The 109156-nt window shown below is 69.3% G+C and carries 123 protein-coding genes (2 of these 123 only partly in view); 69 read left to right on the forward strand and 54 right to left on the reverse strand.

The genetic code is table 11. From position 1 onward, the window contains the following. Window positions 1-689, reverse strand: partial view of an ATP-dependent Clp protease ATP-binding subunit gene (locus AB0K73_RS17220; protein ID WP_360515852.1) — the 5' end (the start) only. The gene continues 1921 nt to the left of window position 1, outside the view; the window shows 689 of its 2610 coding nt (coding positions 1-689); the start codon lies at window positions 687-689; its stop codon lies beyond the left edge, outside the window. Window positions 690-1161: 472 nt separating this feature from the next. Here AB0K73_RS17220 and AB0K73_RS17225 point away from each other — a divergent pair, with 472 nt between their 5' ends. The 3 genes from AB0K73_RS17225 (at window position 1162) to AB0K73_RS17235 (ending at window position 3925) form a co-directional block, all read left to right on the forward strand. Continuing rightward, entirely contained in the window at window positions 1162-2070 is a 909-nt protein-coding gene (locus tag AB0K73_RS17225; RefSeq protein ID WP_360515855.1) for an Ltp family lipoprotein, read from the forward strand. Window positions 2071-2448: 378 nt separating this feature from the next. Further along, window positions 2449-2694, forward strand: a complete 246-nt coding sequence (locus tag AB0K73_RS17230) for a helix-turn-helix domain-containing protein (RefSeq protein WP_360515858.1) — start codon at window positions 2449-2451, stop codon at window positions 2692-2694. Further along, window positions 2687-3925: a HipA domain-containing protein gene (locus AB0K73_RS17235; RefSeq protein ID WP_360515861.1), complete on the forward strand. Its 1239-nt coding sequence runs from the start codon at window positions 2687-2689 to the stop codon at window positions 3923-3925. Before AB0K73_RS17230 ends, AB0K73_RS17235 begins: the two co-directional genes overlap by 8 nt. Before the next feature lie 84 nt (window positions 3926-4009). Here the strand turns inward: AB0K73_RS17235 and AB0K73_RS17240 are convergent, their stop codons facing one another. Continuing rightward, a complete protein-coding gene (locus AB0K73_RS17240) occupies window positions 4010-4426 on the reverse strand; it encodes a hypothetical protein (RefSeq protein WP_360515864.1) in 417 nt (138 codons plus the stop codon). 525 nt (window positions 4427-4951) lie between these two features. Between AB0K73_RS17240 and AB0K73_RS17245 the strand changes: the two genes are divergently transcribed. Next, complete coding sequence (locus AB0K73_RS17245) at window positions 4952-5308, forward strand: hypothetical protein (protein ID WP_360515867.1); 357 nt, start codon at window positions 4952-4954, stop codon at window positions 5306-5308. Between the two features lie 142 nt (window positions 5309-5450). Here AB0K73_RS17245 and AB0K73_RS17250 read toward each other — a convergent pair whose 3' ends face one another. Then, complete coding sequence (locus AB0K73_RS17250; protein ID WP_360515870.1) at window positions 5451-6155, reverse strand: SGNH/GDSL hydrolase family protein; 705 nt, start codon at window positions 6153-6155, stop codon at window positions 5451-5453. Between the two features lie 605 nt (window positions 6156-6760). Here AB0K73_RS17250 and AB0K73_RS17255 point away from each other — a divergent pair. Then, complete coding sequence (locus AB0K73_RS17255; protein WP_360515873.1) at window positions 6761-8173, forward strand: DUF222 domain-containing protein; 1413 nt, start codon at window positions 6761-6763, stop codon at window positions 8171-8173. Window positions 8174-8302: 129 nt separating this feature from the next. Here the strand turns inward: AB0K73_RS17255 and AB0K73_RS17260 are convergent, their stop codons facing one another. Genes AB0K73_RS17260 through AB0K73_RS17270 form a run of 3 tightly spaced genes read right to left on the reverse strand, consistent with a single transcriptional unit; the run spans window position 8303 to window position 9177 of the window. After that, window positions 8303-8809: a hypothetical protein gene (locus AB0K73_RS17260; RefSeq protein ID WP_360515876.1), complete on the reverse strand. Its 507-nt coding sequence runs from the start codon at window positions 8807-8809 to the stop codon at window positions 8303-8305. Continuing rightward, window positions 8806-8934: a hypothetical protein gene (locus AB0K73_RS17265; RefSeq protein ID WP_360515879.1), complete on the reverse strand. Its 129-nt coding sequence runs from the start codon at window positions 8932-8934 to the stop codon at window positions 8806-8808. The genes AB0K73_RS17260 and AB0K73_RS17265 overlap by 4 nt, the downstream gene beginning before the upstream one ends. Beyond that, window positions 8935-9177, reverse strand: a complete 243-nt coding sequence (locus tag AB0K73_RS17270) for a LysE family transporter (RefSeq protein ID WP_360515882.1) — start codon at window positions 9175-9177, stop codon at window positions 8935-8937. Between the two features lie 250 nt (window positions 9178-9427). On the opposite strand from AB0K73_RS17270, the gene AB0K73_RS17275 reads away from it, so the two are divergent. Continuing rightward, on the forward strand, window positions 9428-9622 hold the full coding sequence (locus AB0K73_RS17275; protein ID WP_360515885.1) for a hypothetical protein: 195 nt from the start codon (window positions 9428-9430) through the stop codon (window positions 9620-9622). Continuing rightward, a complete protein-coding gene (locus tag AB0K73_RS17280; protein WP_360515888.1) occupies window positions 9615-9977 on the forward strand; it encodes an EthD family reductase in 363 nt (120 codons plus the stop codon). Before AB0K73_RS17275 ends, AB0K73_RS17280 begins: the two co-directional genes overlap by 8 nt. Before the next feature lie 53 nt (window positions 9978-10030). On the opposite strand, the gene AB0K73_RS17285 is transcribed toward AB0K73_RS17280, so the two are convergent. After that, the gene (locus AB0K73_RS17285) at window positions 10031-10375 is read right to left on the reverse strand and encodes a MarR family transcriptional regulator (protein ID WP_360515891.1); all 345 of its coding nucleotides are present in this window, start codon (window positions 10373-10375) and stop codon (window positions 10031-10033) included. Between the two features lie 217 nt (window positions 10376-10592). On the opposite strand from AB0K73_RS17285, the gene AB0K73_RS17290 reads away from it, so the two are divergent. Next, window positions 10593-11480 (forward strand): alpha/beta hydrolase, encoded by an 888-nt coding sequence (locus AB0K73_RS17290; protein ID WP_360515894.1) that lies wholly within the window; start codon window positions 10593-10595, stop codon window positions 11478-11480. 57 nt (window positions 11481-11537) lie between these two features. Here the strand turns inward: AB0K73_RS17290 and AB0K73_RS17295 are convergent, their stop codons facing one another. Continuing rightward, window positions 11538-12149: a DUF2867 domain-containing protein gene (locus tag AB0K73_RS17295; RefSeq protein WP_360515897.1), complete on the reverse strand. Its 612-nt coding sequence runs from the start codon at window positions 12147-12149 to the stop codon at window positions 11538-11540. Window positions 12150-12210: 61 nt separating this feature from the next. Here AB0K73_RS17295 and AB0K73_RS17300 point away from each other — a divergent pair, with 61 nt between their 5' ends. Both AB0K73_RS17300 and AB0K73_RS17305 read left to right on the forward strand, forming a co-directional pair. Continuing rightward, window positions 12211-12768 (forward strand): TetR/AcrR family transcriptional regulator, encoded by a 558-nt coding sequence (locus AB0K73_RS17300; protein ID WP_360515900.1) that lies wholly within the window; start codon window positions 12211-12213, stop codon window positions 12766-12768. A gap of 195 nt (window positions 12769-12963) precedes the next feature. After that, window positions 12964-13365, forward strand: a complete 402-nt coding sequence (locus tag AB0K73_RS17305) for a hypothetical protein (RefSeq protein WP_360515903.1) — start codon at window positions 12964-12966, stop codon at window positions 13363-13365. A 769-nt stretch (window positions 13366-14134) separates the two neighbouring features. Here the strand turns inward: AB0K73_RS17305 and AB0K73_RS17310 are convergent. Together AB0K73_RS17310 and AB0K73_RS17315 are read right to left on the reverse strand one after the other, a co-directional pair. After that, the gene (locus tag AB0K73_RS17310; protein WP_360515905.1) at window positions 14135-14485 is read right to left on the reverse strand and encodes a metallopeptidase family protein; all 351 of its coding nucleotides are present in this window, start codon (window positions 14483-14485) and stop codon (window positions 14135-14137) included. A gap of 54 nt (window positions 14486-14539) precedes the next feature. Continuing rightward, complete coding sequence (locus AB0K73_RS17315) at window positions 14540-15334, reverse strand: DUF4239 domain-containing protein (protein WP_360515908.1); 795 nt, start codon at window positions 15332-15334, stop codon at window positions 14540-14542. A gap of 158 nt (window positions 15335-15492) precedes the next feature. On the opposite strand from AB0K73_RS17315, the gene AB0K73_RS17320 reads away from it, so the two are divergent. After that, window positions 15493-15888 (forward strand): hypothetical protein, encoded by a 396-nt coding sequence (locus tag AB0K73_RS17320; RefSeq protein ID WP_360515911.1) that lies wholly within the window; start codon window positions 15493-15495, stop codon window positions 15886-15888. 113 nt (window positions 15889-16001) lie between these two features. On the opposite strand, the gene AB0K73_RS17325 is transcribed toward AB0K73_RS17320, so the two are convergent. Continuing rightward, window positions 16002-16358, reverse strand: coding sequence for a hypothetical protein (locus AB0K73_RS17325; RefSeq protein WP_360515914.1), 357 nt, complete (start codon window positions 16356-16358; stop codon window positions 16002-16004). A gap of 464 nt (window positions 16359-16822) precedes the next feature. Between AB0K73_RS17325 and AB0K73_RS17330 the strand changes: the two genes are divergently transcribed. From AB0K73_RS17330 to AB0K73_RS17350, 5 genes are all read left to right on the forward strand, one after another. Further along, window positions 16823-18112, forward strand: a complete 1290-nt coding sequence (locus AB0K73_RS17330; RefSeq protein ID WP_360516414.1) for an extracellular solute-binding protein — start codon at window positions 16823-16825, stop codon at window positions 18110-18112. Between the two features lie 78 nt (window positions 18113-18190). After that, the gene (locus AB0K73_RS17335) at window positions 18191-19186 is read left to right on the forward strand and encodes a sugar ABC transporter permease (RefSeq protein ID WP_360515917.1); all 996 of its coding nucleotides are present in this window, start codon (window positions 18191-18193) and stop codon (window positions 19184-19186) included. After that, a complete protein-coding gene (locus AB0K73_RS17340; RefSeq protein ID WP_360515920.1) occupies window positions 19183-20112 on the forward strand; it encodes a carbohydrate ABC transporter permease in 930 nt (309 codons plus the stop codon). Before AB0K73_RS17335 ends, AB0K73_RS17340 begins: the two co-directional genes overlap by 4 nt. 1 nt (window position 20113) lies before the next feature. Then, a complete protein-coding gene (locus AB0K73_RS17345; RefSeq protein ID WP_360515923.1) occupies window positions 20114-21553 on the forward strand; it encodes a GH1 family beta-glucosidase in 1440 nt (479 codons plus the stop codon). 91 nt (window positions 21554-21644) lie between these two features. Continuing rightward, the gene (locus AB0K73_RS17350; RefSeq protein WP_360515926.1) at window positions 21645-22700 is read left to right on the forward strand and encodes a LacI family DNA-binding transcriptional regulator; all 1056 of its coding nucleotides are present in this window, start codon (window positions 21645-21647) and stop codon (window positions 22698-22700) included. Here AB0K73_RS17350 and AB0K73_RS17355 read toward each other — a convergent pair. Then, window positions 22654-23532, reverse strand: a complete 879-nt coding sequence (locus AB0K73_RS17355; RefSeq protein WP_360515929.1) for an LLM class flavin-dependent oxidoreductase — start codon at window positions 23530-23532, stop codon at window positions 22654-22656. The genes AB0K73_RS17350 and AB0K73_RS17355 overlap by 47 nt on opposite strands. A 171-nt stretch (window positions 23533-23703) precedes the next feature. Here AB0K73_RS17355 and AB0K73_RS17360 point away from each other — a divergent pair, with 171 nt between their 5' ends. Beyond that, window positions 23704-26319, forward strand: a complete 2616-nt coding sequence (locus tag AB0K73_RS17360; RefSeq protein WP_364775593.1) for a DUF4062 domain-containing protein — start codon at window positions 23704-23706, stop codon at window positions 26317-26319. 226 nt (window positions 26320-26545) lie between these two features. Further along, window positions 26546-27790, forward strand: coding sequence for a serine hydrolase domain-containing protein (locus AB0K73_RS17365; RefSeq protein WP_360515935.1), 1245 nt, complete (start codon window positions 26546-26548; stop codon window positions 27788-27790). 31 nt (window positions 27791-27821) lie between these two features. On the opposite strand, the gene AB0K73_RS17370 is transcribed toward AB0K73_RS17365, so the two are convergent. The 4 genes from AB0K73_RS17370 to AB0K73_RS17385 are packed head-to-tail and all read right to left on the reverse strand — an operon-like array spanning window position 27822 to window position 30307. Further along, window positions 27822-28658 (reverse strand): alpha/beta hydrolase, encoded by an 837-nt coding sequence (locus AB0K73_RS17370; protein WP_360515938.1) that lies wholly within the window; start codon window positions 28656-28658, stop codon window positions 27822-27824. A 50-nt stretch (window positions 28659-28708) separates the two neighbouring features. Then, window positions 28709-29230: an SRPBCC domain-containing protein gene (locus AB0K73_RS17375; protein WP_360515941.1), complete on the reverse strand. Its 522-nt coding sequence runs from the start codon at window positions 29228-29230 to the stop codon at window positions 28709-28711. Beyond that, complete coding sequence (locus tag AB0K73_RS17380) at window positions 29223-29570, reverse strand: metalloregulator ArsR/SmtB family transcription factor (RefSeq protein WP_360515944.1); 348 nt, start codon at window positions 29568-29570, stop codon at window positions 29223-29225. The genes AB0K73_RS17375 and AB0K73_RS17380 overlap by 8 nt, the downstream gene beginning before the upstream one ends. Further along, entirely contained in the window at window positions 29567-30307 is a 741-nt protein-coding gene (locus AB0K73_RS17385) for a DUF998 domain-containing protein (RefSeq protein ID WP_360515947.1), read from the reverse strand. Before AB0K73_RS17385 ends, AB0K73_RS17380 begins: the two co-directional genes overlap by 4 nt. A 142-nt stretch (window positions 30308-30449) precedes the next feature. Here AB0K73_RS17385 and AB0K73_RS17390 point away from each other — a divergent pair, with 142 nt between their 5' ends. Further along, complete coding sequence (locus tag AB0K73_RS17390) at window positions 30450-31049, forward strand: dihydrofolate reductase family protein (RefSeq protein ID WP_360515950.1); 600 nt, start codon at window positions 30450-30452, stop codon at window positions 31047-31049. Between the two features lie 32 nt (window positions 31050-31081). Here AB0K73_RS17390 and AB0K73_RS17395 read toward each other — a convergent pair whose 3' ends face one another. Together AB0K73_RS17395 and AB0K73_RS17400 are read right to left on the reverse strand one after the other, a co-directional pair. Beyond that, window positions 31082-31975, reverse strand: coding sequence for a TerC family protein (locus AB0K73_RS17395; protein WP_360515953.1), 894 nt, complete (start codon window positions 31973-31975; stop codon window positions 31082-31084). Between the two features lie 35 nt (window positions 31976-32010). Further along, window positions 32011-33105 carry a hypothetical protein gene (locus AB0K73_RS17400; protein WP_360515956.1) on the reverse strand — a complete coding sequence of 365 codons (1095 nt, stop codon included), beginning with the start codon at window positions 33103-33105 and terminating at the stop codon, window positions 32011-32013. A gap of 30 nt (window positions 33106-33135) precedes the next feature. Between AB0K73_RS17400 and AB0K73_RS17405 the strand changes: the two genes are divergently transcribed. Further along, entirely contained in the window at window positions 33136-34446 is a 1311-nt protein-coding gene (locus AB0K73_RS17405) for a nucleotide disphospho-sugar-binding domain-containing protein (protein ID WP_360515959.1), read from the forward strand. 32 nt (window positions 34447-34478) lie between these two features. Here AB0K73_RS17405 and AB0K73_RS17410 read toward each other — a convergent pair whose 3' ends face one another. Beyond that, window positions 34479-34718, reverse strand: a complete 240-nt coding sequence (locus AB0K73_RS17410; RefSeq protein ID WP_360515962.1) for a hypothetical protein — start codon at window positions 34716-34718, stop codon at window positions 34479-34481. Window positions 34719-34824: 106 nt separating this feature from the next. Then, window positions 34825-35253: a hypothetical protein gene (locus AB0K73_RS17415; RefSeq protein ID WP_360515965.1), complete on the reverse strand. Its 429-nt coding sequence runs from the start codon at window positions 35251-35253 to the stop codon at window positions 34825-34827. 74 nt (window positions 35254-35327) lie between these two features. On the opposite strand from AB0K73_RS17415, the gene AB0K73_RS17420 reads away from it, so the two are divergent. The 3 genes from AB0K73_RS17420 to AB0K73_RS17430 are packed head-to-tail and all read left to right on the forward strand — an operon-like array spanning window position 35328 to window position 36685. Then, complete coding sequence (locus tag AB0K73_RS17420; protein WP_360515968.1) at window positions 35328-35714, forward strand: Rid family detoxifying hydrolase; 387 nt, start codon at window positions 35328-35330, stop codon at window positions 35712-35714. A gap of 24 nt (window positions 35715-35738) precedes the next feature. Further along, on the forward strand, window positions 35739-36041 hold the full coding sequence (locus tag AB0K73_RS17425) for a hypothetical protein (protein ID WP_360515971.1): 303 nt from the start codon (window positions 35739-35741) through the stop codon (window positions 36039-36041). Between the two features lie 53 nt (window positions 36042-36094). Beyond that, the gene (locus tag AB0K73_RS17430) at window positions 36095-36685 is read left to right on the forward strand and encodes a hypothetical protein (RefSeq protein ID WP_360515974.1); all 591 of its coding nucleotides are present in this window, start codon (window positions 36095-36097) and stop codon (window positions 36683-36685) included. A gap of 27 nt (window positions 36686-36712) precedes the next feature. Here AB0K73_RS17430 and AB0K73_RS17435 read toward each other — a convergent pair whose 3' ends face one another. From AB0K73_RS17435 to AB0K73_RS17445, 3 genes are all read right to left on the reverse strand, one after another. Further along, the gene (locus AB0K73_RS17435) at window positions 36713-37252 is read right to left on the reverse strand and encodes a septum formation family protein (protein WP_360515977.1); all 540 of its coding nucleotides are present in this window, start codon (window positions 37250-37252) and stop codon (window positions 36713-36715) included. A 160-nt stretch (window positions 37253-37412) separates the two neighbouring features. After that, window positions 37413-39164 carry a serine/threonine-protein kinase gene (locus tag AB0K73_RS17440; protein ID WP_360515980.1) on the reverse strand — a complete coding sequence of 584 codons (1752 nt, stop codon included), beginning with the start codon at window positions 39162-39164 and terminating at the stop codon, window positions 37413-37415. A gap of 139 nt (window positions 39165-39303) precedes the next feature. After that, window positions 39304-39960, reverse strand: coding sequence for a LysE family translocator (locus tag AB0K73_RS17445; RefSeq protein ID WP_360515983.1), 657 nt, complete (start codon window positions 39958-39960; stop codon window positions 39304-39306). 110 nt (window positions 39961-40070) lie between these two features. On the opposite strand from AB0K73_RS17445, the gene AB0K73_RS17450 reads away from it, so the two are divergent. Then, the gene (locus AB0K73_RS17450; protein WP_360515986.1) at window positions 40071-40523 is read left to right on the forward strand and encodes an Lrp/AsnC family transcriptional regulator; all 453 of its coding nucleotides are present in this window, start codon (window positions 40071-40073) and stop codon (window positions 40521-40523) included. On the opposite strand, the gene AB0K73_RS17455 is transcribed toward AB0K73_RS17450, so the two are convergent. Together AB0K73_RS17455 and AB0K73_RS17460 are read right to left on the reverse strand one after the other, a co-directional pair. Further along, window positions 40520-41365 carry an SMP-30/gluconolactonase/LRE family protein gene (locus tag AB0K73_RS17455; protein WP_360515989.1) on the reverse strand — a complete coding sequence of 282 codons (846 nt, stop codon included), beginning with the start codon at window positions 41363-41365 and terminating at the stop codon, window positions 40520-40522. The genes AB0K73_RS17450 and AB0K73_RS17455 overlap by 4 nt on opposite strands. Window positions 41366-41418: 53 nt before the next feature. Continuing rightward, window positions 41419-42423, reverse strand: coding sequence for an AraC family transcriptional regulator (locus tag AB0K73_RS17460; RefSeq protein ID WP_360515992.1), 1005 nt, complete (start codon window positions 42421-42423; stop codon window positions 41419-41421). 143 nt (window positions 42424-42566) lie between these two features. Here AB0K73_RS17460 and AB0K73_RS17465 point away from each other — a divergent pair, with 143 nt between their 5' ends. After that, complete coding sequence (locus tag AB0K73_RS17465; protein WP_360515995.1) at window positions 42567-43394, forward strand: NAD(P)H-binding protein; 828 nt, start codon at window positions 42567-42569, stop codon at window positions 43392-43394. A 60-nt stretch (window positions 43395-43454) separates the two neighbouring features. Here the strand turns inward: AB0K73_RS17465 and AB0K73_RS17470 are convergent, their stop codons facing one another. Next, window positions 43455-43904 carry an SRPBCC family protein gene (locus AB0K73_RS17470; RefSeq protein WP_360515998.1) on the reverse strand — a complete coding sequence of 150 codons (450 nt, stop codon included), beginning with the start codon at window positions 43902-43904 and terminating at the stop codon, window positions 43455-43457. Between the two features lie 74 nt (window positions 43905-43978). Between AB0K73_RS17470 and AB0K73_RS17475 the strand changes: the two genes are divergently transcribed. After that, complete coding sequence (locus AB0K73_RS17475) at window positions 43979-44650, forward strand: helix-turn-helix domain-containing protein (RefSeq protein ID WP_360516001.1); 672 nt, start codon at window positions 43979-43981, stop codon at window positions 44648-44650. A 39-nt stretch (window positions 44651-44689) separates the two neighbouring features. Here AB0K73_RS17475 and AB0K73_RS17480 read toward each other — a convergent pair whose 3' ends face one another. Both AB0K73_RS17480 and AB0K73_RS17485 read right to left on the reverse strand, forming a co-directional pair. Continuing rightward, complete coding sequence (locus AB0K73_RS17480) at window positions 44690-45757, reverse strand: winged helix DNA-binding domain-containing protein (protein WP_360516004.1); 1068 nt, start codon at window positions 45755-45757, stop codon at window positions 44690-44692. Beyond that, the gene (locus AB0K73_RS17485; protein WP_360516008.1) at window positions 45754-46230 is read right to left on the reverse strand and encodes a dehydrogenase; all 477 of its coding nucleotides are present in this window, start codon (window positions 46228-46230) and stop codon (window positions 45754-45756) included. Before AB0K73_RS17485 ends, AB0K73_RS17480 begins: the two co-directional genes overlap by 4 nt. Before the next feature lie 113 nt (window positions 46231-46343). Between AB0K73_RS17485 and AB0K73_RS17490 the strand changes: the two genes are divergently transcribed. Next, complete coding sequence (locus AB0K73_RS17490) at window positions 46344-46811, forward strand: VOC family protein (RefSeq protein WP_360516011.1); 468 nt, start codon at window positions 46344-46346, stop codon at window positions 46809-46811. A gap of 133 nt (window positions 46812-46944) precedes the next feature. Here the strand turns inward: AB0K73_RS17490 and AB0K73_RS17495 are convergent, their stop codons facing one another. Beyond that, window positions 46945-47733 carry an FCD domain-containing protein gene (locus tag AB0K73_RS17495; RefSeq protein ID WP_360516014.1) on the reverse strand — a complete coding sequence of 263 codons (789 nt, stop codon included), beginning with the start codon at window positions 47731-47733 and terminating at the stop codon, window positions 46945-46947. 80 nt (window positions 47734-47813) lie between these two features. Between AB0K73_RS17495 and AB0K73_RS17500 the strand changes: the two genes are divergently transcribed. The 3 genes from AB0K73_RS17500 to AB0K73_RS17510 are packed head-to-tail and all read left to right on the forward strand — an operon-like array spanning window position 47814 to window position 50921. Next, window positions 47814-48716: a carbon-nitrogen hydrolase family protein gene (locus tag AB0K73_RS17500; protein WP_360516017.1), complete on the forward strand. Its 903-nt coding sequence runs from the start codon at window positions 47814-47816 to the stop codon at window positions 48714-48716. Between the two features lie 8 nt (window positions 48717-48724). Further along, window positions 48725-50119, forward strand: coding sequence for an APC family permease (locus AB0K73_RS17505; protein ID WP_360516020.1), 1395 nt, complete (start codon window positions 48725-48727; stop codon window positions 50117-50119). A 16-nt stretch (window positions 50120-50135) separates the two neighbouring features. Next, a complete protein-coding gene (locus AB0K73_RS17510) occupies window positions 50136-50921 on the forward strand; it encodes a carbon-nitrogen hydrolase family protein (protein WP_360516023.1) in 786 nt (261 codons plus the stop codon). Here AB0K73_RS17510 and AB0K73_RS17515 read toward each other — a convergent pair. The 4 genes from AB0K73_RS17515 to AB0K73_RS17530 form a co-directional block, all read right to left on the reverse strand. Continuing rightward, entirely contained in the window at window positions 50896-51213 is a 318-nt protein-coding gene (locus tag AB0K73_RS17515) for a metalloregulator ArsR/SmtB family transcription factor (RefSeq protein WP_360516026.1), read from the reverse strand. The two genes, AB0K73_RS17510 and AB0K73_RS17515, sit on opposite strands and share 26 nt — an antisense overlap. Next, window positions 51210-51677 carry an SRPBCC domain-containing protein gene (locus AB0K73_RS17520; protein ID WP_360516417.1) on the reverse strand — a complete coding sequence of 156 codons (468 nt, stop codon included), beginning with the start codon at window positions 51675-51677 and terminating at the stop codon, window positions 51210-51212. The genes AB0K73_RS17515 and AB0K73_RS17520 overlap by 4 nt, the downstream gene beginning before the upstream one ends. A 34-nt stretch (window positions 51678-51711) precedes the next feature. Beyond that, the gene (locus AB0K73_RS17525) at window positions 51712-52917 is read right to left on the reverse strand and encodes an MFS transporter (protein ID WP_360516029.1); all 1206 of its coding nucleotides are present in this window, start codon (window positions 52915-52917) and stop codon (window positions 51712-51714) included. 247 nt (window positions 52918-53164) lie between these two features. Next, on the reverse strand, window positions 53165-53620 hold the full coding sequence (locus tag AB0K73_RS17530) for a GNAT family N-acetyltransferase (protein ID WP_360516032.1): 456 nt from the start codon (window positions 53618-53620) through the stop codon (window positions 53165-53167). Between the two features lie 220 nt (window positions 53621-53840). Between AB0K73_RS17530 and AB0K73_RS17535 the strand changes: the two genes are divergently transcribed. The 6 genes from AB0K73_RS17535 to AB0K73_RS17560 all read left to right on the forward strand — a co-directional run bounded on the left by AB0K73_RS17535 (window position 53841) and on the right by AB0K73_RS17560 (window position 57894). Beyond that, a complete protein-coding gene (locus AB0K73_RS17535; RefSeq protein WP_360516035.1) occupies window positions 53841-54581 on the forward strand; it encodes an alpha/beta hydrolase in 741 nt (246 codons plus the stop codon). Between the two features lie 212 nt (window positions 54582-54793). Continuing rightward, window positions 54794-55672, forward strand: a complete 879-nt coding sequence (locus AB0K73_RS17540) for an RNA polymerase sigma-70 factor (protein WP_360516038.1) — start codon at window positions 54794-54796, stop codon at window positions 55670-55672. Continuing rightward, window positions 55662-56051: a hypothetical protein gene (locus tag AB0K73_RS17545; protein ID WP_360516040.1), complete on the forward strand. Its 390-nt coding sequence runs from the start codon at window positions 55662-55664 to the stop codon at window positions 56049-56051. Before AB0K73_RS17540 ends, AB0K73_RS17545 begins: the two co-directional genes overlap by 11 nt. A 96-nt stretch (window positions 56052-56147) precedes the next feature. Then, on the forward strand, window positions 56148-56906 hold the full coding sequence (locus AB0K73_RS17550; protein ID WP_360516043.1) for an SDR family oxidoreductase: 759 nt from the start codon (window positions 56148-56150) through the stop codon (window positions 56904-56906). Window positions 56907-56995: 89 nt separating this feature from the next. Beyond that, window positions 56996-57466 carry a MarR family transcriptional regulator gene (locus AB0K73_RS17555; protein WP_360516046.1) on the forward strand — a complete coding sequence of 157 codons (471 nt, stop codon included), beginning with the start codon at window positions 56996-56998 and terminating at the stop codon, window positions 57464-57466. Then, window positions 57463-57894 (forward strand): SRPBCC family protein, encoded by a 432-nt coding sequence (locus AB0K73_RS17560; protein WP_360516049.1) that lies wholly within the window; start codon window positions 57463-57465, stop codon window positions 57892-57894. The genes AB0K73_RS17555 and AB0K73_RS17560 overlap by 4 nt, the downstream gene beginning before the upstream one ends. Window positions 57895-57907: 13 nt before the next feature. Here the strand turns inward: AB0K73_RS17560 and AB0K73_RS17565 are convergent, their stop codons facing one another. From AB0K73_RS17565 to AB0K73_RS17585, 5 genes are all read right to left on the reverse strand, one after another. Continuing rightward, window positions 57908-58621 carry an ABC transporter ATP-binding protein gene (locus AB0K73_RS17565; RefSeq protein WP_360516052.1) on the reverse strand — a complete coding sequence of 238 codons (714 nt, stop codon included), beginning with the start codon at window positions 58619-58621 and terminating at the stop codon, window positions 57908-57910. Next, window positions 58618-60381, reverse strand: a complete 1764-nt coding sequence (locus tag AB0K73_RS17570; RefSeq protein WP_360516055.1) for a branched-chain amino acid ABC transporter ATP-binding protein/permease — start codon at window positions 60379-60381, stop codon at window positions 58618-58620. Before AB0K73_RS17570 ends, AB0K73_RS17565 begins: the two co-directional genes overlap by 4 nt. Before the next feature lie 2 nt (window positions 60382-60383). Further along, window positions 60384-61259 (reverse strand): branched-chain amino acid ABC transporter permease, encoded by an 876-nt coding sequence (locus tag AB0K73_RS17575; protein WP_360516057.1) that lies wholly within the window; start codon window positions 61257-61259, stop codon window positions 60384-60386. A gap of 89 nt (window positions 61260-61348) precedes the next feature. Beyond that, complete coding sequence (locus AB0K73_RS17580; protein WP_360516060.1) at window positions 61349-62533, reverse strand: ABC transporter substrate-binding protein; 1185 nt, start codon at window positions 62531-62533, stop codon at window positions 61349-61351. A gap of 236 nt (window positions 62534-62769) precedes the next feature. Next, window positions 62770-63108, reverse strand: coding sequence for a helix-turn-helix domain-containing protein (locus AB0K73_RS17585; protein WP_360516063.1), 339 nt, complete (start codon window positions 63106-63108; stop codon window positions 62770-62772). Window positions 63109-63201: 93 nt separating this feature from the next. On the opposite strand from AB0K73_RS17585, the gene AB0K73_RS17590 reads away from it, so the two are divergent. Both AB0K73_RS17590 and AB0K73_RS17595 read left to right on the forward strand, forming a co-directional pair. Then, window positions 63202-64128, forward strand: coding sequence for an NAD(P)-binding domain-containing protein (locus AB0K73_RS17590; protein ID WP_360516066.1), 927 nt, complete (start codon window positions 63202-63204; stop codon window positions 64126-64128). Between the two features lie 100 nt (window positions 64129-64228). Further along, entirely contained in the window at window positions 64229-64708 is a 480-nt protein-coding gene (locus AB0K73_RS17595) for an SRPBCC domain-containing protein (protein WP_360516069.1), read from the forward strand. On the opposite strand, the gene AB0K73_RS17600 is transcribed toward AB0K73_RS17595, so the two are convergent. Continuing rightward, a complete protein-coding gene (locus AB0K73_RS17600) occupies window positions 64692-65477 on the reverse strand; it encodes a MerR family transcriptional regulator (RefSeq protein WP_360516072.1) in 786 nt (261 codons plus the stop codon). The genes AB0K73_RS17595 and AB0K73_RS17600 overlap by 17 nt on opposite strands. A gap of 41 nt (window positions 65478-65518) precedes the next feature. Between AB0K73_RS17600 and AB0K73_RS17605 the strand changes: the two genes are divergently transcribed. Continuing rightward, a complete protein-coding gene (locus AB0K73_RS17605; RefSeq protein WP_360516075.1) occupies window positions 65519-65995 on the forward strand; it encodes a DUF6194 family protein in 477 nt (158 codons plus the stop codon). 15 nt (window positions 65996-66010) lie between these two features. Here the strand turns inward: AB0K73_RS17605 and AB0K73_RS17610 are convergent, their stop codons facing one another. The 5 genes from AB0K73_RS17610 to AB0K73_RS17630 all read right to left on the reverse strand — a co-directional run bounded on the left by AB0K73_RS17610 (window position 66011) and on the right by AB0K73_RS17630 (window position 71678). After that, window positions 66011-66268, reverse strand: a complete 258-nt coding sequence (locus tag AB0K73_RS17610; protein ID WP_360516078.1) for a zinc-ribbon domain-containing protein — start codon at window positions 66266-66268, stop codon at window positions 66011-66013. A gap of 87 nt (window positions 66269-66355) precedes the next feature. After that, on the reverse strand, window positions 66356-66751 hold the full coding sequence (locus AB0K73_RS17615; RefSeq protein ID WP_360516081.1) for a nuclear transport factor 2 family protein: 396 nt from the start codon (window positions 66749-66751) through the stop codon (window positions 66356-66358). Between the two features lie 56 nt (window positions 66752-66807). Next, window positions 66808-67500, reverse strand: coding sequence for a response regulator transcription factor (locus AB0K73_RS17620; protein ID WP_360516084.1), 693 nt, complete (start codon window positions 67498-67500; stop codon window positions 66808-66810). After that, complete coding sequence (locus AB0K73_RS17625; RefSeq protein WP_360516087.1) at window positions 67493-69586, reverse strand: histidine kinase; 2094 nt, start codon at window positions 69584-69586, stop codon at window positions 67493-67495. The genes AB0K73_RS17620 and AB0K73_RS17625 overlap by 8 nt, the downstream gene beginning before the upstream one ends. A 19-nt stretch (window positions 69587-69605) precedes the next feature. After that, window positions 69606-71678, reverse strand: coding sequence for a sensor histidine kinase (locus AB0K73_RS17630; protein WP_360516090.1), 2073 nt, complete (start codon window positions 71676-71678; stop codon window positions 69606-69608). Between the two features lie 195 nt (window positions 71679-71873). Between AB0K73_RS17630 and AB0K73_RS17635 the strand changes: the two genes are divergently transcribed. Beyond that, window positions 71874-72365 (forward strand): hypothetical protein, encoded by a 492-nt coding sequence (locus AB0K73_RS17635; protein WP_360516093.1) that lies wholly within the window; start codon window positions 71874-71876, stop codon window positions 72363-72365. A gap of 4 nt (window positions 72366-72369) precedes the next feature. Continuing rightward, complete coding sequence (locus tag AB0K73_RS17640; RefSeq protein WP_360516096.1) at window positions 72370-73854, forward strand: multicopper oxidase family protein; 1485 nt, start codon at window positions 72370-72372, stop codon at window positions 73852-73854. Between the two features lie 9 nt (window positions 73855-73863). Here the strand turns inward: AB0K73_RS17640 and AB0K73_RS17645 are convergent, their stop codons facing one another. Next, a complete protein-coding gene (locus tag AB0K73_RS17645; protein ID WP_360516099.1) occupies window positions 73864-74739 on the reverse strand; it encodes an RNA polymerase sigma-70 factor in 876 nt (291 codons plus the stop codon). A gap of 186 nt (window positions 74740-74925) precedes the next feature. Between AB0K73_RS17645 and AB0K73_RS17650 the strand changes: the two genes are divergently transcribed. From AB0K73_RS17650 to AB0K73_RS17660, 3 genes are read left to right on the forward strand one after another with little or no spacing between them, the layout of a single operon-like run. After that, window positions 74926-75504: a dihydrofolate reductase family protein gene (locus AB0K73_RS17650; RefSeq protein ID WP_360516102.1), complete on the forward strand. Its 579-nt coding sequence runs from the start codon at window positions 74926-74928 to the stop codon at window positions 75502-75504. Window positions 75505-75518: 14 nt separating this feature from the next. After that, window positions 75519-75902 (forward strand): YciI family protein, encoded by a 384-nt coding sequence (locus tag AB0K73_RS17655; protein ID WP_360516105.1) that lies wholly within the window; start codon window positions 75519-75521, stop codon window positions 75900-75902. Further along, a complete protein-coding gene (locus AB0K73_RS17660; RefSeq protein ID WP_360516108.1) occupies window positions 75884-77170 on the forward strand; it encodes a DUF6596 domain-containing protein in 1287 nt (428 codons plus the stop codon). Before AB0K73_RS17655 ends, AB0K73_RS17660 begins: the two co-directional genes overlap by 19 nt. A gap of 98 nt (window positions 77171-77268) precedes the next feature. On the opposite strand, the gene AB0K73_RS17665 is transcribed toward AB0K73_RS17660, so the two are convergent. Both AB0K73_RS17665 and AB0K73_RS17670 read right to left on the reverse strand, forming a co-directional pair. Beyond that, window positions 77269-77745: a cupin domain-containing protein gene (locus tag AB0K73_RS17665; RefSeq protein ID WP_360516111.1), complete on the reverse strand. Its 477-nt coding sequence runs from the start codon at window positions 77743-77745 to the stop codon at window positions 77269-77271. A gap of 125 nt (window positions 77746-77870) precedes the next feature. Next, on the reverse strand, window positions 77871-78338 hold the full coding sequence (locus AB0K73_RS17670; protein ID WP_360516114.1) for a helix-turn-helix domain-containing protein: 468 nt from the start codon (window positions 78336-78338) through the stop codon (window positions 77871-77873). A 97-nt stretch (window positions 78339-78435) separates the two neighbouring features. Between AB0K73_RS17670 and AB0K73_RS17675 the strand changes: the two genes are divergently transcribed. Further along, a complete protein-coding gene (locus AB0K73_RS17675) occupies window positions 78436-79089 on the forward strand; it encodes an NAD(P)H-dependent oxidoreductase (RefSeq protein ID WP_360516117.1) in 654 nt (217 codons plus the stop codon). A 30-nt stretch (window positions 79090-79119) separates the two neighbouring features. On the opposite strand, the gene AB0K73_RS17680 is transcribed toward AB0K73_RS17675, so the two are convergent. Then, window positions 79120-79446 carry a metalloregulator ArsR/SmtB family transcription factor gene (locus AB0K73_RS17680; RefSeq protein ID WP_360516120.1) on the reverse strand — a complete coding sequence of 109 codons (327 nt, stop codon included), beginning with the start codon at window positions 79444-79446 and terminating at the stop codon, window positions 79120-79122. A gap of 16 nt (window positions 79447-79462) precedes the next feature. On the opposite strand from AB0K73_RS17680, the gene AB0K73_RS17685 reads away from it, so the two are divergent. From AB0K73_RS17685 to AB0K73_RS17720, 8 genes are all read left to right on the forward strand, one after another. Continuing rightward, window positions 79463-79939: an SRPBCC family protein gene (locus AB0K73_RS17685; RefSeq protein ID WP_360516123.1), complete on the forward strand. Its 477-nt coding sequence runs from the start codon at window positions 79463-79465 to the stop codon at window positions 79937-79939. 128 nt (window positions 79940-80067) lie between these two features. After that, a complete protein-coding gene (gene ectB / locus AB0K73_RS17690) occupies window positions 80068-81339 on the forward strand; it encodes a diaminobutyrate--2-oxoglutarate transaminase (RefSeq protein WP_360516126.1) in 1272 nt (423 codons plus the stop codon). Window positions 81340-81485: 146 nt separating this feature from the next. After that, the gene (locus AB0K73_RS17695) at window positions 81486-83750 is read left to right on the forward strand and encodes a carbon starvation CstA family protein (protein ID WP_360516129.1); all 2265 of its coding nucleotides are present in this window, start codon (window positions 81486-81488) and stop codon (window positions 83748-83750) included. After that, window positions 83750-84019, forward strand: coding sequence for a YbdD/YjiX family protein (locus tag AB0K73_RS17700; protein ID WP_360516132.1), 270 nt, complete (start codon window positions 83750-83752; stop codon window positions 84017-84019). Before AB0K73_RS17695 ends, AB0K73_RS17700 begins: the two co-directional genes overlap by 1 nt. 17 nt (window positions 84020-84036) lie before the next feature. Further along, the gene (locus tag AB0K73_RS17705; protein WP_360516135.1) at window positions 84037-85206 is read left to right on the forward strand and encodes a histidine kinase; all 1170 of its coding nucleotides are present in this window, start codon (window positions 84037-84039) and stop codon (window positions 85204-85206) included. Beyond that, window positions 85203-86024 (forward strand): response regulator transcription factor, encoded by an 822-nt coding sequence (locus tag AB0K73_RS17710; RefSeq protein WP_360516138.1) that lies wholly within the window; start codon window positions 85203-85205, stop codon window positions 86022-86024. Before AB0K73_RS17705 ends, AB0K73_RS17710 begins: the two co-directional genes overlap by 4 nt. After that, entirely contained in the window at window positions 86021-86440 is a 420-nt protein-coding gene (locus AB0K73_RS17715; RefSeq protein ID WP_360516141.1) for a heavy metal transporter, read from the forward strand. The genes AB0K73_RS17710 and AB0K73_RS17715 overlap by 4 nt, the downstream gene beginning before the upstream one ends. Beyond that, window positions 86437-87900 (forward strand): cation acetate symporter, encoded by a 1464-nt coding sequence (locus tag AB0K73_RS17720; RefSeq protein WP_360516144.1) that lies wholly within the window; start codon window positions 86437-86439, stop codon window positions 87898-87900. Before AB0K73_RS17715 ends, AB0K73_RS17720 begins: the two co-directional genes overlap by 4 nt. Window positions 87901-88007: 107 nt before the next feature. Here the strand turns inward: AB0K73_RS17720 and AB0K73_RS17725 are convergent, their stop codons facing one another. From AB0K73_RS17725 to AB0K73_RS17735, 3 genes are read right to left on the reverse strand one after another with little or no spacing between them, the layout of a single operon-like run. After that, window positions 88008-88802 (reverse strand): SDR family oxidoreductase, encoded by a 795-nt coding sequence (locus AB0K73_RS17725; RefSeq protein WP_360516420.1) that lies wholly within the window; start codon window positions 88800-88802, stop codon window positions 88008-88010. Then, a complete protein-coding gene (locus tag AB0K73_RS17730) occupies window positions 88802-89239 on the reverse strand; it encodes an SRPBCC domain-containing protein (RefSeq protein WP_360516147.1) in 438 nt (145 codons plus the stop codon). Before AB0K73_RS17730 ends, AB0K73_RS17725 begins: the two co-directional genes overlap by 1 nt. Next, a complete protein-coding gene (locus AB0K73_RS17735) occupies window positions 89236-89646 on the reverse strand; it encodes a metalloregulator ArsR/SmtB family transcription factor (RefSeq protein WP_360516150.1) in 411 nt (136 codons plus the stop codon). The genes AB0K73_RS17730 and AB0K73_RS17735 overlap by 4 nt, the downstream gene beginning before the upstream one ends. Before the next feature lie 87 nt (window positions 89647-89733). Between AB0K73_RS17735 and AB0K73_RS17740 the strand changes: the two genes are divergently transcribed. The 3 genes from AB0K73_RS17740 to AB0K73_RS17750 are packed head-to-tail and all read left to right on the forward strand — an operon-like array spanning window position 89734 to window position 91546. Beyond that, window positions 89734-90309 carry a TetR/AcrR family transcriptional regulator gene (locus AB0K73_RS17740; RefSeq protein ID WP_364775617.1) on the forward strand — a complete coding sequence of 192 codons (576 nt, stop codon included), beginning with the start codon at window positions 89734-89736 and terminating at the stop codon, window positions 90307-90309. Further along, window positions 90306-91052, forward strand: a complete 747-nt coding sequence (locus tag AB0K73_RS17745; protein WP_360516156.1) for a hypothetical protein — start codon at window positions 90306-90308, stop codon at window positions 91050-91052. Before AB0K73_RS17740 ends, AB0K73_RS17745 begins: the two co-directional genes overlap by 4 nt. After that, the gene (locus AB0K73_RS17750) at window positions 91049-91546 is read left to right on the forward strand and encodes a nucleotide disphospho-sugar-binding domain-containing protein (protein WP_360516159.1); all 498 of its coding nucleotides are present in this window, start codon (window positions 91049-91051) and stop codon (window positions 91544-91546) included. The genes AB0K73_RS17745 and AB0K73_RS17750 overlap by 4 nt, the downstream gene beginning before the upstream one ends. 21 nt (window positions 91547-91567) lie before the next feature. Here AB0K73_RS17750 and AB0K73_RS17755 read toward each other — a convergent pair whose 3' ends face one another. Further along, window positions 91568-92596 carry an NADPH:quinone reductase gene (locus AB0K73_RS17755; RefSeq protein ID WP_360516162.1) on the reverse strand — a complete coding sequence of 343 codons (1029 nt, stop codon included), beginning with the start codon at window positions 92594-92596 and terminating at the stop codon, window positions 91568-91570. A gap of 92 nt (window positions 92597-92688) precedes the next feature. Between AB0K73_RS17755 and AB0K73_RS17760 the strand changes: the two genes are divergently transcribed. From AB0K73_RS17760 to AB0K73_RS17770, 3 genes are all read left to right on the forward strand, one after another. Beyond that, window positions 92689-93897, forward strand: a complete 1209-nt coding sequence (locus AB0K73_RS17760; RefSeq protein ID WP_360516165.1) for an MFS transporter — start codon at window positions 92689-92691, stop codon at window positions 93895-93897. A 7-nt stretch (window positions 93898-93904) separates the two neighbouring features. Beyond that, the gene (locus AB0K73_RS17765) at window positions 93905-94813 is read left to right on the forward strand and encodes a MarR family transcriptional regulator (RefSeq protein WP_360516168.1); all 909 of its coding nucleotides are present in this window, start codon (window positions 93905-93907) and stop codon (window positions 94811-94813) included. Between the two features lie 107 nt (window positions 94814-94920). Beyond that, window positions 94921-96843, forward strand: a complete 1923-nt coding sequence (locus AB0K73_RS17770) for an FAD-binding monooxygenase (RefSeq protein ID WP_360516171.1) — start codon at window positions 94921-94923, stop codon at window positions 96841-96843. Window positions 96844-96870: 27 nt separating this feature from the next. On the opposite strand, the gene AB0K73_RS17775 is transcribed toward AB0K73_RS17770, so the two are convergent. Beyond that, window positions 96871-98580, reverse strand: a complete 1710-nt coding sequence (locus AB0K73_RS17775; RefSeq protein ID WP_360516174.1) for a formate--tetrahydrofolate ligase — start codon at window positions 98578-98580, stop codon at window positions 96871-96873. Window positions 98581-98652: 72 nt separating this feature from the next. Further along, entirely contained in the window at window positions 98653-99159 is a 507-nt protein-coding gene (locus tag AB0K73_RS17780; protein ID WP_360516177.1) for a MarR family transcriptional regulator, read from the reverse strand. A gap of 95 nt (window positions 99160-99254) precedes the next feature. On the opposite strand from AB0K73_RS17780, the gene AB0K73_RS17785 reads away from it, so the two are divergent. The 10 genes from AB0K73_RS17785 to AB0K73_RS17830 all read left to right on the forward strand — a co-directional run. After that, complete coding sequence (locus AB0K73_RS17785) at window positions 99255-100190, forward strand: SDR family NAD(P)-dependent oxidoreductase (RefSeq protein WP_360516180.1); 936 nt, start codon at window positions 99255-99257, stop codon at window positions 100188-100190. A gap of 45 nt (window positions 100191-100235) precedes the next feature. Continuing rightward, a complete protein-coding gene (locus tag AB0K73_RS17790) occupies window positions 100236-101126 on the forward strand; it encodes an amidohydrolase family protein (RefSeq protein WP_360516183.1) in 891 nt (296 codons plus the stop codon). Continuing rightward, a complete protein-coding gene (locus AB0K73_RS17795) occupies window positions 101123-102310 on the forward strand; it encodes an acyl-CoA dehydrogenase family protein (protein ID WP_360516186.1) in 1188 nt (395 codons plus the stop codon). The genes AB0K73_RS17790 and AB0K73_RS17795 overlap by 4 nt, the downstream gene beginning before the upstream one ends. 39 nt (window positions 102311-102349) lie before the next feature. After that, entirely contained in the window at window positions 102350-102802 is a 453-nt protein-coding gene (locus AB0K73_RS17800) for a MaoC family dehydratase (protein ID WP_360516189.1), read from the forward strand. A gap of 96 nt (window positions 102803-102898) precedes the next feature. Continuing rightward, the gene (locus AB0K73_RS17805; RefSeq protein WP_360516192.1) at window positions 102899-103885 is read left to right on the forward strand and encodes an ABC transporter substrate-binding protein; all 987 of its coding nucleotides are present in this window, start codon (window positions 102899-102901) and stop codon (window positions 103883-103885) included. A gap of 78 nt (window positions 103886-103963) precedes the next feature. Then, window positions 103964-105526, forward strand: a complete 1563-nt coding sequence (gene menE / locus AB0K73_RS17810) for an o-succinylbenzoate--CoA ligase (RefSeq protein WP_360516195.1) — start codon at window positions 103964-103966, stop codon at window positions 105524-105526. Next, window positions 105523-106374, forward strand: coding sequence for an ABC transporter permease (locus AB0K73_RS17815; RefSeq protein WP_360516198.1), 852 nt, complete (start codon window positions 105523-105525; stop codon window positions 106372-106374). The genes menE and AB0K73_RS17815 overlap by 4 nt, the downstream gene beginning before the upstream one ends. Beyond that, window positions 106371-107147 (forward strand): ABC transporter permease, encoded by a 777-nt coding sequence (locus AB0K73_RS17820; RefSeq protein WP_360516201.1) that lies wholly within the window; start codon window positions 106371-106373, stop codon window positions 107145-107147. Before AB0K73_RS17815 ends, AB0K73_RS17820 begins: the two co-directional genes overlap by 4 nt. Next, the gene (locus AB0K73_RS17825) at window positions 107137-108000 is read left to right on the forward strand and encodes an ABC transporter ATP-binding protein (protein WP_360516204.1); all 864 of its coding nucleotides are present in this window, start codon (window positions 107137-107139) and stop codon (window positions 107998-108000) included. The genes AB0K73_RS17820 and AB0K73_RS17825 overlap by 11 nt, the downstream gene beginning before the upstream one ends. Window positions 108001-108050: 50 nt before the next feature. Continuing rightward, window positions 108051-109156: the 5' portion of a multidrug effflux MFS transporter gene (locus AB0K73_RS17830; RefSeq protein ID WP_360516207.1), read on the forward strand. The gene runs 55 nt beyond the window's last position; the window shows 1106 of its 1161 coding nt (coding positions 1-1106); the start codon lies at window positions 108051-108053; its stop codon lies off the right edge, out of view.

A 109156-nucleotide genomic window follows, 5' to 3' on the forward strand; every position in this document is an offset into this window, starting at 1 on the left:
GTCTGCTCGATCTCGTCGACGCGTCCGATCACGGGGTCGAGCTCGCCATTCTCGGCGAGGGCCGTGAGGTCGGTGCCGAACTTGTCGAGCATCGGGGTGTCGGATGCCTCGGCCGCGCTGCCTGCGGCATCCGTCTGCTGACCCTGCGTTACGGAGCCGTCATCGCCGAACTGCTCTCGCAGACCCTGCGTCAGCGCCTCAGCGGTGACGCCGGCGCGCGCGAGCACCTGGCCGGCCGGGGCATCCTGCCCCAGCACGAGCGCGAAGAACAGGTGCTCGGGATCGATGTACGTGGCACCCGACGAGCGCGCGACCTGGTAGCTGTGGAACAGCGCGCGGGAGGCGCTCGGCGTGATCGTGGCCGCGTTGATGTCAGCGGTGTCGGATGCCGCGGGCAGCCGTGCCTCGGTCGCGCTGATGAGCCGCTCAGGGCTGACGCCGATGCGCTCGATCGCCTGCTTGACGCTGTCGTCCTCGACGATCACGCGCAGGATGTGGAGCGCATCGAGCTCGGTCTGGCCGCGCTCGAGCGCGAAGCGTCCGGCCTGCTGCAGGATGCCTTGAGTGCGCGCGGTCAGGAACCGGCTGAGGTCGATCGACCGAGCCTGACGGGCCTGCTCACCCGCGAGATAGCGGGCGAGAAACTCGTCGAACGAGCTCGCGCCGGCCTCGTTGAAGTTGTCGGGCACCTAGTCCTCCTGGGGAACTTGAGTTGGGTACGCTCAAGTTCAACGCGGAGGGGGCGTCGGTATTCCCGGTGGAACATAGCTCGGCCGAGAGGTTCGCGGGCGCCTGGCCCCGCAAATTGCGATCAACCCCGTGGACCCAAAGGCCGAGGCGTCCGAGCACCGCCATGCCCTGATGCACTTGCTCGTCCGATTCGAGATTCTCGGGGCTGATCTGAGCCATGATGCGACCATAGCGGGCCGGAGCCGCGGCTAATGAGCCGAACCACGGTAGCCACGGAGCCGCCAGGCGAGGGGTCGTTTTCGGCCGTCGATCTTTGGGGAGTGGGGGCCATTCCGGAGGGGTGGCGCGCTTTCGAAGGTTTGCGCCGAGATTGAGCGCACCGCGATCGGAACGCCCTTAGGACCTTGGGCCCTCTGCCAGCGACTCCGCTCGCAGGAGACTTTGAACGAGGCCCGCGAGAAGGAGGCTCACATGACCGAGCCCGTGCATCACAAGCCCGGCGATATCGTCAACGGGCACCGTCTTACCGAGCAGCCTGACGGGTCGCGGGTATGGCTGCCGGTCAACGCAGCCCCAGAGCACGAGCCTGCCGAGGTTGCTGCCCAGTACAAGCCCGGAGACGTCGTGAACGGGCACCGCCTCACGGACCAAGACGGCACCCTGAAGTGGTCACCGGTGGTCGAAGCCGAGCCGAAGAAGAGTCGCAGGGGCGAGTGGATCGCCTGGGGCGTTTCGGCCGCTGCAGTATTCGTGCTGCTCACCGTTGGGATCGTGAGCGTGATCACTGCTGACCGACCGGACTCCACAGGCGCCGAAGCTCCCTCCGTCGAGGTCGCCGAGCCCGAGCAGCAGCCGGAGGCTGAGCCGGAACCGGAGCCGGAGATGGTGACAATCCCGAGCACCATCGTCGGCATGACCGCCGCTAGCGCGACCGCCGCGCTGAAGGGCATCGGGCTCGTCGTGAACTACAGCGGACCCGGCGACGCGACCGTGACCGCGAGCGACCCCGCGCAGGGTGCCGAGGTGGAGGAAGGCACCGTCATCACGTTCACCGTGCAGGAGAAGCCGAAGCTCACCCTGGCGCAGGAGAATGCCCTGCAGCAAGCGCAGCAATACCTCAGCCTCATGCCGTTCAGCCGACAGGGACTCATCGACCAGATGAGCAGTCAGTACGGCTCCGGCTACCCGGTGGATGTCGCGACGTGGGCGGTGGACTACCTTAACCCCGACTGGAACTCCGAGGCGGCTGAGGCCGCAAAGTCCTACCTCGAGGTCATGGCCTTCAGCCGTGATGGGCTCTACGAACAGTTGACCAGTGAGTACGGCTCTCAGTTCACGCCGGAGCAGGCGAACGCCGGGCTTGCCGCAGTCGGGTACTGAACGTCCAGACGGGCCCGCCAAGAGATTCCCTGGCACAGCCCGGAGGCCTCTGTTGCAGCTCGCGGCAAGGGCGGAAGGTCGCTCCTCCTCGGACGGGGCTCGCCCGGCGCGAGCTGGCGGAGTCGGAGTTCAAGGTCTCGGCGGGAGTTGGTGCCTTGACCGCGAGTACCCCGGTGTCTTGGATGGCGCCGACCATCATCAGTGACACCTCGTATAGGCGGAGCTCTCGCGTGAATAGGTCGATGGCTCGCTCACGGTCGCGATCACGCGCAGCCGCCGTCGACCCGCATCGTTGATTACGAAATCGTGTTCGCAGTTCTTGACTACGAAAACGTAGTAAGCTAGATTCATTACGAATTCGTAGTGGAGGATCATCCGATGACGTACCGCGGCCGCGTACCGAACGCCGAGACCCTCGGCCTGATGCTGCAGCAGGGCCGGCTCGCTCGCGGGCTGAGCCAGCGCGAGCTCGCCGGCGAGCTCGGGCTCACGCAGCGGTGGGTCTCCGAGATGGAGGCTGGCAAGCCGGGCAAGCTCACCGAGCGGCTCTTCGCGATGCTCGACGCGACGGGGGTGCGGCTGTACGCCGAACTCGACGAGCCGACCGGGTCCGACGATGCCTGAGCTGACCGTCGAGCTCTACGGACAGGAGGTCGGCCGCCTGGTCGGCGCGGACTGGCGGCGATTCGACTTCGAGACATCCGGCAACGCGATCGAACGTTTCGGACTGGGCAGCACGCTGCTTTCGACATCCGTGCCGCTGGTGCCGTTCGGGAACCGCTCGCAGGTCGCGCGGCGACGCAACTTCTTCGCCGAGCTTCTCCCCGAGGGCGATCTGCTCACCGACCTCGCCGCGCAGGCCCGCCTGCCCGAGTACGACGTGCTCAGCCTGCTCGCCCACTACGGTCGCGATGTCGCCGGCGCACTGCAGATCTACGACCCTGCGGTACCCGGTGAACCGCGGACGCCATTCACCACCGCGATCGATGAAGCCGCGATCGGTGCGCTCCTCCAGAACCCCGCCGCGCGGCCCCTCGGCAACGACCGCGCCACCGGCAAGACCTCGCTGAACGGCGTACAACCAAAGGTCGTGCTCGCCCGCATCGACGACGCGTGGCACCTTGTGCACGACGGATACCCGTCGACGCACATCCTGAAGCCCCAGGTCGCGCGGTACCCGACGATGATCTTCGACGAAGAGTATGGGGCACGCATCGCCCGATCGCTGGGCCTGATCGAGTACGCGACGTGGATCGAGGAGTTCGGCGACATCCCTGCGCTCGTGATCGAACGCTACGACCGGTCGACGGATGCCCCGACCGGGCGTGTGCACCAGGAGGACATGTGCCAGGCGCTCGGCATCCCACGCACGCAGAAGTACCAGGAGCAGGGTGGCGCCGCGACGCTCGACCGCATCCAGACGCTCGTGAGGTCGAAGGCCGACCGCGCCTCGGTCGAGCGGCTCGCGAGGATGGTCGTGCTCGCCGTCGCCATCGGAAACGTCGACCTGCACGCCAAGAACCTCGCGCTGCTGCATCCGTTCGATGCACCGGCGGCGCTCGCGCCCGCCTATGACACCGTACCGCTGCGCCACCAGCCCAACGACGGGCGCATGGCGTTCGCCGTGAACGGCGTGTACCGGCACGCCGACGTCACCATCGACGACCTCGAGACGCAGCTCGGCTCGTGGTCGGTGGAGGCCGGCGAGCTCGTGCGGCCGACCCTCGAGCGCATCGCCGAGGTCGTCGAGGCTGAGACGCCGCACCCGGCCGCGTACGCCGGGCTGCGGCGAGAGATCGGCGGGTTCGTGTCGGACCTGCTCGCCGGCGAGCCGGTGGGCACGCAGCAGGGCTGAGACGCGGCTGCGTGTGTCAGTTCGATGGCCTCTGCGATATGGTGCACCACCCGATCGGCGAGGATACTCGGAGTCGAGCAGCGCTCATTCTGACCTGCTCCGTCTGACTCGTCGACTCCGGGGGAACCGATGACCACAGCAGAGCCGCCGACGGCGGCCGAAGGGCGATTCGAGCCGGTTATCGGACAGGATGCCTTCGAAGTCGAGTCGCCGAGTGCGATCAGTAGCCGAGCCGGGCAGTATCTCGCCATGGGCACGGCCGCGTTCGGCACGGCCGGCCAGGCCGCCGACGTCCGCGATGATGCAGAAGCGCTCGACGTTCCCTTCGTCGCCCCAGCTGGTGGCGAACACGAACTCTGGCGCGAACAGGATCGCCTCGACGACCTGACCCGCTACGCATTGCAGGATCACGGTGCATCCGATTTCCGAAAATGGCAACCGCAGTCGCCGAGTCGTCGAGACGATGAGGTCGCGCTTTGGCGGAACGTCGAGCTGACACATTCGGCTCCGTCCTTGCTCGCACTGCTGAACTACTCCCTCGGAAGCGAGCACGAACTCCAGCGAGTCGCCGCGGCTACTGCGCTCACAGGTTTCAGTCGGGGCGGTCTCGCTGTCGCCAACAGCGTTCTGGCGAGTGCGCTCACCTCGACAGATGAGCACGTTGCGGAGATCGCCCGTGCCGCGACCGGATCAGACGGCGAGGTTGCAGCTGCACTCGAACCGCCGCCACGCGGGCCGAGATCCAGCGAATCACCTGTGGCCGGTCCACCAGAAGTAAGCATCGCCGTCCACGGCACGTGGTCCCAGGTCACAGCCGACCCGTGGTACGCGCCCGGGCGGCCTCTGCACAGTCACATCCGATCCACGTCCACGACAAACCTCTACAACGAGGCGACCTACTTCACCTGGAGTGGCGAGTGGTCGCAACATGCACGCGACGCTGGCGCGGCCGACCTGCCGGTGTGGCGGGACTCGCTCGCTCTTCCGCCCCTCGATACGGTCTTCGCGCACAGCCACGGTGGCAACGTGGCGTTGACCGCGGCGGCGAACGGCGAACGCATCCGGCTGCTGGTGACGATGCACACCCCCGTCCTCCCGCGACCCGACGAGCAGTGGGCGGCGATTCGAGCACATGTCGCCCGCGTGCTTGTCATGCGCACACGGCTCGACCATGTTGTGCTCGCCGACGGATTGGCTACCGGGAGCACCCAACGCTTCGACCATGCGAAGCTTCCGCATAAGCCGGTCGTGCTCCACTGGGCCAACAAGGACGCCTGGTTCTCGCACAGCTTCTTCACCAAGCTCGACGGCTGGACGAAGTACGACCTCGCGGGCACCATCATGCGCGAGCGGGTCTACGCCGGCCAGTTCGCCGTGGCCTGAACCGAAGCTGATCGCCGCGTCGGCGCCGGCCTCCGCGTCGCCGCAGACGCGGACGACGGCAGACATCGAAATCTGCGATCACTGAGTTGTACTCGCACGGCGAGGGCGGCGGCGCGCTTCGCCGCCTCGGGGCTCAACGGTGTCATCCGACTCTCAGCGCCTCGGCGATCGCATCGCCGAGCACTCGGGAGCCCTCCTCTGACGGGTGGATGCCGTCGGAGGTCATCCCGTCCTGGTACCTACCGTCGGCGTCGCGAAGCCCGGCCGACGCGTCGACGAACCGCCACCCGCGCGCACTCGCCAGCTCCTCGAGGCGCTGGTTGAGCTCAGGAGCCCCCTGCGGGTAGGCGGCCATCGGCGGGACCGACACCACGACGACGTCCGCGATCCCGACGGTCTGGACGATCCGGTCGAGGTTCGCCGTCGTCTCGGCGAACGGGACGGCGAGGGCGTAGTCGTTGGTGCCTGCGAGCAGCACGAGCGTCTCAGCGTCGACGGGCACCACCGACTCCGCCATGGCCGCCGTCGTGGCGCCCCACTCGGCCCAGCCGCCGGCGAAAACGAACCCTTCATCACACACGAAGGACACCCAGGACACCGGGTCGATGTCCCCCGCGGCGAAGTCGGGGCTTTCGGCGTGAGTGATCGAGTCGCCGATGACCGCGACGGTCGGCCCGTCGGCGGTCGAATCGCATGACGCCGGACGCGCCGACGCCGACGGCGAGGCCGTCGAGCCCGGATTCGACGTCTCCGACGCTGGGTCGCGCGACGGCGACGTGCCGGGCGCGCAGCCCGAGATCATGAGACACACCGTCGCCGCGGTCATGATCGCGGCAACCGCGGGCAACCGCCGCCTCCCCGTACGGTCAGCGTTCATCGACATGCAGGAACCCACCATTCACTCGGATGAATCGCCTGATGCGGACCCTCACCGGGCCGCGTCCTCCGAATGTAGAAGGGATGGCAGCGACTCGGGAAGGGGATGCACCGGGTTTCCTGATATCCGGCGGTCACAGGTCCGCGATCGGCGCGGGCGTGGCATCCGCTCGCCACGTGGGGCATTACGTCGCAATGGAAGCCCCCGAACCACGGTTGCGGGAACCGACCCAACGACGCCCACCCGACCCCTCGACCAGCAGCCACTCGCACATTGTCGACTGCACCTCGACCGCATCCGGTAAGGTCCGGGTGCGGCGCCGATTCGAGGCGGGCGCAGAGCACCGGCCTACAAGAGCTGGACGACGAGAACCGACATCGCATCAGTAGGCCACCGGGCGCGGGTCGAGCGTCACTCGTCGATCGCGCTCCGCAGCACGCAAGAATTGACGGATGCCTCGAGCCCGACTTGTCCTCCACAGGGGCCGCCCGGGGCAAGTTCTCCACAGGTAAATGGCTGATCATCGCCGCTTTCCTGCTGCAACGAATGTCGGTGGGTGGGTGCAGGATCGAAGCATGGAACATCAGCCCCCGCCCGAGCACCTCGAGCCGTTGGTCGCGCTCGAGCGCGACGTTGCCGCAGTGCGCGCGGCGTGGGCGGGCTCGATGCCGGCTTGGGGTGCCATCCGCGGTGCAGCGCAGGTCGAGGTCGAGCAGATGAGTGATGCCGGGCTGGTGCAGGTCACCGATGCGCTCGCGAAGATCCGGCGCGATGTCGACGTGCTGCTCGCGAGGGCGGCCGCCGAGGTGACGAAGCGATCCGGGCGGGAATTCGGTGACACCGGGTTGGCGAAGGCGCAGGGGTTCCACAATCCCGTCAGGTTGATCGCGGCGTCCATTGGGGCGTCCCGCACCGACGCGCAGCGGCTGATCGGGGTTGGCACCGCCACGGCGCAACGCCAGACCTTCAGTGGTGAGCGGCTGCCGTCGCGGCACCCGCACGTCGCTGCCGCGCTGGAGGCGTCGAAGATCGGCATCGAAGCGGCATCCGCGATCACCCAGATGCTCGACCGCGCGTCGTCGACGGCCGACACGTCCAGGATCGACATCGTCGAAGCCGCGCTCGTCGACCTGGCCGCGCGGGTGCCGCTCGAGACGCTCAACCGCGGCGTGCGCGAGGCCGAAGCGCGGCTCGACCCCGACGGCGTCGAACCTCGCGAAGAGCTGCTCCGCATGGAGCGTTCGCTGACGATGCGTGAAGACGGCCGTGGCATGCTGCACCTGCACGCCCGCCTCGACCCCGAGAGCGCCGCCCCCATCAAGACCGCGATCGAGGCGCTCGTCAGCGACACCCTCCGCCGACGCGAAGCCACCGACGGCGACCCCGCACCGGTCGTCGACGACCGGCGGTCGATCCCCCAGATCCAGGCCGACGCGCTCGCCTCGCTCGCCCGCCACACGCTCGGCTGCACCCAGACGCTCACCCCGCTCGCGAAGACCACGGTCGTGGTCCGCGTCGACCACGACACCCTCGTCGAAGGCCTCGGGCACGCCCGCATCGACGGCATCGACCAGCCCATCTCCGCCGGTACCGCCCGCCGCATGTCGGCCGACGCCGAACTCATCCCCGCCGTCCTCGGCGGCGACAGCCTCCCACTCGATCTCGGCAGGGCCGCGCGACTGTTCACCAAAGCACAACGCCTCGCGCTCGGCGAACGAGACGGCGGCTGCGCCTCCTGCGGCCAGAACATCGGCTACGTCGAGGCCCATCACATCGACTGGTGGGAACGCGACGCCGGCCCCACCGACCTCTCGAACGGAGTCCTCCTCTGCAGTTTCTGCCACCACATGATCCACCGCGACGGATGGCACATCCGCCCGGGCCCCAGCGAGGTGTGGTTCATCCCACCACCGCACATCGACCCCGCCCAAGTCCCACGACTCGGCGGCCGCGCACGATTCGAACTCCGCGAAGGGGCGGCGGCGTGACGCCGCCCAGCGGTCATGCGATGACGAATGCGTCGTGGCTGGTCTCCGCGGCACAGCCCGAACGGCCGAGGCCGCACCCCCAGCGACTGACCCTCGACGACGGTGACGACCCTCCCGACGCGCAGGCGCTCATGACGGCTTGTGGGCGGCCGTCCGGACGTCCTGCATGAGCCGAGGGGTGCGCCACACGCCGACCAAGGTGAACCACCGGCCAGGGGGATACGCCAGTCGCACCACGAAGTAGTTCACATACTCGATCACTCCGAACGCCCACACCGCGAGCACGCCCAGCGCGACCCCCACCGATTCGGGCCACCACACGATCACGCCGGCGAGTCCGGCAGCCAGGAGCGCCACGTCGGCCACCCGGAACACCCGGAGCAGGGCGGCGGATGCGGCGGGCATCGGTTCGAGCTCCACCCAGCTTCGCGCACCGAGCCAGTAGACCCCCGCCTGCACGAGGACGACGAACAATGGCGTGAGCGCCGACCAGAGCGCCGCGACATCCGTCGGGCTGCTGAGGCGCGGAGCAACGAACCAGATCGCAACGGCCGCGAACACCACGGCGGCGGCAAGTTCGCCGGAGCCGAGACTGAGGTACTTGCGTCGCAACGTTCTGCGCCGCTCCCCTGTCATCCGGCCAGCGCACCGGGGGTCCGATGCCGCGCGAGAAGCCCGCGCGACCTCGCGGTCTCGGCGCGCGCCTCGAGGGCGAGCCGCCCAGCGAGCAGCACGTACGTCGCTGCGAAGGTGCGTCGCATTCACGCGACCACCCGTGGGCGGCCGAACACCTGCCGACGCATCGCCGCGGCGAAGACGCCGTGCACCGCGAACACCACGAACGTCACCGCCATGAACACCGAGCTCAGCCAGATCATCGTCAGGCTCGCGTTCGCCGCCGACGCCGGCACGAACTGCGGAAGGAACGCGAAGAAGAAGTTCGTGAGCTTCGGGTTCAGCAGGTTGATGAACACGGCCGTTCCCGTCACCCGCCAGAACGACACCGGGGTCCGCGCGCCGTCGACCTCGATCGCCGAATTCTCACCGCTCGCCGGCGGCGAGGTCGGCGGCGCGCGTCACCGCCTCTGGACTCACCTCGGTGGTCCACCCAGTGACCCCCGGGGTCCCCGGGCATCAGCGCCCGGGTACGCGGGCATCGGATCCCGGGTGTCCCCCGGGCGCGACGGAGACCCGACGAACGACACCCTGAGAGCGGCTGGATCGATCGATCCGTCCCCGAACAAGGAGGCCATCATGACCACGACCGAGACCACGACGCCCGCCGGAGCCGGTGCGCAGGGCGGGCCAGCGACATCCGTCTACTCTGCTGCGGCGCGGCGGGTGCGCGAGTCCCACACGCACGCCGTCCCGGAGGCGGCGAACGGGCCGGCGATCGGTCGCGACGGGTACACCATGCAGGAGATCGGCGACGGTGACGATCATGGATGAAATCAAGCTGTCGCTCATCATCGACAACCCCTCGCGACCGATCGCGTTCGAAAGTCGATTCCCTGCGCTACTCGATCTCGCCGGCACCCTGCCGGGACTGCTGCGAATCGAGACGGCCCGGGTCTTCCCGAGCGCCGACGGGTCGCCCGCACCGGCGCATCGGACGGTCGACCTCTATTTCGCCTCGTACGGAGCGGCGAGTCGAGCCACCGGTACACCGGAGGCGGCGACCTTCTTCGAAGGCCTGACGGGCACCGGCGGAACGTTCATCCGCCTGCTCAGCCACGTCGAGACCCACGGCCGCGCCACAAGCGTGACCGAGGATGGCGACGAACGCGCGCCTCACGCGGCATGACGCCGCCGCACACCGGTGCCGTCTTGGCGCTCGCTCGGTGGCCCGGACGAGACTCAGTCGAGTTCCTGTGCAACCCAGCCGGGCGCCTCGATCCTGACCGCCGAATTGCCGACCAAGGTCTTCAACGCCGCCTCCAGCGAGGAAAGTTCCGAAGCACCGATCTCTCGTTCGAATGACTCGCGCAGCTCTTCGAACAGCGCCTCACCGGCGCGCATCACCTCGAATCCCAACGGCGTGACGTCGAGGCGCTTTCGGCGTGCATCGGCCGGATCGGTCTCGCGGTCGACGTATCCGCGCTCGACCAGGATCGCGATCGTCTTCGCTGCCGCCTGCTTCGACACCGACACGCGTCGGCCGAGTTCGGAGGCGCTGTCCGCACCCGCGGCGATGGCGCGCATCGCGAACTCGTGGACGGGTCGCACGTCGGAGTAGCCCTGTGACTCCAAGCCGGCGACCACCTCGTCGACCATGCGCCGATATGCGCCGAGAAGGAGCAACGCCAGCTCGGCACCCGATCGCGACATGAACCAAGCCTATGATCAATCATTTTCGCAAACGACAATCAAGTTGTCTATAATAGACAATGCGGTTGACTATTTGAGGAAGCGAGACAATATGGATATCACCACCTCGACCCCGACGTTGACGGGGATCACACACCACACGGCGAGCGTCAATGGGACGACCCTGCACTACGTGTCGGCCGGCACGGCGGGATCGCCGGTGCTCCTGGTGCACGGCTTCCCCGAGACCTGGTGGGCGTTTCACAAGCTGATCCCGCTGCTCGCCGAGCAGCATCGCGTCTTCGCGGTCGACCTGCGCGGCTTCGGCGACTCCGCGAACGACGGCGACGACTTCAGCAGCGCGACCGCCACGGAGGACCTGCACCGACTCATCGCGCACCTGGGCGTCGGCCCGGTGCACCTCGCGGCACAGGACGTCAGCGGCGGCGCCGTCTTCCGCCTCGCGGCAACGCACCCAGAGGTCGCGCTCAGCCTCACCGCGACCGAGCTGGGGCTGGCCGGGTTCGGACTCGAAGGGTTCGCGGATGTCACGCACGGCGGTTCCTGGCACATCGGCGTCCTCGCGGCACCGGGGATCGCGGACCTGCTCTTCACCGGACGTGAGCAAGAGGTTCTCGGAACGTGGGCATTCCCGTCGATGACCGCCGTGCCTGGCGCCGTCGGGGAGGAGGACCTCGACGAGTTCGTCCGCACGTACTCGCGTCCGGGCGCGTGGCGCGGCGCGACCGGGTTGTACCGGTCCATGCTCTCGGAGGGCGACGAGCTCAGGGAACTCGCCGCATCCCGCCCGCTGCGCATGCCGGTGCTCGCCGTCGGCGGGTTCGGCGGCCCCTTCACCGAGGCCACCATGCGGCAGGTCGCCGAGGGCGTGGTCACGTCCGTCCTGCTCGACGGAGTGGGGCACTACGTCGCGATGGAAGCGCCCCACGCGCTGGCCGACGCGATGACCGAGTTCCTCGACCGCGTCGACCAGGCTTGACTCGCAGCGACCGAGCGAGTGTTCGTTCCTCCGGGCGACCCGGCCGCTGCATCCGTCTCACCGCTCGCCGGAAGCGAGGTCGGCGGCGGGCTTCGCAGACCTCCAACGACGCTCGAGTCCGCCGAGCAGCGCCGGGTAGATGATCGTGTAGCGGAACGGCTTGATGAATGCCATGTAGAGGCGCCCGAAGAATCCGTTGGCCTTGACGAGCACCGCCATCTGCCCGCGGTACCCGCCCTGGCCGTCGGGGACCCAGCCGAGGTGCATGACCGTGTGCACGGTGCGATTCGCCAACTCGGCGGCCCACTCGTCGTCGAGGTGGTACATGGTCGTGAACCGGTCGTCGAACGCGAGCCGGATCGGCCGATCGTACAGGTCGGCGGGCATCCGCTCGCGCAACGATCGCACGCGCGAACCGAGGCCACTGCCGTCCTTGTCCCACCCGAGGATGGCGCCGAGCCGCCAGCGCAGGTCCCACAGGAAGCGGACGATGGCCGGCGCGCCCTGTGGGAAGTCGGTATTGACCATGGCGGACAACAGGTCGTCGAGCTGCCCGGGACCGCCGGGCGTGTCGAGCTCCCACACGTCCTCGACGGCGAAGTCAGGGGTGAGCTCGTGGATGCGCCATGGGTGGGAGATGTGCTCCTCGATCGGCAGCCTTCGCGACACGGTTGATCCTCTCGCGTTCCATACATCGGTGTATGGTGCACAATACACTACTGTATGGAACATGGCGACACGCAGTGGCAAACCCCTGCTCTCACGTGACGATTGGGCGCGCGCGGCGTTGCGGGCCATCGAGCGCGGCGGGGTGAAGGGCGTCGCGGTCGATCGGCTCGCGAAGGAGTTCGAGACCACCAGGGGAAGCTTCTACTGGCACTTCCACGACCGCGACGACCTGATCGCCGCAGCGCTGGAGCTCTGGGAACGTGAGAACACCACCGACCGCCTCGGCGTTGTCCTCTCGATCGACGACCCGTTGCAACGTCTGAAGGCCGTCGTGGCAGAGGTCTACGAGCGTCCCGTCGACGAGATCGAGGTGACGCTCGTCTCGGAGGCGCACGAACCGCCGGTCGCTGCGGTCTTCGCACGCGTCACGCAGGCGCGACTCGACGTGCTCCGCAGCACGCTGGTCGAGGTGGGCCTCCCCGAAGCCGAGGCCGAGCGACGCGCCTGGCTGGCGTACGCCCTCTACCTCGGCCATCACCAGCTTCTTCGCAACCCGGACCTCGCGGCGCGAGGGCCGGCGTCGATGCAGTTCGTCATCCGGTTGCTCACGAGTCCGTGAGAGCCACCGTCTCCACCATCCCGCTCCCACACCGCGGGCGGCAGGTCCTGCCCTGTCGACGGCTGATATCGATGGAGTTCGTCATCCGGTTGCTGACGAGTCTGTGAGACCACCGTCGGCTCAGGGCTCACACCTCTCGGATATCCGTGGAGCGCACGGATGCCGCAGCCGCACGCGGCGCGTAGCTTCGCGCCCATGACACCTGAAACAACCGAACGGCCCGCCGTCGCGGCGCCCGAAACGAAACCCTCCTCGCTCGACAGGATCCCTCTGTGGGCACGCATCATGGTGCCCGTCGTCGTTCTCGCGGGCGGCGCGGCAGTGGTCGCGAGCGTCATCGCCACCGGATCACCGGAACCGGCCACCGCGGAGTCCCTGTGCCGCTCCGCCGCGAAGGCCCAGCTCGAGGCGCGCGAGCGCACCGACATCGACCTGTCCCGACGCTTCGAGATCACCTCGGCGGATGACGCGCAGCGCGTGTCGGGCACCGTGACCTTCGTCGACGACTCGGGCACCACTCGGTACGCTGCCGTCCGATGCATCATCCGAGCCGACGGTGACACGATGCAGGTCAGGAGCGTGCGCTTCTCCGAATAGTCTCCTCCACCTGCTCCCACACCGCGGGTGGCAGGTCGTGCCCGCCGCCCGGCAACGCGACGAATCGAGACCCGCGGATGTCGCGCCAGCGCCTCTCCGTTCCCGATCGGGAAGAGCGGGTCCTCGGCGCGGTGCATGCCCGGCGAGCAGCGCACCGTGTCGGTCCAGATCGCACGGTCGTACACCTCGTCGAATCGGTCGCCGGCGTAGTCGCGGTCGATCTCGACGAGGTACGCGATCACGGCACCGGGGTCGCTCCAGTCGGGCTCGGGCCGCGGGTTCGCCCACGCCTCGTGCATCCGGGCCGTGGCGCCGGGCAGGTCGGGGTCGGCCTGGAACATCGTCGGGCTCGTCGACACGAGCGTGAGTGCGCGAACGCGGTCGGGGTTCTCGAGGGCGGCGAGTTGCGCGACCCATCCGCCCGCAACCCTTCCCGTCGGGTGCCTGGTGGCCCGAGCGTCGTCTCCCCCGTGCCGCGCTGGTCGTACCGCACGACCGAACGTCGGCGATCGACGATGAGGCGGCAGAACTCGGGCCGCCACCAGTCCATGGATGAATCCGCACCCGCGACGAGCAGCACGAGCGGGTCGTGCGGAGAACCGATGAGCTCCGCGGCGATGACGGCGCCGTCGGGTCGCGCGACCCGCAACGATCGGACCTCGGCTCGCGGCATCCGTGCACCCATGTGTTCAAGCATCGTTGCGAGGCGGATGCTGCGCCACCGATCGACGGTGGTCCCCTGACGTGAGGCTCGGCGGCGGAAGAACGCCTACGCCCAACCGAGCTCGTGGAGGCGCGCGTCGTCGAGCCCGAAGAAGTGACCGATCTCGTGCACGAGCGTGACGTGGACCCGCGAACGCAGCGCGTCGAGGTCGGCGCTGTGCTTCTGCAGGTTGTTCTTGTACAGCGTGATCCGATCGGGAAGTTCCCCGAAGCCGTAGGTCCCGCGCGTCGTCAGGGGATGCCCGCGGTACAGCCCGAACAGCCGCGGTCGCTCCCCCACCGGCTGATCCTCGACGACGATCGCGACATTCTCGAGCCCGCGCACCATGTCGTCGGGGAGCGCATCGAACTCCTCGGAGACCATTTGCTCGAAGTCGTCATCGGAGATCTCGACCATCACCCCATTGTGCGCGCACTCGCCGTTGCGGGCACACCCGCGCACGCAGTAGCACTACTCGCGCGCGTCGATGATCTGTTCGAGTACGCGCTCGTATGCCCCCGGGCCGATCGAGATAGCCCCGGCGTAGGGGTGGTCCATGTCGGCCGTGACGAAGATGACGAGGCCGATGAACAGCCCGAGCAGCCCGGCCATGAGCATGTGCAGGCGCGGATTGGCCACATGAATGAACGCGATCAGCACCGCATTGACCGCGGCCCCGACCCAGATGACGAGCCAGAAGAGGGGCGGCAGGGCGAGGGCGGTGGCGTCGATCCGCGCTCGCCGCGACTCGATGAAGGCATCGAAAGTGGCGAGCGCCTGCTCGAATTCCGCCTGATCGGTACGGGTGTCGGCCTCGACGGTGTGCAGGAGCCGCTCGAACTCGTCCACCTGGGCGTCGCTGGCTTGCGGGAGGATCCCCGACGCCTGATCGGGGAAGTCGACCTCGATGACCGAGTGCATGTAGGCGTCGAGGACCTGCCGCATCGGATCGGCGACCTCATCGGGCAAGCCGGTGGTCGCGCGGAAGAGCGCGCCCACACGGCCCGCCTCCTCGATCGTGACCTGGCGCGTGTAGGAGAAGTTCTCGTAGACCGACACCGCGACGAGGGCGAGCAGGATGCCGAAGAACACGCCGAACGTGCCGATGACGTGGGCGAGGGCTCGGTCCCACTCCTTCGTGTCGCTGACGAGCCGGTGCACCGCCGGACGGAGTGCCAGCACGATCAGGCAGGAGACCATCACGAACGCACCCACGAAGAACGGCAGCGTGATCAGGATGCTCGTGTCGTAGAACCAGTCCAGCATGGTCGCTCCCAGCCCCGACGACAGACGGCGACCTCCCGCCCGTCGATGAAGGTCAGCCTACGGATGCCGCCCAGTCGCGCACCATCCCCCGGGTTGTGAACGTTGACGCATCGGGGGCACGGGCGTAGACCTGAGACATCCGACAAGGAGGTGCCGCAATGGCGAAGGATCTTCTGGTCACCCTCAAGGATGTGCCGGGCGAAGGGGCTCGACTCGGCGAAGCGCTTGGCAACGCGGGCGTCAACATCGAGGGCCTCTGCGCGATCATGGAGGGCGGAACGGGCGCCGTGCACATTCTCGTCAACGACGTCGCGGGCGCCAAGGCGGCGCTCGAGGGCGCCGGCATCGCGGTCGAGGCCGAGACCGATGTCCTCGTCAGTCCAGCGCTGCCCGGCCCCGACGTGGACACGCCGGGCAGGTTCGGTGCGATGGCGCGCGCGCTCGCGGATGCCGGGATCAACATCTCACTCGTCTACGTGGCCGCCAGGAATCGCGTCGTCCTCGCGACGAGCGACAACCAGCGGGCCACGCAGCTGCTGCAGTCGATGATGTAGCGCCTCATCAGGGGGAAACGCTCGGGCGGAGGACCAGCCCGGGCGATCGGGAGCGCCCACATCGCCCGCGTGCAAGGAGTGAGCCGGGCCAGCCCAGTCGTCGACGAACACCGCTATCGCGCCGGGCAGCTGATGCCGACCGCGGCCAGGTCCCGCTTCCACGTCGTGCCGGCCAGGGCCACACCGAACGCGTCGACTGCGGCGTCGAACGTCGACGGGTCGCCGGACTCGGCCGCCTCCGCGATCTTCGCCTCTGCTTCGTCGGCCCACGCCCGGAAGTCGTCGAACAGGTCGGCCGCCTCCCGTTCAGAATCCGACACGGGGATCGAGTCGACCTGCTCATCGAACGCCCTGCGCAGTTCAACGCGTTCCGGCCTCAGACTCACATAGCTCTCGAGCGTTTCCGGGCCACCCCTGCCCGCGAGCGAATCCGCCACGAGTTTGCGACACAGATCGTTGAGCTGCGTCACGTCATCGGCGGTGCTCGACGCGTTCGGAGTCGCGGTCGTGGCATCCGAGTCGCTCACGCCGTTCTCGGATGCCCCTGCGCACCCTGCGGTGCACGCGATCACCAGCGAGAGAGCGATCACGATCGACCATCGCCGCATGCCACCGATACTTCTCCCCGGCACGGAGGTCGTCAACCGAACCCAGCCCAGGCGGTATGTCTTGCCACCCGCTTCACGCGGCTCGTGGACGAACGCCGTGCGGCGGACATGTCCCCTGTTCTTCCGGTGACTGGAAAGCATTTTGTGGTGCACGGCGCGAAATGCATGGGCGCGCTCCCATCCGCCTATTGACGCGGATTCGATAAGCCCGTACGGTGTGTCACGACCGTGTGGGCGCGCTCCCATGGCATTGCATGGGAGCGCGCCCACGGCCTGCCCCAACGCACAAGAACCCACGCACGAACGCACACAAGGGAGTGACCGTGATCTCATCACGAAACAGGATCGCCGCATCCATCGCCGGTGTCGCAGCATTGGCCCTCATCACCACGGGCTGTTCATCCGGCGGGGGCGGAGGTGACGATGAGAAGATCACGCTCTCCATCACGACGTTCGGCACGATGGGGGTCGACGCCAACTACGAGAAGTACATGGAGGAGAACCCCGACATCACCATCGAGGCGACGAACCTCGAGGGTGGCGGCGCGGCGCGTGACGACGCCTACGCGAAGATCGCAGCCGGAACGGGCCTCAGCGACATCGTCGCGATCGAGGAGGGATGGCTCGGCACGATCTTCGAGGTCTCGGACTCCTTCGTCGACCTGCGCGACTACGGCATCGAGGACGTGAAGGACGACTGGCTCGAGTGGAAGTTCGACCAGGGCACCGGCCCCGACGGAAAGGTCATCGGCGCCGGCCTCGACATCGGGCCCCAGGGTCTCTGCTACCGCGGCGACCTGTTCGAGGCCGCGGGCCTGCCGAGCGAGCGCTCAGAGGTCGCCGCGTACTTCGGCGGTGAGGATGCCACGTGGGATCGCTTCTTCGAGGTCGGCAAGGAGTACGTCGACAAGAGCGGCAAGGCGTTCTGGCACAGCCCCCGATTCTTCTGGAACTCGTTCGTGAACCAGCAGGAGGAGGGGTACTACAAGAAGGACGGCGAGACCCTCAACATCGAGGACAACGCCGTGTTGAAGGAGCACCACGCGAAGATCGTCGAGGCCGAGATGGCGGGCCTCGGCGCCGGCCTTCCCGGTTGGGAGGTCGGACCCGAAGCCAAGGCCGGTGACTTCGCCGTCTACATGTGCCCGAGCTGGATGCTCGGCATCGTGCAGGGCTACTACGACGAGGGAACCACCGACAGCGGCTGGGACTTCGCCGACGTCCTCCCCGGTGGCGCGGCGAACTGGGGTGGCGCGTTCCTCGGCGTCTCCGAGTCATCCGAGCACAAGGAGGAGGCAGCGAAGCTGGCACTCTGGCTCGCTGCTCCCGAGCAGCAGGCCGCGGCCTTCGAAGAGGCGGGCCCGTTCCCGAGCACGACTGAAGGACAGGAACTCGTCGCCGAGACCACCAACCCCTTCTTCAACGATGCTCCCGTCGGCGAGATCTTCGCCGCGCGAGCGGAGGGCGTGATCGCACAGGTCAAGGGCCCCGAGGACTCGAACATCCAGGACAACGTCTTCGGGCCGACCTTCGACCGAGTGAGCCAGGGCGAGATCACGGATGCCGAAACCGCATGGAAGGAAGCCATGAAGCTGGTCGACCAGCTCGTCGGCTAGTTCACCCGGGCGGCTCGACGGATCCCGTCGAGCCGCCCGACCCTCGCACCACGCATCGTCTCGCGGATTGGCTCAACGATGACCAGCTCAACACTGGGCCGACCGGCCCGCCCCGACCTGACCTTCCGACAGAAGGTCAGTCGCTTCGACTACAGGTTCTCCCCGTTCCTCTACGTCGCGCCGTTCTTCATCCTGTTCGCCGCGATCGGCGTCTTCCCGATCGTGTACACCATGAACGTCTCCCTCTACGACTGGCACCTGCTCAAGGGGCAGGGCGACTTCGTCGGACTGCAGAACTACGTCGCCGTCCTGTCCGACCCGTTCTTCTGGAACGCCTTCGGCAACACGGTCAGCATCTTCCTGCTGTCGGCGATCCCCCAGCTCGTGATCGCCACTGGGATTGCGGCGTTGCTCGACCAGGCGATCCGGGGAAAGACCTTCTGGCGGATGAGCATCCTGCTCCCGTACATCGTGGCGCCGGTCGCGGTCACGGTCATCTTCCTCCAGATCTTCAGCCAGTTCCACGGCCCCATCGCCGGGCTCCTCGAGCTGTTCGGGCTCGATCCGATCCGGTGGACCTTCGACGTGCTGCCGTCGCACATCGCGATCGCGACCATGGTGAACTGGCGCTGGACCGGATACAACGCCCTCATCCTCCTGGCCGCCATGCAGGCCGTTCCCCGTGACGTGTACGAATCGGCCGCCCTCGACGGTGCGAACAAGCTCCGCCGCTTCTGGTCCATCACGATCCCGATGATCCGGCCGACGCTCATCTTCGTCGTCATCACCGCCACCATCGGCGGACTGCAGATCTTCACGGAGCCGAAGCTCTTCGACAGCCGGACGAACGGTGGCGGCTCACGCCAGTTCCAGACGATCGTGCTCTACCTCTACGAGCTCGCATTCCCGAGGCGCGACTTCGGCCAAGCGTCGGCGACCGCGTGGATCCTGTTCCTCATCATCGTGCTCGTGGGGTTGATCAGCTTCGCCGTCACCCGTGCCATCCGCACCGCAGACGTGAAACCGCCTCGGTCGAGCGCCGCGTCGGTCGGCGCCCAGCAGGGAGAGTCATGACCGCCACGCTCACATCACCGAAGTCGCCCAAGTCAACGAAGTCGCCGTCGGTCGAAGACCGCCGAATCGTCGACGCCGAACGGCGCGCCCGACGCAGGCGCGCCTACGAACGGCCCGGGGTGCTCACGTATGCGCTCCTCGCCGCCTTCTTCCTGGGCTCCGCGTTCCCCCTGTGGTGGTCCTTCGTCATCAGCAGTCGCCAGTCGTCGGACACGAACCTCGTGCCGCCCGCCGTGCTGCCCGGCGCCAACTTCCTCACCAACGCCGCCAAGGTGTTCGACACCGTCCCGTTCCTCCAGGGGTTGCTGAACAGCATCATCATCTCGGGGGCCATCACCGTCTCCGTCGTGTTCTTCTCCACGCTGGCGGGGTACTCGTTCGCCAAGCTGCGGTTCCGCGGTCGGAACGGTTTGATGCTGGCGGTGATCGCCACCATGGCGATTCCGACGCAGCTCGGCATCATCCCGCTGTTCATGTTGATGGCGGAATGGCACTGGGTCGGCACCCTCCAGGCGGTCATCGTGCCCGGCATGGTGACGGCGTTCGGTGTCTTCTTCATGCGTCAGTACCTGGTCGACGTGATCCCCGACGAGCTCATCGAAGCCGCCCGGATGGACGGGGCCAGCATGTGGGGAACGTTCCGACATGTCGCGATTCCGGCGGCACGGCCCGCGATGGCCGTCCTGGCACTGTTCACCTTCATGGCCGCGTGGACGGACTACCTGTGGCCGCTCCTCGTGCTCAGCCCGCGGAATCCGAGCGTGCAGACGGCGCTGGCTGCGCTGAGCGCCGCCGGCGGACAGAACCCCGACAACGCGATGGTCCTCGCGGGCGCCGTGCTGTCGGTGATCCCCCTCCTCATCCTCTTCATCGTCGCGGGCAGACAGCTCGTGGCCGGAATCATGCAAGGCGCAGTGAAAGGCTGATATGACCATCGAGAGTTCGACACGCACGAGAGACAGCCCGGACTACCGGGATTCGGGACTCGAGTTCCCGACCGGATTCCTCATCGGCTCCGCCACGGCCGCGTACCAGATCGAGGGCGCGGCGACGGCCGACGGGCGGGGTCCGTCGATCTGGGACACGTTCAGCGCCACGCCCGGCAAGATCGTCAACGGCGACACGGGCGACGTGGCCGACGACCACTACAACCGTCTCGACGAGGATCTCGACCTGATGGCCGAACTCGGACTCGAGGCCTACCGTTTCTCCATCGCATGGCCTCGCATCCAGCCGCTCGGATCGGGAGCCGTGAACGAGGCCGGCCTGGCCTTCTACCGCCGACTCGTCGACGGGCTCATCGCCCGCGGCATCCGCCCCATCGCCACGCTGTACCACTGGGACCTCCCCCAAGCGCTCGAAGACTCGGGCGGGTGGACCAATCGGGAGACCGCCTACCGGTTCGCGGAGTACACGCGGCACGTGGCGGAGGCGCTCGGTGACCGCGTGCCGGTCTGGACGACGTTGAACGAACCGTGGTGCAGCGCCTTTTTGGGCTACGGGTCGGGCGCACACGCCCCTGGCCGCACCGACGGCGACGCGGCGCTCCGCGCCATGCATCACCTCAACCTGGCGCACGGCCTCGCGGTGCAGGTGCTCCGCGAGGTCGTGCCCCAGGCCGACGTGTCGGTCACGCTGAACTTCCACGTCGTTCGTGGAGACGGCGACGCGAGTTCCGACGCCGTCCGCCGCATCGATGCCCTGGCGAATCGCGCCTTCACCGAGCCGATGCTGAACGGCGGATACCCCGCCGACCTGATCGAGGACACGGCATCCGTCACCGACTGGTCGTTCGTGCTCCCGGGCGACGCCGAGATCATCCGGCAACCGCTCGACTTCCTCGGGGTCAACTACTACTCGACGACACGCGTGCGAACGTGGGACGGGGTGTCACCGCGCGAGCGGGCCGACGGACACAAGGCGGCCGGAGGTTCCCCGTGGCCCGGCAGCGATCAGGTCGAGTTCCTGCGTCAGGACGGCCCGTACACGGCGATGGGCTGGAACATCGCTCCCGACGGGTTCGAGCATCTCCTCCTCTCGCTCCACCGTCGGTTCCCCGGCCTGCCGCTCATGATCACCGAGAACGGGGCGGCATTCGATGACGAGGTGAGCGGCGATCGGGTGTTCGACGACCAGCGCACCGACTACCTTCGGCGGCACTTCGCCGCCGCCCATCGGGCGATGCAGCAGGGCGTCGACGTCCGCGGCTACCTCGTGTGGTCGCTGCTCGACAACTTCGAGTGGGGGTACGGATTCAGCAAGCGATTCGGCATCGTCCACGTCGACTACGACACCCAGAAGCGCACCGTCAAGGACAGCGGGCGCTGGTTGGCCTCGCTCATCGAGACCCGCGTGATCCCTGCATGAAGCGGCGTTTCGTTTTGACATACGGTGATGCTGTGGCGCATTCGATCCGAGGAACCCCCAGAGCCGCCCGACGGGCGGCAGGAGACGAGACGTGACGACGGAGACGCCCCTCGACCCGGCGAACCTGAGCCCGACCCTGGAGGGAGTCGCGGCGCTGGCCGGCGTGTCCAGTTCGACGGTGTCGCGTGTCATCAACGGTTCACCCCGGGTCACGGAGGAGACCGTGGCCCGCGTCAACGATGCGATCGCGCGGCTCGGATACGTGCCGAATCGGGCCGCCCGCAGTCTCGTTCGCCGGCGAACGCAGACGATCGCGATGGTGATTCCCGAACGCACAGCCGAGTTCTTCGCCGATCCGTACTTCGCCGAGGTCATCCAGGGAGCGGCGATGTACGCGTCATCGACCGACTACTCGCTGACACTGCTGATCGAGTCGGAGGGCGATCCCGAGAAGACACACCAGTTCCTCCGGCGAGGCAACGTCGACGGCGCGCTGATCCTGTCGCACTTCAGCGCCTCGTCGGCGTACCTCGAGTTGTCGCGATCGATTCCGGTGGTGTTCGGCGTGCGTCCCTCCGGCGACATCGACGCCGAGATCCACATGGTGGACGTCGACAACGTGGCGGCTGCCGCGCTCGCGACACAGCACCTCATCGATCGTGGCCGCACACGCATCGCGACGATCTCGGGTCCGTTGAACACGTCGGCCGGGCGCGAGCGGCTCGAGGGGTGGCGCGCGACCATCGACGCCGCCGGTCTCACTCCCGGCGACTGCGAAGAAGGCGACTACACCCCCTCGGGAGGGGCGGCGGCGGCGCAGCGGCTTCTCGACAGCACGACGCCCTTCGACGCCGTCTTCATCGCTTCGGCACAGATGGCCTCGGGGGCACTGGTCGTATTGAAGGAGCGGGGACTGCAGGTACCCGGTGACGTCGCCATCGCGACCCTCGACAACAACGCCTTCTCGACGAACACCAACCCGCAGCTCACCACGGTCGACCTGCATACGGCAGACAAGGGAGCTGCGATGGTGAAGGCGCTCGTGCAGTTGATCGAGGGGGCGACGATCGACCCGGTCACCCTCGTGCCGATCGACCTCATCACGCGCGACTCCACCCGAGCGCGACGTCGCCCGCCTGCCGCATGAATCCTTCGAGATCGGGTTCGTCGGATGTCGGTTGCAGCACCACCGCGTCGACACCGGCCGCGAAGAACCGATCGGCGGCTTCGGCGACGGCGGAGGCATCACCCACGGCCGCGTGACACTGGTCGTCGGGCATGTTCCAGATGCTGAGCTCGCGAGCCATGCGCGCCTCGGCCTCGGCTCCGCCGAAGGCCGCCAGGAGGTAGACGACCACCTCGTTGCGCCCGTCGCGCTCAGAGGCGTGGCGGCCCGCGGCGATCGCGGCCACCGCCTCGGCCGCACGTTCGCGCGTGGTACCGCCGGTCAGCACGGTGCCGTCGGCCACCTCGCCCGTGAGGTGCAGCGTCTTCGGCCCCTCGCCTGCGGCATACACGGGCGGCACCACGGCCGGCGGCCAGTCGAGTCGCACCCCGTCGAGTCGAACGTAGCGGCCGTCCGTCGTCACTTCGTCGCCGGCGAGCAGCTGCCGCAACGCCGGGACATACTCCCTCATGAGGGTCAGGGGCGACGCGACCCGGCTCCCGGTCTGCGCCATCCAGCGCTGCACGCCGTGCCCCACGCCCGCCGACAGACGGCCGGGGAACATGCCTGCGATGGTCGCGATCTCCATGGCCGTGATCGCGACATTGCGCAACGGCATCGGTGCGACCCCGATTCCCACGCGCAGCCGGTCAGTCCAGGCGAGAGCCGCAGCGGCCGACGCGAACGCCGACTCCTGGAAGCAGTCCTCCCAGAGCCAGAGCTCGGGCACTCCACCCGCCTCGGCCGCCTCGACGACGCTGCGGAGCCGCTCGGGTGGGAATGAGGGAGGGAAGATCGCTCCGATTCGATGCATGAGCTCATGCTTGCAGGACCCACCGTCGGAATCAGCGTCGAAACCCCCGTCTTGGGTAGACGACCGGATGCCCCCTCACTCGGGGTCTGGACGACGCCGACGATCGGCGCCGAGAATATTGCGTATGGGGCACCAAGGGGGATGCACCTGGGAGACGCCGTCGGTGTCGCCATGAACGCCGGCGCAGCGGCATCCGCGATCCGCACACCCGACCAGCGGCTGCGGATCTTCGTCAGTTCGACTCTGAAGGAACTCGAACCCGAGCGGCGGGTCGCACGGGCCGCGATCGAGCGGCTGCGACTCGCACCCGTCATGTTCGAGCTCGGCGCCCGGCCGCACCCGCCGCAGGAGCTGTATCGGGCCTACCTCGAGCAGAGCGACGTCTTCATCGGCATCTACTGGCAGCAGTACGGCTGGATCGCCCCCGGCGAGGAGATCTCGGGACTCGAGGACGAGTACCGGCTCGCCCCGCGCGACATGCCCAAGCTCATCTACCTGAAGCAGCCGGCCGAGCGCGACGAGCGGCTCGGCGAGCTCCTCGGCCGGATCCGCGACGATGACACCGCCTCGTACACCCCGTTCACGACCACCAGGCAGCTCGGCCAGCTCATCCAGGCGGATCTCGCGACGCTCCTCGCCGAGCGGTTCGATGCATCCCGGACGCCATCCCAGGTGCCGTTGGCACCGGCCGTCGCTGAGCCGCCCCCGGCAGGAGACCACCTGCCGGTGCCCTACACGGCGGCGGTCGGACGCGAGCGGGACGTCGCGACGTTGCTCGACTGGCTCGATGACGACGCGCAGCGGGTGACCACGCTCGTCGGCCCGGGCGGAATCGGCAAGAGCCGACTCGCGATCGAGGTCGCCCGCACCGCGCGCGAACGGTTCGACCGGGTGACGTTCGTGCACCTCGAGCACCTGAACGACCCGGCTGACGTGCTTCCGGCGATCGCCCGGGAGCTCGGCGTGCAGATCGCCGGCGACCGTCCCCTCACGGAGCAGCTCGGCGTCGCGCGGTCCGGACGACGCGACCTGATCGTGCTCGACAGCTTCGAGCAGGTGCTCCCGGCCGCCGCAGAGATCACGGCACTGCTGAACGAACTGACTGACGCCACGTTCCTCGTGACGAGTCGCGCCCGCCTGCGCATTCGGGGCGAACGCGTCTTCGACGTCGAACCGCTCGCCCTCCCGCCCGACCCGGGCCGAGCATCCTTCGACGCCGACTTCGTGGCCGCCCCGGCAGTGCGCCTGTTCATCGACCGAGCACGGGCCGCCAACCCGCGCTTCGAAGTGACCGCCGAGAACGCCGAGGGAATCGCTCGCATCTGCCGGGCGCTCGAGGGCGTGCCGCTCGCCATCGAACTTGCGGCCGCCCGAATCCGCGTGCTCACCCCGGCGACCATGCTCGGACGGCTCGATCACATGTTGCCGCTGCTCGTGACCGCTGCGCGTGACATTCCCGAGCGCCAGCGCACCATCCAGGCGACCGTCGAGTGGAGCATCGACCTGCTCAGCCCCGAGGCGCGCGAGCTGTTCGTGCGCCTCGGCGTGTTCGCGGGCGACTTCAGCCTCGACGCCGTGGAGGCGATCGCCGCGCGTGCCCCGGCGGCGACCGACCTGCTCGGGCTCATCCTCGAACTCGTCGACAGCAGCCTCCTGCGCCAGCATGAGAACGAAGGCGTGCCGCTCTTCTCGATGCTCGTGCCGGTGCGGGAGATCGCGACCGCACGATTCGAGCGCGAGCCGGATGCCGCGGCCGTGCGTCGAGCACACGGCGACCACTACCTGCGGCTCGCCGCCGAGATCGAACCGCTCCTGCAGGGCGCCACGCAGTCCGTCGCGCTCGACAGGCTCGAGGCCGAGCTCAACAACGTGCGCGCGGCATACCGCCACCTGATCGCGATCGGGTCGGTCGACTCGGTGGCCCGCGCCGTCTGGCGGCTCTTCCTCTATTGGTGGATCCGTGGCCAGCTTCCCGAGGCCAAGGCGTGGATGGAGGAGATCCTGAGCTCCGGTGTGCGCCTCCGCGAACACACGCGTGCGATCGCCCTCGGACTCACCACGTGGGTCTCGCTCTGGCAGCCGGGCATGGAGGTCGCCGTCGGACGCATCGAGTGGAGCGTCACCCTCTTCCACGCCGTCGGCGATCGCCTTGGCGAGGCCGGCGCACTCACCACGTTGAGCATCGCCTGCGCGGCCACGACACCTCCCGATCTCGTGCGCGCCGAGGGCCTGCAACGTCGAGCCCTCGAACTCATCAGCCCGCAGGAGCATCCGACGTACGAGGCCCTGTTCCGCAGCACGCTCGGCAGCCTCCTGGTCACCAAGGGCGACCCCGACGGCGCGATCGAGATCTTCGACGGCGTCCTCGACGACGCACGCCGCCTCGGAGACATCCTCGTCGAGAGCGTCACGTCCGCGAACTCCGGATGGGCCTGGCTCGCGCGCGGCGAACCCCGCCCCGAGCTCTTCACCCGGCATCTCGAGTTGTCGCTCCAGCTCGGCAGCGACAACGGCGCCGGTCACGCGCTCGAAGGGCTGGCGGCCTGCGCGGCCGCCGCGGGCGACATCGAACGCGGCGGCTTGCTCCTCGGCGCGAGCGAGACCGCTCGGCTCCGGACCGGCCTCGTCCATCAGCGGTCGAACCGCATCTTCCGGTCATTCGTCGAGGGAATCCTCGCGTCAGATCGCGCGGCGGAGTTCGAGGCGGCACGTGCACGCGGGCGACGGATGTCGCGGCCGGCGGCCCTCGACCTGGTGCTCACGCCTGCGGCGACGATGTCGTCGTGAGTGACGGGAGCTTCCGTCCGCCTCGGTCTCGCCCGCGCCAGCCCCATTCGGGTGCTACCGGCAACCTGCAGTGGAACGTAGTGTCGCGAGCGGGGGCATCGTCTCCCGCCCCGCGATCCGGATCCTGATCGACCCGCAGCGAGGGGTGACGGCATGGGTCACGACACCACGTACTCGTGTCGGCGCGATCCGAGCTGCGTCCCGCGCGACGCGGAGGAGCCCGACCATGCGGAACTCGAAGATGGCCGCTGCCGTGGTCGTGGCGGTCTCCACGCTCCTGCTCAGCGGATGCTACGCCAGCGCGCCGAACGCCGAATCGGCCGCGCCGACGGCGAGCACCAGCTCGACCGAGCCCTTCGATCCCGAGCTGCGCGCGGAACTCGATGCCGCCCTCGACGAGGGCTTCGCCGAGTCGGGAATGCCCGGCGTGATCGTCGGCCTGTGGATCCCGGGCCAGGACGAATGGGTCGCCACCCGAGGCGTCTCCGATCTCGACGCGAACCTGCCGATGGACCGCGCCAATCAGGGGAAGATCGGGAGCATCACCAAGACCCTCGTCGGTATGGTCGCGCTGCAGGTCATCGGCGAGGGCGAGGCCGGTATCACCCTCGACGACACGATCGACCGGTGGTATCCGGAGTTCCCGGAAGCATCCGAGATCACCGTGCGCATGCTGATGAACATGTCGAGTGGGATCGGCAACCCCGGGCAGCCACAGCTCGACCGCATCTGTGCCGATCCCTACTCCACGATCACCCCCGACGAGGTCATCGCCATCGGTGCTGCGACGCCACGCGAATCCTTCGCGCCCGGCGAAGGATTCACCTACTCGGGGTTCAACACGTTCCTCCTCGGACGGATCCTCGAGCGATCCACCGGCACCGACCTCGGGGCGCTGATCGGCGAGCGCCTGACCGAGCCCCTCGGGATGAGCCGAAGCAGGTTCGCTCCCGACGCCGTGCTGGCCGAGCCGTTCAACCGCGGCTACTCGGGCTTCTGCGCAGCGCTTCCGCAACCCACGGACACCACCGACTGGACGAACCACGAGTCGTGGGCGGCCGGCGCCATGCTCTCGACCATCGACGACCTCCGTACCTGGGCGGAGGCGTTGGGCGAAGGCTTCGGGCTCACCCCCGAAATGCGCGCGGCGCGCGTGGAGGACCGGGTCGCCAGCGGGGATGCCGCCGAGTACGGGTACGGGCTCGGCGTGGGGGTTCACGTCGATCCGGCATCCGGATGTCTCCTCGACCTCAGCCACAGTGGCGCGGAACCCGGATACGGCTCGCACGTGCAGTACTTCGCGACATCCGGTGCCGTCTTCGCGCTCATGGGCAACGGCGACGGCGGCACCGGCGAGGCGTTCATCAAGGTCCTCGCGGCGCTCGCCCCGGTGTTGAAGGCGTCGGTGGCGGATGCGTCGAGCTCGGCATGCCTCGGATCGCCGACACCGACTCCGACTCCGACGAACTAGGGGCCTGCCGTGTTGCGGCACCCGCGGCGCATCAGCCGACGAGGAACCGCTCGATCGTGGGCACGAGCGCGGCCGGCTTCATCATCGGCGTGGCGTGATGCGCGCCGGGGATCACGTGGTGCTCCGCGCCGAGCAGCAACGCGAGCGCCGCGCTGCCGCTCTGCATGAACGGGTCGCCCTTGCCGCCGACGACCACGAGCACCGGAGCGGAGATGGCCTCCCACCGTGTGGTGGTGAGCGGTTCGCCGTCCTGCAGGCCCGCGCAGCGTCGCACGTCGTAGACCGTGGTGGCGGCCATCGCGACCATCGATCGCCAGACCGGCACGACGAGCTTCATCGCGCCGACCATGAACCCCGAGGCGCCGAGCGCGCTCTTCATGAACTCCGTCACCGCCCGAGAACTTCGCCCCTCGACGACCAGGTGCTCGAGGCGGTCGGCCAGGTCGCGAGGAACGGGCGGACGCCGGTCGTCGACGATGACCGGTGCCTCGTAGGCGACGACACCGGTGACCTTCGAGGGCAGCCCGGCCGCCGCATCGAGTGCCAGCACCGCGCCCGACGACGCTCCGAACAACACTGCCGTGCCGCCGTGCGCGTCGATCAGCGCCTCGAGGTCGTCGACCTCGCTCCGCGGTCGCCACTCCCCCGCATCGGTGCTGGCACCGCGGCCGCGTCGGTCGTAGTTCACGACGGTGAAACTCTTCGAGAGCAGGGCCGCGAGCCTGCGGTTGTCGCGCCGGTCCGACAGGGCCTGGGCGACGAGCACGAGCACCGGGCCGGCGCCTGAGCGCTCGAAGGCGATGCTGGTGCCGTCGGCCGAGACGGCCGTTGCGTCGGTACGTTCCGTCGCGGCACCCGTCTGCGACATGGTGTTCTCCGTTCGATTCGAGGTGGTCTGCCGAGGCTGCGACGCGGCGGTCATGATGCCGCGCCGTCGAGGTCGTCGAGATCACCGGCGAGCGTGGCGTCGAGTCGTTCGAGGGCATCGGTGAAGCCCTCGACCATGCCCATCGCCTCGGCCTCGTCGAGCTGCTGGACTCCGGTGAAGGCGACGGTGATCGAGACCGACGTCGTACCGGCATCGCGGTCGATCAGCACGGTGGTGGGCATCTCGGTGCCCTCGATCACCGCGCCGGATGCGTCGGCGAACGCGTCATCGAACTGCGGCCGGTGCGGCGGCTCGACGACGCGGTACACCGCCCGTGCCCACTGCTCCTCGTCGAGCTCGTGCTCGGCCTCGGGCCGCAGCCGGTACCGCCACACCCCGCCCGGGCGCACGTCGAGCTCGAACACGTCGACGAGCCATCCGGTCGGCCCCCACCACTTGCGGAGGTGCCGGGCCTGCGTGAAGCACGCCCACACGAGGTCGACGGATGCCGTGTACCGACGTTCGACGATGAGGCGCCGGCCCTCGTAGTCCTTCGTGACGGTGCTACGCATCGGAGTCGCCCTCCTCGGCCTCGACCTGCGCGAGGTAATCGTCGAGCCGTTCGAACCGCTCCTCCCACAGCTGGGCGAAGCTGTCGAGCCAGGCCTCGAGCGACCGGAACGGCGCCGGCAACAGGTGGTAGACCCGCGACTGCGCCCGGCGCTCGGCGCCCACCACCCCGGCCTCCGCAAGGATGCGCAGGTGGCGCGAGGTCTGCGGCTGCAGCAGGTTCAGTCGCTCGGCGATCTCGCCGACCGCGTGCGGCCGCTCGCGCAGCAGTTCGACGATACGCAGCCGGTTCGGTTCAGCAAGCGCGGTCAACATGCCGAGGTCGAGGGTCGCCGCGCTCATGACACGCGACCCGACGTCGATGTCGCGGTGGCATCGGATGCCGCTCGGTCGGATGCCGCAGGGTCGACGCTCCGGCGAATCTTCAACGCACACGCGCCGACCGCGATCACCCAGAGCGCATTAGCCAGCAGCAGGAACCGACCCTGCCAGCCCACCGGTACGTCGGGACCGAGCTGGCCGGTCTCGGGCATGAGCGTCGCCAGGCTCACGGTGAGCAGTACGGCAGCGCCGACGGAGAGCGTCGCGCCGATCACGAGCACCGGGCGAACGCGACGCCACGCTGCGCTGTGACGCGTGAGCGACACGGCGAGCAGCACCGACGCGATCGGGATGCCATCGAAGAGCACCGGTCCGATCGAGTGGAGCGTGCCCGCGAGCGTCATCGCGTCGGGAGCGGTCGTGATCGGATCGGCCGGAAAGACGCCGGCGACGAGGCATCCGATCGCGGCGGCGAAAACCGCCACGATACCGATGCGCCCCGGCCAGGTGACGACCTGCGAGGCGAGCGCCAATGCGAGGCCGGCGCATGCGGCGCCCAACACGAGGAACGCCGTGGTCATGACCCAGCCGCTCGCGCCGAGCGCGAGTTCGCTGGGTGGCTGCCACGACGGTTCGATGCCCGGCTGCACGAGGTGCGCGAGCGCGAAGAAGAGAATGAAGCCCGACGCGCCGAGCACGGCGACCAGCGCGGGCGCCCGGCGGATTCGAGCCGGAGAAGGAACGGTGTGTCGAATCATGGTTCCGAGAATACACCAACGTGTATATACACGCAAGTAACATTACAATCTGGCGGTCGACGATGTCGGATCACGGCAGAGTCGTTCGTGGCACAGGTGAGAGATCGCCGACGAGGGGCGTCCTCGGAAAGGGACCACGATCATGAAGCTGATCACCAACACCCAGATCACCGTCGACGGCGTGATGCAGGCCAACGGCGGGAACAACCCGGAGATCGACCCCGGATTCGACCGGGGCGGCTGGGCGCTGCCCGTCGGCGATGAGGAGTCGGACGCCTACATCGGCGACTACTACCAGCGCGCCGATGCGTTCCTCTTCGGCCGTCGCACGTACGACCTCTTCGCCGGGTACTGGGGAGTGAGGGACGATCCTGACAACCCGTTCGTGCGCTCGCTGAACTCTCGACCGAAGTACGTCGCGTCGAACACGATCACCGACCCCGCGTGGGCCGGCACGACCGTGCTCTCGGGAGATCTCGAAGCCGCCATCCGCGAGCTGAAGGACAAGCCGGGCGGCGAGCTGCAGGTGCACGGCAGCGGCCAGCTGATCCGCTGGCTGCTCGAACACGAACTCGTCGACGAGATGGCGCTGATCGTCTGCCCCGTGATCGTCGGCGGGGGCACACGACTGTTCCCCGACGAAGGGAAGGACTTCGCCCTCGAACTCCTGGAATCGCGCAGGTTCTCGACGGGAATCATGGCGCAGACCTACCGTCCGAGCGGGCGCCCGCAGTACGCCTAGCCGGACGGCGTGACAGCGGAAGCTCCGAACACTCACCCGAGCCCGGCGCGCTCCTCTGCGGCATCCGTCTCGCCCTCGACCGGGCGGTTCGAGAGGCCGACCGACCCCGCGCCCGCACTCCTCGAGATCGCTGCCGCCACCGCGACCGACTCGTCGACGTCGGGGTACTGCGGGCGAAGCTGCACGGCCTGCTGGCGTCGGTGCTCACGCTTCGCCTTGCGCGCGGACGCGATGAGGTTCAGCGCCTCGACGAGGATCGCGAACGCCATCGGCGCGTAGATGAGCGCCTTGTCGATCTTGACGCCGAAGCCCTCGGCGATGAGGAACACGCCGATGAGCAGGAGGAACGACAGCGCGAGCATCTTCACCGTGGGGTGCCGGTTCACGAACGTGAAGATGAACCGCGCCGCGAAGAGCATGATCCCGAACGAGAGCACGACGACGGTGATGATGACGAGGAGGTTCTCGGTCATGCCGACGGCCGTGATCACCGAGTCGAGCGAGAACACCAGGTCGAGCACCAGGATCTGCGCGATGACCGAGCCGAACGTGATGCGCTTGGGTGCCGCACCGTGCTCCTCCTCGGCTCCCTCGAGCTTGTGATGGATCTCGGTAACCGCCTTGTAGACGAGGAACAGCCCACCGGCGATCAGGATGAAGTCCTTCACCGAGAAGCCCATGCCCCAGAGTTCGACGATGTCGTCCTTCAGTGTGATGATCCACCCTGCGAAGAACACGAGCACGACCCGCATCACCATGGCCAGGGTGAGGCCGAGGTTGCGGGCGCGGGCCTGCTGCTCCTTCGGGAGCTTCGACGCGAGGATCGAGATGAAGATGACGTTGTCGACGCCGAGCACGATCTCGAGCACGAACAACGTGACGAAGACGGCGATGAGGTCGGGCGTGAAGGCGAAGGAGAAGTCCACCCGCTCATGTTAGATGGGCATGCCCGAGGAGTGTCTCAGTACGCCTGCGCCACGATCGCCTGCGCGACCGCGGGGGCGCCCTCCCCGGAGATGGCGTACAGCGTACCGCCGAGGCTCAGGTATACGGTCGACGCCCGTCCGTCGCCAATGACCAGAGCCTCAGTGTCCTGGGGCGCGTCGGCGAGCTCGAGCGAGCTCAGCGCGACATCCGCATCGGGCGCGCGAAAGCGATCGAAGAGCGACGAGAAGCCGCGCGCCGTCGTGATGGTGACCCACGTCCCGTCATCCGCGTGGAGCATGCAGACGAACGAGCGGGCTGCCGCGCCGACGGCCTCGTCGAAGTGCGGCGGCGCCTCAGTCGTCGGATCCCACACCGTGTACTCGATGGCCGAGTCGGCCGGCAGCTCGAGCGCGGCGACGATGCCCTGCTCGTCGAGTCCGCCGTTGCAGATCGCGTCCGTCTGACGAAGCTCGAGTGTCGGCCAGTCGAGCTGGTCGGGCGTCGCCTCCTGGAGCGCCATGAACGCCGCCTCGGCCACGGCGACGAGGCGGTCGATGATCACGCCGGCCTGCAACCCGGCGAATCGGCTGCCCGTGGAGGTCAGCGCGGCAGCACTGATGCTCACGACCACCCAGCTGTCGCCGACCGGTGCCGAAATCGACCAGCCAGGGTCGCCGCCCGCGACGGATGCCTCGACGCCGGCGATCACCCGCGTGTCGTCCGAAGGCGAGTCGCCGAGCTGGATGGGCACCCACTGGGCGGCGGCAGCGGGCAACACATCGATGCGCAGGTAGGCCCAGTCGCTCGGCGCGTTGTACTCCGGCATGCCGCCCCCGACGCGCCAGGAGCACGGCAGGCCGCCCGCACCCTCGAGCAGTACGGCGTCGAACACGGCGGAGTGGTTCGCTGCGGCGACCGGCTCGACCGGCACGCCGTCGGCCCCTTCGAGCGCCTCTGCCACGAGGCCGACCGGCACGAGGTCGTCGCACGTGAGCGGTCCCGATGCAACGGGCGTCGGCGACGGCGACGCGGTCGGAGACGGCGACGCACCGGGGGCGGGCACGGAGCATCCGGTCAGGGCGATCAGAACGATGGAGGCCGTGACAACGGCCGCGGTGTTGACGCGCACGCACGAACCTTACCGCTACGATGACCAGGCATGAGCGACGGCGAGTCAACAGCCGATACAGCCCGACTCGCGGCGCCCGCCACGCCTCGCACGTACCTGTTCGCGCTCACGGACGCCGGCGGCACCGTTCCCCCTGAACTCGGCGTCGCACGTCGACTCGTCGGCCGGGGGCATCGGGTCACCGTGCTCGCGGATGAATCGATGGCCGACCAGGTGCGCCGGAGCGGCGCGGCGTACCTGCCGGCGACGCCTGTTGCCACGGGAGAGTTCCGCGACTGGGAGCTCAAGACACCGATGAGCCTCGCCCGTGGGATGGCCGAGCACATGATCTCCGGACCTGCTGCGGATCAGGCGCGCGACACGGCCGCCGCGATCGACGCGATCCGGCCCGATCTCGTACTCGCCTCGTTCGTCGGCGTCGGCGGCATGATCGCCGCGGAAGCGCGCGGGGTGCCGTTCGACGCATTGATCCCGAACGTGTACCCACTTCCCGCCAAGGGCATGCCGCCGCTGGGTGCCGGGCTGGCGCCCGGGCGTGGACCGCTTGGCCGCCTACGTGACCGGGCCATGAGCGCGGCAGCCCCGCGGGTGCTCGACCGGTATGGCCTCGCGCGGGTCAACGAGGTGCGCGCCGAGCACGGCCTCGATCCGATCGCGACCATCTGGAGCCAGCTGCATCGGGCGCGACGTCAGCTCGTGCTCACCTCTGCGGCGTTCGACTTCCCGGCGACGCTGCCGGAGAACGCCCGCTACGTGGGACCGATCCTCGATGACCCGGCGTGGGCGATCGACGACCATTGGACGGCTCCCGCGGGCGACGGGCCGCTCGTGCTCGTGGCGATGTCCTCGACATTCCAGAATCACGTCGATTGCCTGCAACGCATCGCGGACGCGCTCGGAACCCTTGCCGTGCGCGGCGTGCTGACAACCGGACCGGCCGTGGCGGTCGACGCGATCCGGGCCCCCGCGAACGTGACGGTGGTCGCATCGGCGCCGCACCGTGCGGTGATGCGGCAGGCCGACCTCGTCGTCACCCACGGTGGCCATGGCACCGTGATCAAGACGCTGGCGGCGGGCTTGCCACTCGTGATCCTCCACCACGGCCGCGACCAGGCCGACAACGCGGTTCGAGTCACGACGCGCGGAGCCGGGCTCGCCGTGTCGCGACGTGCGCCGGCGGAGAGGATTGCACGGGCCGTCGCCGAGGTCCTCGACGACCCTGGCTACCGGCGTGCCGCGGCGGAACTCGGGGCGGCAGTGGCGTGCGACGCCGACAGCAGCGCGCTGCTCGACGAGCTCGAGCAGGTGGCGCCGTCCGAAGGCCGAGCGGCCGAAGAGTGACACCATACGGCGTCAGAGCGCTCCGGTCGCCGTCATCTCGCGCACGCGCGGCCCGCCGTCGAACACGAGCAACCGGTCGGCGTCTCGTGCGCCTCGGTGAAGTGGCCGCTCAGCGTCTGCCAGGTGCTCTGCTCACCGTCGAGCTCGGAGAACTGCGAGAAGTACCCGATCGTGGTGCCGAGGGACACGTCGACGGTGCCGCCCGACGGCTCACGCCGCCCGAGCACCAGCTCGAGGAACGTCGTCTTGCAGCGAAGGCGAGCGGATGCCACGAGCCGATGGCTGCGCAGAACGCGCAGGGCGCGGGACCCGGGCCGGCGGTCTGGCCGCGCCGACTCTACCCGGCGATTCTGAGCGGCTTCCGCGCCATCCCTCCATCTACCCGACCGCGGGATGGTGGCAGAGCCGATCGCGCACCCAGCCCGCGGCATCCGATTGTTGAAGCTCACCCGAGCGCACCAGCCGAACGAGTTCGATCGCCTCGTCGCTGAGTCGGCCGTCGGGGGTGTCGGGAGGATCCCGCAGCACGTGCACGATGAGCCAACGCGTGATGCGGCCGCCGAGGCGGGCGGCCACGGCGACCGTCCCGGCGAAGTGTCGCGCCTGGCCGTCGGTGTCGTCGTCGAGCCTCGGCCTGAAGCCCCGACCACGAATGCGGTTTCGGCCTCCGGATGCCGCATCGACGAGCCAGAGCGGCCCTCGACGCACCCCGGCCGCACGCCCCAACTCCTTCAGGAATCGCCGACTCGGGTACCCACGTGCGGCGAGGCGGTCGATCGATTCGACGAGGGCGGTGCAGGCGTCCATCACGTCACTGTATGTCGCCCGGCGGTGGTACCGCCCGGTTGGACCCGGGCGCACGTCGCTCCTAGGCTTCGCTCATGACCCGTTCGACGATCACCGACCCGCACGCGCCCGAACCCGTCGGCCCGTATTCCCATGCCGCCCTGAGCGCGACGGGAGCCCTGTATCTGTCGGGCCAGACGCCGATCGACCCCGCGAGCGGCGCACTCGTCGAGGGCGATGTCGAGGAACAGACCCGCCGTGTCTTCGCGAACCTGCGCTCGGTGCTGGCGGCGGCGGGCCGATCGTTCGACGACGTGGTCAAGGTGAACGTGTACTTGGTCGACATGGAGGATTTCGCCGCCATGAACCGCGTGTACGCGACGGTCTTCGCGGCCCCGTATCCGGCTCGAACGACGGTGGCGGTCGCCGGGCTGCCGCTCGGCGCGCGGGTGGAGATCGAGCTCGTCGCGGAGCGCCCGTGATTGCGGCGTACGATCGTTCTCTCCATGAACTCCGACGCACCGGCATCCCGCCGCATCGAGCTGACCCTGCACAAACCGTGGTTCTCGCTCTTCGCGGGTATCAGGCCGACCCTCGTGATCGCCGGGCGAGGTCACCCGGCGCAGTGGGGCATCGGCACGTGGCAGATTCCCGCTGACGAAACGGTCGTCGTGGGAGTGTTCCTGTTCAACCGGGTGTGGCGCTTCGGCCAGGCCGAGTTCGCGCTCGAACCGGAGCATCCGCCCGCGCTCGTGTATCGGGCACCGATGGTTCCGTTCCTGCGCGGTCGGCTTCACGTGAACGCGTAAGGCTGGAAGCCGTTCGGGGCGGCGGGGTCGGCGCCGACTCGTAGGCTGGGACGGTGCCCCGACTCCACGCTGAGCCCGACCGATCCAGGTGGGTGCCCGTCACGGACTCCCTCGGATTCCGCGGCCGCCGCCACCGCAAGGCGGCGATCGGGATGCTGCTGTCGCAGGCGAGGGGCTCCGCCGCAACGCCGTCCGGTTCGAGCGGCGGCTTCAGTGCCTGGGCGATGAGTCAGGCCGTTCCGTTCCTGATGCGGAAGGCGGCCGGCCGGGTACTCGCGTGGGTGTGGAAGGCCGAGCCCGAGCTGCTCGTGGTGATGGCCCAAGTCCAGGTGGCGACGCCGCAGTTGCGGATCGCCCGCGCGTCGATGCCGATCGAGTACAACGACACCGAGGAGTTCCGGGGCACCTACCTCGGCGTCGGCGAGAAGCTCGCCATGCCGCTTCCGACGGGAGGCCGCCCGCCGTTCGTGACGTACACGTGGGACCTCGGCTCGCACTTCGTGAGCGTGACCGCGGTGTGCAGCGATCGCGAGCGGTTCGGCACCGTCGTCGGAGCCGTCGATGAGCTCGCGCGCGGCATCCGCGTGGTCGACGACCTCACGGTCGGCGAGTCGGCGACGGTGCTGCGGATCGACCCGGCCTGATCACGCCGGCTCCGCGCGACCGAAGCGTCAGTACCCCGCACCCTCCAGCGATCCGACCACCGTGTCGGCCGGATACCAGACGAGGCAGGTGACCGTGCGGTCACCCTGGTCGTTCCAGCTTCGCGCCGACGGGTACACCGAGTAGAACTCGAACACGGAGTCGCCATGCGCGACGCCGATGAAGTCCGCGAATCGAGCGCGGCATCCGTCGTTCGCGGCCATTTCAGCGGCAGCTTCGCCGGGGTATTGGCCGTGCTCGAGCGTGAACGTCGCGTAGACCTCGTCATCGTGCGGCTCCGCGCACGGCACGATCGATTCGGAGCCGGTCGCGCGGTCCTTCCTCGCGTCGAGGCACTGGCCGACCTCGGGATGGAAGGTATGGGGTGGTGCGGCATCGGGCTGCGTCGAGGGGGCGACCGGGTCGGTCGGCGCAGCGTCGTCGGGCAGACCGGTCGCGAGCCCCGTCGCGGACGTCGTGGCGGAATCCGGCGTCGGTCTCGGCTCGGATGCGCAGGCGGTGAGCATCGCGAGCGCAGCGATCAACGCCAGCGCGCCGGCTGCGCGCACAGCGCGAACCGCGCGTACCGCGCGAATCGCCGATGCTCGTCGGCGAGGGGTGGCTCTGTTCGCGGTCGCGGGCATCCAGAGAACGGTACCTGACGCCGCAACGCCAAGCAGCATCGCGCCGCCGGTTCGGCGTCGTCCGCGGCAGCCGGACGCGGCGGGGTCACAGCTCGACGCTGCTGAGCACCTCGGTCGCGGCGATCTTGAGCACGCCGCCGTCGTCGACGAGCCGGTACGCGGTGACCTCCTGCACGACGCTTCCGTCGGTGAAGGAATAGGTCAGCGTCGCCTGAGCCGCGTCGGGCGGCGAGGCCTGCACGTCGGTGACCTCGACCGCAGAGACCGCACCCCAGAACTCGCCGTAGGCGTCGCGACCTCCGACGTGGTTCACCTGGTAGTCGGCGGTCATCAGCGGCCAGGCGCTGTCGAGATCTCCGGGCAGCATCGAGTAGTACGACGTGAGCGAGTCGACGATCCGCTGCTCGGGGCTCGGCGCGGGCGCCGGCGCAGGCGTCTCCTCGGCCGGCGGAGTCGGCTCCACCGGCGCCGGCGCGGGTTGCGGCTCGGAGGTCGCAGTGGGCGTGGTGGCGGCATCCGGTGTCTGCGTGGCAGTTGGTGTCTCGCGCGCTTCGGGGCCGCCCGCGTTGCCCGGATTCTGGCCGAGCAGGCCGAAGAGGAACGCACCTCCGCCGAGCAGGAGGATGCCCGCGAGCACCAGCGCACCGATCATCGCCACGGTGCGGCCCCGACGGTTCGGCGGCGGTTCGGTCGATGGCTGAACCGGCACGATGGGCGGTGTCGGCGGCTGGCCGCGGTGCCCCACGGGCCGCGCCGGCGCCGGCGGGGCCGGTCGGTTCCGCGCAGGCGCCACCACGGCGTCGAAGGCCGCGATTCCGGCCAGTCGCTCGGTCGCGGCGGTTTCGGTGCCGGATGCCGCGGGCGCGGGTTCCTCGAGACGCTTCGTCGCCGCAGTGGGCTCGCCCAGTCGCTCGGTCTCGGCGGCAGCGGCACCGGCGGCGCCGGCGGCAGCGGCGGCAGCGGCGGCGGCACCGGCAAGGGGCACCGTCGGTGAATCGGATGCCGCAGCGGCATCCGTGCCCCCGGCCAGCTTCGACAGTCGGGAGGCGACGGTCTTCATGGTCGGACGGCGCTTGGGATCGGCCGACAGCATCTCGTCGAGCAGCGGTGCCAGCGGGCCGGCGTGCTCGGGCTCGGGGTAGCCGCCGCGAGCGACCTTGTGCAACAGAGCGAGTGCATTGTTGTCGGCGCCGAACGGCGGTGAGCCCTCGAGCATGGCGTACATCGTCGACCCGAGCGAGAAGACGTCGGAGGCGAAGCTCGTCGGCTGCCCACGCGCCACCTCGGGGGCGAGGTAGGCGGGGGTGCCGTGCATCATGCCGGTCGCGGTGATGGTCGTGTCGCCGAGCGCGTGCGAGATGCCGAAGTCGCTGATCATCGCCGACCCGTCTTCGGCGATGAGGATGTTGCCGGGCTTCACGTCGCGGTGCACGATGCGCAGCTTGTGCGCTGCGGCGAGCGCGGAGCTCACCTGCGCCCCGATTCGCGCCGTCTCCTCGGGCATGAGCGTGCCGTGCTCGCGCAGCCGCTCCGACAACGGCGTCGATCCGATGAGCTGCATCACGATGCACGGCTGGCCCTCGTGCTCGACGACGTCGAAGACCGTGACCGCGTGCGGATGGTGCAGGCCCGCAGTGATGCGCGCCTCGCGCATGGCGCGATTCGTCGCGACCTCGCGCTCGCCGTCGGTGAGCTCGGGCTGGGTGCGCAGCATCTTGACCGCGACCGGACGCTCGAGGCGCTCGTCCCAGGCCTGCCAGACGACGCCCATTCCGCCGGTGCCGAGCAGTTGGACCAGTCGGTAGCGGTCGGCGATGACGGTGGACGGACTACTCAACGAGCGCGCTCCTTCCAGGTCAATCCTCGACGGTAACCCCACGGCGGTCAGTCGCTCAGGGGCTTGCGGTAGCGGCACGGGGGTGCAAGGGCATCGTGGATGCCACTCGAGCATCCCGTTCGTCTCGCCGCGAGGCGCGTCAAACGCTGACGACGTGCGAGACCTGCTCGACCACGAGGGCGACCGCGAGCACGACCATCGCAGCGCCCGAGACCCGGGAGATGATGCGCATCGCCGACGGCCGGGCGCGGAGCACCGCCTTCGCACTCACACCCACGACGGCGTAGACGAGCGCGCAACTCCCCACGAAGAGGAGCCCGAGCACGGCGAGTTGCACCGGAATCGGCCACGCGCCCGCAGCATCCGTGAACTGCGGCAGCAGCACCACGAGCACCAGCAGCCCCTTCGGGTTCAGTCCACTGACGCCGGCCCCCTGGACGAGTCGCCGCCACGGCCGAGCGGATGCCGAGGCAGCGCCACTCGGGCCGGCCGCTCCCGAGTGGCCCGTGGGGAGGGCCGGCGGCTGGCGCAACACCTGGATGCCGAGATACGACAGGTACGCCGCCGCGGCGAACGTGAGCGCCACGAGGACCCAGGGCAGGGCGGCCACCGCAGCTCCGACGCCCACCGCGACCGCCGTCACCGCCACGAGGTATCCGACGAGGATCCCGGCGAGCGCCGGCACGATGCTGCGATCGCGGGTGCCCGCGCCGATGATGTACGCCCAGTCGGGTCCGGGCACCAGCACCATGAGGGTCATCATGCCCCAGCACGCGAGCAGCAGCTCGATGTTCATGCCGCTCACCTCCGTCCATCGTCTCGATACGACGAACCTAGGCAAGAATGCGCGGAATAGGCTTCCTATGTTTCTCCCGCACAGCCCCCGCTCGTGGAAAAATTCACCCCATGGATGCCATCGACCGGAGAATCCTTGCCGAACTACAGCAGGATGGGCGACTCAGCCTCACCGACCTCGCTGCACGCGTGCAGCTGAGCATGTCGCCGACCCACCGTCGACTGCACGCGCTCGAGGCATCCGGAGCCATCACCGGGTACCGGGCGGTCATCGACCCCGAGGCAGTCGGACTCGGATTCGTGGCCTTGGTGTTCGTCACGATGGAGCAGGCGAACCGAGCGACGATCCCTGCCTTCGATGCCGCCGTGGCGGAGATCCCCGAGGTCATCCAGGCGCTGCGACTCTTCGGCGACCCCGACTACCTCCTGCGCGTCACCGTTGCCGACCTGCCCGCGTACCAACGGCTGTGGGACGAGCGACTGTCGGCGCTCCCCGGCGCCCGCCGGGTCGAATCGACCCTGGTCATGAAAACGATCGTCGACGACCGGCCGCTGCCGATCTAACCGGCGAACATGCGCACCGGCATTCCCCTGACTCCGACGTCGGCGTAGAACAATGAGCCCGCGAACGGGTCGTCTCGGGTGTCGACGTCTTCCTGCGAGGTGGTGATGAACAGCCGGTCGAGATCGTCTCCGCCGAACGTGCAGGCCGTCACCTTGCTGGCGGGCACGTCCAGCCACTCCTCGAGCACGCCGGTGCTGCTGAACCGGCAGACCGCGCTTCCGTTCGATACCGCCGCCCACACCCCGCCTTCAGCGTCGACGGTCAGTCCATCGGGCCGGCCGCCATCGGGCAGCTCCACGAAGGTTCGCCGATCGGTGAGTCCGGTTTCTCGGTCGTAGTCGAACACCGCGATGACCGTGGTCGCGGTGTCGCTGTAGTAGGCGCGCGTTCCGTCGGGGCTCCACTCCAGACCGTTCGAAATCGTGACGTGATCGAGCACCTTCTCGACAACGCCGTCGGCGTCGAGTCGATACACGGATGCCGCGCCTGCGGTCTGGTCGTAGGCCATCGACCCGCAGTAGAAGCGGCCGTCGGGGTCGCAGCCGCCCTCGTTCATCCGAATCCCCGAGTCGCTCCACAGCTCGGGAAGCACGCGCACCGCCCCGTCGGGCTCCTCGAGCGCGAAGCCTCGCTCCACGCCGATGACCGCACCCCCGCCCGTCCGCGGACGGATGGCGGCCACGACCGATGCGACGTGCCGGCGCTGCAGGCTGCCATCCGCCGTGAGAGTCATGACGTCACCCGCCAGCATGTCGACGAACCGCAGGCCGCCCCATCCCGGGAACCACACCGGACCCTCCCCGTGGTACACCTCGGGTCCGGTCAGTTGCTCAACACGCATGTCGCCCACCCGTCGTCGAAGTCCCGATTCACTATGGCAGACCGAATGCGCGCCTACGCCGGTCCCCGGAGCGGTGCGAGCGGCCGCGAGGACCCGGGCTCCCGTCGTGCCGCTCCCGGCGTCATGCCGTGGTGCCGCTTGAAGGCGCGGCTGAACGCGGCTTCGGAGGCGTAGCCGACGCGGGCCGAGATCGCCGCGATCGGGTCATCCGTTCGCGTGAGTTGCGAGCGGGCCTGTTCGAGTCGCCACCCGGCGAGGTAACGCATGGGCGCCTCGCCGACGAGGGCGGTGAACCGCTCGGCGAACGCCGACCGCGACATGTTCGCCACGCGCGCGAGCTTCACGAGGGTCCACTCGTCGTCGGGATGCGCGTGCATGCGGCTGATGGCGCGGCCGACCTGCGGGTCGCGGAGGGCGGCGAGCCATCCGGTCGCCTCGTCGGCACTGCGTAGCCAGCGGCGGAGCATCTGAATGACGAGCACATCGGCCAGGCTGGTCATCACGGCCTCCCCGCCGGGCTGGATGGACTCGGCCTCGCGGGCGAGCAGCCGCAGCACGGCCCCGAACGCGCCGGCCTCGCCGTCGTCCCACGCGTCGACGCGGATCACATCGGGCAGCTCCGCGATCAGGCGCGCGGTGAGCGGAGCGTCGACCTGCATCGCCGCGTACGCGATCTGCGCCGGCTCGCCGCTGCCGCCGAAGCGCATGTGCTCGTAGGTCTCGCCGAGCTGCTCGACGGGAATGTCGAAGAGCGGCGTGGACGCGGCATCCGCTGTGCTCAGCAATCGATGCCGGATGCCGCGAGTGATGAGGGCCGCGCTGCCGGCTTCGAGGGGGTACCGGTCGTCGCCGACCTCGAGGATGCACCGGCCCGACAGTACGACCGGAAGCATCATGTAGCCGTCGAGCTCGGGGAACTCGACGCCCCAGGGTGCGGACATCTCGGCGCGGCAGTAGAGGGCTCCGGTGAAGCGGAGCAGGTGCAGGCCGTCGCCGAGTTGGTCGCCGGCGGTGGACGGAGCGCCGGTGGATGCGACCGACGTGCGTGGATTGACCATGCGTCCACCGTGACATGCCCCGCTGCCGCGCGTCCGGCGATCTGGACGTTCGGCATAGAAACCCGGACCTGTGGCGATTGTTCGTCCGTTCCGTTCGCGACAGTGTGGACACACACCAACCACGAATCGAAGGGACATCCGGCATGTCATCGACCATCTCATCCACCACTGCCGTCATCGGCGCCACCGGCAAGACCGGCCGACGCGTCGCCGACCTGCTCGAGGAGCGCGGCGTCAGCGTTCGCCGCCTCGCCCGCAACACCACTCCCACCTTCGACTGGGAGCAGCCCGAGGGCTGGCGCGATGCGCTCGACGGCGTCGAGCGCCTGTATGCGGCGTACGTGCCCGACCTCGCCGCGCCCGGCTCGGAGGAGGCCATCACGCGCTTCACCGAAATCGCCCACGACGCCGGCGTGCGGCACATCGTGCTGCTCTCGGGGCGGGGTGAGGATGCCGCTCGTCGCTGCGAGGACATCCTGTTCGCGTCGGGCGTGCCGGCGACCGTCGTGCGCGCCAGCTGGTTCATCCAGAACTTCACCGAGGGGGCGTGGCGCGATGAGGTGCTCTCTGGGGTGCTGGCGGTGCCGGCCGGCGACATACGTGAGCCGTTCATCGACGTCGACGACATCGCGGAGGTCGCCGTCGAAGCGCTCACGGGCGCGGGACACGAGGGTCGCGTCTACGAGGTGACGGGACCGAGTTCGCTGAGCTTCACGGAGCTTGCGGCGCTGCTGTCGGAGATCAACGACCGCGACGTGCAGTACGTGCCGGTCGGGTTCGACGAGTTCCACGCCGCGGTCGCCGCCGACGCGGGGCCTGAGTACGCGACCCTGCTCACGGAGCTCTGCCGCGAGGTGTTCGACGGTCGCAACGTGTCGCCGACATCGGGCGTGCTGGAGGCGCTCGGCCGGCCGCCGCGCGACGCGCGTACCGTGCTCACGGAGGCAGCCCGGGTCGGCACTTGGGCGTGACGGGAACGGGGCTCGGGCGGCGGGCAACGGCGGGTACCTCTCCGCCGTTGCCCGTTGCGGTCACCCGCCGACACGAGCCCCCTCGAGCCGCAGCTTGAGCAGTGCGAGTGTCTGCGGGAGCTCCGAGCGCTCACCCCGAGTCGCCATGAGGCGCAGGATCTTGCCGATGCCGTGACCCTCGAACCAGACGCGGTAGTCGACGTGCGTGCCGGCGCCATCGGAGGGTTGGAGCGAGATGCTGACATGGGCGCGAACCGGCCCGTCGAGTCCCTCGATCGCCCAGCGGCGACCGGGTTCGCACTCGGTGACCTGCCACCGAACCTTCTTCGGACCACCGGGCAGCTGGCGGATCTCGTATCCATGCATGCCGACCTGCCGGATGGCGGGCGCCTCGGCCGCCGCCTCGATGACCGCCGGCTGCCACTCGGGAAGCCGGGATGCGTCGGAGACGTCATCGAACACCTCCCCCGGCGTGCGGGCGATCTCGGTGCTGCCTTCGATGACCTTCATGTCGGTCACCTCCTTCGATCTCCATCGGAGCGTCGTCACTCCGAGGTGTATTCATGCCAGTATCATTCTCCTTAATGTCCGAGACGTCAAGACGTACCTACGATGCAACTCGTCGGCGTGCGCAGGCCGCGCAGACGCGTGCCCGGATCGTCGAGGTCGCCGCGCGACTGTTCGTGGCCAAGGGGTATGCGGGAACGACCATTCCCGGGATCGCCGCCGAGGCCCGGGTCGCAGTCGAGACGGTCTACCGCGCCTCGACGGGGAAGGCGGGGCTGCTCGCCGAGGCCGTGCACGCGGCGGTTGCGGGCGGGGTGGAGCGAGCCGAGTTGCCGGTCACGGCGCGACCCGCGATCCGCCGCATCAACGAGGAACCCGACCCGGTGCGGCAATTGCAGCTCTACGCCGCCACCCAGCCGGGGATCTGGTCGCGCGTCGGCCCGCTCCTCCGAGTGCTGGATGCCGCGGCCGACAGCGACCCCACGCTGGTCGCGCTCCAAGAGCGCCTTGCCACAGAGCGGCGCAACGGCCTGCGGCACGGCTTCGGCAGGATGCTCGAACAGCGCGGCGTTCTGCGCTCCGGCGTCACGGCCGAGCGGGCCGGCGACATCGTGTACACGGTGTGCGGCCAGGCGAACTACCTTGCGCTCGTCCTCGACTGCGGCTGGTCCGACGCGGAGTACGAGGAGTGGCTCGCCGACACGCTCGTCTCGGCCCTGCTGCCGCCCCGCACGAGTTCACGGCACTGAGGAGCCGGTCTCCCGGTGCGCCCGGGTCAGCGCGGGCAGTCACCCCTCGGCGACCTGGACCCGCGGCTCGAGCCCCAGGTAGTCGGCATACCGCCCGGCGGCTTCGTGGATCGAGTCGAGCTCGCGCCGGCGCAGGCCGCGGTGCGGATGGAGCGCGAACGTGACCGCCTTCGCGGTCACGGTGCGCCGCATACCGGCGACGAGCTGGGCATCGACGAGCGCCATGCCGATCGCGGACTCGCGCTCGCGCGGCACGATGCCGTCAGCGTCGAGGACCCAACGCGAGTCCTGATACCCGCGGTACATCTCGTCGAGCACCTGCAGCAGGTGGCCCGCGGGTTCGGCCGCGTCGGGCGCGTCGCCGGGCGCGTGCCAGTACGTTCGCCCGTCGTGCTCGAACATGGCGAGTCGGTCGGCGGCGCCGGCGATCCCCCGACGGATGTCGGTCACGGTGAGCGTCGCCCAGTACGCGAGATCGCGTTCAGTGGCCGGGCCGTGCGAGGTGAAGTACCGCACGGCGAGCTCGGCGAGCGCGCCGTCGCAGTCGAGCCGCCTCGGGGCCGGCACACGATCGTCGAACAGTGCATACGTGTGTTCGCCGTCGCGGGGCACGCCGCTGCACACCTGGGCGCGAAGCTCGAGACCCGCGAGCAGCAGCATGAGCTGCTGTCCGGTGAGCTCCATCCCGCGCTCGGCCAGCGCGTCGGCCAGGTCACCCCGGGTGCGGTCGGGGGTCTCTGCAAGAATCGACAGCACGGCATCGGTGAGCTGCGACATCCGCTCGGCCTGCCCCTGCAACTGCTGATCGACGATCGGGAGCACCCTCGGCGACGTGAGTTCGAGCAGCCACGCCGCGTCATCCGCGTGGAGGTAGTGCCACGTCGACCGCAACACGTGCGTGCGCAGCACCCGGCCGTCGGCGATCGCCTCGACGAGATCGCTCTGCCTCGGCGTCGTGGTTCGCGTGGCCACCGCCCACGCCGACTGCGACGGGTTCTCCGCCTGCACGGCGAGCAGCGACGACACGACCTGCTCAGCGCCGGCGACCGGGGCGGAGAGCAGCTGCGAGTGCAGCCGCCAGCGTGCGATCTCGCGATCGGAGGTCACGCCCGCGCGTCCTCGAGGTGCGGCGCACCGTGGCTCAGGACCTTCACCACGAGGTCGTGGCGACGCAGGGTGCGGATGGTGCGGGCCACCTCGTCGGACGTCCGCCCGAGCGCGCGTTCGTTCACGACGACGAGCACGTCGCCCGCCCGCAGCGTCTCGAACAGGCGGGCGAGGCGCTGCTCCCACGACTCGGGCACATCGGGCGTCGGATACCGGAAGTCGAGGATCTGCACGCCGAACCGCGTGAGGTCGTTGCGCTGCTCCAGGATCGGCGGCATGTCGTCACGGGGAACGACGAGGCCGACGAGCCGCGAACCCTCGGGCCGCGCCTTCCACCAGTCGTGGTTGCGCTGCAGCTCCTCGAAGCACTCGGGGCAGCCGATCGCATAATGACCGGGCTCGTGCGCGGCGGCGGGCGTCGGGTTCGTCGGCGTCGTGGCATCCGTCGCCGAGCCGATCGCCTGGTCGCTCATCTCGAAAAACCCCTTCTCGTCCGGTCCATTCTCGCCGAGAACGCGGGAACCTCGATACTCCGCACGCGACGGCGTAGCGTGGCGACGACGAAGAACCCAAGGAGGGGTCACCGATGGCCGAGGTCGCATTCATCCAGCCGTGCCTGTGGTTCGACAACCAGGCGCGTGAGGCGATGCAGTACTACGTGGACGTCTTTCCGGACTCCCGCATCACCTCGATCGAGGAGTATCCCGATGAATCGCTCGACGAGCACTTCGAGGGCATGTCGGGCAAGGTGCTGAACGGGCAGTTCACCCTCAACGGCATCGACTTCGTCTGCCTCGACGGCGGTCCGCTGTTCCGGTTCAACGAGTCGATCTCGTTCGTCGTGTCCTGCGCCGACCAGGACGAGATCGACCGGTACTGGTCGAAGCTCTCACACCAGCCCGAGTCGGAGCAATGCGGGTGGTGCAAGGACCGGTTCGGGGTCAGCTGGCAGATCATCCCCGCCAACATGGGCGATCTGCTGCGTCGCCCCGAGCAGATCCAGGTGATGATGCAGCAGAAGAAGATCGTGATCGCCGAGCTCGAGAACGCCTGAGAGACGATCGAATGGTCGCCGGCATCCTCCGCTCCCTGGTCCTGGCGGTCGTCGGGGCGGTGCCGCTGTTCTTCACCTTCCGCCACCTGCATCGCGCCGATCGACCCGCCGACGCCACACTCTAGGCGAGAGGTCAGCCGATCTCCTCGGGCGGAGTGGATGTCTCGAGCCGCCCGACGAACATCGTCGAGTGCAGGTGCTGCACGTGCTCGCGCGCCGTTTCGACGGCACCGATGGCATCCTCTGCCTCGAGTGCGGCGACGATGCGAGCGTGATCCTCGTTGGCGGAGTGCAGCACTTCGATGGGATACGGGATGAAGTAGCGGTACAGCTGCGCAAGCACCTCGCGGTACTGCGCCAGCGCCCACGGGAGGCCGCTGGCCTCGGCGATGCCCAGATGGAATCGCTCGTCGGCCTGGTGGTACTCCGTCCAGTTCTCCGCCGCGGCCGCGTCCGCCACGTGCTGCGCCAGTCGCGCGATCTCCTCGGCGGAGGCGTTGACCGCAGCATGGTGGGTGAGCGCGCACTCGAGCAGCGTTCGCAGGTCGATGAGACGGTGCACGAGTGCGGCATCCGCTCGATAGGTCTCGACTGCACCATCGAGAACCGATGGCCGCACACCCGTGACGAAGGTGCCGCCGCTGCGGCCGCGGCGTCGCTGGACGATGCCGTCGTCCGTCATCGATTCCAGTGCCCGCCGCACCGTGATCTCGCTCACGTCGAGGGCCTCGGCGATCCGGGCGTCGGGTGGAAGCTTCTCCCCCGGCGCCATGAGGTCGAGTTCGATGGCGAGTGAGATGCGCGCTCGCACCGTGTCGACCGCGGACATCCGGGTGATGCCGGCAAGTTCGGGCTCGCTCAGTGCAGCCGCGGCCTCGGGGGCCGATGCACTCGGCGAACGTCTCGGCTGCAGCGATCTCACGAAGATCACCCTACGCCGGGTCTTGCGATATTCGATCATTCTGATCTATTTTGGTCCCATTCGCTCGTTGAAAGGTCATCGTGACTCGTCCGCTCCGCATCGCCGCCCAGCAAGCCGCACCCCTCCCGATCGGCGACGACCTGGCGTCCTTCGAGCGCGAGGTACGCGCGGTGGCACGTCACGTCGACCTCATCGTGTATCCCGAGCTCCACCTCTTCGGCTCCGAGACCTGGCCGGATGCGGAGCGGAACTCCCGACTGCGTGCGTCCGCCGTTCCGATCGACGGCGAACTCATGACCCGGCTCGCCGAGATCGCCCGGAGCGCCGGCGTCTGGCTGATCCCCGGGAGCATCTGCGAACGCGGGCCGGAGGGCGAGCTCTTCAACACCGCCGTGGTGTTCTCGCCGACCGGCGAGCTCGTGGCCCGCTACCGCAAGGTCTTTCCGTGGCGTCCGTCCGAACCGTACGACCCCGGCGACCGGTTCGTCACCTTCGACCTCGACGGCGTCGGGCGCATCGGGCTCTCCATCTGCTACGACGCCTGGTTCCCAGAAGTCACGCGTCACCTGGCTTGGATGGGCGCCGACGTCGTGGTCAACATCGTGAAGACCACCACGCCCGACCGTGAGCAGGAGGTCGTGCTGGCGCGGGCGAACTCGATCGCGAACCAGACCTTCACGGTGAGTGTCAACTGCGCCGGCCCCGTCGGTCGTGGCATGAGCCTCGTCGTCGACCCCGAGGGCAGCGTGCTCGATGCGACGGATGACGCCCAGGCAGCCGTGCTCCTCGACACGCTCGACCTCGACCGGGTCCAGTACGTTCGCGAGCACGGCACCGCCGGCAGTGTCCGGATGTGGTCGCACTTCCTGCCCACCGATTCCGCCGTCGAGCTGCCGCTCTATGCGGGTCGCATCGACCCCGAACGCTGGCGACCGCACACGTCCAGCGCGACCCCCACCACCACCGCCAACCCGCTCGATTAGGAGCCCCCATGTCCACGCCCGCCCCCGCCCCCGCTCCCACGCTCACGCGCACGCTGCGACTGCCGTCGCTGGTGCTCTTCGGCCTCGCTTACATGACACCGCTCATCGTGCTCGGGATCTTCGGCGTCGTCGCCGAGGTCACCAGGGGCGCGAGCGCGTCAGCCTACGTCGTCGCGCTGATCGCGATGCTCTTCACCGCGTCGAGCTACGGCCGCATGGCGGCCGCCTACCCGGTCGCCGGCTCGGCGTACACGTACGTGCGCCGCACCATCGACTCCCGCGCGGGATTCCTCGTGGGCTGGGTCGTGCTGCTCGACTACCTCTTCCTGCCGATGGTGATCTGGCTCATCGGTGCCGCCTACCTCGAGGCCCAGTTCCCCGGCGTGCCCGGCTGGCTGTGGATCGTGGGATTCATCGCCGTGACGAGCCTGCTCAACATCCTGGGCATCAAGGTCGCAGACCGCACGAACTACATCATGATGGCGTTCCAGGTGCTCGTCATCGCCCTGTTCGTCGCCCTGTCGATCGGCTCGGTCGTCACGAACGACGGCGTAGGCGGCCTGTTCAGCTCGGCGCCGTTCGCCAATCCGACCTCGACATTCAGCACGATCACGGCCGGTGCAGCCATCGCGGCCTACTCGTTCCTGGGCTTCGACGCGGTCACGACCTTCACCGAGGAGACGATCGAGCCGAGGAAGACGGTGCCCCGCGCGATCATGCTCATCGCCCTGATCGGTGGTGCCATCTTCATCCTCGTCGCCTACTTCACCCAGCTCGTCCACCCCGGTGGCGAGTTCGCGGATGCCTCGTCGGCGGCGTACGACATCGCCCTGACGATCGGCGGCAACGTGTTCGGCGCGGTCTTCATCGCGGGCCTCGTGATCGCGCAGTTCGCCTCGGGACTCGCGGCCCAGGCATCTGCGGCTCGACTGCTCTACGCGATGGGTCGCGACGGCGCCCTGCCGCGGGGCGCCTTCGGCTTCCTGAGTGCGCGATTCCACTCACCGGTCGTGAACATCGCGATCATCGGCATCGTCGGGCTCATCGCACTGTTCCTCGACGTGGCCACCTCGACGTCATTCATCAACTTCGGCGCGTTCACGGCCTTCACGCTGGTGAACGTGGCGGTGATCGTGTACTACGTCAAGCGCCGCCGCGAAGGCACCCGACTCAACGTCGTGCTGTACGTCGTCGTGCCCGTCATCGGCGCCGTCGTGACCGCGTACCTGCTCACGCAGCTCGACATCAACGCGATCCTGCTGGGGTCGAGCTGGCTCGTCCTCGGGGTCATCGTGCTCGCGGTGGTCACGAAGGGTTTCCGCCGGCTGCCGCCTGAACTCACGATGGAGGACGCCGAGTCGCCCGATGAGTCGCACGAACCCCTGCCGTCGCCGACGCACTGACGGCAGAATGGGCCGCGTGCGACTCAGCCTCGCCCAGATCGCCTCCGACGCCGATGTGGCGCACAACCTGCGCCGAATCGGCGCCGCGGTCGAGGAGGCCGCCGCAGCGGGGTCGTCGCTCGTCGTGTTCCCCGAGTACGCCATGTACGAGAAGCGCGCCGTCGACGCCACCTTCGCGGACGTCGCCCAACCGGTCGATGGACCGTTCGGGCGATCGGTATCCGAACTGGCCCGGACGCACGGCGTTGCCATCGTGGTGGGGATGGTCGAGACGAACCCCGATCAGGTGCGCCCGTACAACACCCTCGCGGTGTTCGGCTCCGACGGCGCACTCGTCGGGCGCTATCGGAAGATCCACCTCTACGATTCCTTCGGCTTCCATGAGTCCGCTTGGATCTCCGCAGCCGATCGGCCCGATCCCGTGGTGGTCGAGGTCGACGGGTTTCGCCTTGGGCTGATGACCTGCAGCGACGTGCGGCATCCAGAGCTCGGAACGGCGCTCGCGACATCCGGCGCACAACTCGTCGCGCTCTGCGCCTCGTGGGTACCAGGTGAGCACAAGGTCGACCACTGGCGCGTGCTCGCGCGTGCCCGCGCCATCGAGAACCTCTACTTCGTGGCCGCGGTGTCGCAGTGCCCGCCCATCTCGATCGGGACAAGCCTCTTGGTGGACCCGATGGGGCATGTGGTCGCCGAGCTCGGCGACCACCCCGGTCTGCTCACCTACGACGTCGACCTCGACGAGGTGCCACGCACCCGTACTGCTGCGGCATCCGCTATAGCCCTTCGGCGATCTCCTTGATCGCAGCGAGACGGCGATCCCACTCGGCGCCGATGGTCTCGAGTCGACGGGCCGTGGCGCTGAGTCGCGCGCCGATGACCCGGTAGCGCACCTCCCGGCCGACGCGTACCGGTTCGACGAGGCCGACCTCCTGCAGCACGGCGAGGTGCTTCGCGATCGCCTGTCGACTCACGGGCAGGCGCCCGGCGAGGGCGGACGCCGACGCGTCGCCCTCGCCGAGCGCAGCCAGGATGCTCCACCGGGTCTCGTCTCCGAGTGCAGCGAACACCGGGACCAGCGTTCCGGTGGTCACGCGTCGCCCTCCAGCAGGGCGACGAGCTTGTCGAGCTCCGTGACCCAGCCCTCGGCGTGGTCCGCCATGTTGGCGGCCGGGTCGGAGGTGCGGTCGAATCCGGTCTCGACGACCGTGAGTTCGGTGCCGTCGGGCACCTCCTCGAGGGTGAAGGTGAACACGGTCGAGTGGTCGTCGACCGCTTCCGGCAGGGGCTTGGCCACGTCATTGCCCCATCGGTACGACACCATGTGCGGGGCATCCACCGCCTCGACCTGCAGCGCAACGGTGCCGAAGTCCGCGAAGGTGATGGTGCCCTTGGCCCCGACGCCCGCGCCCTCGAGCACGACGCGCCCGAACCAGCGCGAGATGTACTCGGGTTCGGTGACGGCGCGCCACACCCTGTCGACGGGTGCGGCGATACGGATCGTGCGACGTACGGAGAATGCGGCCTCGTCGATGACGGATGCCTGGTTTTCGGTCATGCTCACGATGATCTTTCCTTTCTGCGGATGCCTGCTACGAACGGATTGCGGCAGGTTCTGGTGCGGCGACGGCCGCGGGCTTCAGGTAACCGGTCGCCCACGCGGCGACGATCGCGATCACGCCCACGACGGCTCCGGTGAGTGGCGCGACCGGGACGCCGCCGAGGTCGATCGCCACTCCCCCGGCGAAGGCGCCACCGGCGATGCCGGCATTGACGGCGGATGCCGGGAGCGACGCCGCGAGCGGTGCCCCCGGGCCCGCCAGGCTGACGACCCGGTGCTGCAGCGAGGGGCCCGTCGCCATGCCGAAGAGCCCGATGCCCAGCACGGCGGCGGCAGCGACGATCGGGTTGCCACCGAAGGCGAACACGACGAGCAGCGAGAGTGTCACCCCAAGTGCCCCGACGATGAGCGCGCGGGAGGCGTTGGCGTCGGCGAAGCGTCCGCCGACGAACGAACCGATCGTGGTCGCGACCCCGTAGGCGAGGAGGTACACGCCGACCGTGGGGCCCGAGACATCCGTCACCGTGTCGAGGAACGGCACGAGGTACGTCACCGCCGACTGGATGGCCACGAAGATCAGCGCCGCCAGGGCGAGCACGGCGATGACGCGGGGCGCGAAGGCGAACCGGGCCTGGCCGACGGCACCGCTCTCGCGCGGCGTCGGCACCGGCGGGAGCACCAGTACGGCGGCGATGAGGATGAGCAGTGCGACCGCGACGACCGCGACGAAGGATCCGCGCCATCCGACCGCCTGACCGAGCAGGGTGCCGACGGGCAGGCCGAATGCACTCGCCGAGGCGAATCCCGTGATGATCACGGCCATGCCCCGGCCTGCGCGCTCGGGCGGCACGATGGACGTGGCGGTGACCATCGCGGCGGCGATGAAGAGTCCCTGCACCGCGCCGATGAGCACACGCGCGACGAGGAACACCCCGTAGTCGGCTCCGAACGCCGGCAGCAGGTTGGCCAGCACGAAGACGATGACCGTGGCGAGCAGCACGCGCCGCCGGTCGAATCGCGTCGTGAGGAACGTCAGCAGCGGCCCGCCGATCGCGAGGCCCAGCGCGTTGGCGGTCACGAGCGCACCGGCGGCGGGCACCGAGACCGCGAGGTCGACGGCGATCAGGTCGATGAGACCGACGACGAGCATCTCGGCGCAGCCCATCACGAAGGCGCCGGCGAACAGGACGGCCAGCACGACGTTCGGGGCGGCGGGGGTGGTGCGGGTCAGGGTCATCTTCACTCCTCGATCAGTGCAACTCGATAGTTGCAGGTCTTGGAGAATATTGCAACCCGTAAGTTGCAGTTTAAGCCGCCGTCGCATCGCAGACGTGTCTTCGATGCTCCCGCTCATGGGAGGAGCCCGGCGCACGCGCCATGCAGACGTTGAACGCGGTCATCCGGCCGTCTCCTGTCGAATTCGCCTCCCGTGAGGCGCGGTCGACAGGACGATTCCGCATCAGCGAGGCCACCGCTCGACCGGATCACCCGCCGCCCGGATGCTCCGGATCGATCAGATCGGAGAACTGCGGGTTCCCGTTCATGAACGCGGCAACGACCCGGCAGTAGACCGTGACGCGAAGGCCACGTTCACGGATGTCGTCGAGTGCATCGGCGATGAGATCCGTGGCGATGCCCCGGCCCCTGAACTCGGGCGCGACGGTCGTCGTGAGCACGATGACCCGCCCGTCCACCTCCTCGTATCGGACGTTCGCCACCTCGAGGCCGCCGATCGTGGCGGCATACACGTGACGGTCATCGAGGCGGTGCACCTCGATCTCGGCCTCCGCGTCGGCGGATGGCCGGTCGACCTCGCGAATCGCGTCAGCCGTCACCTCGTCGACGAGCGCCATGGTGCCCTCGTCGAGGAAACCGGCACCGTCGGGATATCCGGCCGCATCGGGATACTCGATCGGCCCGTGTCCATCTCCAGTGCTCATCGCACCGCTCCTTCCGGATGGTGGCAGGAGGCTCGGCGGTCATCCTACGACTCGACCGAGTCCGTCGTGAGCAATGACCGGACACTCGGCAGCGTTGTGACCCGCCATCGGCGTGCTGCGCGAGGCCCGCGGATCCCGTCACAGGTCGCGTTCCCCTTCGGTCAGAGCTGATCGAACACCGAGCCCGCACCCGGCGGGCATCATCGAGAAGGGAACCCCCATGTCAGACCAGAAGCCGACCGTCGTGCTCGTGCACGGCGCGTTCGCCGAATCCGCCAGCTGGAACGGCGTCATCGCGCGCCTCTACGCCGAGGGCGTCACCTCGGTCGCCGTCGCCAACCCGCTCCGCAGCCTCGCGGGCGACGCCGCCTACGTGCGCGACGTGATCGCCGCCATCGACCGGCCCGTCGTGCTCGTCGGGCACTCCTACGGCGGACTTGTGATCAGCGAGGCATCCGCCGGCAACGACCGCGTGGCCGCGCTCGTCTACGCCTCCGCGTTCACGCCCGAGCCGGGCGACAGCGCGTTCTCGCTCTCGGCGAGCGCGCCCGGATCGACCCTCGGCGAGGCGCTCGAGGCGCACCCGGTCTCGACCGGCGGCATCGAGTTCGCGATCCGTCGCGACGTGTTCCGCGAGCAGTTCGCGGCCGACGTGCCCGTGCAGGTCGCCGGCCTGATGGGCGCCACGCAGCGCCCGGTCACCGAGGCGGCGCTGCGGGATGCCGTCGCGGCATCCGTGCCCGGTTGGAAGGACCGGCCGTCGTGGCACGTGTTCGGGAGCGAGGACCGCAACATCCCGGTCGCCGTGTTCCGCGCCGGGGCCGAGCGCGCGGGGTCGCGCGGCACCACCGAGATCGAGGGCGCCTCGCACGCCATCACCGTGTCGCAGCCCGATGCGGTCGCGACGACGATCCTCGACGCCGTGCGCTCCGTGGCCGAGGCACGCGCCGCCGCGGCGTGAGCCATTCCCGCCGAAGTTCGCATCGGCCGATGCCCGAGCCGACGCCCCGGGCGCGCGGAACCCACCCGGGGTCTCGCGCGCCCGAGGCATCCGGAGTATCGTCCGTGCCATCCGGAACGAGTCGGCGGGTGCGGTCACATCCGTGCGATCCATCCGGTCTCAGTTGCAGGGGACGAATTCGGCCCCGTCCGCCGACTGATTGGGATCACCGCATGGATGCCGACCTCGACGAGGCCCTCGCCGCCTTCTCCGCCGTGCGTCCGCGGCTGTTCGGCATCGCGTACCGCATGCTCGGCAGCGCTTCGGAAGCCGAGGACATCGTGCAGGAGGCCTGGCTGCGCTGGCAGGGCGCCAATCGGTCGGCGGTCGAGAACCCGCCGGCATTCCTCGCCACGACCACGACCCGCCTCGCGATCAACGCCCTGCAGTCGGCGCGTGCCCGCCGCGAGACGTACGTCGGCCCATGGCTACCCGAACCCGTCGACACGAGCAACGACCCCACGCTCGGCGCCGAGCGCGCCGAAGCCCTCGGATTCGCCGTACTGGTCATGCTCGAGCGACTCACGCCGACCGAGCGTGCCGCCTACGTGCTGCATGAGGCGTTCGCGTACCCGTACTCGCTGATCAGCGAGATCGTGCAGGTCTCGGAGGCCGCCGCGCGCCAGCTCGTCAGCCGCGCGCGCAAGCACCTCGCCGGCGAGCGTCGGCGCGAGGTGTCGCAGGAGGAGCAACGGCGCCTGCTCACGGCCTTCGTGAGTGCCGCGCAGACGGGCGACCTCGACGAGCTCGAGCGCCTGTTCGCGGAGGACGTCGTATCGTACTCCGACGGCGGCGGCTTCGTGCGCGCGTCGAAGTTCCCGGTGCGCAGCCGCGAGATCGTGGCGAAGTACGTGCGGTCGTTCCACACCCACTTCTGGACCGGCGTGGAGGTCACCGAGGCCGTCACGAACGGCCAGCCTTCGGTGCTCCTCTCGAAAGACGGCACGACCTTTGCGGTGCTCACCGTGGTCACGTCGCCCGGGCGCATCGACCAGGTGCTCTGGATGATGAACCCCCACAAGCTCGGCGCCGTGACGCACCGTGCCGCGTGACGACTTCGCCGCCCGCCTCCTCCTCGCGCTCGAACTGCGCGACGAGCGTGCGCTGGCGAGCCTCCTGAATCCCGATGTCGCGATGGTCGCCGACACGGGCGACCCGACGGGCGCTGAGCTGCGCGGTCGGGCGCGCGTCGCGCGTGCTCTGCTCGGGCTGCGGATGCCGCATCCTGATGCCTCGCTCGAGATCGTGCACGTGAACGGTGGGCCCGGGCTGGCCGTGCGCGGGCACGATGGGATCGTGGTCGGCGTGCTCGTGATCGACGTGGATCCGAGCCGCGAGCCGGACGGCGGCAACTCGATCGACCGGCTCTGGCTGACCGCCGCACCCGGCAAGCTCGCGCACTGGAACCGGCGCCGGCCGACCGTGGAGTGAGGCGGGTCGCGGCATCCGTCACACCTGGCCCCGGCCCCCGGTCAGAGCTTGTGACGGCAGCGGAACGGCCGCAGCCCACACGGAAGGCACCTGATCATGAAGATCGTCGTCATCGGAGGCACCGGCCTCATCGGATCCAGGGTCGTGACGGAGCTCGCCGAGCACGGACACGAGGCGGTCGCCGCGTCGCCGAACTCGGGCGTGAACACGCTGACCGGCGAGGGCGTCGCCGAGGCGCTCGCGGGCGCCGACGTGGTCGTCGACGTGTCGAACTCGCCGTCGTTCGCCGACGACGACGTCCTCGCGTTCTTCACGACCTCGACGCAGAACCTGCTCGCGGCCGAGCGAGCGGCGGGCGTGAAGCACCACGTCGCGCTCTCGGTCGTCGGCAGCGACGGTCTGCCCGACAGCGGCTACCTGCGCGCGAAGGTCGCACAGGAACGTCTCGTCGCCGATTCGGGTCAGCCGTACACGATCGTGCGCGCGACCCAGTTCTTCGAATTCGCGCTGCGCATCGCCGACGAGGCCACGGTCGACGGCACGGCACGCGTGTCGACCGGGCTCATGCAGCCGATCGCGGCAACGGATGTCTCGGCGGCCGTCGCCCGCGTCGCGCAGGGCGAACCGGCGAACGGGATCGTCGAGATCGGCGGACCCGAGCGGCTCTCCATGGCCGAGTTCATCAGCCGCGGCCTCGCGGCCAAGGGTGACACCCGTTCGGTCGTCGCCGATCGCGAGGCGCCGTACTTCGGCACGACGCTCAGCGGCGACGAGCTGACGCCCGGGCCCGACGCGCAGCTGTCGACGACCACGTTCGCGGACTGGCTGGCCGCGCAGTCGGCGCCGATGAAGTAGCCCGGCGCACGCCGCGGCCGGAAAGCGCTTGATTTCTTATATATGTGTCGTGTAATCTCGGGACACGTCATAGATTGGATAGCAACACGATGCGTCACGCTGAAGAGCTCCGATACCTCATCCTGGCCATCCAGCGCGACGGCAATCGCCTGCTTGCGAACGAGCTGCGTCCCCTCGACCTGACCCCGTCGCAGGCCGAGGTCATCCGGGTCCTGGCCGATCGACAGCCGCTGACGCTCGTCGGCCTCGGTGAGCTGCTCGTCTGCGAGACCGGCACGAATCCGAGCCGGCTGGTCGACCGCCTGGTCGGGGCCGGGCTCGTCAGCAGGGAGCCGGACCCGCACGATCGTCGTCACGTCGCCCTGACACTGACGGATCGCGGCACGGCTGCGGCGGCCCGCATCGCCGAGGCCGAGTCCCGGTTGTACGAGACCATCGACGACCTCACCGATGGCACGCCCGTGCCCGAGACGCTGGCCACGCTCCGGGCGCTCGCGAGCCGCTTTCCTGCCGGTCAGGCCCTTGCCCGCCGCACCGAGCTGTCAGGAGACCGCCCATGAAGTTCACCAACGTCGTGACCATCGACCGTCCGCAGGCCGAGGTCTTCGCTTACCTGGCACGCTTCGAGAACATTCCCCGCTGGAACTACGCGATCAGCGAGACGCGCAAGGTCACGAGCGGACCTGTCGGCGTCGGCACTCGATACCGACAACGTCGATCCCTTCCCACCCCGAGCGAGGAGGAGTTCGCGGTGGTCGAGTTCGAGCGCGACCGACGACTCTCGATCGATGGCGACCTCGCGATGCTCCATGGACGCGCGAGTTACGACCTCGACTCCGCGGGCGCCGCGACCACGCTCACGAACACCATGGACCTGCGCGCATCCGGTCCGTTGAACCTCGTGGCGCAACTGGCGACCCACCGTGTGCAGGCGGCGGTGGCCGCCAACCTCAGCACGCTGAAGCAACTCCTCGAACGTGGTGAGTGAATGAGCGGTGCCCTCAGCTCAGCCCGAGGTACGCCTCGATCACCCGCTCGTCGGAGAGGAGATCCTGCGCGGGCCCTGAGTGGGTGATCTCACCGGTCTCGAGCACATAGCCGACGTCGGCCGCCGCCAGCGCTCGCCGGGCGTTCTGCTCGACGAGCACGACGGTGGTACCGGTGGCACGGATCTCGGCGATGACGGTGAACACCTCGTCGACGATCTTCGGAGCGAGCCCCATCGACGGCTCATCCAGCAGCAGCACCTCGGGCTTGGCCACGAGCGCCCGGGCGATCGCGAGCATCTGCTGCTCACCGCCGGAGAGGGCGCCGGCCTGCAGCTTTCGGCGCTCGTGGAGGATCGGGAACCGTTCGTAGACCTCGGCGATGCTGCCGGCCATCGTTCGGCTGCGATGCCACCCGCCCAGGCTGAGGTTCTCGTCGACGGTCAGCGTGCCGAGGATCTCGCGACCCTCGGGCACCTGCACGAGGCCGGACTTGACGAGGTCATGCGCCGGCCTGCGGGTGATCTCCTTGCCGTTGAACCGTACGGTGCCGCTCCTCGGGCGCACGAGCCCCGCGATGGCATTGAGGATCGACGTCTTGCCGGCGCCGTTCGCGCCGATCAGGGCGACGATGGCGCCGGGTTCGACCGCGAACGAGACATCTCGAACCGCATCGACCCGCCCGTAGCTCACGTGCAGGCCTTCGACACTGAGGATCGGCTCGCTCATCGTGCGCCCTCCGCTCCGGCCGCGTCGCCGTCGGCATCCTTGACCGATTCGGCCGCCACCTCCGCGAGTTCCTCCGCAGCGGCCTCGGCCGCAGCATCGTCGTTCGCGCCGAGGTAGGCCTCGAGCACCTTCGGGTCCCGTGCGACCTCGTCGGGTGTGCCTGCCGCGATGACCTCGCCGAAGTTGAGCACCGTGATGCGATCGCACAGGGCGAGCATCATCCGCACGTTGTGCTCGATGATGAGCACCGCGACGCCGTCGGCCGCCAGCGAACGGATGAGCTCCGACAACCGGTCGGCCTCGACGTGGTTCATGCCCGCGGCCGGCTCGTCGAGCACGAGCAACGTGGGGTGCGAGGCGAGCGCGCGAGCGATCTCCAACCGGCGCTGGTCGCCGTACGAGAGGTCGCCGGCCGCAATGGTCGCCTTGTCTCCCAGGCCCACTCGAATCAACTGAGCGGATGCCACGGCCGCCGCCTGCCGCTCGAACCGGCGAGCGGAAGGAAGGAACACCAGTCGCCTGAGCAGGGTGTCCCGACTGACGCGGTACCCGCCGACGAGCACGTTGTCGAGTGCCGAGAGACGGTTGAAGAGCTTGATCTGCTGGAAGGTGCGCGCGATTCCCGCCCGCGCGAGCCGGTGCGCACGGGTCTTGGCGGTGAGGTCGATGCCCAGCACCGTTCCCGTCCCGCTCGTCGGTGCGGTCACGCCGGTGACCATGTTGACGAGCGTCGTCTTCCCAGCCCCGTTGGGTCCGATCAGGCCGAGGATCTGACCGGTGGCGAGCGTCAGGTCGACATCGCGCACGGCCCGCACGCCGCCGTACGACTTGCCGAGCGCCCGGAGCGCCATGACCTCCGTGCCGCGCGTGGGAAGGGGCTCGAGTTGCGGAAGCGCCTCGGGGTCGCTCACCAGCCGGGTAGACGATTTCCGGCGTGGGATGAGTCCGGCGAGCCCGCCCGGGAGGAACAGGATCACGACGAGCAGCAGGAGTCCCGAGATGGCGGGCCGGATCCAGCTGGCGTCGATCCCGAGGGCGCGCTGGACCTCGGGAAGCGCGGAGAGGAAGACCGAACCGAGCACGGGCCCGACGAAGAACGTCGTGCCGCCCACGACGGCGGTGACCAGCCCGTCGACAGCAGTCTCGAACGAGAAGCGGTTCGGGTCGGCGAACCTCGTGAAGTGCACGAAGAGCACGCCGTAGAGTCCGGCCACCGCGCCCGCGATGACGAACGAGGCCATGCGATAGCGCGGAACGTTGATGCCCATCGTGGTCGCCGCGAGCTCGTCTTCACGGATCGCGGCGAACGCCCGGCCCATGCGGGAGCCCGACAGTCGCCAGAACCAGAACGCCACCAGCGCGAGCGCGATCCACGCCGTCTCGATGCCGACGAGCTTCGGGAAGCTCAGTCCCTGTGCTCCGTTCGTCCACGACTGGTTGATGAGGAAGATCCGCACCATCTCACCGAATGCGAGCGTGGCGATGGCGAGGAACACCCCACGGAGACGCATGACGGGCAGACCGAGCACGAATGCCGCGATGCCACCGACCGCCATGCCGAACACGACACCGATCATGAGCGGGGGGATGAACCCGAACAGTGGCTCGCTGGGGACGACGAGCGCTGCGGTGAACGCGGCGAGCGATGCGAGCCCCACCTGCGCGAGGCTCAACTGGCCGGCGATGAGCACCGCGTAGAAGCTGAACGCGAGGATCGCCGTCAGCGCGATGAAGGTGAGCAGTGACGAGTATTCGAACATGCCTAGACCTCACGCACCTTGCGAGCGCCGAAGATGCCTTGCGGCCGGATGATGAGCACGAGGAACAGGAGGCCGAACGCGACCATGTCGCGCCACGAACTGCCCACGGTATTGACCGCGTAGACCTCAGCAAGGCCAAGGATGAGCCCGCCGATAAGGGCACCCGGCAGCGAACCGAGCCCACCGAGGATGATCACGGCGAGCGCCTTGAGCTCGACCGCGTGCCCGATCCCGAGGTTGGCGGCGTTCACGTTGAGCGTGAAGAGCACACCCGCCACCGCACCGAGCGCGGACGAGATGGCGAACGTCATACTGCTGATGCGCCCCACGTTCAGCCCGAGCACCGCGGCCGCATGCGGGTTCTCGGCGATCGTGCGCATGCCGCGTCCGAGCTTGGACTTCGCGACGACCCACGTCAGCACGACCATGAGTGTCACGCTGATCACGAGGATCATGAGCTGCAGCAGCGAGAAGGTGGCACCCAGGAACTCCAGCCGAGTGGAGGGGAAGGCCTCGGCCGGGAAGCGTCGCGTGTCGGCCCCGTAGAGGGCCTGCAGCACCGAGAGAATGATGGCCCCCAGGGCGATCGACGAGATCAGCCCGGCGAAATGCGCGTCATGTCGCCCGGCGAGCGGCCGGAATGCGATCCGCTCGATGAGCACGCCGAGCAGCGCTCCGAGCGCGAAGACGATCGGGATGGCCACCCAGATCGAGAGCCCGAATCGGGTGACCACCTCGATCCCCACGAGTGCGCCGGCGGAGAACACGGCGGCATGGGCGAGGTTGAGTCGATCGAGGATGCCGAAGACGAGGGTGAACCCGATGGCGAACAGCGCGTAGATCGAGCCGAGGAAGATCCCATCGACGAAAAGCTGCATGATGTCGTCCCTAAGTCGAGCCGTGCGCCGCCGAACCAGTCGACGACGCACGGCTCACGCTAACGTGTGCGTGCCTCGGTGACGAAGCGTCAGTCGAGAATCGCGAACTTGTCGCCCTCGACGACCTGCACGAGCGCCTCGTGCTCGGCGTCGCGGTTCTCGTTGATCGAGACCTCGCCGAGGACCGTGGGCACGTCGGTGATCTCACCGAGTCCGGCCTTGATGTCCTCGCGTTCGCCCGAGCAGTTCGCACGAACGGCCTCGTCGATGATCTGCATGCCCGCGTACGCCTGCGCCGCGAACTGGTCGGGTGCCACGTCGAACCGCTCGGTGTACGCCTCGATGAACGCGACGTTCTGCTCGTTCTCGGAAGCGGAGTTCCACGCCGCGCCGACGATCACGCCTTCTGCCGCCTCTCCGGCGCCCTTGATGAGCGCGGGCGAGTTGAACCCGTTGCCGCCGATGATCGGTGCATCGATGCCGATCTCACGCGCCTGGGTGACGAGCGGCACGGCCGCCTCGACGAGTGCCGACACCACGAGGGCATCGGGACTGGACTGCTTGGCCTTGTCGAGGAGGGCTCGGAAGTCCGTGTCGGTCTTGGAGAAGGTCAGCGTCTCGGTGACCTCGACGCCCTCCTCCTCGAGCGCGGCGGCGAACGCCTGGTATCCCGACTCGGTGAACGCGTCGTCGTTGCTGTACATCACGACGACCTTCTCGAGGTCGAACTTCTCGACGGCGGCAGCCACCGTCTGCGGAATCACCGCGTCCTCGGTGAGCGAGTCACGGAAGATGTAGTCGCCGATCTCGGTGATGCCGGCGGCGGTGTTGGACACACCGAGCACCGGAACCGAGGCCTCCTGTGCGACCGGGTTGGTCTGCTTGGCGGTGTTCGAGAGCGTCGGGCCGACGATGATGCTCGCGCCGTCGCTGATGAACCCGTCGAACACCTGGATCGCCTGCTGCGGGTCGGTCGCATCGTCTTCGACGGTCAGCGAATAGGTCACTCCGCCGACCTCGTTGAGGTCGTCGACCGCCATCTCGAGGGCGTTCTTCTGGCTGCTGCCGTACTGCGCGGCGGCGCCGGTGAGGCTGAATGCCGCGCCGATGGGAATCTCGGACTCGATGCTGCATTCGGCGCCGCTGCCGGAGCCGACGAGACCGCCCGCCTCCGCTTCGCCCGAGGGCGCCGGGGCGGTCGTGGAACATGCCGCGAGTGCGAGCAGGAGGAGTGAGCCGCCCGCGACGGCGGACAGGTGCTTTGCGCTCATCATTGAGGACCTCTCTCAGGGGGATTCGTAGGGTGGCGCCATCCTATGTTGACCGCGAGGCGACCATCTGCTCGCGACGACGGCCGCTCGAAATCGTTATCGATTCGCATCGATGCATGGACGAAGTCGGGACGAACGACGTCGACGCGCGGGACAGTGGGGGACGCTCGGCACAACCCATGGAGGCGTTCTCGAGACAGCGGTCGATTTCGTGACGGGTCGACGAGAGGCGTGAAGGTTCAGCCCTGGGCGCGGGTCGCGGCGATGCGCTCCCGGTTCACGTCGCCCCACGCGGCGAGCGCGTCGAGGGCGGTGTTGAGCTCCCGCCCGGAGCGCGTGAGCGAGTACTCGACGCGGGGCGGCACCTCGGCGTGCACCACGCGATGTACGATTCCGTCGCGCTCCAACTCACGCAGCTGCTGCACGAGCACCTTGTCGGTGATCCCCGGCAGCTCGCGGCGGATCTCCCCGGTCCTGCGCGTGCCCGGCTCGAGCGCCCACAGGATGAGCGCCTTCCACTTGCCGCCGACGACGTCGATGGCGGCATCCACTCCGCACAGGTAATCAGGCGCTGGCATCCGGATGTCCCTTCGTCATGCTTTCCAATTGGTAAGTATGTCGGAAATTAGTGGGTACTTGCCAGTAGAACGAGTTCACCCGAGAGTGACGGTATGACGCTCTCGGAATCGACCGACCAGACCAGCACCGCAACCTCCGCCTCCTCGACCACCCGCCCGACCGTGGCGCTCCTCGGCCTGGGCCCCATGGGGCTGACCCTGGCCCGAACGCTCGCTTTCTCGGGCCTCGACGTGCGGGTATGGAGTCGCACACCCGGCCGCGCCGACGACGTCGAGGGAATCGACGAGGTGCGCTCCGTCGCTGCCGCGGTCGATGGCGCCGACCTCGTGGTTGCGAGCCTCCGCGACCACGACGCGTTCCGGATCGCCTTCGAGCCGGTCGAGGCATCCGCCCTCACCGGAACCATCGTCGTCAACACGTCGTCGGCGACGCCCGCCGAGGCTCGGCGCACGGCGGAGTGGGCGGCGGCGCGGGACATCCGCTACCTCTCGTCGGCCGTGATGGTGCCGACGCCGGTGATCGGCACCGAGCAGTCGCTACTGCTGTTCAGCGGCGGTGGCGACGACTTCGATGCGGTGGCACCTGCGCTCGCCGCACTCGGACGCCTCGAGTACCTCGGCGACGACCACGGCGCGGCATCGCTGCTCGACGTGAGCATGCTCGAGGTGTTCTTCGCGGGCATGACGTCGTTCCTGCACGCCGCGGCGATGCTGACGGCCAATGGCCGCACGGCGGCCGAGTTCGTGCCGTGGGCCACGTCGATGCTCGAGGCGCTCGGCGGAACGTTCGTCGGGCTCGCCCGGGACGTCGACGCGGAACGATACCCCGGCGACGAGGACCGGCTGAGCATGGACCTCGCGGCGCTGCAGCACATCGTCGACGCGAGCGACGAGATCGGGCTCGACGGCGGCGTGGCTCGTGCCATGCGCGATCTCGCCGCCCGCTGGGTGGCCGCGGGTTTCGGCGACGACTCGTTCTCGCGGGTGATCGAGTCGGTTCGCACACCGCCGGTCGGTTGACGTGACCGACGCCGCTCCCTTCCATTCCCGGGCGAGGAGGTCATCCGCTGGATATGACGACGCGACCGGTACCTTCCTGCGGTTCACTACTCTGGGCAGCATGCCAACGCCACTCAGCGGATCCTTCACCCAGTCGGCGCGTCTGGACGTGCCGCCGTCGCAGGTGTTCGCCGCCTTCGCGGAACCGGAACTGCGGCGCAAGTGGTTCCGTCAACCGGGAGACCGTTCCCGGCAGAGCTACCGGCTCGACTTCCGGGAGGGCGGCAGCGAGGTCGCGACCGCGGTATTCGCGCCGGCCGACACCGACGAGCACATCGAATACGACTCGCATTTCTGGAGCATCGTGCCCGATGAGCGGATCGTGCTGAGCTACGCCCTTCGACTCGACGGAGTGATGCGCTGGGCGGCGTTGCGAACCATCGTGCTCACGCCCGACGGCAACGGAACGAAGCTCGAGTGGACGGAGCAGTACACGTTCTTCGAGTTGACCGAACAGCCCGAGCACGACGTCGCCCACCTCGCGGGCAGCGCCCGGCTGCAGTTGAACGGGCTCGCGGCGGTGCTCAGCGCGCAGACGTGACCGCGGGCGGAACACTTCGCAGCACCTGCGCCAGGTCGGCGCCCGCCTCGAGCAGCGCCACCGTGCGCAGGGCGAGGGCGTCGAGCCGCTGCTGGAGAACGTGGCCGGTCGTGTCGCGGGCGTCGACGTCGTGGAGGGCCGCGACGATCTCGCGAACGGCCGGGATCCGATATCCGGCCCCGCGGAGGGCCGCGACGATTCGGAGGGTTCGGATGCCCGACGGGTCGTAGACGCGGATCTGCAACGAGGTCACTCGCCGCGGCGCGACCAGGCCCTCGCGCTCCCAGAAGCGGAGGGTCGAGGAGCGTACGCCGAGCGCGCGCGACAGCTCGGTGATGGTCATCGCGGCATCGGATGCAACGGAGTGGGCCTCGGTGTTGGGGTCGGCGGGGTCGGCTGGGTCGGCTGCGTCGGCCCGAATCGTCCGCAAGGCCTCCTGCGCCTGCAGGAGCCGCGCACGCTCGGTGGCGAGCCGCACGTGCACCGCCCCGAGCTCCGCGGCCGCCTCCTCGAGCCGCATGCGCCAGATGCGGGCGAGCAGGCGCCGCGCCTCGACGGGGCCGACCGCGGCGGCGAGTCCTCGATACGCGGCGAGCGCGCGCACGTGAAGCGGTGCGTACGCGCGGTATCCGTTCCGTCCTCGCGCCGCCGGGGGGATCACTCCGAGCCGCTCGAGGTCGCGCACCTGCTGCACCGAGTAGCCCGATGCGCTGGAGACCTGCGCGGTGCGCAGCATCCGGTTCCCTGCGAGTGCGACCGCCGGTTCCATGTTCCAACCCCACAGAAGGACTTCAAGGTGACGCTTGAAGTATGAGTATGGAGCAGATTCTCTCGATCGTGAAGGACTTCGACGGTGTCCTCGTCCTGGCGCCGCAACCCGGGAGCGACGTCCCCGAGGTGGCGTGGGGCGACGCGTTCTTCTACTACGCACCCGACGGCCAGGTACCGCAGAACATCCAGCCGTACGGAACCATCGTCACGAAGGACTACCCCGACGACACCGCCTCGCGGCTGGGCCCGGCCGGGGCCGAACCGGACCGCTGGCGCGTGAACATCCACGTCGGCCGGCGGGCGTTCGAGCGACTCACGGGCGAGGCACCGAGCGAGCTCACCCGCACTCGTGACTTCGCTGCCGTCGACGAGATCATCCCGCATCCCGTCTACGGACCACTCGGCTGGGTCGCGGTCGTGAACCCCGGTGAGCGCACGATGGGCACGGTCATCGAGCTGTTGCGCGAGGGGCATGAGGCCGCCCGCATCCGGTACGAACGCCGCCGCGAGCCGTGAGAGTCGCCCAGTCGCTCAGCTGACCTGGCGATTCCGGGCCGCCCACTCGACGCCGTGCGTCGCCTGCTCCCGCGTCAGCGTCGTGGTGCCGCCGCAGTTCGAGCAGATGACGAAGTACTGCCGGGAAACCGTGAACAGCGGGATGAAGAACAGCGAGAACCTGCTGGCGCTCTCGAGCACCCGCTGGGGTGCGTGGGTGCCGCAGTACTCGCAGACGAAGGACACGTTCGCGAGCACCCGCTCGCGCGGGGTGACGCCGAAGATCAGGAACATCCGGCGATCGTACGCGCTGCATCGTGCGCCGTCATGGGGCTTGACCCGGCTCCGTTTCGAGCCGACCGCGCCTGGAAGTCGGGCAGTTCAGCTGGGCAGTTCGACCGTGTAGGAGACGATCTCGGTGATGCGTTCCTCGTCGAAGTCGTACACGTCGCACGACGCGACGATCGAGACCTCGCCGTCGCTGCCGGTGTACCGGGCGAGGCTGTCGACCACCACGCTCTCGTCACCCACGACCGTGCGGAAACGCTGGAACTCGGTCGTCACTCCGGCGAGGTCGGCGGCGGTGCGCTCGCAGGCCTTCTTCACCGCCTTCCGCCCGATCAGCGGCTTGTCGCCGACCAGCGTCCAGACCACGTCGTCGGCGAGGTGCGTCAATGCCTGGTCGAAACGGTGGCTCGAGAACGCGCGCGCGATCTTCTCGATCTGGGTCGTGGCGACGTGGTTCTCGGTCGTCTCGGTCTCGGTCGTGAGGTCCATTGGCCTGCCCCCTCGCGCGGCATCCCGCGCCGTTGCGGATGATCGATGCGATCAGCCTACGACGCAGGCGTGGCGCCGTCACTCTGCAGAAATGCGAGCACCGCGGCAACCCGCCGATGCACGCCGGATTCGGGCAGGCGCAGCTTGGTGAAGATCGCGTTGACGTGTTTCTCGACAGTCGAGGTCGAAAGGAACAGCGCTCGCTCGATCCCCGCGTTGGTCTTGCCCGCGGCCATCTGGCGCAGCACCTCGAGCTCGCGCGGCGACAACGTGGCGAGGGGGCTGGCCGCCCCCGACGCGCTGCGACGGCGCACGAGCGTGTCCACGATCTGGGGGTCGATCACCGAGCCGCCGGACCGCACCTCGCGGAGCGCGTGCACGAGGTCTTCGAGGTCGCCGATCCGGTCCTTGAGGAGATACCCGAGGCCGGCCGATCCGTCGGCGAAGAGCGCGAGGGCGTAGCTCTCGTCGGCATGCTGCGAGAGCACCACGACCCCGGTCTCGGGATGCTCCGTGCGGATCGCCCGGGCCGCGTGGATGCCCTCCATGTGGTGGCCCGGCGGCATCCGGATGTCGGTGAGGACCGCGTGCGGTGACAGGCGGCGCACGGCGTCGAGCAGCTCGGTCGCGTTGCCCGTGCCCGCGACCACCTCGACCTCGCCGGAGTCCTCGAGGAGGCGGCGCACGCCTTCGCGCACGAGGTAGTTGTCCTCGGCGATCACGACGCGCAGCATCTCGGGCTCAGCCAACGGGTGCTCCCATCTGCGACGCCTCCGTCGATGGCGCGGCGCCGCCCACCGGCAATTCCACGAGCACCGTCGTCCCGGTGCCGGACGGCCCATCCGACGTGACCCGCACACTTCCGCGGAGCGCCGCGACCCGGTCGCGGATGTTCGCCAGACCGCCGTGCGAGACCGACGCTGCCGCGACGTCGCCCAGCCCGCATCCGTCATCGCTGATCGCGATCCGCAGGCGTCCGTTGCGGCGCGCCAGCGCGACCGACGCATGCGTCGCGTGCGCGTGCTTCGCGGTGTTCGCGAGCGCCTCGCGCACCACGTAGTACGCGGTCGTCTCCACCTCCCCGGGGTATCGCTCGGCTCGCACCGCATCATCCGCCTCGACCGCCAATGAGATGGGGAACCGAGCGACCCCCGACTCGACCGCGGCGACGAGCCCGTTGTCGCTGAGCACCGGCGGGTGGATGCCGCGCGCGAGCTCGCGCAGGTCGGTCAGCGTCTCGCGGGCCTGGTCCTGCAGCTCGGCAAGCTCCTCGGGCGCCAGCTCGCCCCGCTCGAGCCGGTTCCTGGCCAGCCGCAGCCCCGCGATCTGGGCGACGACATTCTGCTGCACCCCGTCGTGCAGATCGCGCTCGAGGCGACGGCGTTCGTCGTCCTGAGCGGCGACGAGCCGCTCGCGTGAGGCGGTCAGCTCGTCGAGCTGTTCGGCGAGCTGCGCGGTGAGCCGAACGTTGGCGACGGATGCCGCGGCCTGGCCGGCGACCGTGCGCACGAGCGTCCGCGCAGCGTCGCTGTATTCGCCACGCCGCCGCGGGCCGACGTCGATGCGACCGAGCGTCTCGTCGGCGTGCACGAGGTCGACGGACTCCGCGGGCTCGCCGGCCACGTCGCCGACGACGCCCGCTGGCGACTCGGCGAGCGAGCCGTCCGTCGCGACCAGCCGGATCCGCACCCACGACGCGTCGAGACCGTCGCGCACCGCCTCGGCCAGGCGGGTGAGCAGGTCCCGTGGCTCGCCGGCCTGCTCGAGGCGCGCGCCGAGCTCGCTGAGCATGCCGAACTGCCGGTCGCGATCGCCGAACAGCGCACGGTGGAGCCGTCGCTGCAGCCAGCCGCGGACGGGGAGCAGCACGACGGCGAGCAGGGTGGTGAGCAGGATCGCGGGAACGGCCTCGAGCGGCGGCACGAGCAGCACGGCAGGGGTCGCCACGCCGGCCGCGTAGATCACGGTGATGAGCAGCGTCGACGAGCGTTCGACGCGCGCGCCGCGATCTCCGGGCCCGATGTCGAACGCGCCGTGCCGGAGGATGCCGTGGATCGCCGCGATCGGAATCGCGATCATCGCCGCGTAGACCAGGAGCTCGATGCCCGGGGTGTTCGGCAGGAACGTCCACAGCGCGAACGCCACCATCGCCCCGGCAACGGTCACGGCCATGACGTGCGTGCGCGCCCGCACGTCGGGGGAGCCGAAGATCGCCCGGGAGGCGAGCACGGAGAGCCCGAGCGCGACGGCCGCCCATGCCTGCAGGACGAGGTACTCGACCGCTGGGCCAGCCCATTCGAGCCACGGCACGGCGAACGGGTTCGGGATGCCCTCGCCGCTGATCCCGATGAACGGCGACATCACCACATGCGGCGTGGTGAGCAGCGTGAGCGGGCCCACGAGGACCGGAGTCCAGAGGAAGATCACGGCGATCCGCTGCCACCTGCGCTCCGGCACGCCGTCGGGGAAGGTCGCGAAGACGATCAGCAGCGTCGACGTCGCCACCGCATCCGCCGTCAGGCCGATCGTGTTGAAGAGCGGGAACCAGGCCTCCGCGACGATGTCGAGATGCTGATGCACGAAGGTCTCGTACGCCGAGCCGACGAGCATCGCGGTGGACCCCAGCCCGATGAGCAGGGCGGTTCGTGAGGCCGACACCGTGAGCAGCCACATTCCGAACACGAACAGCGGCAGCGCGCCGAGCAGCGGCCAAGCGAGACCGTGGTCATCATCGGCCTCAATGAAGCCCCGTACGACGACGATGTACACGAGAGACGCGACCCCGATCGAGCCGAACGTCGCCAGGCATACCCACCTGCGATCCACAGTCTCCATCGTCCTCCTGTCCAGCGCCTCAGCCAACGGACTCGCCCTCCCGTTCACCGATCGGACCGCTCACCCGGTCGATCGGCAGTTCGACGAGCACGCGCGTGCCCGAGGACCCATTCGCGGCGACGACCATCGTTCCCCGTACGGCGGCCACCCGGTCGCGGATGTTCGCGAGTCCCCCGTGGGCGGTCGAGCCCGCCGTGGGCAGGTCGATGCCGCAGCCGTCATCGGTGATCGCGATGCGAAGGTGGCCGTCGGCGCGGGCGAGGCCGACCGACGCGTGGGTCGCGTTCGCGTGCTTCGCAGTGTTGGCGAGCGCCTCGCGCACCACGTAGTACGCCGTGGTCTCGACGTCGTCGGAGTATCGCTCCGATCGCACCACGGCATCAGCCTCGACCGTCAACGGGATGGGGAACCGAGCCACCCCCGACTCGACCGCGGCGACGAGCCCGTTGTCGCTGAGCACCGGCGGGTGGATACCGCGGGCGATCTCGCGCAAGTCGGTGAGCGTGTCCCGCGCCTGGTCCTGCAGGCCGGCGAGCTCTTCGGGTGTGAGCTCGCCGCGCTGCAGCCGGTTGCGCGCCAGGCGGAGCCCCGCGATCTGGGCGACCACGTTCTGCTGGATGCCGTCGTGCAGGTCGCGCTCGAGGCGACGGCGCTCGTCGTCCTGCACGGCGACGAGCCGCTCCCGCGACGCGGTGAGTTCGTGGAGCTGCGTGGCGAGCTCCGCGGTGAGCCGCACGTTGGCGACGGATGCCGCCGCCTGGCCGGCGACCGTGCGCAGGACGGCGCGCTCGACGTCGCTGTACTCCCCGCGGCGCCGCGGTCCGACCTCGACGCGGCCGAGCGTCTCGTCGGCGTGGACGAGGTCGACCGACTCCGCGGGCTCGCCGACCGCCGAGCCGGCGACCCCCGAGAGCGACTCCGTGAGCGTGCCATCCGTCGCGAGCAACCGGATGCGAACCCACGACGCGTCGAGACCGTCGCGTACCGCCTCGGCCAGGTGCGTGAGCAGGTCGCGCGGCTCTCCGGCCTGTTCGAGGCGCGTGCCGAGCTCGCTGAGCATACCGAACTGCCGGTCACGGTCGCCGAACACCAGGCGGTGGATGCGTCGCTGCAACCACCCGCGCAGGGGAAGGAGGCCGACCGCGACGAGCGTCGTGAGCAGCACGGCGCCGATCACGGTCGACGATTCGGACAGCAGGAGTCCCGGCGCGGCGACGGCGATGGCGTACAGCACGGTGATGAGCACGTTCGACGACCGCGCGACGAACTGCGCACGGGCGCCCGGCGCGATGTCGAAGGCGCCGTATCGCAGAATGCCGTGGACCGCCGCCACCGGGATCGCCGCCAGGGTTATGAACACCGCGAACTCGACGGCCGGATTCGGCACGAACATCCAGAGCGACCAGCTGATGACGAGCGCGAGGACGACCCACGTCATGATGCGGATCCGCGCCCGCATGGCGACGTCGCCGAAGAACGCCCGCGAGAGCAGCACCGCCAGTCCGAGGAAGACCGCCGGCCAGACGTAGACGATCCATTCGACCGCGGGGGCCGCCCATGCGAGCGCAGGCACGGCGAGCGGATTCGGGATCTCCGCGCCAGGCACCTCGTGGGACGACGTCGGCGTGAGCACGTTCGAGGTGACGACGAGCGACAGCGGTGCGACCACGACCGGCACCCAGATGAACCCGACGGCGATGCGCTGCCACCGCCGCTCGGGGATACCCGTGGGGAACGTCGCGAACATGCTGATGAACGCCGCAGAGGCGATCGACTCGGCGGTCAGCCCGAGGATGTTGAACAGGGGGAACCACGGTTCCCGCAGCACGTCGGGGTTCACGCTCAAGAACGTCTCGGACGCCGCCCCGATCGCGATCGCCGTCGCCGTCCACGCGATGAACAACGCCGACCGCGCCGTCGACACCGTGAGCAGCCAGATCCCGAACACGAACAGGGGAAGGATGCCGAGCAGCGGCCAGACGAGACCGACGGCGGCCTCCCCGGCGACGAACCCGCGGACGATGACGACGTAGGCCACCGACACCGCCCCGAGCGGCGCCAGAGCTGCGAGCCATCCCCATCTGCGGAGCACACTCCCATGGTCCTCCCCCCGGGCCCCGGACGGGAGAGGGCCACCCCCGACAGCCCTTAGCGGCCAGCCCCCAGTTGGCGTGCGGTGTGCCGCCACGCGGCATCCGGTTCACAGCGTTCCGGCGACCGGCGCCGGCGACGAACGTGAGGGTCGAGCGGATGCCGCCGACCGGCGCCGCACGAAGGAGAAGGCATCATGCGCAAGCTCTACACCGGCCTCGCCTGGACCGTCGCAGGGGCGGTCGTCGTGCAGGCCGCCGCGATCGCGTTCGCGTTCGGCGGCATGTTGAACCTCGTGTCGGAGGGCGGCGTCGTCGACAAGGCGCTCCTCGAGAGCTTCCAGGCGGGCGGCGTCGGCGAACTCGGGTTCATGATCCACGGTCTCGTGGGCGGCGTCCTCATCCCGCTGATCGCGCTCGCGCTGCTCGTGGTCTCGTTCCTCGTCCGAGTGCGCGGCGCGAAGCTGTGGGCGGCGATCGTCTTCGGACTCGTGGTGCTGCAGGTGACGCTGGGGTTCTCGATCACCGACGTGCCGTATCTCGGGCTGATCCACGGGGCCAACGCGCTTGCGGTCGTCGCCGCCGCGTCGGTCGCGGCGCTGCGCATGCGTCGGATGCCGCGGCAGGAGGCCGCCACTGCGTCGCCGACGACCTCCGAGGAGGCGAAGTCCGATGCCGTCGAGGCGTGAGCTGGTGCGCCGAAGCGCCCTCGCCGTCGCCGTCGCCACGGCGCTCGGCGCGGGCGCGCTCGCGTGGAGCTCGACGCTGCTCGGCGAGTACTCGGTGATGGACATGGGGGCCGGGGCCGCCGAGGGCGGGCACGGCGGCCATGGCACGGGCACGGGCGCCGGGGCCGGGGCCGGCGCCGCGGCCGGCGAGGTGAGTGTGACCTCGTTGACGGCCGATCCTGACCGTCCCGCGGATGTGCGGGTGGAGCTCGTCGCCCGGCAGGAGACGATCCAGGTGCCGGGTGGCCGCGCCGTCGAGGGGTACACCGTGAACGGCTCGTCGCCGGGTCCGGAGGTGCGCGCCCGGCAGGGCGACCTCGTCGAGGTGACGTTCGTGAACGAGTCGGTGGCCGACGGAGCGACGTTGCACTGGCATGGGATCGACGTGCCGAACGCGGCCGACGGGGTCGCGGGCATCACCCAGGACGCGGTCCCGGTCGGCGGCCGGCACGTGTACCGGTTCGAGGCAACCGATGCCGGCACCTACTGGTATCACTCGCATCAGGTGTCGCACGACCAGGTGGTGCGCGGCCTGCTCGGCGCGATCATCATCGACCCCGCGGCCACGTCGGCGACGTCCACGGATGCCGCGGCCGACGTCACCGCGCTGCTGCACGTGTACGGCGGGCAGCACACGCTGAACGGCCGGGTCGACGACGAACGCGTCGACGTGTCGCCCGGCGAGACGGCACGGGTGCGGGTGATCAACACCGATCAGGGCACCGCCGCGGTCTGGTCGGATGCCCCATACCGGGTGGCCGCGATCGACGGACACGACGTGAACGGACCCACCGACGTCGACGGGCAACGGCTGCTCATCCCTGCCGGTGGGCGAGCGGATGTCGCGGTGCGGGCGCCGCACCACGGCGGTGCGGTGCGGCTGCATGTCGGCGGAGCGCGCAGCATCGTGATCGGCGACCCCGCGGCATCCGCCCCACCGGTCCGCCAGCCCTCCGAGACGGTGGACCTGCTCGCCTACGGAACGTCGACGCCACTGGGATTCGACCCGACCTCACCCGACCGGTCCTACGACTACGTGATCGCGCGCCGCTTCGGCGTGATCGACGGTCGCCCCGGGAACTTCTGGACGATCAACGGCCGCATGTTCCCCGATGTGCCGATGTTCGACGTGTCCGAGGGCGACCTCGTCACGATGCGGCTCCGCAACGACTCCGGCGACGTCCACCCGATGCACCTGCACGGCCACCACATCGTGGTGCTGTCGCGGGACGGTGTCGCGGCATCCGGCAGCCCGTGGTGGGTCGACTCGCTCGACGTGCGGCCCGGCGAGTCGTACGACATCGCCTTCGTCGCCGACAACCCGGGCATCTGGTCCGACCACTGCCACACCCTCCCGCACGCCGTCGACGGCCTCATCGCCCACGTCATGTACGACCGCGTCACCACCCCGTTCACCATCAACGGCTCGGCCGGCAACCACCCAGAATGACGGATGCCTCTACCGTGTCAGCGGCGCCTCGGCGTCGAGGCTGGCCAGCTTGTCGGGGTTCACGACGCTGTAGATGCGGGTGATCCGGCCGTGCTCGACCGCCACGGTGATCGCGCCGACGAGCTTGCCCTCGACCTCGATCCGGGCGCCGGGCGCGCCGTTCAGCCACGTAGGAGTGGAAACGAGCTGCACGCCGGCCTTCGCCATGCCCCCGAGCAGGTAGGCCGCCAGCTTCTCGGCGCCGACGATCGGCCGCCGCGCTGCGCCGCGGACCTTGCCGCCGCCGTCGGCGACGGACACGACGTCGGGCGCGAGCACGTCCATGAGTCCCTGCAGGTCACCGGTATTGACCGCGGTGAGGAAGCGCGCGAGCACCTCCTCCTGCTCGCTCGGATCCACGCTCACGCGCGGGCGGCGAGCGGCGACGTGGTCCTTCGCGCGGTGGGCGATCTGCCGTACCGCGGCCGGCGTCTTGTCGATGGCATCCGCGATCTCGTCGTAGGGCACGTCGAACACCTCGCGCAGCACGAAGACCGCCCGCTCGGTGGGGGCGAGCGTCTCGAGCACGGTGAGCATCGCCATCGAGACGCTCTCGGCGAGCTCGACGTCGTCGGCGACATCCGGGCTGGTGAGCAGCGGCTCGGGCAGCCACTCGCCCACGTAGTCCTCACGCCTGCGCGAGACCGTGCGCAGCTGGTTCAGCGCCTGCCGCGTGACGATGCGAACGAGATACGCTCGCGGCTCGCGAACCTGGGACTGGTCGACGGCCGACCACCGCAGCCACGACTCCTGCAGCACATCCTCGGCGTCGACAGCGGAGCCGAGCATCTCGTACGCGACCGTGAAGAGCAGGTTGCGATGGGTGACGAAAGGGTCGTCGGTCATAACGTGGAGACTACGCCGAGTGCTGTCCATTGCTCCTCCAGAGTCGGTGTGCTCGACATGAAGACACCGCTCGAGTCGAGGTTGTGACACTCCCGCGAGAATCGGCGTCATGGGTGTCGATCGACCGGCTCGTCGCTCGTTCATGGAGTGACGGGCCGCATTCGGCGCCCGGGACAGGAGCACACCATGGCCACCATCACCGCGTTCGAGAGCGTCACGCTCGACGGCGTCATGCAGGCGCCCGGCCGCCCCGACGAGGACACCCGCGGCGGATTCTCCGACGGCGGGTGGGCGCTGCCGTACCAGGATGAGGTTGCCGGACAATTCGCAGCCGAGCGCATGTCGAGCGGCGGCGCGATGCTGTTCGGACGGCGTACCTACGAGGACCTGCTCGGATTCTGGACGACGACCCCCGAGCCCAACCCGTTCACCGATGCGTTGGTGAACACGCCGAAGTACGTGGTCTCACGCAACCGCGACCTCCGTCTCGCGTACCCGAACTCGACGCTGCTCCCCGGCGACGCGTCCGAGACCGTCGGCGAGCTGCGCCGCACGGTCGACGGCACCATCACGGTGCTCGGCAGCGGTGAGCTCGTGCGGGCGCTGCTCGACGCGGGGCTCGTCGACGAGCTGGTGCTGCTGCGGCATCCCCTCGTCCTCGGCAACGGCGCGACCCTGTTCGCTTCGTCGCGATTCGAGCTCGAGCTGCTGCGCACGGTGCCGACCACGACCGGCGTGGTCATCGCCCACTACGCTGTTCGCTGATACGGCCGGGGGTCATGATGCGCTACACGCTGCTGCTGCACTACGCCGAGGAATCGCCGGACACGATCGGCGACGACGTGATCGCCGAGGGTATGCGGCGGATGTCGGCGTATGCCGCGACGCTGCACGCTGCAGGGGTGCTGGTGGCCGCCGAGGTCCTGCAGCCGACGGACGTCGCGACGACCGTGCGCCGATCGGGCGACGCGCTGCACGTGCAGGACGGCCCGTTCGTCGACACCAAGGAGCAGCTCGGCGGCACCATCGTCATCGACGTGCCCGACCTCGACGCCGCTCTCGACTGGGCGGGGCAGGCGCCCGCGCTCGACTGGGGCGGTGCGGTCGAGATACGCCCCGGCGCGACCCACACCGTGGACGGCGTGTGGACGGCGAACGCCTGAATCGGGCGAACGCCGACGCCGCCCACACCGCCGCGGCGCACGCGGCCCGCGAATCGTACGGCCGCCTCGTCGCGGTGCTCGCCGCCGGCAACGGCGACCTCGCGCTCGCCGAGGACGCCCTCGCCGACGCGTTCACCACCGCACTCGAACGCTGGCCGGTGGCCGGCGTGCCCCACAATCCCGAGGGCTGGCTCATCACCGTGGCTCGCAACCGGCAGCGCGACGTGTGGAAGTCGTCGGCGACGCGCACCACGGTGCCGCTCGGCGACGACCTCGACACGGGCCTCGCGGCGGCATCCGCTGGACTCGACCCGTTCGACGGCATCGATCCGCTCCGCATCCCCGATCGACGGCTGGAGCTGTGCTTCGCGTGCGCGCACCCCGCCATCGACCCGGCCGTACGCACCCCGCTCATCCTCCAGGCGGTACTCGGCTTCGACGCCGCGCAGATCGCCGAGGCGTACGCGGTGCCCGCCGCCACGATGGCGCAGCGGCTCGTGCGCGCGAAGCGGCGCATCGCGCGCGCCCGCATCCCGTTCATCGTGCCCGATCGGCGGGTCATGCCCGAACGGCTGCCGGCGGTGCTCGAGGCGGTGTACGGATGCGCCGCCATCACGTGGCGCGACGACGCCGACTCGCTCGCCGGCGAAGCCCGATATCTCGCGGTCACGCTCGCCGGGCTCCTCGAGCGCGAACCCGAAGCGTGGGCACTCGCGGCACTCGTCACGCTCTCGCTCGCCCGACCGCGCACCGGGCCCTACGTGCCGCTCGACGAGCAGGACCCGGCGCTCTGGGATGCCGCGTCGATCGACGAGGGCGAGGCGCACCTTCGCCGGGCGGCCGCACTTCGCAGCGACCCGTCGACCGCACCCGGCCGCTTCGAACTCGAAGCGGCCATCCAGGCGGTGCATCTCGAACGACGGCGCACGGACGCCATCGACTGGGCGGCGCTGCGGCAGCTCTACACCGCGCTCGTGCGCGTCGCCCCGAGTCTCGGTTCCCGCGTCGCACTCGCCGCCGTCATCGGGCGAACGGATGTCGCGGCAGCCGGTCTCGCCGCGTTGCCGCCGGGCGGCGACGCGTTCCAGCCGTGGTGGGCGACCCGGGCCGATCTGCTGGTGCGGGCGGGCCGCCCGATGGAGGCGGTCGCCGCATACGACCGCGCGATCGAACTCAGCCGCGAGCCCGAGGTTCGGGCGTTCCTGCAGCAGCGGCGAGACGCCGCCGCTTCCCGAACGGGCCATTCGGATGGTCGAGATGATTCTTGACGTCGGGGTGCCCGAGGTTCCGCCGGGGCCACCCGACGTCGATATCCAACCGCGAGACTGAGGCCAGCTGCGCGGGTTGACGCGGGATCCGCTTCAGCTCACGCGTGCTGGTCGGGCTCGGACTTCGGCGGCTGGACGCTCCACGACGGTGGCTCGTCGACGCCCGCGGCCTCGTCGCGCTCCGCGTCCTCGTCGGTCTCCTGCACGATGCCGGGCGCGTGGTGTACGGGCGCGTAGACGGCGTAGAGCCGCAGCGGTTCGTCGCCGGTGTTCTCGACGTCGTGCCAGGTGCCGGCCGGCACCTGGATGCTCCAGCCGTCCCAGACGTCCTGCTCGAAGGTGAGATCGTCCTTCGACGGCCCCATCCGCACACGCCCGCGCCCGGCATCCAGCCGCAGGAACTGATCCGTCTCCGGATGCACCTCGAGGCCGATCGACTCCCCCACGGGAATGGACATCAGCGTGACCTGCAGATACGTGCCGGTCCACGCCACGACGCGGTACTCGTCGTTCTCCTGCGTCGCCGCCTCGATGTCGAACGCGTTCGGCTCGGGCCCGTTGTCGGTGATCTCCATCGGTCGTCCCCCTCTTCCCCTCATGCGTGGGCACGCCGGACGGCGTGCACGCTTGCGCTCAGGGTAGCCGCGGCCGCGTCGCCAGCGCAGCGGTCAACGGACGAGCGGATGCCGCGCCAGCGCCGTTACCGACGGCCGCGACGCTCGCGCGCGGGCTCCCCCGTCACCGCCTCGAGCACCGCCTCGAGTCCGTCGGCGATCTCGGCGAGCCGCCCAGCGTCGACCGGCGCGAACTCACGGTCGATCGCCGGCAGGTACGCGCGCGCCGCGACGAGGAACCTGCGACGCCCCTCAGCGGTGAGTACGGCGAAGGCCGATCGGCCGTCGCCGGGATTCGGTTCTCGGCCCACGAGCCCCGCGGCGGTCAACTCGTCGACGAGCCGGCTCACGCGCGTGCGACTCAGCACGACCCGGTCGGCGAGCTGGCCCATGGTGAGGCGGCCGCCCCCATCGCTGAGCTCGAGCAGCACGTCGTACCAGCCGAGCGGCATGCCACCGTCGCGCGAGACGGCGCGGTCGAGTCGGGGCAGCAGCGCGGCATGCAGGCGCAGCAGCGCCTCCCAGGCTCGTTCGGCATCGCTCGGCTTCGGCATGCCGACATCGTAGCCGAGATTGTGTGCGTGCGCACATACATGTTATCGTTTCGGTCAGCAGATTTATGTGCGTCCGCACGCAAGAAAGGATCGAACCGTGACCACCCTCCTCCACATCTCCGCGTCGCCCCGCGGCGAGGCATCCGAATCACTCGCGATCGCCCGCACGTTCGTCGACGCCTTCCGTGAGGCGAACCCCGGGGCATCCATCGACGAATGGAACCTGTGGGACGGCTCACTGCCCGACTTCGGGCCCGACGGCGCCGGGGCGAAGATGCGTGTGTTCGCCGGTGAGCAGCCGGTCGGCCCCCAGGAATCCGCGTGGCACCGCGCACGCCTCGCGTTCGAGCGGTTCGCTGCGGCCGACCTCTACCTGTTCAGCCTGCCGATGTGGAACGCCGGCATCCCGTACATCGCCAAGCAGTTCATCGACGTCGTCAGCCAGCCCGGCATGGTCTTCGGGTTCGACCCGGAGACGGGCTATTCCGGACTCGTCGAAGGCCGCCGCGCCGCCGTCGTGTACACGAGCGCCGTCTACGGCCATGGCCGGCCGCGCGCGTTCGGCAGCGACTTCCAGCAGCCCTACTTCGAGGACTGGCTGAACTGGGCCGGCATCACGGATGTCTCATCCATCACGTTCCGGCCGAACCTCGCGATCGCCGACCCCGAGCCCGGACGGGCGGCCGCCCACGACGCCGCGCGCCGCATGGGCGCCGAGTTCGCACGGATGCCGCTGCGCCGCGCGTCCTGAGCCATGCGCGCCCTCGTGGACGCGGTCGAATCACGCATCGTCCAGGCGGTCGAGAAGGTCGACGGCGGCGCGCATGTACTCGCCGATCCAGCGGTCGTGGATGCGCTTGATCGGGAGCGGCGCGAGCGAGAGGTGCCGCTCCCGTCCGACCTTCCTACCCGTCACGAGCCCGGCCTGCTCCAGCACGCGCAGGTGCTGGAGCACGGTGGTGCGGTCGAGTTGGGGCAGCACCGCACAGAGCGAACCCGTTGTGTGCGCCGTCGCCTTGAGTGCATCCAGCATGCGCCGACGCACCGGCGAAGCGAGGGCCTTGAACACCAGATCGTCATCGGCGCCCTTGTCAGCTGGTCCAGACATGTTGTAAAAATACAACATGACTGATGGAACTTCGCTCACCGAACTGTCCTTCACCGTGTCCGGGCGTGTCGCCCGTCCGTGCGCAGAGGTGTACGAGGCGGTCGCGGATCCCGACCAGCTCTCGCGGTACTTCACCACCGGCGGCGCTCGTGGGCGCCTCGAACGGGGCACCGAGGTCACCTGGGACTTCGCCGACTTCCCCGGCGCGTTCCCCGTCACGGTCGTCGAGGACGAGCCGCCCCGCCGCATCGTCATCGAGTGGAGCGGTGACGCGACCAAAGGTGAGAACGGCACCACCCGAACGGTGTTCGAGTTCGAACCGATCGACGACGACACCCGCACACTCGTGACCATCACGGAATCGTCCTGGCGGCCCACCCCAGAGGGAGCGAAGGCGGCGTTCGGCAACTGCGAGGGCTGGACCGGCATGCTCAGTGCGCTCAAGGCCTGGGTCGAACACGGCATCAACCTGCGTGAGGGGTTCTACCGCTGAGCTCGGCGGACCGAGGACTCCGTCGTCTCCCGCGATCCAACAGCACACGTCGACGTCGCGCATTCGCTCAGGCGAGAGGATCTAGGCTCGTAGGCACCGCCCGCACCCTCGAAAAGGAGCCCCGCGCCATGAGCGACGCTGCGAACCTCGACACCTTCGACCGGCGCGAGTCGGAGGTGCGCGGATACATCCGCTCGTTCCCCGTGGTCTTCGACAGCGCGCGCGGCTCCACGCTCGTCGCGGCCGACGGCCGGGAGTTCCTCGACTTCTTCGCCGGAGCCGGGGTGCTGAACTACGGCCACAACAACCCGCTGTTCACGCGGGCCCTCATCGAGTACCTCGAGCGCGATGGCATCATCCACGGACTCGACATGGCCACCTCGGCCAAGAAGGCCTTCATCGAGTCGTTCGAGCGGCTCGTGCTGGCCCCGCGCGGCCTCGACCACAAGCTGCAGTTCACCGGTCCGACCGGCGCGAACGCGGTGGAGGCGGCGCTCAAGGTCGCCCGCCTTGCCACCGGGCGCACGAACGTCGTCGCGTTCACGAACGCGTTCCACGGCTTGAGCCTCGGCGGCCTCTCCGCCACCGGCAACAGCCACTACCGGGAAGCGGCGGGCGTCTCCCTCGACAACGTGACCCGGCTCCCCTACGACGGCTACCTCGGCGAGGGCATCGACACGCTCGACCTGTTCCGCAGGATGCTCGACGACGCCGGCAGCGGGCTCGACCTGCCCGCTGCCGTCATCGTCGAGGCCGTGCAGGGCGAGGGCGGCATCAACGTCGCGAGCGTGCAGTGGCTGCAGCGGCTCCGCGAGATCACCGAGGCCCGCGGCATCCTGCTGATCCTGGATGAGATCCAGTCGGGCATCGGTCGCACCGGGAAGTTCTTCGCGTTCGAGCACGCGGGCATCGTGCCCGACCTCATCACGGTGTCGAAGTCGATCTCGGGCTCGGGCCTTCCCATGTCGCTCGTGCTGCTCCGCCCCGACGTCGACGTCTGGAAGCCCGGGGCGCACACGGGCACGTTCCGCGGCAACAACCTCGCCTTCGTGTCGGCGCGCGTCGCGCTCGAGGAGTACTGGGCCGATTCGAGCTTCACCGACGCGGTGAACGCGAAGTCCGAACTGCTGCGCACCGAGCTCCAGTCCATCGCCGACGCGAACTCCGAGCGCGGCTTCGTCGTGCGTGGCCGTGGACTCATGTACGGCCTCGCCTGCGACACCGACCCGATGCTCGCCGGGCGAATCTCGGCGGAGGCGTTCCGCCGCGGGCTCGTGATCGAGACATCCGGCGCCTTCGACCAGGTGCTGAAGTTCCTTCCGGCCCTCACCATCTCCGAGGACGAGCTGGCGCGCGGGTTGCGGATCGTGCGCGAGAGCCTGGCGGCCGTCACGGCCTGACGAACGACGCGCCACCGCGCCATTCGTCGCAGAAATCGGCCGTCCGTCGCACGGAGTCGCCGCTCGTCGAACGCCGGATGTCGCGCCCTCGAACCGCCTCCTATCGTGGCCGTGCGCAACGACGCCACGCCCAAGGAGGATCCCCGATGACGTCCGAACTCCGGCAACCGACCACCGAGCCCGACCCCGACCTTCCCCCCACGGCCGTCCCCGAGGCCGAGCTCGCACGCGAGCGCAAGTGGACCTGGCCGAAGATCCTGCTCTGGGGCGCCATCGCCCTGCTCGGCGGCGTCGCCTGGACCATGATCGCCATCGTGCGCGGCGAGACCGTCAACGCCATGTGGTTCGTCTTCGCCGCGGTCTGCAGCTACCTCATCGGCTACCGCTTCTACGCGAAGGTCATCGAGCGCTACATCGCACGTCCCGACGACCGGCGCGCCACCCCCGCCGAGACCAAGGCCGACGGCAAGGACTACCACGCCACCGACCGGCGCGTGCTCTTCGGCCACCACTTCGCCGCGATCGCCGGCGCCGGCCCGCTCGTCGGCCCCGTGCTCGCGGCGCAGATGGGCTACCTCCCCGGCACCATCTGGATCATCGTCGGCGTCATCCTCGCCGGCGCGGTGCAGGACTACCTGGTGCTCTTCTTCTCCACGCGCCGCGGCGGCCGCACCATCGGCCAGATGGCGCGCGACGAGCTCGGCCGCATCGGCGGCACCGCCGCGATCGTGGCGTCGCTGCTCATCATGCTCATCATCATCGCGATCCTCGCGCTGGTGGTCGTCAACGCCCTCGGCGAGAGCCCGTGGGGTGTCTTCAGCGTGTCGATGACGATCCCGATCGCCCTGTTCATGGGCGTGTACCTGCGCTACCTCCGCCCCGGCCGCATCACCGAGGTTTCGATCATCGGCTTCGTGCTGCTCCTCGCCGCGATCATCGCGGGCGGATGGGTCGCCGCGACCCCGTGGGGCGCCGAGGTCTTCCACCTCGACCGCACCACGATCGCCTGGGGCATCATCGTCTACGGCTTCATCGCCGCCGTGCTGCCGGTGTGGCTCCTGCTCGCCCCCCGCGACTACCTGTCGACGTTCATGAAGATCGGCGTCATCGTGATGCTGGCCGGCGCCATCGTGCTCGTGCGCCCCGAGATCTCGGTGCCCGCGTTCAGCGAGTTCGCCGGCGGTGAGCTCGGCCCGGTCTTCTCGGGTCCGCTGTTCCCCTTCCTGTTCGTGACCATCGCCTGTGGCGCCCTCTCGGGGTTCCACGCGCTGATCGCCTCGGGCACGACGCCGAAGCTCATCGAGAAGGAGCGCCAGACGCGCTTCATCGGCTACGGCGGCATGCTCATGGAGTCGTTCGTGGCGATCATGGCGCTCGTCGCCGCGATCTCGCTCGACCGCGGCATCTACTTCGCGATGAACTCCTCGGGTGCCGCGACCGGCGGCACCGTCGAGGGCGCGGTGGCCTTCGTCAACTCGCTCGGGCTCACGGGCGTCAACCTCACCCCCGACGTGCTCAGCTCCACCGCGGCCGCCGTCGGTGAGGAATCGATCGTCTCCCGCACCGGTGGCGCGCCGACCCTCGCGCTCGGCCTCTCGCAGATCATGCAGCAGGCGTTCGGCGGTGCCGCGCTTGCGGGCTTCTGGTACCACTTCGCCATCATGTTCGAGGCGCTGTTCATCCTCACGGCGGTCGACGCGGGCACCCGGGTCGCGCGCTTCATGCTGCAGGACTCGATCGGCAACGTCATCCCCCGGTTCAAGGACACGGCCTGGCGCCCTGGCGTGTGGATCACCACGGCGATCATGGTCGCCGGCTGGGGCTACATCCTGATCCTCGGCGTGACCGACCCGCTCGGCGGCATCAACACGTTCTTCCCGCTGTTCGGCATCGCGAACCAGCTGCTCGCGGTCATCGCGCTCGCGGTGGTGCTCGCGATCGTCGCCAAGCGCGGCAAGAGCTACCTCAAGTGGCTCTGGATCGTGGCCCTGCCGTTGGCGTTCGCCGCCGTCGTCACCATCACCGCGTCGATGTACAAGATCTTCTCGCCGGTGCCGCAGGTCGGCTACTGGGCCAACCACGTCGCGTTCCGCAACGCCCTCGACGCGGGCGAGACGTCGTTCGGCACGGCCCCGACGGTCGAGGCGATGGAGGCGGTCGTGCGCAACACCCTCGTGCAGGGCACCCTGTCGATCGTGTTCGTCACGCTCGCGATCATCGTGCTCATCACGTCGGTCATCGCCACCGTGAAGGCGTGGCGCAACGGCGGTGGCGAGAACCACGAGGACCCGCCCGTGGCATCCCGCCGCTTCGCTCCCGCCGGCCTCATCGCCACGAAGGCCGAGAAGGCGCTCGAACGAGAGTGGGCCGCCCTGCCGGCCGACCGGCAGCCCGAGACGGCGCGTCACTGATGACCGACGTCGCCGGCACCACGGCACGGCCGCCCGCCCGGACCCTCGCGGTTCGGGCGGGCGCGCCCGTCGCCCTCGACCTGCTGATCCGCGGATGCCGCGGCATCGCGTGGTACGTCCACAACCTGATGGGCGACAATGCCTACCGGGTCTACCTCGAGCATCATCACTCGAACCATGGCGCGGAGCATCCGCCGCTGACGGAGCGGGAGTTCTGGAAGCAGAGAATGGATGACCAGGACCGCAACCCCGGGGCCCGCTGCTGCTGACGTGACGAGGAGGGCACATGGTCGATGTCGTGTGGCTTCCCGTCGTCGCCGCGGTCAGCGTCGTCCTCACGCTCCTCGCGCTGCTGACCTGGCGGCTCGCGCGCGGTTCGCGTGACCTCGGCAGCGACGCGGAGCGCGCGACGTTCCGCACCCTCTCGCTCGCGTCGCGGGCCGCCGTGCACCTGCGCGGCGGCCTCGACACGGGCGAGGTGCATCGGGCGGCGCGGTCGCTGAAGGCGCTCCTCGGCAGCGACGCGATCGCCATCGCCGACCGGAACGGCATCGTGTCGGTCGACGGACGCCTCGACCTCGGGCCCGAGGCGTGGCAACTCGCGTCGAGCGTCATCGAGACCGGACAGCGGCAACTGCTGTCGGCGAAGGCCGGTGACGCGGTCGGAGCCCCGATCATCGCGAACGGGCGGGTGGTCGGGGTGATCGTCGCGTTCGCCGCGAAGGTTCGCCCGCCGCTCGTGCGCGCCACCACCGAGGTGGCGAAGTGGAGCGGCGCGCAGATCGAGCTCGGCGGGCTCGAGGCATCCCGAGCCGCCCTCGCCGAAGCCGAACTGCGTGCCCTGCGCGCGCAGATCAGCCCGCACTTCATCTACAACGCCCTCGGCGCGATCGCGTCGTACATCAGCACCGACCCCGAACGCGCCCGCGACCTGCTGCTCGACTTCGCCGACTTCATCCGGTACACGTTCCGGCGCCAGGGCGAGTTCACGACCCTGGCCGAGGAGCTCAAGAGCGTGCACTCCTACGTCGAGCTCGAGCGCGCCCGTTTCGAGGAGCGGCTCAGCGTCACGCTGCGCATCGCGCCCGAGACGCTCGCGACCGTGATCCCGTTCCTCAGCCTGCAGCCGCTCGTCGAGAACGCCATCCGGCACGGGCTCGAGCCGCGCGAGCACGGCGGCACCATCGTGATCGCCGCGCGTGACGACGGCACGCACACCGAGATCACGGTCGACGACGACGGCGTGGGGATGCAGCCCGCCGAGCTCCGGGCGCTGCTCACCGACGGCGCGCCCACCGATCATGTCGGTCTCCGCAACGTGGACTCGCGGGTGCGCGGCATCTACGGTGACGACCATGCCCTGGTCGTCGAGACGAACCCGGGCGCGGGCACGATGGTGCGCATGCGCATCCCCAAGTCCCAGCCCTTCAACGAGACGGAGAGGATGAGCGGATGACGGCCGCTGACGCGGGCGCCGGCGCGGCGACCCGGACGATCGACGTGCTCATCGCCGACGACGAGCGCCCGGTGCTCGACGAGCTCGAGCTGCTGCTGCGCCGGGATCCCCGGATCGGCCGGATCTGGCGGGCCTCCACGGGGTCCGAAGCCGTGCGCCTGCTCGCCGAGCAGGCCGTGGACGCGGCGTTCCTCGACATCCACATGCCGGGTCTCTCGGGCTTCGACCTCGCCCGAGCGATGTCGCGGTTCAACGCGCCCCCGGCGATCGTGTTCGTCACCGCCGACGAGGCGGGCGCCGTCGAGGCGTTCGACTTCCAGGCGGTGGACTTCATCCTGAAGCCGATCCGCCGGGAGCGGCTGCATCGCGCGGTCGGACGCATCCTCGTCGAGCACGGCGCGGCCGCGGCATCCGGAGCCACGGCATCCGTCGGCATCGCCGCCCCCGCAGCCGGCGCCGACGCCGCGGACGCCATCGCCGACGAGACCATCCCCGTGCGGGTCGGCAACGTCATGCGCGTCGTGCACCGCAGCGACGTGCGCTGGGTACAGGCGCAGGGCGACTACTCGCGGCTCGTCACCGACACCGACAGCCACCTCATCCGCGAGTCGATCTCCGACCTCGAACTGCGGTGGGGCGCTGCGGGATTCATCCGGGTGCACCGCTCGTATCTCGTCGCCCGCAACTCGATCACGACGGCGAAGCTCATCGGCTCGCACCCCAGCCTCACCGTCGCCGGCGAGGAGATCCCGGTGAGCCGCCGGTCGATCTCGATGGTGCGCGAGGCGATCCTGCAACCTCGGGAGGGTGAGCGGTGAGCGGGCCGGATGCCTCGGGCGGCACGCCGAGCCCCGAGCCTCGGCGTGCCCCGGGGCGGCCGGTGCGGGAGCGGGTGACCTCGGTCGACCGCCCCTCGAGCCGGACCGAGGCGCTCGCACGCGTCGTGAGGCCACCGGTGAGCGAGGCCGACACCCTGTTCACACGGAGCCTGATGCGCGCGCAGGGCCGCCTCGCGCTCGTGTTCGTCGTCTCGTTCCTGCTGGCCGTCGTGCTCGTCACGTTCGTGATCAGCGGGATCCCTGCGCTGCACGACCATGCGATCGCCGGAGTCCCGATCCCGTGGCTCATCCAGGCCTACGGGTACTACCCGATCATCATCGTGTTCGCGGTCGCGTACACGGTCGCCGCGATGCGCACCGAACGCCGGTTCCGGGCACTCGTGGAGCACGAATGAACCCCATGCTCGCCATCGGCGCCGTCGCGCTCGTGCTCCTCGTGACCTCGGCGATCGGCGTCTACGGGCTGCGCATCTCGCGCACCACGAGCGACTTCTTCGTCGCCTCGCGCACGGTGCGCCCGATCTGGAACGCGTCGGCGATCAGCGGCGAGTACCTCTCGGCGGGCACGTTCCTCGGGCTGTCGGGCCTCGTGCTGCTGTCGGGATCCGACGCGTTCTGGTTCCCCATCGGCTATGCGGCCGGCTACCTGCTCGTGCTCATGTTCGTCGCCGCTCCCCTGCGCCGGAGCGGCGCGTACACGATCCCCGACTTCATCCATGCCCGCCTCGATTCGGTCACCGCGCGGCGGATCACGAGCGTGCTCGTGCTCTTCATCGGCTGGCTGTACATCGTGCCGCAGCTGCACGGGGCGGCGCTCGCCCTCAACGTGGTCGCCGACATCCCGCCGTGGGTGGGCGCGGCGACCGTCGCCGTCGTGGTGAGCGGTTCGGTTGCGGCGGGTGGCATGCGGTCGATCACGTACGTGCAGGCCTTCCAGTTCTGGCTCAAGTTCGCCGCCCTGGCCGTGCCCGTGGTCTTCTTCCTGATCACACTCGGCGGCCACGAGCCGAGCATCGACCCGGCGCTCGTCTTCCCGCGTGAACACGGCCCGAGCGGACTCGACACCTACACCACTGCGTCGCTGCTCATCGCCCTGCTCCTCGGCACCATCGGCCTGCCGCACGTGCTGGTGCGCTTCTACACGAGCCCGACCGGCACCTCCGCGCGCTGGACCACGGTGATCGTCATCGTCATGATCAGTGCCTTCTACATGGTCTCGGGCACGATCGGGCTCGTCGCTCGCGCGACGGCACCCGACCTCGCGCAGCCCGGCGTCGCCGACACGGTGGCGCTCCTGCTCCCATCACGACTGGTCCCGGGCGTGGCGGGCGACCTGCTCACCGCGCTCGTCATCGCGGGTGCGCTGGCGGCGTTCCTCGGCACGTCGTCGGGGCTCGTGGTGTCGCTCTCGAGCGTCGTCAGCCAGGACCTCTTCCACGGCACCGTGCGCTCGTTCCGCTGGGCGGCGGTGTTCTGCACCGCGGTGCCCCTCGTCGTCGCCCTCGGCACGGTTCCCCAGGGCCTCGTCACGTCGGTCGGCACGGTGTTCGTCTTCGCCGCCTCGTCGCTCTCGCCGGTGATCGTGCTCGGCATCTGGTGGCGCCGCCTCACTGCCCGGGGAGCGATCGCGGGCATGCTCGTCGGCTCCGTGCTCTGCGCGGGTGCCCTCTTCGCCTCGACGCTCCTCGGTTCGAACGCCGGACCCGCGGCCGCGATGATCGCGCAGCCAGGGGCGTGGACGATCGCCGCCGCAACGATCACCACCGTCGTCGTGTCGCTGCTCGACCGGCGCGCGCCACTGAACACCGAGCGCATGCTGAGCCGGCTGCACTCCCCCGAGCTGCCGCGCGGCTAGGCTGCAGCTGCTCTGAAGCTTGTGCAGGAGAATGGGCCCCATGTCGCCCCTGGGGCGACCATGAAGCCCATTCTCCTGCACGAGCTCGTGACGTCTTGCGGCCGCGCTCAGTCGACGAGCATGCCCGCCGAGAGATTCGCGATCGCCCCGGTCATCGAGCCGGCGCGGTCGGATGCGGCGAACGCGAGGTACTCGGCGACCTCGTCGAGCACGGGCAGGCGTCCGAGCAGCGTGCCGCCGGCGAGACCCGTCAGCCACTCGTCGATCGAGATGCCGCCGACCTCGGCGATGCGCCCGAACATCTCGCCCGTGTACGAGGTCGCGACCGCGTCCGACATCGCGTTCGGTCGCACGCACACCACGCGGATCCCCGACGGACCGAGCTCGCCGGCGAGCGCCCGCGAGAACCCCTCGAGCGCGGCCGACTGCGCCGCGTTGCCGATGAGGCCCCTGCCGGTGAGGCGTGCTCCGGGCGTCGAGATGGTGAGGATCACGCCGCTCCCCTGCGCGATCATGGGTCGCGCCACCGCCTTCGCCGTGACGAAGTTCGTCTGCAGATAGCCGGTCACCGGGTGCAGGTACTCCTCGAGGGTCGTGTCGGCGATCGACCGGCCCTGCATATGGTCGAACCCGACCGCGTTGAGCGCGATGTCGATGCGGCCCGCGGCATCCGTCACCTCGTCGATGTGCCGGTCGACGGCCGTCTGGCTCATCGCGTCGACCACGGCGGTCGACACCTCGGCGCCTTCGGCACGGGCAGCGGATGCCGCCTCCTCGAGCCGTCGCGCCGACCGCCCCGCGAGGAACAGCCGCGCGCCCTCGCGCGCGAACACGCGCGCCGCGGCGCTTCCGATCGAGCCGCCACCGCCGTAGATCACGGCCACCTTGTCGTCGAGCAGCATCACGCCGCCTCCATTCCGATCGTCGTTCGTTCGAGCCGGCCGAGGAGTTCGGACCAGCCTCCTTCGTGGGCCGCCGCCGCCTCGGCATCGGGCAGCTTGGCGTGGTGCACTTCGACGACGGTGCCGTCGCCATCCCGCTCGAAGGTGACCCGCACCACCGAATCGATGCCGGCGGTGTGCTCCGACCGCCACGTGAACTCGAGCTCGCGTGGCCGGTCGATCACCCGGTAGGCGCCCGCGTGCACGGTCTCGCCGAAGCGGTCGATCATCGTGATCGAGTAGCTCCCGCCGACGCGCGGGTCGGAGACCACGACCGATGGCCGGCCGCTGTCGTCGCGGCGCATCCATTGGGCGACCGCCGCAGGGTCGAGCCACGCATCGAAGAGGCGCTCGGCGGAGGCCGCGATGCGACGACTCACCGTCACGGCCGCGGTCATCGGGGATCGCCTTCGCTCGGTGCGGCGCCGGATGCCGCGGTGCCGGATGCCGCGGTCGGGGCATCCGTCGCCTGACGCTCGTCGCCCTGCTCGCCCGCCAGCACGAATGCCTCGAGGGCTTCGAGGCGCTGCTCCCAGAACTCGCGGTACTGCTGCATCCAGGCGACGGCCTCGCCGAGCGCCTCGGCGCGCAGCGAGAGCACGTGATCGCGACCGCGCACGTGGCGGTGCACGAGCTCGGCGCGCTCGAGCACCTTGATGTGCTTGCTCGTCGAGTTCAGCGAGATCGGAAATGCGCTCGCGAGGTCGGTGACGCGCGCGTCGCCCGCCCGCAGCCGATCGAGGATCGCGCGCCGTGTCGGGTCGGCGACCGCGCTCAGCACGGTGTCGAGTTGATATTCACCCATGAGGGTGAATATACGCCGACCCCCTCTCGTCACGCAAGAGCCCACTTCCCTTCGTCGCGTTTTGGTGTCAATATGATTAACATGAAAATGCGTTCGTACACGATGACGGCTCGCGCGGATTCGGCCCGTGAGACCGGCGCACGCATCCAGGCGGCCGCGCTCGCGCTGTTCTCCACCCGGTACTACGACGACGTGACCCTCGACGCGATCGCCGCCGACGCCGACGTCACGGTGCAGACGGTGATCCGCCGATTCGGTTCCAAAGACGGCCTCGTGCGGGCGCTCGTCGCGCCGGTCTCGTCGCAGGTGTCGGCACAGCGCGGCGATGCGCCGGTGGGAGACCTCGTCGGCACGGTCGCGAACCTCGTCGAGCACTACGAACAGATGGGCGACCTGGCCATGTTGCTCGTTCGCCAGGAAGAACGGGTCCCCGCCTACGCCGAGGCGACCGCCATCGGCAAGCAGGTCCACGCCGACTGGGTGCGATCCGTCTTCGCCCCGTGGCTCGATGCCGTCACGGGAGTCGAACGCGAACGCCGGCATGCCCTGTTGGTCGCGGTGTGCGACGTGTACACGTGGTACCTGCTGCGGCGACAGCAGGGCCTCTCCCGGCGCCAGACGGAACTGGCGCTCACCGAGCTCCTGAAGGGAGTGCTCTCATGAAGGTCTTCGCCTACACCTCGCCCGGCCGCGGGCACCTGTTCCCGACCGTGCCGATCCTGCTCGAACTGCAGCGCCGCGGGCACACCATCGTGCTGCGCACGATGGCCGCCGATGTGCCGCAGATGCGCGCACTCGGCTTCACGGCCGACACGATCTCGCCCGCCGTCGAGGCCATCCTCATGGACGACTACCGCGCGTCCTCGCCGATGACGGCCATCACGCGTGCGATCGACATCATGGCGCACCGGGCGGCACTCGAGGTACCGGAGGTGCGACGGGCGATCGATGCCGAGTCTCCCGACGCGATCCTCGTCGACACGAACACCTGGGGTGCCGCCGCGGCCGCTGAGGCCTGGGGCGGGCCGTGGGCCACCCTGCAGCACTTCCCGAGTCCGTTGCCGTCCAAGGAGGTGCCGCCATTCGGTCCCGGCTTCAAGCCGGCAGGAGGCGCCGTGGGTCGACTCCGAGATCGGCTGATGCGCCCCGTCATCTACGCGGGCTTCGAGCGGGCCATGCTGCCGCCGCTCAATGGCGTTCGACGGCAGGCCGGGGTTCCTGAGATCCACGACGTCACGGAGCTGTACACCCGGCCACCGCTCGTCCTCTACCTCACCTCGACGGCTTTCGAGTATCCGCGCACCGAGTGGCCGGCCTCGTTCGCCTTCATCGGCCCGCTGGCTTGGGATCCGCCGACGGCCCCTCCGGCATGGATCGACTCCATCGAACGCCCGGTCATCCCGTGACGACATCGTCGGAGTTCCAGGACGACGGGGCCCTCGTGCAGACGGCGCTCGCCGGACTCGCCGGCGAAGACGCCGACGTGGTCGCCACCATGCCCGCGGGCGCCGGGTCGTTCCCGGTCCCGGCGAACGCACGGGTCGAGAGTTTCCTGCCACACTCGCACCTGCTGCCGCATGCCGAGGTGGTGGTGACCCACGGCGGCATGGGAGCCACGCAGAAGGCGCTCGCCGTCGGGGTGCCGGTGGTCGTGGTGCCGTGGGGGCGCGATCAGGCCGAGGTCGGTCGGCGCGCCGAGGCCGCGGGGGTCGGAGTGTTCCTGGCAAGGAAGAAGCTGACGCCCGATGCGGTGCGCAGTGCCGTGCGAGCGGCACGTGCCCTGAAGCCGGCTGCGATGGCCTTCTCCGACAGGATGCGGCGCGAGGGTGGTGCGCAGCTCGCCGCCGACCGGATCGAGCAGCTCGTCGGAGCCGACGCCCGACCCCCACGGGCGGGGTGAGCGCTCGGTCAGGGTCAGGGGTCAGCGCGACGCGACGTCGATGAGGACCTTGCCCACCGTGCCACCCTCGACCGCGTCGTGGGCCGCGGCGGTCTGCGCGAGGGGGTACCGGTGCACCGGTAGGCCCGCGTCTTCGCCGATCGGCAGGGCGCCGTCGCGAGCCGCCGCCGTCACGTCCTCGCCGGCCGCCGCCCAGGCTGCGGCGCCCATCGTGTAGATCAGCACGAACTGGTAGCGCAGGTTCTTCACGATGGCCCTGACGAAATCGATGGTCATCGGCGCTCCACCGTCGTTGCCGTAGCTCGCGATCGTGGAACGCTCGTGGGTCACGGCCTGGTCGAGCTCGGCATTCGCTCCGGCCGCGACCTCGACGACGAGGTCGACGCCGCCGGGCGCGATGGCGCGGATCCGCTCCGCGGCATCCGTCTCGCGATAGTCGACGACGTGGTGCGCGCCGGCCGCGTCAGCGAGCGCGGCCTTGTCGGCACTGCTCACCGTCGTGATCACCGTCGCGCCGGCCCAGCGAGCGAGTTGGATCGTGGCATGGCCGACGGCACCCGCTCCCCCGGCGACGAGCACGGTCTTCCCCGCCAGCGCGCCGGGGTGCAGGCGCGCCGGTCCGTCCTCCCACGTGGTCAGCGCGCGGTGCGCGGTGACGGCCGGCACGCCGAGGCTCGCGCCGACATCGAACGACACCTCGTCGGGCAGCGGGAACACCCGTTCGGCGAGCGTGATCGTGAACTCCTGAGCCGTGCCCGACGTCGGGCGCTTCCACGCCGAGATCGCGAGCCACACCCGGTCGCCGACGGCGAATCCCGTGACGCCCTCGCCCACCGCATCGACCACGCCGGCGCCGTCCTGGTTCGGAACGCTCTCGGCGGCCGCGCGGGCGGACGTGCCCGAGCCGCGCCGCGCCTTCCAGTCCGTGGGATTCACGCCCGAGACGAGGACGCGCACGCGCACTTCTCCCGGGCCGGGCTCGACGATCTCGCGCTCGGTGGGCTCGAGCACTGAGGAATCCCCTGGACGGCGGTACACGATCGCTCTCATGGTGGATGCAACCCGACCGGCGGGCCCGCGATTCCGCGTGGGACCGGCGAGAACGCGGGACATCCGTCGACGTCGACTAGAGTCCGGTGTTCATGGGCGATGAGAGCGGGAAGCGGCGCGGGGCGGTCATCGCGCTCGTCGCTGCGCTGTGTCTCGTCGCCGCCAACATGCGGCCGACGATCACGGCCGTCGGTCCGCTCCTCGAGGACATCGGCGAGGACACGGGCATGGCCATCGCCACGCTCGGACTCCTCACCTCGGTGCCGCTGATCGCCTGGGGGCTGGTGTCGCCGCTCGCGCACGGCCTGGGCATGCGGTTCGGGATGTCGCGGGTCGTGCTCTGGTCGCTGATCCTCCTGACTGCTGGAACCGCGGTGCGATCCCTGCCGGGCCCCGCCGTCGGCCTGTGGCTGGGCACGGTGCTCATCGGCGTCGCGCTGGCCGTCGTGAACGTGCTCATGCCGGCCGCGGTCAAGCGCGACTTCCCCGGTCGTGTGCCCGTCATGATGTCGGTGTACACGGCGCTGCTCGGCGGCGTGGGAGCCCTCGCCTCCGGGGTCGCGGTGCCGATCTCGCAACTCGTCGACGACGAGGCCGACGGATGGCGCGTCTCATTGCTCGTCACGGGCGGCGCGCTCCTGCCGTTCGCGATCCTCGCGTGGGGCTGGGCGCACCGCGGAACGCACCCCGTGCTGCGCGGTGCACCACGCGTGCGGCACCGCCGAACGGGCATCTGGACCGACGCCGTCGCGTGGCAGGTCGCGGGGTACATGGCGTTCCAATCGGCGACGTTCTACATGGTGGTCACCTGGCTTGCGACGATCTCCACGTCGATCGGTCGCAGTGCGGTCGTCGCGGGCTTCGACGTCATGATCTACCAGCTCTTCTCGCTGGCGGGATCGCTGGTCCTACCGCTGGCGCTGCGGGGACGCGCCGAGCGGTTCATCCCCGCTGTGATTCCCGTGGTCGGGATCGCTGCCACGTCGGGCCTCATGCTCGCTCCCCAGTTCGTCCTGTTGTGGGCGGTCATCATGGGGTTGTTCTCGGGCTCCTCGCTCGCCATGGCCCTCACGCTGATCGCGCAGCGCGCGCGTGACCACGAGGGGTCGTCCGCGCTGTCGGGGATGTCGCAGTCGGTCGGATACCTGTTCGCGGCGATCGGTCCCGTGGCATTCGGATGGCTGCACGCGACGGTCGGGGGTTGGGTGGCATCGTTGGGCCTGCTGCTGTTCGTGATGGTCGGCCAGGCCGTCACCGGGCTGCTGGCCGGGCGCGACCGGTACGTGCTCGAGGGGCGGTGACGGCGGAGTGACGGACGACGCATCGAACCTGGCGCCCTCGCAGCTGTCCGACGACATGCCGCTCGGCGGCGTGCCACTCACCGCGGTGTGCGGCCACCTGCTTCGCCGTGCCCAGCAGGTGCACAACGCGCTCTGGCTCCGCGAGGTCGGTACCGACCCGACCAGCCCCCAGTACGCGGTGCTCGCGGCGATCGCGGCATCCCCCGGCCTCGACCAGCGGCAGGTCGGCGAGCTCGCGTCGCTCGACACGTCGTCGACGATGGACGTCGTCGCGCGCCTGGTTCGCCGCGACTGGATCACCCGCCGACGCGACCCGTCCGACGGGCGACGCCACATGCTGACGGCCACCCCCGCGGCCACGTCCTCACTCGAACAGCTCCGGCGACGTGTGCAGCGCGTGCAGGAGCTCCTGCTCGAGCCGGTGCCATTCGCAAGCCGCGAGGGCTTCCTCGAGCTGCTTCGCCGGGTCGCTCGCGTCGGGCCGCCACCCGGTTCCGGGTTCTCACCGCTCCACATCCCGGGCCACCTGCTCCGGCGTGCGCAGCAGGTGCACACGGCACTGTTCGCGGCCGAGTTCGAACGCGAGCTCACCGGCCCCCAGTACGCAGCGTTGCACGTGCTGACCGAGCATCCGTCGATCAGCCAACGCGAGCTGGGCGACCGCGCAGCCCTCGACAAGTCCACCGCCGCCGACCTCGTGCAGCGGCTGGTCGGGCGCGGCTGGATCCTTCGGGAACGTGACACGAGCGACGGCCGGCAGCGCGTGCTGTCGCTGACCCCGGGAGCTCGCGACGCCGCCGACGGGTTCGCACCGCGCGTCGCCGAGGTGCAGGAGCGTCTGCTGGAGCCGCTCGACGAGGCGGAGCGCGAGCGCTTCCTCGAGCTTCTGGTGCCCGTGGCGTTCGCGGCCGGGTAACGCGCACCATCTGGAACACCGCACTTGCGCTCGACCGGCTCGACACATATCCTCCGTATACGTACTAATTCCCGAGGGAAGTGCGTCGACGACGACGAGGAGCGGCCATGCAGGCGTATCTGAACGGTTTCCACACCGGCGACCCGGCCGTGCCGCCGGCGGATCCGGCGTTGACGAACCCGGCCGAACTGCCCGATACGGTCGACGTGCTGATCGTCGGCACCGGGCCCGCCGGCTGCGTGCTCGGCGCCCAGCTCGCCGCGTTCCCCGGGATCAGCACTCGGATCGTCGAGCGCCGCCCAGGGCCACTCGAACTCGGGCAGGCCGACGGTGTCGCCTGCCGCTCGGTCGAGATGTTCCAGGCATTCGGGGTCGCCGACCGGCTGCTCAAGGAGGCGTGCCAGGTGACCGAGACGGTGTTCTGGCGGCCCGACGCCGACGATCGATCGAGGATCGTGCGCAGCGGTCGCATCCAGGACGTCGAGGAAGGCCTCTCGGAATTCCCGCACGTCATCCTGAACCAGGCCCGCGTGCAGGAGTTCCTCCTCGAGAAGATGCGAACCTCGCCGCGACGCCTCGAGCCCGACTACGGGCTCGAGGTCGTGGGCGTCGAGGTCGCCGAGGCCGGCGACCATCCCGTCACGGTGCGGATGCAGCGCATCGACGGCGGCGAAGCGGTGACGGTCCGCGCCCGCTACGTCGTGGGCTGCGACGGCGCCCGCAGCATTGTGCGGCAGTCGATCGGACGCGTGTTGCGTGGGGACTCGGCCAACCAGGCGTGGGGCGTCATGGATGTGCTCCCGGTCACCGACTATCCCGACATCCGCTTCAAGTCGGTCGTCCAATCCGCCGACGCCGGCAACATGGTCATCATCCCGCGCGAGGGCGGCTACCTCGTGCGGTTCTACATCGAGATGGACGAACTCGAGCCGGGCGAGCGCGTCGCCGGGCGAGCGATCACCTCCGACGACCTCATCGCGGCCGCCCGCCGCATCCTTCATCCGCACTCGCTCGATGTCAAGGAGATCGTGTGGTGGTCGGTGTACGAGATCGGCCAACGCCTCACCGACAAGTTCGACGACGTGCCCGACGACCAACTCGCGACCCGCACGCCGCGCGTGTTCGTCGCCGGTGACGCCTGCCACACGCACAGCCCGAAGGCCGGTCAGGGGATGAACGTGTCGATGCAGGATGCCTTCAACCTGGGCTGGAAGCTCGCGGCCGTGCTGCAGGGTCGCAGCACGCCCGAACTGCTGCACACGTACTCCGCGGAGCGGCAGACGGTCGCCCAGGACCTCATCGACTTCGATCGCGAGTGGGCCGCGATGCTGAGCGCGAAGCCGGCGGATGCCGCGTCGGGCGACGGCGTGGACCCGGCAGCGCTGCAGCGGCACTTCCAGAAGCAGGGGCGCTACACGGCCGGAATGGCCACCCGGTATGAGCCGAGTCTCCTCACGGGCGAGGGCACCTGGCAGCACCTCGGAACCGGATTCCCCATCGGCGAGCGCTTCCACTCCGCGCCCGTCGCGCGCGTCGGCGACGCCCAGCCCCTCGAACTCGGCCATGTCCACGAGGCCGACGGCCGCTGGCGCGTCTACGCCTTCGGCGACCGTGCTCCGATCGATGACCCGCAGTCGCGGCTGCGCGAGTTCGCCGAGTTCTGGCTGCACGGGCCGGCCGCGCGCTTCACCCCCGAGGGCGCCGACCTCGACGCGGTCGTCGACGTACGCGGCATCCTGCAGCAGCGTCATCGCGACGTCGAGCCGACCTCGCTGCCCGAACTGCTGCGACCGCACAAGGGACGTTACGGTCTGGCCGACTACGAGAAGGCGTTCGCGCCGGTCGTGCGCGGCGAGGACGTCTTCGAGGCGCGCGGCATCGACCGTGAGCGCGGATGCCTCGTGGTGGTGCGTCCCGACCAGTACGTTGCGCACGTGCTGCCACTCGATGCGCATGAGGAGCTCGAGGCGTTCTTCGAGCGGTTCCTGCTGCCGCAACGTTCGCCTGCGCGCACCGCAGTCGCCGGCTGAGCCCGGTCACCCGCCCGGGTCGACGGCTCAGTACAGCCCCACGATGCGGCCGTCGTCGGTCACGTCGATGGTTTCGGCCGCCGGGCGCACCGGCAGCCCCGGCATCGTCATGATGTCGCCGCACACCATCACGACGAACTCCGCGCCGGCGGCCAGCCGCACCTCGCGGATGTCGACGACATGCCCCGTCGGCGCCCCCCGCAGCTTGGCGTCGGTCGAGAACGAGTACTGGGTCTTCGCCACGCAGACGGGGAGGTGCCCGTACCCCTCTTCCTCGAGCCGCTTCAGTTGCGCACGCACCACGGTCGACGCGGTCACGTCGGCGCCGCCGTAGATGCGCGTGACGACGGCCTTCATCTTCTGCCAGAGCGACGCTTCGTCGGGATAGGTGAACTTCAAGCCGTCGCTGGACACCCCGACACCGCCGGATGCCTCGGCCGGTCGATCCGCGCACAGCGCGACGACCTCCCGTGCCAGGTCCTCCGCCCCGGCGCCGCCCTCGGCGAAGTGACGCGCCCGTATGGCGCGCACTCCGAAGCGGGCGGCCCCCGCGACCAGCGCCTCGAGTTCGGCTGGGGTGTCCTCGGCGCGTTCGTTGATCGCCACGACGCAGGGGATCCCGAACACCTCGCGGAGGATGTGGACGTGCCGCTCCAGGTTGGGCAGTCCCCGTTCGAGGGCGGCCAGGTCCTCGGTGGGGAGGTCGGCGACCGCGACGCCGCCGTGGTACTTCATCGCCCGCACCGTCGCCACGATCACCGCCGCCGACGGACGCAGGCCCGATGAACGGCACAGGATGTCGACGAACTTCTCCGCGCCGAGGTCGGTGCCGAACCCGGCCTCGGTGACGACGAAGTCCGCCAGCCGCAGGGCGGAGCCGGTCGCGATGAGCGAGTTGCAGCCGTGGGCGATGTTGGCGAACGGACCTCCGTGCACGAAGGCCGGCGTGCCCTCGAGCGACTGCACGAGGTTGGGTGCGAGGGCGTCGCGCAGGATCGCCGCCATCGCGCCGTGCGCGCGCAGGTCGCTGGCCCGCACCGGTTTGCGGTCGTACGTGTAGGCCACCACGATCCGACCGAGCCGCTCCTTGAGGTCGGCGAGGCTCGTGGCCAGGCAGAAGATCGCCATCACCTCGCTGGCGACGACGATGTCGAAGCCCGCCTCGCGCGGATACCCGTTGCCCGTTCCACCGAGCCCGATCACGATGTCGCGCAGCGCGCGGTCGTTGACGTCGAGCACGCGGCGCCACGTGATCCGGCGCACGTCGATGCCGAGCTCGTTCCCGTGGTGGACATGGTTGTCGATCATCGCGGCGAGCAGGTTCGTCGCGATCTGGATCGCCCCGAAGTCGCCGGTGAAATGCAGGTTGATGTCCTCCATGGGCGCGAGCTGCGAGTAGCCGCCGCCGGCCGCGCCGCCCTTCATGCCGAACACCGGGCCGAGCGCGGGCTCGCGCAGGCAGATCATGGAGCGCTCGCCGATCCGTCGCAGGGCGTCGCCGAGCCCGACGGATGTCGCGGACTTCCCCTCGCCCGCCGGCGTCGGCGAGACCCCGGTCATCAGCACGAGCTTCCCCTGCGGGCGGTCGTGCAGGGTTGCGAGGAACGAGAGCGGCACCTTCGCCTTGTAACGGCCGTACGGCACGATGCTCTCGTCGGGGATGCCCAGACCGGCGGCGATCTCGCCGATGGGCTGGAGTACCGCCGCCTGACCGATCTCGATGCTGCTGAGAGCCACAAGTCCTCCCGTCCGCGGGCGCCACTGCCCGTGCCAGCCCAGCCTACGGCGAGCAGGCCGATCCGCGAACGCTCAGGCCGGCAGCGCGTCGGGCGCGTCGGGCGCGTCGGCGAGGCGACGCAACATGCTCGTCAGCGTCATCCGCTCCTGATCGGAGAGCGAGCCGAAGGTCGTGCGCTCGGTGCCCGCGACCTTCGCGTGCGCTTCGGCGAAGAGCGCACGACCCTCGTCGGTCGCGACCACCACGTTGGCCCGTCGATCGTTGGGGTCCGGCTCTCGGCGCACGAGCGCCCGCGACTCCAGTTCATCGACGAGCGCGACGATCTGGCTCGGATCGAGCTGGAGGAACTCCGACAGTTCCCGCTGCGTGGGGCGCATGTCGCTCACCGCGATGGCGAGCACGCTGTAGGAGCGCACCTTCAGACCGTACTCGGCGGCCGCGGCGTGCGCGTTCGCGAGCGAGAGCGCGTTCGCCCTCGCCAGGAGGAACGCGACGTCTCCGCCGACGGTGGTTGCCCACAACCGATCGGAGCCCGAGGTCCTCGGCGCGGCCACCGTCGATTCGGTCGAAGTCTGCATCCCAGCATGGTAGCAACACCCGTTGATACAGAAAACTATTGACTTTCTCAACGATCTGGGTTTCCATGGCGTGAGAACAGCAAAGGAGCTCACACATGTCACTCGACGGCAAAGTCGCCATCGTCACCGGATCCGGGCGTGGTCTCGGCCTGGCCTATGCGCAGGAGCTCGCACGGCAGGGCGCATCCGTCGTCATCAATGACGTGGATGCCGCGACCGCCGCCGAGGCCGTGGCCTCGATCGAAGAGGCGGGCGGCAGGGCCGTCGCCGTCGTCGCACCCGTGGGATCCACCGAGACGGCCAAGCAGCTGGTCGCCGCGGCGGTCGACAACTACGGCCGTCTCGACATCCTCGTCACCAATGCCGGCGTCCTTCGCGACACCGTGCTCTGGAAGATGAGCGACGAGGACTTCGACACCGTCATCAACGTGCACCTGCGGGGCACCTTCACGTGCGTCCGCGAGGCCGCCACCTACATGCGCGAGAACCAGATCGCCGGTCGTATCATCACCATCGGTTCGCCGACCGGGCAGCGTGGCAACTTCGGCCAGACGAACTACTCGGCGGCCAAGGCCGGCATCGTCGGCATGGTGCGTACGTGGGCCCTCGAGCTGAAGAAGGCCGGCATCACCGCGAATGCCGTCATCCCGGTCGCGGCGACCGCGATGACCGCCACGGTCCCCTACTTCGCCGCGGCGGTCGAGGCCGACGAGAAGGGCGAGCCGATGCCGCCGTTCTTCCGGCACGACCTCGGCTTCGGCACGGCCGACGACGTGGCGGGCCTCGTCGCCTTCCTCGCATCGGATGCCGCGGCCGACGTCACGGGTCAGGCCATCGGCGTCGGCGGCGATCGCCTCCAGCTCTGGTCGCACCCCGAGCCCGTCGTCACCGCCTACCACGATGGCGGCTGGTCGTACGAGGCCCTCGGAGCGGAGTTCCACTCGGTGGTCGGCGAGCAGCTGCAGTCGGTCGGCGAGACCTTCCCGCCACTGCCCGATGAGCTCCAGCGCCCGGCGCGGGTCGACGCGTAGCGCATCCGCCCCGACGGAACCCGACATGCTCAGAAACGACAGGCCATGACCCGTTACGAACCCGACATCGACCTCGAGGCGATCGAGGCGATCGACATGCACGTGCACGTGGACATGGACGACCACGGCCACGGTGCGCTCCCCGCCGACCTGTCCGAGGCGGCGAGCCGATACTTCCGCAGCGGCGACGGGTGGCCGACCCTCGACCGCGTCGCGGACCACTATCGCCAGCTCAGGATGGCCGCGGTCGTCTTCTCGGTGGACGCCGAGACGCAGCTCGGACATCAGCCGGTCTCGAGCGCCGAGATCGCCGAGGGCGCGGCACGAAACAACGACGTGCTCATCCCCTTCGGATCGGTCGACCCCCACAGGCCCGACGCGATCGACCTGGCCCGTCGACTCATCGAGGACCACGGGGTGCGGGGCTTCAAGTTCCACCCGACCGTGCAGGGGTTCGATCCCTCCGACGAAGCCCACTATCCGCTGTACGCGACGGTCAGCGACGCCGGGTTGCCGGCGCTCTTCCACACCGGCCAGACGGGCATCGGTGCCGGGCTCCCCGGCGGACGCGGCCTGCGACTGGGGCTCTCCAACCCCATGCTCCTCGACGCCGTCGCCGCGGACTTCCCCGACCTGCAGATCATCATGGCCCACCCGTCGGTGCCGTGGCAGGACGAGGCGTTGTCGGTCGCGACGCACAAGCACAACACGTGGATCGACCTCTCCGGGTGGAGCCCCAAGTACTTCCCCGCCGAACTCGTGCGATACGCCAACTCGGTCATCACCGATCGCGTGCTGTTCGGATCGGACTTCCCCCTGATCGCTCCCGAGCGCTGGCTGAGCGACGCCGAGAAGACCGCGCTCAAGCCCGAGGTCATGCCGCGCATCCTGAAGGAGAACGCCGTGCGACTGCTCGGTCTCGGAGGTGCGTCATGAGCTTCGCCACCTCCACCGCCATCGGCCTCGATCCGTACGGCTATGCTGCGACGAACCTCAGCGACGGAGCCCGCGAGGTGCTCACACGACTCAACGCGACGCTCGAGCGCGACGTGCGCCCCCTGCTCAACGAGGCGTGGGAGACGGCCACGATGCCCGACGGCATCCTGGGTGCGCTCGTGCCGCTCGATCTGATGCAGCCCGAGGGCGTCTCGTCCGACGAGGCGGCTTCCTCGATGTTCTCCGGGTTCCGCACCTACGTGCTCGCCCGCACCGACGTGTCGGTGGCGACGGTGTACAACGCCCAGTCGGGGCTGTTCCGCGCCGCAGTCCGGCTCGGTGGATCGGCCGAGCAGGCCGCCGAGCTCGACCCGCAGATCCGCACCTTCGGCCTGAAGGGCGTGTTCGCCCTCACCGAGCCCGATCACGGTTCGGATGTCGCGGGCGGCCTCGCCACCTCGGCCCGTCGCGACGGCGAAGAATGGATCATCGACGGCGCCAAGCGCTGGATCGGCGGAGCCGGAGCGGCCGACAAGCTCGCGATCTTCGCGCGCGATGTCGCCGACGACCAGGTGAAGCTCTTCCTCGTCGACCGTGACGCTCCCGGAGTGTCGATCGAGATCATCCAGGGGAAGGTCTCCCTGCGCCCCATGCAGAACGCCGTCATCACCCTCGAGGGCGCCCGCGTCTCGGAGGAGTGGCGGATGCAGAACGTGAACTCGTGGCGCGATGTCGCGGGCATCCTGCGCACGATGCGGTCGGATGTCGCGTGGATCGCTGCAGGCCTCCAGGCCGGCGCGCTCGAGGCCGCCGTCAGGTACGTGCGTACACGCGAGCAGTTCGGTCGGCCGATCGGCGGCTTCCAACTCGTGCAGGAGAAGCTCGCCCGGATGCTCGGGAACGCGGTCTCCTCGCTCGGCATCGCCGTCCAGTTGTCGGCCAGGCAGGATGCCGGCGAGTGGAACGATGCCAACTCCGCACTGGCGAAGATGCAGACCTCGCTGATGGCGCGCGAGACCGTCGCCCTCGGCCGTGAGGTACTCGGCGGAAACGGCATCCTGCTCGAGCACGACGTCGCCCGCTTCTTCGCCGACGCGGAAGCCGTGTACTCGTACGAGGGCACGCACGAGATCAACGCCCTCATCGTCGGACGCGCCCTGACCGGCGCCTCCGCATTCGTCTGACCCCACGACAAAGCTCAGGCACCTGAGAAAGGACACCACATGACCACGACCGTCGCCTACGACGACCTCCCCTCCCTGGTCGGAGCCGACCTCGGCTACACCGACTGGATGGAGATCAGTCAGGAGCGCGTCAACACCTTCGCCGAGGCAGCCAGCGACGACCAGTGGATCCACACCGACCCCGAGCGGGCGAAGGACGGTCCGTTCGGCGCCGCCATCGCCCACGGCTTCCTCACGCTGTCGCTGCTCATCCCGCTCTGGACCGAACTCCTCGAGGTCGAGGGCGTCGGCACCAAGGTGAACTACGGGCTCGACAAGGTCCGCTTCGTCTCCCCCGTGCCGGTCGGCGCCCGCATCCGCATGACGGCGACCATCGTCGACGCGACGGAGGTTCCGGGCGGTTACCAGCTCACCGTCGACGTCACGATCGAGACCGAGGGCGGCAGCAAGCCGGCCGTCGTCGCACGCAGCCTGCAGCGCTTCTACGCCTGATCCGACGCAGTTCTCGCACCCACAACTGAATACCGGCGTCCGTCACCCGGCGGAGCACCATGCAATCACACACGCAGTTACAAAGGAGTCACTGAAATGATGCGAAAGCGCCTCGTGGGCTTTGCAGCCCTCACGGCGGGAGCACTCATGCTCACCGCCTGCTCCCAGGGATCGCTCACCGGCGAACCCACCGAAGAAGCCGACGGCACCGAAGCCGCGGGCGAACTGACCCCCATCACGGTCGGCCTGCTCCAGATCGCGCCGGCGGCAGCCGTCCAACTCGGCATCGACGAGGGCATCTTCGAGAAGCACGGCCTCGACGTCGAGGTCCAGCTCGGGCAGGGTGGTGCGGCACTGCTGCCCGCCGTGTCCAGCCAGTCGATCGAGTTCGCGGTCGGAAACCCGCTCTCGGTGCTCGTCGCGGCCAGTCAGGGCCTCGAGATGAGCATCGTCGCCGGGTACTCGCAGATCGCCGACCCGGCGCCATCCGGCCTCGTCGTGATGGAGAGCTCGGGCATCAAGACCTGGTCCGATCTCGAGGGCAAGACCGTCGCCCTCAACGCCGTCAACACGCAGGGCGACCTGACGACGAAGGCGATGGTGGAAGAGGACGGCGGCGACCCCAATGCCGTCACCTTCACCGAGATCGCGTTCCCCGACCAGCTCGCCCAGCTCGAGCAGGGGCGCATCGACGCGTCCTGGGTCCCCGAGCCCTTCCTCAGCGCGTCGCTGGCCACCGAGGGTGCGACGTTCCTCGGCGACCCGCTCGCCGCGATCGACGACCTCTACACGATGGTCACGTTCAGCTCAACGGCGTACGCGGAGGCCAACCCCGACGTCGTCGAGGCGTTCGTCGCGGCCATCGCGGAGTCGACCGATCTGGCGATGGAGGACACCGAGCTGTACCGTGCCGCCATCGTCGACTACACCGGCATGCCGGCTGACGTCGTCGAGAACATCAACCTCGAGCGCCTGTCGGGCGACCTCGACCCGGGCATCATCGAGGAGCTCAGCGCGATGGCGCTCAAGTACGGCTTCGTCGACAGCGAGCCCGATCTCGACAAGGTCATCTTCGAGAAGTGACCGCGGCCCGGCGCCGTCTCGCAGCGGCGCCGGGCCCCTCGTCCCTCGCATCCACACCTCTGTCAAGAAGGGACTGCCGTGCACAACCACGGGATCGGGCCATGGGTCTGGCGCCGGCGCGAACGCTCGCGCGGCGATATCGCGCTCGCCTACCGCGACGAGCGCATCCGCTACGACCTGCTCGCCGAGCGGATCGACCGCCTGGCCAATGCCCTCCGCGACCGCGGCGTCGCGGCCGGCGACCGCGTCGCCTACCTCGGGAACAACCACCCGTCCTTCCTCGAGGCCTTCTTCGCCACGGCGACGCTCGGCGCCATCTTCGTTCCCCTGAACACGCGCCTCGCCGCACCCGAGATCGAGTTCGCACTGGAGGACTCCGGCGCGACCACGCTCATCTTCCACTCCGAGCTGACCGATCTCGCCCGGTCGGGCAGTTGGTCCACTCGGGCGAAGCGCCGCTTCATCGTCGCCGGTCAGCCACCCGTCGCCGGGATCGAGGAGTACGAGGCGGTCATCGCCTCGGGCTCCGCCGACCACCGCGACGAGCCCGTCACGCTCGACGACGCCGCGCTCATCCTGTACACCTCCGGCACGACGGGCCACCCGAAGGGCGCCGTGCTCACTCACGGCAACCTGGCGTGGAACTGCTTCAACGTCATGGTCGACTACGGCGTGACCGCCGGAGAGCGGGTGCTGCTCATCTCGCCGATGTTCCATGTCGCCTCGCTCACCAACGGAGCCCTCCCGGTGCTCCTGCAGGGCGGCACGGTCATCCTCCACGAGAAGTTCGACGCCGGTCAGGTCCTGTCGACCATCGAGGCCGAGCGGGTGACGATGCTCTCCGGCGTGCCGACGACGTTCCAGATGCTGCAGGAACATCCCGCGTTCGACTCCACCGACATCAGCAGCCTGCAGCACCTGACCTGCGGCGGATCCTCCATGCCCGAACGGATGCTGCAGGCCTACGAGGAACGCGGCCTCGGCTTCACCGGCGGCTACGGAATGACCGAGACCTCGCCGGGGGCCACCGCGATGCCCGCTCACATGGCTCGTCACAAGGTGGGATCGTCGGGGCTCAAGCACTTCTTCACCGACGTCAAGGTCGTCGACGACAACGGCGACGAACTGCCGCCCGGCGAGGTCGGGGAGATCTGGATCAGCGGTCCGAACGTCATCACGGAGTACTGGAACCGCCCCGAGGCCACGGAGGCCGCGCTCGTCGACGGCTGGTTCCGCTCGGGCGACCTCGGCTACTTCGACGAGGACGGCTACATCTACATCTCCGACCGTCTGAAGGACATGATCATCTCGGGTGGGGAGAACATCTACTCCGCCGAAGTCGAGGGGGTCATCATGGAGCTCAACGAGATCTCCGCCGTCGCCCTGATCGGGGTGCCCGACCAGAAGTGGGGTGAGGTCCCGCTCGCCGTCGCCACCCTGAAGGACGGCGCGTCCCTGACGGCCGAGGACGTCATCGCACACCTCACCGGGCGACTGGCGAAGTTCAAGATCCCGAAGCGCGTCGTGTTCGTCGACGAGCTTCCCCGAACCGCGAGCGGCAAGATCCGCAAGGCCGACCTGCGCGCCGAGTTCGCCGTGCCGTCGGCCGACCGAGCGACCGACCGGAGGTCCGAGCCATGAGCGTCCCGCCACCCGGTGAGGAGACGATCACCCGAAGCGTCACGGTCGCCCGCGCCAAGAGCCGCCGACGCCGCTACCGCCCGCGCCGTGCGTTACTGGGACTCGGCGGCATCCTGACCCTGCTGGCCGTCTGGGAGATCGCTGCCCGCGTCGGCCTCGTCGATCCCCGGTTCCTGCCGCCGCCCTCCGAGGTGCTGCCGCGCCTGATCGAGATCGCGATGATCCCGCAGTTCTGGATCGCGGTCGGCGACACCATGGTGCAGTGGGGGCTGGGCCTGGTCATCGCCCTCGTGCTGGGCTCGGTCCTGGGCGTGATGATCGGACTCTCGTCGTTCATGCGGCGGGCCACCAGCTCCACCGTCGAGTTCCTCCGCCCCGTTCCCTCGGTTGCGCTGATCCCCCTGGCCGTGCTGCTGTTCGGCGTACGGATCGAGGCCAGCCTGATGTTGATCGTGTACGCCGCGTTCTGGCAGATCTTCATCCAGGTTCTCTACGGCGTCGCCGATGTCGACAAGATCGCGATGGACACGGGTCAGAGCTACGGGTTCTCCACGTGGCAGCGCATACGCGACATCGTGTTCCCGACGACGCTGCCGTATCTCATGACCGGGCTCCGGTTGGCTGCCGCGGTCGCGCTCATCCTCGCCATCACCGCACAGCTGATCATCGGAACCCCGGGCCTGGGCCTCGAGATCGCACGGGCGCAGAACGCCGGCCTGTACTCCACGATGTATGCCCTGGTGCTCGCGACCGGATTCATCGGGGTGCTCATCAACTTCGGTGCACGGTTCCTGGAGCGAGCGCTGTTGTCGTGGCATCACTCGGTACGTGGGGAGATCCCGGTATGAAGAAGACACTCATCACCCTCGGCTTCGCGCTGGGCCTGCCGGCGATCCTCGTCGTGCTGTGGTGGCTCGCGACCGTCACGTCGCCGAGCTTCTTCGTCCCCACGCCCGGCGAGCTCATCACCACCTTCTTCGAGACCTGGTTCGGCCCGCGCCTCTGGGTTGACATCCTCCCGAGCATCGCCCGGTTCGGCATCGGCGTCGTGATCGCGATCGTCGCCGGCATCCTCCTCGGCATGCTCGTCGGTCTCAACCGCGATCTGCGCGCATTCACCGAACCGGTCTTCGAGTTCTTCCGGGCACTTCCGCCGCCCGTCCTCATCCCGGTGCTGCTGCTGCTGTTCGGCCCCACCGACCTGATGAAGATCTTCATCATCGTCCTCGCGGCGATCTGGCCGGTCCTGTTGAACACGATCGAGGGCGTGCGCGCCGCAGACCCGGTGCAGACCGAGACGAGCCGGTCGTACGGCATCTCCGGATTCAACCGCGTCCGCTACCAGGTGCTGCCCTCGGCCGCACCGCAGATCCTGGCCGGGGTCCGGCAGAGCCTGCCCATCGCCCTGATCCTCATGGTCATCTCGGAGATGTTCTCGTCTTCCTCGGGCCTGGGATTCAGCATCATCCAATTCCAGCGCAGGTTCGCGATCCCCGAGATGTGGTCGGGCATCCTCGTGCTGGGACTGATCGGCTTCGCCGTCGCGGCCGTCTTCCGATTCATCGAGCGGCGCATCCTGCGCTGGTACCACGGACTGAAAGAGCTTGAAAATGCTGCCTGACACGCCCGCCCCGATCGACACCGTCTCGTACGGGCGCACCCTTCCCGCCGAGGACACGCTGCTCTCGGTTCGCAACCTGAAGAAGGTCTACAGCACGGATGGCGGCGACATCGAGGCCGTCCGCGACCTCACCTTCGACCTGGGCAAGAACGAGCTGACGTGCCTCGTGGGTCCCTCTGGATCGGGCAAGACGACGTTGCTCAAGTGCATCGCGGGCCTGCTCGCACCCACCAGCGGCGAGGTCGTGCTCGACGGCAAGGTCGTCACGGCCCCGCCCAAGAAGATGGCGGTCGTGTTCCAGGAGTACGGCCGGTCGCTCTTCCCGTGGCTGCGGGTCGCCGACAATGTTGAGCTCCCGCTCAAGAATGCGGGGGTGCCGAAGGCCAGGCGCACCGAACTGGTCGAGGAGGCACTGGCGAACGTGGGGCTCGACCATGTCCCGCGCTCGTACCCGTGGCAGTTGTCGGGAGGCATGCAGCAGCGCGTGGCGATCGCGCGCGCCATCGCCTACCAGCCCGAGGTGCTGCTGATGGACGAGCCGTTCGCCGCGGTCGACGCGCAGACGCGCGCCGATCTGGAGGACCTCGTGCGCAAGGTGCGCAAGACGCTCGGCCTGTCGGTGCTCTTCGTCACGCACGACATCGACGAGTCGGTGTACCTCGGAGAGCGCGTCATCATGCTCTCCAGCTCGCCGACGGTCGTGCAGGAGGACCTGATCGTGGACCTCCCCGAAGAGCGCGACCAGCTCGAGACGCGATCGATGCCCCGGTTCACCGAGCTGCGCCACCACGTCTACGAGCAGATCCAGCTGGCCAAGCGAGGGTTCCGTCCGGACTTCGTCAACGCGAAGTGACGACACCGTCGCCGGCAGAAGGCCGGAAGCGCAGCATCAGCCCCGGCCTGATGCTGGCGCTGGGTTACATCTCGATGGCGGGCTCGCTGTCGACCGACCTCTATCTTCCGGCGTTCCCGGATATCGCCGCGGATCTCGGGGTCGGCGCCTCGACCGTGCAGCTCACGCTCACGGCGCTCCTCGCAGGGGCGGCGCTCGGTCAGCTCCTGATCGGGTCAGTCTCGGATGCCCTGGGCCGGCGCCGCACCCTCCTTGCCGCGTTGACCGTGTTCGTGCTCTGCTGCTACCTGGCCACGATCAGTCCCACGATCGAGGTGCTGATCCTCGTTCGGGCTGTGCAGGGGTTCGCCGGCGCCTCGGGCACGGTGCTCGCGCGTGCAGTCATCGCCGACCTCGTCGACCGCGTGCAGGCGGTGCGTGCCTTCAGCACGATCTTCGTGATGATCGCCCTCGGCCCGGCGGTTGCGAGCCCGCTCGGCGCACTCCTCACGCAGTGGGGCGGATGGCGGGCCGCCCTCCTCGGTCTCGCGGTGCTCGCCACGGGCATGCTCATCGTCGCGGCGCTCGTGGTTCCCGAGAGCCTGCCGCCCGAGCGGCGGCATCCGTTCACCATCGGCAGCCTCGCGCGGAACATCGGCGGCCTGCTGCGGCATCCGGTGTTCATGGGTTATGCGATCTCGTTCGGCGCGGGGTACGCCGCGCTCATGGTCTACATCAGCTCGTCGTCGTTCATCGTGCAGGACGTGCTCGACATCACGCCGCTCGGGTACTCCCTCACGTTCTCGTTCAGCTCCGTCGCGGTGATGGCCGGCGCGTGGCTCAACGGGGTGGTCGCGAATCGGATCGGGGCGTACCCGACGCTGCGGATCGCGCAGTCCCTCCAGGCGGTGTCGGCCGCGGTCGGCGTGGTGCTCGCCGTGACGGGCGCCCTGACGCTGGTGTCGTACCTGGTCCTGGTGGCCGTCTTCGCCATGGGCTGCGGATCGGTGCTGTCGAGTGCGTCCGCCCTCGCGGTCGGTGAGGCCAGGGAGGCGGCGGGCGCCGGTTCGGCCCTCGTCGGGTTCATGCAATTCGTCTTCGGCGCGCTCGCCTCACCGCTGGGCGGCATCGCCGGGACGCAGACCGCGTTGCCGGCGATGGCGGCGATGGTCGCATT

Source organism: Agromyces sp. NPDC052230 (genome assembly GCF_040679595.1).
Taxonomy (GTDB): Bacteria; Actinomycetota; Actinomycetes; order Actinomycetales; family Microbacteriaceae; genus Agromyces.

Bases quoted from the DNA above. Each gene is read 5' to 3' on its own strand.
- AB0K73_RS17225 (WP_360515855.1), top strand. From the start codon at position 1,162: ATGACCGAGCCCGTGCATCACAAGCCCGGCGATATCGTCAACGGGCAC.
- AB0K73_RS17230 (WP_360515858.1), top strand. From the start codon at position 2,449: ATGACGTACCGCGGCCGCGTACCGAACGCCGAGACCCTCGGCCTGATG.
- AB0K73_RS17235 (WP_360515861.1), top strand. From the start codon at position 2,687: ATGCCTGAGCTGACCGTCGAGCTCTACGGACAGGAGGTCGGCCGCCTG.
- AB0K73_RS17240 (WP_360515864.1), bottom strand. From the start codon at position 4,426: ATGTGTCAGCTCGACGTTCCGCCAAAGCGCGACCTCATCGTCTCGACG.
- AB0K73_RS17255 (WP_360515873.1), top strand. From the start codon at position 6,761: ATGGAACATCAGCCCCCGCCCGAGCACCTCGAGCCGTTGGTCGCGCTC.
- AB0K73_RS17260 (WP_360515876.1), bottom strand. From the start codon at position 8,809: ATGACAGGGGAGCGGCGCAGAACGTTGCGACGCAAGTACCTCAGTCTC.
- AB0K73_RS17265 (WP_360515879.1), bottom strand. From the start codon at position 8,934: ATGCGACGCACCTTCGCAGCGACGTACGTGCTGCTCGCTGGGCGGCTC.
- AB0K73_RS17275 (WP_360515885.1), top strand. From the start codon at position 9,428: ATGACCACGACCGAGACCACGACGCCCGCCGGAGCCGGTGCGCAGGGC.
- AB0K73_RS17280 (WP_360515888.1), top strand. From the start codon at position 9,615: ATGGATGAAATCAAGCTGTCGCTCATCATCGACAACCCCTCGCGACCG.
- AB0K73_RS17285 (WP_360515891.1), bottom strand. From the start codon at position 10,375: ATGCGCGCCATCGCCGCGGGTGCGGACAGCGCCTCCGAACTCGGCCGA.
- AB0K73_RS17290 (WP_360515894.1), top strand. From the start codon at position 10,593: ATGGATATCACCACCTCGACCCCGACGTTGACGGGGATCACACACCAC.
- AB0K73_RS17300 (WP_360515900.1), top strand. From the start codon at position 12,211: ATGGCGACACGCAGTGGCAAACCCCTGCTCTCACGTGACGATTGGGCG.
- AB0K73_RS17305 (WP_360515903.1), top strand. From the start codon at position 12,964: ATGACACCTGAAACAACCGAACGGCCCGCCGTCGCGGCGCCCGAAACG.
- AB0K73_RS17310 (WP_360515905.1), bottom strand. From the start codon at position 14,485: ATGGTCGAGATCTCCGATGACGACTTCGAGCAAATGGTCTCCGAGGAG.
- AB0K73_RS17315 (WP_360515908.1), bottom strand. From the start codon at position 15,334: ATGCTGGACTGGTTCTACGACACGAGCATCCTGATCACGCTGCCGTTC.
- AB0K73_RS17320 (WP_360515911.1), top strand. From the start codon at position 15,493: ATGGCGAAGGATCTTCTGGTCACCCTCAAGGATGTGCCGGGCGAAGGG.
- AB0K73_RS17335 (WP_360515917.1), top strand. From the start codon at position 18,191: ATGACCAGCTCAACACTGGGCCGACCGGCCCGCCCCGACCTGACCTTC.
- AB0K73_RS17340 (WP_360515920.1), top strand. From the start codon at position 19,183: ATGACCGCCACGCTCACATCACCGAAGTCGCCCAAGTCAACGAAGTCG.
- AB0K73_RS17345 (WP_360515923.1), top strand. From the start codon at position 20,114: ATGACCATCGAGAGTTCGACACGCACGAGAGACAGCCCGGACTACCGG.
- AB0K73_RS17355 (WP_360515929.1), bottom strand. From the start codon at position 23,532: ATGCATCGAATCGGAGCGATCTTCCCTCCCTCATTCCCACCCGAGCGG.
- AB0K73_RS17360 (WP_364775593.1), top strand. From the start codon at position 23,704: ATGAACGCCGGCGCAGCGGCATCCGCGATCCGCACACCCGACCAGCGG.
- AB0K73_RS17365 (WP_360515935.1), top strand. From the start codon at position 26,546: ATGCGGAACTCGAAGATGGCCGCTGCCGTGGTCGTGGCGGTCTCCACG.
- AB0K73_RS17370 (WP_360515938.1), bottom strand. From the start codon at position 28,658: ATGTCGCAGACGGGTGCCGCGACGGAACGTACCGACGCAACGGCCGTC.
- AB0K73_RS17375 (WP_360515941.1), bottom strand. From the start codon at position 29,230: ATGCGTAGCACCGTCACGAAGGACTACGAGGGCCGGCGCCTCATCGTC.
- AB0K73_RS17380 (WP_360515944.1), bottom strand. From the start codon at position 29,570: ATGAGCGCGGCGACCCTCGACCTCGGCATGTTGACCGCGCTTGCTGAA.
- AB0K73_RS17385 (WP_360515947.1), bottom strand. From the start codon at position 30,307: ATGATTCGACACACCGTTCCTTCTCCGGCTCGAATCCGCCGGGCGCCC.
- AB0K73_RS17390 (WP_360515950.1), top strand. From the start codon at position 30,450: ATGAAGCTGATCACCAACACCCAGATCACCGTCGACGGCGTGATGCAG.
- AB0K73_RS17405 (WP_360515959.1), top strand. From the start codon at position 33,136: ATGAGCGACGGCGAGTCAACAGCCGATACAGCCCGACTCGCGGCGCCC.
- AB0K73_RS17415 (WP_360515965.1), bottom strand. From the start codon at position 35,253: ATGGACGCCTGCACCGCCCTCGTCGAATCGATCGACCGCCTCGCCGCA.
- AB0K73_RS17420 (WP_360515968.1), top strand. From the start codon at position 35,328: ATGACCCGTTCGACGATCACCGACCCGCACGCGCCCGAACCCGTCGGC.
- AB0K73_RS17425 (WP_360515971.1), top strand. From the start codon at position 35,739: ATGAACTCCGACGCACCGGCATCCCGCCGCATCGAGCTGACCCTGCAC.
- AB0K73_RS17445 (WP_360515983.1), bottom strand. From the start codon at position 39,960: ATGAACATCGAGCTGCTGCTCGCGTGCTGGGGCATGATGACCCTCATG.
- AB0K73_RS17450 (WP_360515986.1), top strand. From the start codon at position 40,071: ATGGATGCCATCGACCGGAGAATCCTTGCCGAACTACAGCAGGATGGG.
- AB0K73_RS17455 (WP_360515989.1), bottom strand. From the start codon at position 41,365: ATGCGTGTTGAGCAACTGACCGGACCCGAGGTGTACCACGGGGAGGGT.
- AB0K73_RS17460 (WP_360515992.1), bottom strand. From the start codon at position 42,423: ATGGTCAATCCACGCACGTCGGTCGCATCCACCGGCGCTCCGTCCACC.
- AB0K73_RS17465 (WP_360515995.1), top strand. From the start codon at position 42,567: ATGTCATCGACCATCTCATCCACCACTGCCGTCATCGGCGCCACCGGC.
- AB0K73_RS17470 (WP_360515998.1), bottom strand. From the start codon at position 43,904: ATGAAGGTCATCGAAGGCAGCACCGAGATCGCCCGCACGCCGGGGGAG.
- AB0K73_RS17475 (WP_360516001.1), top strand. From the start codon at position 43,979: ATGTCCGAGACGTCAAGACGTACCTACGATGCAACTCGTCGGCGTGCG.
- AB0K73_RS17485 (WP_360516008.1), bottom strand. From the start codon at position 46,230: ATGAGCGACCAGGCGATCGGCTCGGCGACGGATGCCACGACGCCGACG.
- AB0K73_RS17490 (WP_360516011.1), top strand. From the start codon at position 46,344: ATGGCCGAGGTCGCATTCATCCAGCCGTGCCTGTGGTTCGACAACCAG.
- AB0K73_RS17505 (WP_360516020.1), top strand. From the start codon at position 48,725: ATGTCCACGCCCGCCCCCGCCCCCGCTCCCACGCTCACGCGCACGCTG.
- AB0K73_RS17520 (WP_360516417.1), bottom strand. From the start codon at position 51,677: ATGACCGAAAACCAGGCATCCGTCATCGACGAGGCCGCATTCTCCGTA.
- AB0K73_RS17525 (WP_360516029.1), bottom strand. From the start codon at position 52,917: ATGACCCTGACCCGCACCACCCCCGCCGCCCCGAACGTCGTGCTGGCC.
- AB0K73_RS17530 (WP_360516032.1), bottom strand. From the start codon at position 53,620: ATGAGCACTGGAGATGGACACGGGCCGATCGAGTATCCCGATGCGGCC.
- AB0K73_RS17535 (WP_360516035.1), top strand. From the start codon at position 53,841: ATGTCAGACCAGAAGCCGACCGTCGTGCTCGTGCACGGCGCGTTCGCC.
- AB0K73_RS17540 (WP_360516038.1), top strand. From the start codon at position 54,794: ATGGATGCCGACCTCGACGAGGCCCTCGCCGCCTTCTCCGCCGTGCGT.
- AB0K73_RS17550 (WP_360516043.1), top strand. From the start codon at position 56,148: ATGAAGATCGTCGTCATCGGAGGCACCGGCCTCATCGGATCCAGGGTC.
- AB0K73_RS17555 (WP_360516046.1), top strand. From the start codon at position 56,996: ATGCGTCACGCTGAAGAGCTCCGATACCTCATCCTGGCCATCCAGCGC.
- AB0K73_RS17560 (WP_360516049.1), top strand. From the start codon at position 57,463: ATGAAGTTCACCAACGTCGTGACCATCGACCGTCCGCAGGCCGAGGTC.
- AB0K73_RS17565 (WP_360516052.1), bottom strand. From the start codon at position 58,621: ATGAGCGAGCCGATCCTCAGTGTCGAAGGCCTGCACGTGAGCTACGGG.
- AB0K73_RS17570 (WP_360516055.1), bottom strand. From the start codon at position 60,381: ATGTTCGAATACTCGTCACTGCTCACCTTCATCGCGCTGACGGCGATC.
- AB0K73_RS17575 (WP_360516057.1), bottom strand. From the start codon at position 61,259: ATGCAGCTTTTCGTCGATGGGATCTTCCTCGGCTCGATCTACGCGCTG.
- AB0K73_RS17580 (WP_360516060.1), bottom strand. From the start codon at position 62,533: ATGATGAGCGCAAAGCACCTGTCCGCCGTCGCGGGCGGCTCACTCCTC.
- AB0K73_RS17585 (WP_360516063.1), bottom strand. From the start codon at position 63,108: ATGCCAGCGCCTGATTACCTGTGCGGAGTGGATGCCGCCATCGACGTC.
- AB0K73_RS17590 (WP_360516066.1), top strand. From the start codon at position 63,202: ATGACGCTCTCGGAATCGACCGACCAGACCAGCACCGCAACCTCCGCC.
- AB0K73_RS17595 (WP_360516069.1), top strand. From the start codon at position 64,229: ATGCCAACGCCACTCAGCGGATCCTTCACCCAGTCGGCGCGTCTGGAC.
- AB0K73_RS17600 (WP_360516072.1), bottom strand. From the start codon at position 65,477: ATGGAACCGGCGGTCGCACTCGCAGGGAACCGGATGCTGCGCACCGCG.
- AB0K73_RS17605 (WP_360516075.1), top strand. From the start codon at position 65,519: ATGAGTATGGAGCAGATTCTCTCGATCGTGAAGGACTTCGACGGTGTC.
- AB0K73_RS17610 (WP_360516078.1), bottom strand. From the start codon at position 66,268: ATGTTCCTGATCTTCGGCGTCACCCCGCGCGAGCGGGTGCTCGCGAAC.
- AB0K73_RS17615 (WP_360516081.1), bottom strand. From the start codon at position 66,751: ATGGACCTCACGACCGAGACCGAGACGACCGAGAACCACGTCGCCACG.
- AB0K73_RS17625 (WP_360516087.1), bottom strand. From the start codon at position 69,586: ATGGAGACTGTGGATCGCAGGTGGGTATGCCTGGCGACGTTCGGCTCG.
- AB0K73_RS17635 (WP_360516093.1), top strand. From the start codon at position 71,874: ATGCGCAAGCTCTACACCGGCCTCGCCTGGACCGTCGCAGGGGCGGTC.
- AB0K73_RS17645 (WP_360516099.1), bottom strand. From the start codon at position 74,739: ATGACCGACGACCCTTTCGTCACCCATCGCAACCTGCTCTTCACGGTC.
- AB0K73_RS17650 (WP_360516102.1), top strand. From the start codon at position 74,926: ATGGCCACCATCACCGCGTTCGAGAGCGTCACGCTCGACGGCGTCATG.
- AB0K73_RS17655 (WP_360516105.1), top strand. From the start codon at position 75,519: ATGATGCGCTACACGCTGCTGCTGCACTACGCCGAGGAATCGCCGGAC.
- AB0K73_RS17665 (WP_360516111.1), bottom strand. From the start codon at position 77,745: ATGGAGATCACCGACAACGGGCCCGAGCCGAACGCGTTCGACATCGAG.
- AB0K73_RS17670 (WP_360516114.1), bottom strand. From the start codon at position 78,338: ATGCCGAAGCCGAGCGATGCCGAACGAGCCTGGGAGGCGCTGCTGCGC.
- AB0K73_RS17680 (WP_360516120.1), bottom strand. From the start codon at position 79,446: ATGTCTGGACCAGCTGACAAGGGCGCCGATGACGATCTGGTGTTCAAG.
- AB0K73_RS17685 (WP_360516123.1), top strand. From the start codon at position 79,463: ATGACTGATGGAACTTCGCTCACCGAACTGTCCTTCACCGTGTCCGGG.
- ectB (WP_360516126.1), top strand. From the start codon at position 80,068: ATGAGCGACGCTGCGAACCTCGACACCTTCGACCGGCGCGAGTCGGAG.
- AB0K73_RS17695 (WP_360516129.1), top strand. From the start codon at position 81,486: ATGACGTCCGAACTCCGGCAACCGACCACCGAGCCCGACCCCGACCTT.
- AB0K73_RS17700 (WP_360516132.1), top strand. From the start codon at position 83,750: ATGACCGACGTCGCCGGCACCACGGCACGGCCGCCCGCCCGGACCCTC.
- AB0K73_RS17705 (WP_360516135.1), top strand. From the start codon at position 84,037: ATGGTCGATGTCGTGTGGCTTCCCGTCGTCGCCGCGGTCAGCGTCGTC.
- AB0K73_RS17710 (WP_360516138.1), top strand. From the start codon at position 85,203: ATGACGGCCGCTGACGCGGGCGCCGGCGCGGCGACCCGGACGATCGAC.
- AB0K73_RS17720 (WP_360516144.1), top strand. From the start codon at position 86,437: ATGAACCCCATGCTCGCCATCGGCGCCGTCGCGCTCGTGCTCCTCGTG.
- AB0K73_RS17725 (WP_360516420.1), bottom strand. From the start codon at position 88,802: ATGCTGCTCGACGACAAGGTGGCCGTGATCTACGGCGGTGGCGGCTCG.
- AB0K73_RS17730 (WP_360516147.1), bottom strand. From the start codon at position 89,239: ATGACCGCGGCCGTGACGGTGAGTCGTCGCATCGCGGCCTCCGCCGAG.
- AB0K73_RS17735 (WP_360516150.1), bottom strand. From the start codon at position 89,646: ATGGGTGAATATCAACTCGACACCGTGCTGAGCGCGGTCGCCGACCCG.
- AB0K73_RS17740 (WP_364775617.1), top strand. From the start codon at position 89,734: ATGCGTTCGTACACGATGACGGCTCGCGCGGATTCGGCCCGTGAGACC.
- AB0K73_RS17745 (WP_360516156.1), top strand. From the start codon at position 90,306: ATGAAGGTCTTCGCCTACACCTCGCCCGGCCGCGGGCACCTGTTCCCG.
- AB0K73_RS17755 (WP_360516162.1), bottom strand. From the start codon at position 92,596: ATGAGAGCGATCGTGTACCGCCGTCCAGGGGATTCCTCAGTGCTCGAG.
- AB0K73_RS17760 (WP_360516165.1), top strand. From the start codon at position 92,689: ATGGGCGATGAGAGCGGGAAGCGGCGCGGGGCGGTCATCGCGCTCGTC.
- AB0K73_RS17770 (WP_360516171.1), top strand. From the start codon at position 94,921: ATGCAGGCGTATCTGAACGGTTTCCACACCGGCGACCCGGCCGTGCCG.
- AB0K73_RS17780 (WP_360516177.1), bottom strand. From the start codon at position 99,159: ATGCAGACTTCGACCGAATCGACGGTGGCCGCGCCGAGGACCTCGGGC.
- AB0K73_RS17785 (WP_360516180.1), top strand. From the start codon at position 99,255: ATGTCACTCGACGGCAAAGTCGCCATCGTCACCGGATCCGGGCGTGGT.
- AB0K73_RS17790 (WP_360516183.1), top strand. From the start codon at position 100,236: ATGACCCGTTACGAACCCGACATCGACCTCGAGGCGATCGAGGCGATC.
- AB0K73_RS17795 (WP_360516186.1), top strand. From the start codon at position 101,123: ATGAGCTTCGCCACCTCCACCGCCATCGGCCTCGATCCGTACGGCTAT.
- AB0K73_RS17800 (WP_360516189.1), top strand. From the start codon at position 102,350: ATGACCACGACCGTCGCCTACGACGACCTCCCCTCCCTGGTCGGAGCC.
- AB0K73_RS17805 (WP_360516192.1), top strand. From the start codon at position 102,899: ATGATGCGAAAGCGCCTCGTGGGCTTTGCAGCCCTCACGGCGGGAGCA.
- AB0K73_RS17815 (WP_360516198.1), top strand. From the start codon at position 105,523: ATGAGCGTCCCGCCACCCGGTGAGGAGACGATCACCCGAAGCGTCACG.
- AB0K73_RS17820 (WP_360516201.1), top strand. From the start codon at position 106,371: ATGAAGAAGACACTCATCACCCTCGGCTTCGCGCTGGGCCTGCCGGCG.
- AB0K73_RS17825 (WP_360516204.1), top strand. From the start codon at position 107,137: ATGCTGCCTGACACGCCCGCCCCGATCGACACCGTCTCGTACGGGCGC.